This is a genomic window from Pseudomonas sp. BF-B-30 (assembly GCF_019956305.1).
Taxonomy (GTDB): domain Bacteria; phylum Pseudomonadota; class Gammaproteobacteria; order Pseudomonadales; family Pseudomonadaceae; genus Aquipseudomonas; species Aquipseudomonas jessenii.
The window spans coordinates 1-114051 of the sequence record NZ_JAHBDG010000082.1 but is presented as its reverse complement, the minus strand read 5'-3'; the positions used below and the strand labels follow the sequence as shown (position 1 = coordinate 114051).

General features: G+C 59.5%; 102 protein-coding genes and 2 pseudogenes (1 of these 104 only partly in view). 59 read left to right on the top strand and 45 right to left on the bottom strand.

What is annotated here, in order from left to right:
- Positions 1 to 18, top strand: the end of a protein-coding gene (locus tag KGB29_RS27435; protein WP_150812658.1) for a GFA family protein. The gene continues 384 nt to the left of window position 1, outside the view; the window shows 18 of its 402 coding nt (coding positions 385-402); the start codon falls outside the window, past its left edge; its stop codon occupies positions 16 to 18.
- On the opposite strand, the gene KGB29_RS27430 is transcribed toward KGB29_RS27435, so the two are convergent.
- Positions 19 to 345 (bottom strand): DOPA 4,5-dioxygenase family protein, encoded by a 327-nt coding sequence (locus KGB29_RS27430; RefSeq protein WP_154860835.1) that lies wholly within the window; start codon positions 343 to 345, stop codon positions 19 to 21.
- An 86-nt stretch (positions 346 to 431) separates the two neighbouring features.
- Here KGB29_RS27430 and KGB29_RS27425 point away from each other — a divergent pair, with 86 nt between their 5' ends.
- The gene (locus KGB29_RS27425) at positions 432 to 1094 is read left to right on the top strand and encodes an NAD(P)-dependent oxidoreductase (protein WP_154860836.1); all 663 of its coding nucleotides are present in this window, start codon (positions 432 to 434) and stop codon (positions 1092 to 1094) included.
- Here the strand turns inward: KGB29_RS27425 and KGB29_RS27420 are convergent.
- Complete coding sequence (locus KGB29_RS27420) at positions 1091 to 2041, bottom strand: choline sulfate utilization transcriptional regulator (protein WP_150812660.1); 951 nt, start codon at positions 2039 to 2041, stop codon at positions 1091 to 1093. The genes KGB29_RS27425 and KGB29_RS27420 overlap by 4 nt on opposite strands.
- Before the next feature lie 114 nt (positions 2042 to 2155).
- On the opposite strand from KGB29_RS27420, the gene betC reads away from it, so the two are divergent.
- From betC to KGB29_RS27405, 3 genes are all read left to right on the top strand, one after another.
- Entirely contained in the window at positions 2156 to 3670 is a 1515-nt protein-coding gene (gene betC, locus KGB29_RS27415) for a choline-sulfatase (protein ID WP_057712635.1), read from the top strand.
- A gap of 16 nt (positions 3671 to 3686) precedes the next feature.
- Positions 3687 to 4607, top strand: coding sequence for a choline ABC transporter substrate-binding protein (choX, locus tag KGB29_RS27410; protein ID WP_154860837.1), 921 nt, complete (start codon positions 3687 to 3689; stop codon positions 4605 to 4607).
- Between the two features lie 220 nt (positions 4608 to 4827).
- Positions 4828 to 6396, top strand: coding sequence for a SulP family inorganic anion transporter (locus KGB29_RS27405; RefSeq protein WP_057712637.1), 1569 nt, complete (start codon positions 4828 to 4830; stop codon positions 6394 to 6396).
- Between the two features lie 107 nt (positions 6397 to 6503).
- Here KGB29_RS27405 and aroE read toward each other — a convergent pair whose 3' ends face one another.
- Both aroE and hemF read right to left on the bottom strand, forming a co-directional pair.
- A complete protein-coding gene (gene aroE / locus KGB29_RS27400; RefSeq protein WP_090452288.1) occupies positions 6504 to 7325 on the bottom strand; it encodes a shikimate dehydrogenase in 822 nt (273 codons plus the stop codon).
- 13 nt (positions 7326 to 7338) lie between these two features.
- Complete coding sequence (hemF, locus tag KGB29_RS27395; protein WP_057716534.1) at positions 7339 to 8253, bottom strand: oxygen-dependent coproporphyrinogen oxidase; 915 nt, start codon at positions 8251 to 8253, stop codon at positions 7339 to 7341.
- A 163-nt stretch (positions 8254 to 8416) separates the two neighbouring features.
- Between hemF and KGB29_RS27390 the strand changes: the two genes are divergently transcribed.
- A complete protein-coding gene (locus tag KGB29_RS27390) occupies positions 8417 to 9394 on the top strand; it encodes an NADPH:quinone reductase (protein ID WP_154946667.1) in 978 nt (325 codons plus the stop codon).
- Positions 9395 to 9492: 98 nt separating this feature from the next.
- On the opposite strand, the gene KGB29_RS27385 is transcribed toward KGB29_RS27390, so the two are convergent.
- From KGB29_RS27385 to KGB29_RS27375, 3 genes and pseudogenes are all read right to left on the bottom strand, one after another.
- Complete coding sequence (locus KGB29_RS27385; protein WP_150812662.1) at positions 9493 to 10050, bottom strand: L-threonylcarbamoyladenylate synthase; 558 nt, start codon at positions 10048 to 10050, stop codon at positions 9493 to 9495.
- A gap of 54 nt (positions 10051 to 10104) precedes the next feature.
- Positions 10105 to 11211, bottom strand: a complete 1107-nt coding sequence (gene dprA / locus KGB29_RS27380; protein ID WP_154909731.1) for a DNA-processing protein DprA — start codon at positions 11209 to 11211, stop codon at positions 10105 to 10107.
- An 81-nt stretch (positions 11212 to 11292) separates the two neighbouring features.
- Positions 11293 to 12045, bottom strand: a pseudogene (locus tag KGB29_RS27375) (peptidoglycan-binding protein); the annotation flags it as partial.
- 242 nt (positions 12046 to 12287) lie between these two features.
- Between KGB29_RS27375 and def the strand changes: the two are divergent.
- The 5 genes from def (at position 12288) to KGB29_RS27350 (ending at position 17001) form a co-directional block, all read left to right on the top strand.
- Complete coding sequence (def, locus tag KGB29_RS27370) at positions 12288 to 12794, top strand: peptide deformylase (protein WP_150812665.1); 507 nt, start codon at positions 12288 to 12290, stop codon at positions 12792 to 12794.
- Positions 12795 to 12863: 69 nt separating this feature from the next.
- Complete coding sequence (fmt, locus tag KGB29_RS27365; RefSeq protein WP_154909735.1) at positions 12864 to 13823, top strand: methionyl-tRNA formyltransferase; 960 nt, start codon at positions 12864 to 12866, stop codon at positions 13821 to 13823.
- Complete coding sequence (gene rsmB, locus KGB29_RS27360; protein ID WP_090452281.1) at positions 13820 to 15130, top strand: 16S rRNA (cytosine(967)-C(5))-methyltransferase RsmB; 1311 nt, start codon at positions 13820 to 13822, stop codon at positions 15128 to 15130. The genes fmt and rsmB overlap by 4 nt, the downstream gene beginning before the upstream one ends.
- Before the next feature lie 22 nt (positions 15131 to 15152).
- Positions 15153 to 16529, top strand: a complete 1377-nt coding sequence (trkA, locus tag KGB29_RS27355) for a Trk system potassium transporter TrkA (RefSeq protein ID WP_057712646.1) — start codon at positions 15153 to 15155, stop codon at positions 16527 to 16529.
- Positions 16530 to 16686: 157 nt separating this feature from the next.
- Entirely contained in the window at positions 16687 to 17001 is a 315-nt protein-coding gene (locus KGB29_RS27350; protein ID WP_102669489.1) for a tetratricopeptide repeat protein, read from the top strand.
- A 1-nt stretch (position 17002) separates the two neighbouring features.
- Here KGB29_RS27350 and KGB29_RS27345 read toward each other — a convergent pair whose 3' ends face one another.
- From KGB29_RS27345 to tag, 3 genes are all read right to left on the bottom strand, one after another.
- The gene (locus KGB29_RS27345) at positions 17003 to 17242 is read right to left on the bottom strand and encodes a PilZ domain-containing protein (protein WP_154909737.1); all 240 of its coding nucleotides are present in this window, start codon (positions 17240 to 17242) and stop codon (positions 17003 to 17005) included.
- A 161-nt stretch (positions 17243 to 17403) separates the two neighbouring features.
- Positions 17404 to 18291 (bottom strand): lysophospholipid acyltransferase, encoded by an 888-nt coding sequence (locus KGB29_RS27340; protein ID WP_057712648.1) that lies wholly within the window; start codon positions 18289 to 18291, stop codon positions 17404 to 17406.
- 40 nt (positions 18292 to 18331) lie between these two features.
- The gene (tag, locus tag KGB29_RS27335; protein ID WP_057712649.1) at positions 18332 to 18889 is read right to left on the bottom strand and encodes a DNA-3-methyladenine glycosylase I; all 558 of its coding nucleotides are present in this window, start codon (positions 18887 to 18889) and stop codon (positions 18332 to 18334) included.
- 81 nt (positions 18890 to 18970) lie between these two features.
- Here tag and glyQ point away from each other — a divergent pair, with 81 nt between their 5' ends.
- The 5 genes and pseudogenes from glyQ to KGB29_RS27310 form a co-directional block, all read left to right on the top strand.
- Positions 18971 to 19924, top strand: a complete 954-nt coding sequence (gene glyQ / locus KGB29_RS27330) for a glycine--tRNA ligase subunit alpha (protein WP_003187265.1) — start codon at positions 18971 to 18973, stop codon at positions 19922 to 19924.
- Positions 19921 to 21975, top strand: coding sequence for a glycine--tRNA ligase subunit beta (glyS, locus tag KGB29_RS27325; RefSeq protein WP_057712650.1), 2055 nt, complete (start codon positions 19921 to 19923; stop codon positions 21973 to 21975). Before glyQ ends, glyS begins: the two co-directional genes overlap by 4 nt.
- A gap of 4 nt (positions 21976 to 21979) precedes the next feature.
- Positions 21980 to 22519, top strand: a complete 540-nt coding sequence (gene gmhB / locus KGB29_RS27320) for a D-glycero-beta-D-manno-heptose 1,7-bisphosphate 7-phosphatase (RefSeq protein ID WP_167362881.1) — start codon at positions 21980 to 21982, stop codon at positions 22517 to 22519.
- An 83-nt stretch (positions 22520 to 22602) separates the two neighbouring features.
- A complete protein-coding gene (locus tag KGB29_RS27315) occupies positions 22603 to 23382 on the top strand; it encodes a lysophospholipid acyltransferase family protein (protein ID WP_057712652.1) in 780 nt (259 codons plus the stop codon).
- Positions 23383 to 23663: 281 nt separating this feature from the next.
- Positions 23664 to 23846, top strand: a pseudogene (locus KGB29_RS27310) (helix-turn-helix domain-containing protein); the annotation flags it as partial.
- A gap of 60 nt (positions 23847 to 23906) precedes the next feature.
- Here KGB29_RS27310 and gyrB read toward each other — a convergent pair.
- Genes gyrB through dnaA form a run of 4 tightly spaced genes read right to left on the bottom strand, consistent with a single transcriptional unit; the run spans position 23907 to position 30117 of the window.
- Complete coding sequence (gyrB, locus tag KGB29_RS27305; RefSeq protein ID WP_102669486.1) at positions 23907 to 26324, bottom strand: DNA topoisomerase (ATP-hydrolyzing) subunit B; 2418 nt, start codon at positions 26322 to 26324, stop codon at positions 23907 to 23909.
- A gap of 5 nt (positions 26325 to 26329) precedes the next feature.
- Positions 26330 to 27433: a DNA replication/repair protein RecF gene (gene recF, locus KGB29_RS27300; RefSeq protein ID WP_007969883.1), complete on the bottom strand. Its 1104-nt coding sequence runs from the start codon at positions 27431 to 27433 to the stop codon at positions 26330 to 26332.
- A 20-nt stretch (positions 27434 to 27453) separates the two neighbouring features.
- Positions 27454 to 28557, bottom strand: coding sequence for a DNA polymerase III subunit beta (gene dnaN / locus KGB29_RS27295; protein ID WP_007969885.1), 1104 nt, complete (start codon positions 28555 to 28557; stop codon positions 27454 to 27456).
- Positions 28558 to 28596: 39 nt separating this feature from the next.
- Positions 28597 to 30117, bottom strand: coding sequence for a chromosomal replication initiator protein DnaA (gene dnaA / locus KGB29_RS27290; RefSeq protein WP_154909739.1), 1521 nt, complete (start codon positions 30115 to 30117; stop codon positions 28597 to 28599).
- A gap of 566 nt (positions 30118 to 30683) precedes the next feature.
- Between dnaA and rpmH the strand changes: the two genes are divergently transcribed.
- From rpmH to glmS, 21 genes are all read left to right on the top strand, one after another.
- Complete coding sequence (rpmH, locus tag KGB29_RS27285) at positions 30684 to 30818, top strand: 50S ribosomal protein L34 (RefSeq protein ID WP_003213577.1); 135 nt, start codon at positions 30684 to 30686, stop codon at positions 30816 to 30818.
- Positions 30819 to 30834: 16 nt separating this feature from the next.
- The gene (gene rnpA / locus KGB29_RS27280; RefSeq protein WP_056727027.1) at positions 30835 to 31236 is read left to right on the top strand and encodes a ribonuclease P protein component; all 402 of its coding nucleotides are present in this window, start codon (positions 30835 to 30837) and stop codon (positions 31234 to 31236) included.
- Positions 31229 to 31474 carry a membrane protein insertion efficiency factor YidD gene (yidD, locus tag KGB29_RS27275; protein ID WP_010207715.1) on the top strand — a complete coding sequence of 82 codons (246 nt, stop codon included), beginning with the start codon at positions 31229 to 31231 and terminating at the stop codon, positions 31472 to 31474. The genes rnpA and yidD overlap by 8 nt, the downstream gene beginning before the upstream one ends.
- Before the next feature lie 2 nt (positions 31475 to 31476).
- Positions 31477 to 33156 carry a membrane protein insertase YidC gene (gene yidC, locus KGB29_RS27270; RefSeq protein ID WP_057712656.1) on the top strand — a complete coding sequence of 560 codons (1680 nt, stop codon included), beginning with the start codon at positions 31477 to 31479 and terminating at the stop codon, positions 33154 to 33156.
- A 79-nt stretch (positions 33157 to 33235) separates the two neighbouring features.
- Entirely contained in the window at positions 33236 to 34606 is a 1371-nt protein-coding gene (mnmE, locus tag KGB29_RS27265; protein WP_057712657.1) for a tRNA uridine-5-carboxymethylaminomethyl(34) synthesis GTPase MnmE, read from the top strand.
- Between the two features lie 550 nt (positions 34607 to 35156).
- Positions 35157 to 37055, top strand: coding sequence for a tRNA uridine-5-carboxymethylaminomethyl(34) synthesis enzyme MnmG (gene mnmG / locus KGB29_RS27260; protein WP_150812671.1), 1899 nt, complete (start codon positions 35157 to 35159; stop codon positions 37053 to 37055).
- Positions 37052 to 37696, top strand: a complete 645-nt coding sequence (gene rsmG / locus KGB29_RS27255; protein WP_150812672.1) for a 16S rRNA (guanine(527)-N(7))-methyltransferase RsmG — start codon at positions 37052 to 37054, stop codon at positions 37694 to 37696. Before mnmG ends, rsmG begins: the two co-directional genes overlap by 4 nt.
- Before the next feature lie 18 nt (positions 37697 to 37714).
- Positions 37715 to 38512 carry a ParA family protein gene (locus tag KGB29_RS27250; protein ID WP_046038783.1) on the top strand — a complete coding sequence of 266 codons (798 nt, stop codon included), beginning with the start codon at positions 37715 to 37717 and terminating at the stop codon, positions 38510 to 38512.
- 9 nt (positions 38513 to 38521) lie between these two features.
- Positions 38522 to 39394 (top strand): ParB/RepB/Spo0J family partition protein, encoded by an 873-nt coding sequence (locus tag KGB29_RS27245; protein WP_057712660.1) that lies wholly within the window; start codon positions 38522 to 38524, stop codon positions 39392 to 39394.
- A 148-nt stretch (positions 39395 to 39542) separates the two neighbouring features.
- Complete coding sequence (locus KGB29_RS27240; protein WP_057712661.1) at positions 39543 to 39950, top strand: F0F1 ATP synthase subunit I; 408 nt, start codon at positions 39543 to 39545, stop codon at positions 39948 to 39950.
- Between the two features lie 16 nt (positions 39951 to 39966).
- Positions 39967 to 40836, top strand: a complete 870-nt coding sequence (gene atpB / locus KGB29_RS27235; protein WP_057712662.1) for a F0F1 ATP synthase subunit A — start codon at positions 39967 to 39969, stop codon at positions 40834 to 40836.
- Between the two features lie 133 nt (positions 40837 to 40969).
- Positions 40970 to 41227 carry a F0F1 ATP synthase subunit C gene (atpE, locus tag KGB29_RS27230; protein ID WP_003097235.1) on the top strand — a complete coding sequence of 86 codons (258 nt, stop codon included), beginning with the start codon at positions 40970 to 40972 and terminating at the stop codon, positions 41225 to 41227.
- A gap of 58 nt (positions 41228 to 41285) precedes the next feature.
- Complete coding sequence (locus KGB29_RS27225; RefSeq protein ID WP_008045681.1) at positions 41286 to 41756, top strand: F0F1 ATP synthase subunit B; 471 nt, start codon at positions 41286 to 41288, stop codon at positions 41754 to 41756.
- 12 nt (positions 41757 to 41768) lie between these two features.
- Complete coding sequence (locus KGB29_RS27220; RefSeq protein WP_008045680.1) at positions 41769 to 42305, top strand: F0F1 ATP synthase subunit delta; 537 nt, start codon at positions 41769 to 41771, stop codon at positions 42303 to 42305.
- A 21-nt stretch (positions 42306 to 42326) separates the two neighbouring features.
- Positions 42327 to 43871 (top strand): F0F1 ATP synthase subunit alpha, encoded by a 1545-nt coding sequence (gene atpA, locus KGB29_RS27215; protein WP_030132553.1) that lies wholly within the window; start codon positions 42327 to 42329, stop codon positions 43869 to 43871.
- Positions 43872 to 43921: 50 nt separating this feature from the next.
- Entirely contained in the window at positions 43922 to 44782 is an 861-nt protein-coding gene (gene atpG, locus KGB29_RS27210; protein WP_008045673.1) for a F0F1 ATP synthase subunit gamma, read from the top strand.
- Between the two features lie 27 nt (positions 44783 to 44809).
- Positions 44810 to 46189, top strand: coding sequence for a F0F1 ATP synthase subunit beta (gene atpD, locus KGB29_RS27205; RefSeq protein ID WP_008002330.1), 1380 nt, complete (start codon positions 44810 to 44812; stop codon positions 46187 to 46189).
- A gap of 45 nt (positions 46190 to 46234) precedes the next feature.
- The gene (locus tag KGB29_RS27200; protein ID WP_007969909.1) at positions 46235 to 46660 is read left to right on the top strand and encodes a F0F1 ATP synthase subunit epsilon; all 426 of its coding nucleotides are present in this window, start codon (positions 46235 to 46237) and stop codon (positions 46658 to 46660) included.
- A gap of 113 nt (positions 46661 to 46773) precedes the next feature.
- Positions 46774 to 48141, top strand: coding sequence for a bifunctional UDP-N-acetylglucosamine diphosphorylase/glucosamine-1-phosphate N-acetyltransferase GlmU (gene glmU / locus KGB29_RS27195; protein ID WP_154909741.1), 1368 nt, complete (start codon positions 46774 to 46776; stop codon positions 48139 to 48141).
- A gap of 215 nt (positions 48142 to 48356) precedes the next feature.
- Complete coding sequence (locus KGB29_RS27190) at positions 48357 to 49133, top strand: DeoR family transcriptional regulator (RefSeq protein ID WP_008018362.1); 777 nt, start codon at positions 48357 to 48359, stop codon at positions 49131 to 49133.
- 1 nt (position 49134) lies between these two features.
- Positions 49135 to 50967, top strand: a complete 1833-nt coding sequence (gene glmS, locus KGB29_RS27185; RefSeq protein WP_150812674.1) for a glutamine--fructose-6-phosphate transaminase (isomerizing) — start codon at positions 49135 to 49137, stop codon at positions 50965 to 50967.
- A gap of 46 nt (positions 50968 to 51013) precedes the next feature.
- On the opposite strand, the gene KGB29_RS27180 is transcribed toward glmS, so the two are convergent.
- Genes KGB29_RS27180 through KGB29_RS27165 form a run of 4 tightly spaced genes read right to left on the bottom strand, consistent with a single transcriptional unit; the run spans position 51014 to position 55796 of the window.
- Positions 51014 to 52039 (bottom strand): DUF2955 domain-containing protein, encoded by a 1026-nt coding sequence (locus KGB29_RS27180; RefSeq protein ID WP_150812675.1) that lies wholly within the window; start codon positions 52037 to 52039, stop codon positions 51014 to 51016.
- Positions 52029 to 53147, bottom strand: a complete 1119-nt coding sequence (locus tag KGB29_RS27175) for an HlyD family secretion protein (RefSeq protein WP_154909743.1) — start codon at positions 53145 to 53147, stop codon at positions 52029 to 52031. The genes KGB29_RS27180 and KGB29_RS27175 overlap by 11 nt, the downstream gene beginning before the upstream one ends.
- A complete protein-coding gene (locus KGB29_RS27170) occupies positions 53140 to 54651 on the bottom strand; it encodes an efflux transporter outer membrane subunit (protein ID WP_102669468.1) in 1512 nt (503 codons plus the stop codon). Before KGB29_RS27170 ends, KGB29_RS27175 begins: the two co-directional genes overlap by 8 nt.
- A gap of 14 nt (positions 54652 to 54665) precedes the next feature.
- A complete protein-coding gene (locus KGB29_RS27165; protein WP_154909745.1) occupies positions 54666 to 55796 on the bottom strand; it encodes an AI-2E family transporter in 1131 nt (376 codons plus the stop codon).
- Between the two features lie 581 nt (positions 55797 to 56377).
- On the opposite strand from KGB29_RS27165, the gene KGB29_RS27160 reads away from it, so the two are divergent.
- The 5 genes from KGB29_RS27160 to KGB29_RS27140 all read left to right on the top strand — a co-directional run bounded on the left by KGB29_RS27160 (position 56378) and on the right by KGB29_RS27140 (position 63631).
- Positions 56378 to 57280 carry a LysR family transcriptional regulator gene (locus KGB29_RS27160; protein WP_154860847.1) on the top strand — a complete coding sequence of 301 codons (903 nt, stop codon included), beginning with the start codon at positions 56378 to 56380 and terminating at the stop codon, positions 57278 to 57280.
- 127 nt (positions 57281 to 57407) lie between these two features.
- The gene (locus KGB29_RS27155) at positions 57408 to 58034 is read left to right on the top strand and encodes a glutathione S-transferase family protein (protein WP_057712671.1); all 627 of its coding nucleotides are present in this window, start codon (positions 57408 to 57410) and stop codon (positions 58032 to 58034) included.
- A 63-nt stretch (positions 58035 to 58097) separates the two neighbouring features.
- Positions 58098 to 60128 carry a pyridoxamine 5'-phosphate oxidase family protein gene (locus KGB29_RS27150; RefSeq protein ID WP_154860849.1) on the top strand — a complete coding sequence of 677 codons (2031 nt, stop codon included), beginning with the start codon at positions 58098 to 58100 and terminating at the stop codon, positions 60126 to 60128.
- A 202-nt stretch (positions 60129 to 60330) separates the two neighbouring features.
- Positions 60331 to 61527 carry a DUF3142 domain-containing protein gene (locus tag KGB29_RS27145; protein WP_154909747.1) on the top strand — a complete coding sequence of 399 codons (1197 nt, stop codon included), beginning with the start codon at positions 60331 to 60333 and terminating at the stop codon, positions 61525 to 61527.
- Positions 61514 to 63631 carry a hypothetical protein gene (locus KGB29_RS27140; RefSeq protein ID WP_154909748.1) on the top strand — a complete coding sequence of 706 codons (2118 nt, stop codon included), beginning with the start codon at positions 61514 to 61516 and terminating at the stop codon, positions 63629 to 63631. Before KGB29_RS27145 ends, KGB29_RS27140 begins: the two co-directional genes overlap by 14 nt.
- A gap of 3 nt (positions 63632 to 63634) precedes the next feature.
- On the opposite strand, the gene KGB29_RS27135 is transcribed toward KGB29_RS27140, so the two are convergent.
- Positions 63635 to 64264, bottom strand: a complete 630-nt coding sequence (locus KGB29_RS27135) for a LysE family translocator (protein ID WP_154860851.1) — start codon at positions 64262 to 64264, stop codon at positions 63635 to 63637.
- A 145-nt stretch (positions 64265 to 64409) separates the two neighbouring features.
- Between KGB29_RS27135 and KGB29_RS27130 the strand changes: the two genes are divergently transcribed.
- Positions 64410 to 64883 carry an Lrp/AsnC family transcriptional regulator gene (locus KGB29_RS27130; protein WP_007969928.1) on the top strand — a complete coding sequence of 158 codons (474 nt, stop codon included), beginning with the start codon at positions 64410 to 64412 and terminating at the stop codon, positions 64881 to 64883.
- A 112-nt stretch (positions 64884 to 64995) separates the two neighbouring features.
- Here KGB29_RS27130 and lpdA read toward each other — a convergent pair whose 3' ends face one another.
- On the bottom strand, positions 64996 to 66396 hold the full coding sequence (gene lpdA / locus KGB29_RS27125; protein WP_057712677.1) for a dihydrolipoyl dehydrogenase: 1401 nt from the start codon (positions 66394 to 66396) through the stop codon (positions 64996 to 64998).
- Between the two features lie 214 nt (positions 66397 to 66610).
- Here lpdA and hflK (KGB29_RS27120) point away from each other — a divergent pair, with 214 nt between their 5' ends.
- The 5 genes from hflK (KGB29_RS27120) to cfaB all read left to right on the top strand — a co-directional run bounded on the left by hflK (KGB29_RS27120) (position 66611) and on the right by cfaB (position 73970).
- Entirely contained in the window at positions 66611 to 68569 is a 1959-nt protein-coding gene (gene hflK, locus KGB29_RS27120) for a protease modulator HflK (protein ID WP_154909853.1), read from the top strand.
- A complete protein-coding gene (hflC, locus tag KGB29_RS27115) occupies positions 68566 to 69603 on the top strand; it encodes a protease modulator HflC (protein ID WP_154909750.1) in 1038 nt (345 codons plus the stop codon). Before hflK (KGB29_RS27120) ends, hflC begins: the two co-directional genes overlap by 4 nt.
- Entirely contained in the window at positions 69600 to 70658 is a 1059-nt protein-coding gene (gene hflK / locus KGB29_RS27110) for a protease modulator HflK (RefSeq protein ID WP_154909752.1), read from the top strand. Before hflC ends, hflK (KGB29_RS27110) begins: the two co-directional genes overlap by 4 nt.
- Positions 70655 to 72565: a cation-translocating P-type ATPase gene (locus tag KGB29_RS27105; RefSeq protein WP_154909754.1), complete on the top strand. Its 1911-nt coding sequence runs from the start codon at positions 70655 to 70657 to the stop codon at positions 72563 to 72565. The genes hflK (KGB29_RS27110) and KGB29_RS27105 overlap by 4 nt, the downstream gene beginning before the upstream one ends.
- A 220-nt stretch (positions 72566 to 72785) precedes the next feature.
- Entirely contained in the window at positions 72786 to 73970 is a 1185-nt protein-coding gene (gene cfaB, locus KGB29_RS27100; RefSeq protein ID WP_057712681.1) for a C17 cyclopropane fatty acid synthase CfaB, read from the top strand.
- Here cfaB and cls read toward each other — a convergent pair.
- Positions 73967 to 75406 carry a cardiolipin synthase gene (gene cls, locus KGB29_RS27095; protein WP_154860855.1) on the bottom strand — a complete coding sequence of 480 codons (1440 nt, stop codon included), beginning with the start codon at positions 75404 to 75406 and terminating at the stop codon, positions 73967 to 73969. The two genes, cfaB and cls, sit on opposite strands and share 4 nt — an antisense overlap.
- Before the next feature lie 132 nt (positions 75407 to 75538).
- Here cls and KGB29_RS27090 point away from each other — a divergent pair, with 132 nt between their 5' ends.
- A complete protein-coding gene (locus KGB29_RS27090) occupies positions 75539 to 76060 on the top strand; it encodes a DUF3617 domain-containing protein (RefSeq protein WP_057712683.1) in 522 nt (173 codons plus the stop codon).
- Between the two features lie 89 nt (positions 76061 to 76149).
- Here the strand turns inward: KGB29_RS27090 and KGB29_RS27085 are convergent, their stop codons facing one another.
- From KGB29_RS27085 to KGB29_RS27055, 7 genes are all read right to left on the bottom strand, one after another.
- Positions 76150 to 77037: a His/Gly/Thr/Pro-type tRNA ligase C-terminal domain-containing protein gene (locus KGB29_RS27085; RefSeq protein ID WP_057712684.1), complete on the bottom strand. Its 888-nt coding sequence runs from the start codon at positions 77035 to 77037 to the stop codon at positions 76150 to 76152.
- 194 nt (positions 77038 to 77231) lie between these two features.
- Positions 77232 to 77792, bottom strand: a complete 561-nt coding sequence (locus tag KGB29_RS27080; protein WP_057712685.1) for a carbonate dehydratase — start codon at positions 77790 to 77792, stop codon at positions 77232 to 77234.
- Entirely contained in the window at positions 77789 to 78664 is an 876-nt protein-coding gene (locus KGB29_RS27075; RefSeq protein WP_154909756.1) for a metal ABC transporter substrate-binding protein, read from the bottom strand. Before KGB29_RS27075 ends, KGB29_RS27080 begins: the two co-directional genes overlap by 4 nt.
- Positions 78665 to 78675: 11 nt before the next feature.
- Positions 78676 to 79542, bottom strand: coding sequence for a metal ABC transporter permease (locus KGB29_RS27070; RefSeq protein WP_150812687.1), 867 nt, complete (start codon positions 79540 to 79542; stop codon positions 78676 to 78678).
- On the bottom strand, positions 79542 to 80210 hold the full coding sequence (locus tag KGB29_RS27065; RefSeq protein ID WP_154909758.1) for a metal ABC transporter ATP-binding protein: 669 nt from the start codon (positions 80208 to 80210) through the stop codon (positions 79542 to 79544). The genes KGB29_RS27070 and KGB29_RS27065 overlap by 1 nt, the downstream gene beginning before the upstream one ends.
- Positions 80207 to 81103, bottom strand: coding sequence for a GTP cyclohydrolase FolE2 (gene folE2, locus KGB29_RS27060; RefSeq protein WP_154860858.1), 897 nt, complete (start codon positions 81101 to 81103; stop codon positions 80207 to 80209). The genes KGB29_RS27065 and folE2 overlap by 4 nt, the downstream gene beginning before the upstream one ends.
- Before the next feature lie 135 nt (positions 81104 to 81238).
- Positions 81239 to 81616, bottom strand: coding sequence for a glutamine synthetase (locus KGB29_RS27055; RefSeq protein ID WP_154909760.1), 378 nt, complete (start codon positions 81614 to 81616; stop codon positions 81239 to 81241).
- 142 nt (positions 81617 to 81758) lie between these two features.
- Between KGB29_RS27055 and zigA the strand changes: the two genes are divergently transcribed.
- The gene (zigA, locus tag KGB29_RS27050) at positions 81759 to 82964 is read left to right on the top strand and encodes a zinc metallochaperone GTPase ZigA (protein WP_154909761.1); all 1206 of its coding nucleotides are present in this window, start codon (positions 81759 to 81761) and stop codon (positions 82962 to 82964) included.
- 15 nt (positions 82965 to 82979) lie between these two features.
- Here zigA and KGB29_RS27045 read toward each other — a convergent pair whose 3' ends face one another.
- Positions 82980 to 83336 (bottom strand): NADH:ubiquinone oxidoreductase, encoded by a 357-nt coding sequence (locus KGB29_RS27045; protein ID WP_154909763.1) that lies wholly within the window; start codon positions 83334 to 83336, stop codon positions 82980 to 82982.
- Between the two features lie 27 nt (positions 83337 to 83363).
- Between KGB29_RS27045 and KGB29_RS27040 the strand changes: the two genes are divergently transcribed.
- Entirely contained in the window at positions 83364 to 84335 is a 972-nt protein-coding gene (locus tag KGB29_RS27040; protein ID WP_223616501.1) for a CobW family GTP-binding protein, read from the top strand.
- Between the two features lie 4 nt (positions 84336 to 84339).
- Here the strand turns inward: KGB29_RS27040 and KGB29_RS27035 are convergent, their stop codons facing one another.
- Complete coding sequence (locus KGB29_RS27035; protein ID WP_150812694.1) at positions 84340 to 84753, bottom strand: DUF3301 domain-containing protein; 414 nt, start codon at positions 84751 to 84753, stop codon at positions 84340 to 84342.
- 119 nt (positions 84754 to 84872) lie between these two features.
- On the opposite strand from KGB29_RS27035, the gene pdxY reads away from it, so the two are divergent.
- Positions 84873 to 85745: a pyridoxal kinase PdxY gene (gene pdxY, locus KGB29_RS27030; RefSeq protein WP_057712695.1), complete on the top strand. Its 873-nt coding sequence runs from the start codon at positions 84873 to 84875 to the stop codon at positions 85743 to 85745.
- A 126-nt stretch (positions 85746 to 85871) separates the two neighbouring features.
- On the opposite strand, the gene KGB29_RS27025 is transcribed toward pdxY, so the two are convergent.
- Positions 85872 to 86354: an acyl-CoA thioesterase gene (locus KGB29_RS27025; RefSeq protein ID WP_057712696.1), complete on the bottom strand. Its 483-nt coding sequence runs from the start codon at positions 86352 to 86354 to the stop codon at positions 85872 to 85874.
- Between the two features lie 289 nt (positions 86355 to 86643).
- On the opposite strand from KGB29_RS27025, the gene KGB29_RS27020 reads away from it, so the two are divergent.
- The gene (locus tag KGB29_RS27020) at positions 86644 to 88407 is read left to right on the top strand and encodes a cation:proton antiporter (RefSeq protein WP_057712697.1); all 1764 of its coding nucleotides are present in this window, start codon (positions 86644 to 86646) and stop codon (positions 88405 to 88407) included.
- Positions 88408 to 88429: 22 nt separating this feature from the next.
- On the opposite strand, the gene KGB29_RS27015 is transcribed toward KGB29_RS27020, so the two are convergent.
- The 4 genes from KGB29_RS27015 to uvrD all read right to left on the bottom strand — a co-directional run bounded on the left by KGB29_RS27015 (position 88430) and on the right by uvrD (position 92813).
- Entirely contained in the window at positions 88430 to 88837 is a 408-nt protein-coding gene (locus KGB29_RS27015) for an SMI1/KNR4 family protein (RefSeq protein ID WP_003187120.1), read from the bottom strand.
- Between the two features lie 138 nt (positions 88838 to 88975).
- Complete coding sequence (locus tag KGB29_RS27010; protein ID WP_057712698.1) at positions 88976 to 89854, bottom strand: Tim44 domain-containing protein; 879 nt, start codon at positions 89852 to 89854, stop codon at positions 88976 to 88978.
- Between the two features lie 179 nt (positions 89855 to 90033).
- Positions 90034 to 90474 carry an EamA family transporter gene (locus KGB29_RS27005; protein ID WP_007971691.1) on the bottom strand — a complete coding sequence of 147 codons (441 nt, stop codon included), beginning with the start codon at positions 90472 to 90474 and terminating at the stop codon, positions 90034 to 90036.
- 155 nt (positions 90475 to 90629) lie between these two features.
- The gene (uvrD, locus tag KGB29_RS27000; protein ID WP_057712700.1) at positions 90630 to 92813 is read right to left on the bottom strand and encodes a DNA helicase II; all 2184 of its coding nucleotides are present in this window, start codon (positions 92811 to 92813) and stop codon (positions 90630 to 90632) included.
- A 256-nt stretch (positions 92814 to 93069) separates the two neighbouring features.
- Here uvrD and KGB29_RS26995 point away from each other — a divergent pair, with 256 nt between their 5' ends.
- Positions 93070 to 95940, top strand: coding sequence for an EAL domain-containing protein (locus KGB29_RS26995; protein ID WP_154909767.1), 2871 nt, complete (start codon positions 93070 to 93072; stop codon positions 95938 to 95940).
- Positions 95941 to 96020: 80 nt separating this feature from the next.
- Here the strand turns inward: KGB29_RS26995 and KGB29_RS26990 are convergent, their stop codons facing one another.
- Positions 96021 to 96332, bottom strand: coding sequence for a hypothetical protein (locus KGB29_RS26990; protein ID WP_150812697.1), 312 nt, complete (start codon positions 96330 to 96332; stop codon positions 96021 to 96023).
- A 348-nt stretch (positions 96333 to 96680) separates the two neighbouring features.
- Here KGB29_RS26990 and hexR point away from each other — a divergent pair, with 348 nt between their 5' ends.
- Both hexR and KGB29_RS26980 read left to right on the top strand, forming a co-directional pair.
- Positions 96681 to 97547 (top strand): transcriptional regulator HexR, encoded by an 867-nt coding sequence (gene hexR, locus KGB29_RS26985; RefSeq protein WP_007954250.1) that lies wholly within the window; start codon positions 96681 to 96683, stop codon positions 97545 to 97547.
- Positions 97548 to 97766: 219 nt separating this feature from the next.
- Positions 97767 to 97976: a PA3496 family putative envelope integrity protein gene (locus KGB29_RS26980; protein ID WP_085723603.1), complete on the top strand. Its 210-nt coding sequence runs from the start codon at positions 97767 to 97769 to the stop codon at positions 97974 to 97976.
- On the opposite strand, the gene KGB29_RS26975 is transcribed toward KGB29_RS26980, so the two are convergent.
- Complete coding sequence (locus KGB29_RS26975) at positions 97918 to 98880, bottom strand: LysR family transcriptional regulator (RefSeq protein ID WP_154909768.1); 963 nt, start codon at positions 98878 to 98880, stop codon at positions 97918 to 97920. The genes KGB29_RS26980 and KGB29_RS26975 overlap by 59 nt on opposite strands.
- Positions 98881 to 99071: 191 nt before the next feature.
- Between KGB29_RS26975 and KGB29_RS26970 the strand changes: the two genes are divergently transcribed.
- Together KGB29_RS26970 and oadA are read left to right on the top strand one after the other, a co-directional pair.
- On the top strand, positions 99072 to 100487 hold the full coding sequence (locus KGB29_RS26970) for an acetyl-CoA carboxylase biotin carboxylase subunit (RefSeq protein ID WP_150812699.1): 1416 nt from the start codon (positions 99072 to 99074) through the stop codon (positions 100485 to 100487).
- A gap of 11 nt (positions 100488 to 100498) precedes the next feature.
- On the top strand, positions 100499 to 102307 hold the full coding sequence (oadA, locus tag KGB29_RS26965; RefSeq protein WP_150812700.1) for a sodium-extruding oxaloacetate decarboxylase subunit alpha: 1809 nt from the start codon (positions 100499 to 100501) through the stop codon (positions 102305 to 102307).
- Between the two features lie 209 nt (positions 102308 to 102516).
- Here oadA and KGB29_RS26960 read toward each other — a convergent pair whose 3' ends face one another.
- From KGB29_RS26960 to KGB29_RS26950, 3 genes are read right to left on the bottom strand one after another with little or no spacing between them, the layout of a single operon-like run.
- Positions 102517 to 103188, bottom strand: a complete 672-nt coding sequence (locus KGB29_RS26960; protein ID WP_154860865.1) for a GNAT family N-acetyltransferase — start codon at positions 103186 to 103188, stop codon at positions 102517 to 102519.
- A 16-nt stretch (positions 103189 to 103204) separates the two neighbouring features.
- Positions 103205 to 103651, bottom strand: coding sequence for a GNAT family N-acetyltransferase (locus KGB29_RS26955; RefSeq protein WP_154860866.1), 447 nt, complete (start codon positions 103649 to 103651; stop codon positions 103205 to 103207).
- Positions 103652 to 103661: 10 nt separating this feature from the next.
- Positions 103662 to 104285 (bottom strand): FMN-binding negative transcriptional regulator, encoded by a 624-nt coding sequence (locus KGB29_RS26950; RefSeq protein ID WP_154909770.1) that lies wholly within the window; start codon positions 104283 to 104285, stop codon positions 103662 to 103664.
- A gap of 92 nt (positions 104286 to 104377) precedes the next feature.
- Here KGB29_RS26950 and KGB29_RS26945 point away from each other — a divergent pair, with 92 nt between their 5' ends.
- Positions 104378 to 105931, top strand: coding sequence for a PLP-dependent aminotransferase family protein (locus KGB29_RS26945; protein WP_154860868.1), 1554 nt, complete (start codon positions 104378 to 104380; stop codon positions 105929 to 105931).
- A 35-nt stretch (positions 105932 to 105966) separates the two neighbouring features.
- Here the strand turns inward: KGB29_RS26945 and KGB29_RS26940 are convergent, their stop codons facing one another.
- From KGB29_RS26940 to KGB29_RS26920, 5 genes are all read right to left on the bottom strand, one after another.
- Positions 105967 to 106650, bottom strand: a complete 684-nt coding sequence (locus KGB29_RS26940) for a hypothetical protein (protein ID WP_150812703.1) — start codon at positions 106648 to 106650, stop codon at positions 105967 to 105969.
- Between the two features lie 27 nt (positions 106651 to 106677).
- On the bottom strand, positions 106678 to 111261 hold the full coding sequence (locus KGB29_RS26935) for a dermonecrotic toxin domain-containing protein (RefSeq protein ID WP_154947935.1): 4584 nt from the start codon (positions 111259 to 111261) through the stop codon (positions 106678 to 106680).
- A 157-nt stretch (positions 111262 to 111418) separates the two neighbouring features.
- Entirely contained in the window at positions 111419 to 112519 is a 1101-nt protein-coding gene (locus KGB29_RS26930) for a polyamine ABC transporter substrate-binding protein (RefSeq protein WP_154860871.1), read from the bottom strand.
- Between the two features lie 11 nt (positions 112520 to 112530).
- Positions 112531 to 113562 (bottom strand): histone deacetylase family protein, encoded by a 1032-nt coding sequence (locus KGB29_RS26925; RefSeq protein ID WP_150812706.1) that lies wholly within the window; start codon positions 113560 to 113562, stop codon positions 112531 to 112533.
- A 202-nt stretch (positions 113563 to 113764) separates the two neighbouring features.
- Positions 113765 to 114051: integrase core domain-containing protein (locus KGB29_RS26920; RefSeq protein WP_223508139.1), on the bottom strand; the 287-nt coding region annotated here is incomplete at its 5' end.

Here is a 114051-nt window from a genome sequence, read left to right as displayed (position 1 = left end):
GCTGAAGAAACACTCTGATCAAAAAACAGACAGGTTCAGCGGCCGAATCGCGCCCATCCAGATCGCGTGCTCGGTGTGGTCAAGCAAATCGTCGCCGGTGTCCGGGTGCAGGAACACCACCAGCCCCTTGCGGTTCAGCGCCAGCCACGGCAGAACGTCGCCCAGCACCTGCGGTTCGAACGCCAACTGGCAGCTCCAGTCCGGGTGTGGACCGACCGGGCGCTCGTGCACGCGGCCCATTTTCAATGGAAACAATTGCGCCGCCCGTTCACATAAGGCTCGCGCCTGCGAGATCGTGTTGGCATCGAAATAAACGTGGGCGTGGTAGCCCGTTATCTGCTGCATCTGAATCCCTCTGAAAGTTGTTCGAACCCTCGCCGTTTCCTGCGGGTCAAACGTTATACAGACGCTGGAAAACAGGAAGCCCAGCCATGAAAAATGCCGAAACCCCCGTCGTGAAAGTGGTGCTTTATGGTGCCATGAGTAGCCTGGGCAGTGCGCTGATGGCTGAAATGCTGCGACGCCAGCATGAAGTGATCGCGATTCTCGATGACCTGACGGCGCTGGCACCCCGCCCGGGGCTGCGCACCAAGACTGGCGACCTGTTCGACGCGCAACGGGTCAAGCAGAGTGTGGCCGGCAGTTCAGTGGTTATCTGCTTACTGGACGCACCAGGGTTACCGTTCAATAGCGAACACGTGGAAAAAACCATCGTGCCCGGCCCGGTCGAGCAGGTGCTGGCAGTGGATGCGCTCATCGATGGCATGCAGGCAGCAAACATCGCCCGATTGTTTCTGGTGGGTGATTTCGACGTGCTGGACGACCCGGAAACCGAGGATAGCTTGCAACGTCACGCCGCCGAGGAAATCCGCGAGGCACTGCAAAGCAGTCCTTTGAAGTGGACGCTGGTTAACGAACCGCGCGGGGTACCAGGGCTGACCATAGAACACTTTGCCAACATCGGTGGCAACCCCGAACCGGGGTTGGTTGAACCGCTCAAACGGCTGGCCCGCACTGCCGTGGGCATTGCCGATGAATTGCACCTGAACCTGCACATCGGCGAGCACGTCAACTTCATCGCAACCGACAGTTAAACCGCAATGGACGGCAGCGTCAGGCCGTTGAGCGATTGCGCACTGCTGGCCTGTTCCGCCATCAACCAATCCACAAACTGCTGGATCAATGCTCCGCGTCTTTTGCGCTGGGGCAGAACCACGTAGTAACCCAGCCTCGACATCACCGTTTCGCCGATCGGTCGACACAACAACCCTTGCGCCAGCAAGTTATCCACAAGGTGGCGCCAGCCGATGGCCACGCCCTGGCCGCCAATCGCCGCCTGAATCAGCAAGGTGTAATTATCGAAGCGCAACTGCCCGGGCGCCGGGGGCGAGGTGATGCCCAGCTCGCGGAACACACCACTCCAGTCGAACCAGTTACTGCTGTGTTCCCCACGCAGGTGCAACAAAGGGAACTCCAGCAATGCCTGGGCTGGCAAGGGCAGTGGACGCTCGCTCAACAGCTGCGGGCTGCACACCGGAAACACTTCCTCGCTGAACAGCCAATGGCTTTCACCCTGCTTGAAGCGGCCATCGCCGAACAGCACCGCCACATCGATATCGGTACGTAGCATGTTATGGCTGCGTTCACTGGTGACCAGGCTGACATCCACCTGCGGATTGGCCGCGTGAAAGCGGTGCAGACGCGGCATCAACCAATAGGCGGCGAAGGCAAAATCCGTGGCCACCTGCAGCACTTCATGCTGTTGCTGCGCGCTGATTGCGCTCAATCCTGCGTCGATATTCTGCAAACCGAGCTGAACCTGCTCAAATAGAATCTGCCCAGCCTCTGTCAGTTCGATTCCGCGATAAATGCGGTCGAACAGGCGTGTTGCCAGTTGTTGTTCCAGGCGCTTGATCTGCTGGCTGATGGCCGGTTGCGTGGTGCCCAGTTCAACCGCCGCCGCTGTGAAGCTGCGCTGACGGGCCGCCGCTTCGAAGGCGCGAAGCAGATCCAGTGACAGGTCACCAAGGGCGTCATACATAAGCTGTGCTTATCCTAGTCATTGCCGCGTATGGGCTTTACCGCAAGGTGCGAGGGTTTCATTCTCAACGCCAGCACTCTCGCATAAACATCCACTATGGAATGCCGCGATCACATGAAGCGCAAGAACATTCTTTTCATCATGGCCGATCAAATGGCCGCGCCAATGTTGCCGTTCTACGGCCCATCGCCCATCAAACTGCCCAATCTCAGTCGCCTCGCCGCACAAGGCGTGGTGTTTGACTCAGCCTATTGCAACAGCCCATTGTGCGCGCCATCGCGTTTCACACTGGTTAGCGGCCAGTTGCCGAGCAAGATCGGCGCCTACGACAACGCCGCCGATTTCCCCGCTGACGTACCGACCTACGCCCATTACCTGCGCCGTCTCGGATACCGCACCGCCCTGTCGGGCAAGATGCATTTCTGCGGGCCAGACCAGTTGCACGGCTACGAAGAACGCCTGACCAGTGACATTTACCCGGCCGACTATGGCTGGGCGGTAAACTGGGATGAACCGGACGTGCGCCCGACCTGGTATCACAACATGTCATCGGTGCTGCAAGCCGGCCCGTGCGTACGCACCAATCAACTGGATTTCGACGAAGAGGTGGTGTTCAAGGCCCAGCAGTACCTGTTCGACCATATCCGCGAGGATGGCGACCAGCCGTTCTGCCTGACCGTTTCGATGACTCACCCGCACGATCCGTACACCATTCCCAAAGCTTTCTGGGATTTGTACGACGATGCCGATATCCCGCTGCCTACAACCCCTGACCCGCATGACCTCGATCCGCATTCGCAACGTCTGCTCAAGGTCTACGACCTGTGGGACAAGCCGCTGCCTGTGGATAAGATCCGCGATGCCCGTCGCGCCTATTTCGGCGCGTGCAGCTATATCGACAGCAACGTCGGCAAACTCCTGCAAACCCTCGAAGATACCGGGCTGATCGATGACACCATCATCGTGTTTTCCGGTGACCACGGCGACATGCTCGGCGAGCGCGGCCTCTGGTACAAAATGCACTGGTATGAAATGGCCGCACGGGTGCCGCTGTTGGTCAGCGCACCGGGGCAGTTCGGCGCCGGCCGGGTCAGCGCCAGTGTTTCCACGGCGGACCTGTTGCCGACATTCGTCGAACTGGCCGGCGGCTCGCTGGAACCGGGCTTGCCGCTGGACGGCCGCTCGCTGGTTCCGCACCTGCAAGGGCAGGGCGGCCACGATGAAGTGTTCGGTGAATACATGGCCGAAGGCACCGTCAGCCCGTTGATGATGATCCGTCGCGGTGCCTACAAATTCATCTATAGCGAAGACGACCCTTGCCTACTCTTCGACGTACAGAATGACCCTCGCGAACTGGAAGAACTCAGTCATTCGCCGCAACATCGCCAGTTGTTCGACGATTTTCTCGCCGAAGCGCGGGCCAAATGGAACATTCCGGCGATTCACCAGCAGGTGCTCGCCAGCCAGCGGCGCCGACGCTTCGTGGCCGAGGCGCTGACCCTCGGCAAGCTCAAGAGCTGGGATCACCAGCCGCTGGTGGACGCCAGTCAGCAGTACATGCGTAACCACATCGACCTCGACGATCTGGAACGTAAAGCACGTTATCCACAACCCTGCCAAAACCAATAATGTTAAGGGGAAGTCCATGCAAAGGTTATCCACAGTACTGACGGTCGGGCTCCTGGCTCTGGGCAGTGCCTCGGCGTTTGCCGATCAGAGTTGCGAGACGGTGAAGATGGCCGACCCGGGCTGGAGCGACATCGCCGCGACCAACGCCATCACCGGGTTTCTGCTGGACGGCATGGGCTACAAGGCCAAGGTCGACACCCTCGCGGTGCCGATCACCTTTGGCGGGTTGAAGGACGGCCAGGTCGATGTGTTCCTGGGTAACTGGATGCCGGCGCAGCAGGGCTTCTACGACAAATTCGTCGCAAGCGGCGATGTCACGCAACTGGCGAAGAACCTCGACGGCACCGAATTCACCCTCGCTGTCCCGGACTACGTGTGGGACGCGGGTGTGCATAACTTTGCCGACCTGAACAAGTACGCCGACAAGTTCGACCACAAGATCTATGGCATCGGCTCCGGTGCACCGGCGAATATCTCACTGCAAGAGATCATCAAGAAAAACGATTTCGACATGGGCCAGTGGAAACTGGTCGAGTCCAGCGAGCAGGCGATGCTGGCGGAAGTGTCCCGCGCGGTGAAAAAACAGAAATTCGTGACCTTCCTCGGCTGGACCCCGCACCCGATGAACGTGCAGCTGAAAATGCACTATCTGAAGGGTGGCGAGAAATACTTCGGTGACACCGGCAGCGTGCATACCCTGACCCGAAAAGGTTATGCACAGGCCTGCCCGAACGTCGGCAAACTGCTGACCAACCTGAGTTTCACTCAGGAGATGGAAAACAGCATCATGGCCGAGGTGGTGAACAAGAAGGTCAGCAATGCCGACGCGGCCAAGGCGTGGATCAAGGCCAACCCGGCCGTGCTGGATAAATGGCTCGATGGGGTGAAGACAGTGGATGGCAAGGATGCTTTGCCAGCGGTCAAAGCCAAACTCTAAACCAGAGGCGATATGGTCTTTGTGGCGAGGGGGCTTGTCGGACCGCCGCACCGCCCCGTTCGATTGCGAAGCGATCGTAAAACCATTGAATGCGGTCTACCTGATAAACCACATTCAATGGTTTTGGGACGGCTGCGCCGTCCAACGGGGGCGAGCCCCCTCGCCACAATGATCGCCTTGTCCTGCTACCCTTGCGCAAAATCCCCACCCGAGAGGACCCATGGCCCTTCCCAGCCGCCATTCACTCTTCCCTTTCCTCACCTGGCTACCCCGGCAAACCCGCGCCAGTGTCGGGCGCGACCTGATCGTCGGCCTCAGCGGCGCGATCCTCGCGTTGCCGCAATCCATTGCCTACGCACTGATCGCCGGCCTGCCACCGGAATACGGCCTGTACGCCGCAATCATCCCCGTTCTGATCGCCTGCCTCTGGGGTTCGTCGTGGCATTTGATCTGCGGTCCTACGGCCGCCATCTCCATTGTCCTGTATGCCAGTGTCAGTCCTCTGGCCGTTCCAGCGTCGCAGGACTACGTCATGCTGATCCTGTTGCTGACGTTTCTTGCCGGCATCTTTCAGTGGCTGCTGGGTTTGCTGCGGTTCGGCGCGCTGGTGAATTTCGTCTCGCACTCGGTGGTACTCGGCTTCACCCTGGGTGCTGCCGTTGTGATTGCCATCGGTCAATTGCCTAACCTGCTGGGGCTGGACTTGCCCAGCCAGGCCACCGCGCTGGATAGTTTCATCACGTTGTTGCGCCATCTCGGCGAAATGGACAAACCTTCGCTGGCGCTGGGTCTGGCGACCGTGGTGGTCGGCGTGATCCTCAAACTGCTGCTGCCACGCTGGCCGACGCTCTTGATCACCCTGATTCTCGGCGGCTTGCTGGTTTGGCTCTGGCCATCAATGTTCGGCCATGTGCAACTGGTAAGCGCCTTCACCGGCAAACTGCCGCCCTTCAGTCCGTTGCCCCTGGACCTTGATCTGATCCTGCGCCTGCTGCCCAGCGCGGTGGCGGTCGGTATGCTCGGGCTAGTAACCAGCCTGTCGATCGCCCGCTCGATCTCGGCACGTTCGCAGCAATTACTCGACGCGAATCAGGAAGTCCGCGCCCAGGGCTTGTCGAACATCGTCGGTGCGTTTTTTTCCGGATCGCTGTCGGCCGGCTCCTTCACTCGCTCAGGCCTGAGCTACGAAGCGGGGGCCTGTTCGCCGCTGGCCGGGATTTTTTCGGCATTGTGGGTGGCGCTGTTTGCGATATTCGGCGCTAGCCTGATCGCGCACATCCCGATTCCAGCCATGGCCGGCAGCATTCTGTTGATCGCCTGGGGACTGGTGGACCATCGCGGCATTCGCGCGTTGTTGCGGGTCAGCCGCGCCGAATTTGTGGTCATGGCGCTGACCTGCGTCGCCACGCTGCTGCTGGAGTTGCAGACGGCGATCTACGCCGGCGTGTTGGCCTCGCTTTTTTTCTACCTCAAACGCACATCGCAACCACGGGTGCAGCATGTGCGAGATGGCGAGGAAGACATTCTGCGGGTGGGGGGCTCGATTTTTTTCGGCGCCAGCCATTACCTGCAAGTACGCCTGCAACGCATGCACGGCGCGCGCGTGGTGATCGAGGCGCAGCAGATCAACTTCATCGATTACTCTGGGGTGGAAATGCTGCACCAGGAAGCGCGGCGGCTACTGCGTCAAGATCGCAGCCTCACCTTGCGCCGGGCCCGACCGCAGGTGGTGGAAGAGTTGAGGAAGCTGGAAGGGGCGGAGAAATGCCCGATCCGGTTTGAGGACTGAAATACCACTCACTGTAGGAGCGAGCTAGCTCGCGAAGGTCGTGAACGATTACGCGCAAAAACAGATGCCCTCAGGTTTTTCGCGAGCAAGCTCGCTCCTACAGTAGGTTACAAGGCCAACTGTCGACGCAACTCAGCCAGCACCGGCGCCGTATCCGGGCGCACGCCGCGCCACAGGAAGAATGCTTCCGCCGCTTGCTCGGCTAGCATGCCCAAACCATCCATCGACACCGCCGCCCCGTGTTCGCTGGCCCAGCGGCAGAACGAGGTCGGTTCCTTGCCGTACATCATGTCGTAGCACACCGTTTTGCCAGGCTCAATCAAACTGGGGGCAATAGGCGGCACATCACCGGTCAGGCTCGCCGAGGTCGCGTTGATGATCAAGTCCACCGACTCCTGCAACCAGTCGTAGCCGCTGGCCGAGATCGGCCCCAGATCGCAGAACAGTTCCGCCAGCAGCTCGGCCTTGTCCACCGTGCGGTTGGCGATGATCACCGATGCCGGTTGCTCGGCCAGCAATGGCTCCAAAGCACCGCGCACCGCACCGCCAGCACCGAGCAGCAGGATGCGTTTGCCCTTGAGGCTGAACCCGGCGTTGACCGTCAGGTCCCGCACCAGCCCGGCACCGTCGGTGTTGTCGCCCAGCAGACTGCCATCGGCCAGTTTGCTCAGGGTGTTCACCGCTCCGGCCCGTTGTGCCCGCGCCGTCAGGCTGTTCGCCAGCCGATAGGCTTCTTCCTTGAACGGCACCGTCACGTTGGCGCCGCGTCCTTCGAGGAAAAACCGCCGGGCACAGGTGGAAAAGTCGTCGAGTGGCGCCAGCAGCGTGTTGTAATCCAGTTTCTGCGCGGTCTGCTCGGCGAACAGCCGATGGATCAGCGGCGACTTGCTGTGGCCAATCGGGTTACCGAATACGACATAACGGTCCATCAGGATTCCTCGTTCAGGCTTCGGCCAACCAATCGCGGTCTTGCAGGAAGTACTCGGTCAGACGCGCTTCTTCACTGCCAGGCTCGGCTTTCCAGTCGTAGCCCCAGCGCACTTGCGGCGGCAGCGACATCAAGATCGACTCGGTACGCCCACCCGATTGCAGGCCGAACAACGTGCCACGGTCGTAGACCAGGTTGAATTCAACGTAGCGGCCACGGCGGAACTCCTGGAACTCACGCTGCTTGGCGGTGAACGCATCGTTCTTGCGGCGCTGCACGATGGGCAGGTAAGCGTCGATGTACGCGTCACCGATAGCACGCATGAAGGCGAAGCTGGTGTCGAAGTCCCACTCGTTCAGGTCGTCGAAAAACAGGCCGCCGATGCCACGCGGCTCGTGACGATGCTTGATGTGGAAGTAGCTGTCGCACCAGGCCTTGTAACGCGGGTAGACGTCCGGGCCGAACGGCGCGCAGGCCTGCTCGGCCACGCGGTGCCAGTGGATGCAGTCTTCTTCGTTGCCGTAATACGGGGTCAGGTCGAAGCCGCCACCGAACCACCAGACCGGCTCTTCACCTTCTTTTTCGGCGATGAAAAAACGCACGTTGGCGTGGGAAGTCGGCACATGCGGGTTGTGCGGGTGGATGACCAGCGACACGCCGAGGGCTTCGAAGCCGCGGCCGGCCAGTTCCGGTCGATGGGCGCTGGCAGACGGTGGAAGACCACTGCCGAAGACATGGGAAAAGTTGACGCCACCCTTTTCAATCACCGCGCCGTTTTCTATCACACGGGTGCGACCGCCACCGCCCGCCGGCCTGGTCCAGGCGTCTTCGACGAATTGCGTGCCACCGTCTTCGGCTTCCAGGGCGGCGCAAATACGGTCTTGCAGGTCGAGCAGGTAGGCTTTTACGGCCTCGGTGCGGGTCGTCATGTCATCACCTTGAATCGGGCAAAACAACGCGGCGCTCCATTGGAGCTCAGCCTGCGCAAATGGGCGCGTAGCATACCATCGCAAGTCACCCCGCCGCAGTTGACGAAGATCAAGCTTAGGAGTCCGATAGGGAGCTTGGTAAAACGACCTATGGAGAGTTCTGATGGCAAAGCGTATCCAGTTCCGCGCCCATGGCGGCCCCGAAGTGCTCGAATATGTGGATTACCAACCCGCCGAGCCAGGTCCGAAGGAAGTACGCGTGACCAACAAGGCCATCGGCCTGAACTTCATCGACACCTACTACCGCAGCGGTTTGTATCCACCGCCGTCCCTGCCGTCGGGCGTCGGTTCAGAGGGTGCGGGCGTGGTCGAGGCAGTGGGCAGCGACGTGATCCGCTTCAAGATCGGCGATCGCGTGGCCTATGGCAGCGGGCCGCTGGGCGCCTACAGCGATATTCACGTCTTACCCGAAGCCAATCTGGTGAAACTGCCGGACGCCATCAGCTTCGAACAGGCCGCTGGCGTCATGCTCAAGGGCCTGACCGTGCAATACCTGCTGCGTCAGACTTATGAACTCAAGGGTGGCGAAACCATCCTGTTCCATGCCGCGGCCGGTGGGGTCGGTTCCCTGGCCTGCCAATGGGCCAAGGCCTTGGGCGTGAAGCTGATCGGCACTGTCAGCTCGGCGGAGAAAGCCGCGCTGGCCAAGGCCAACGGTGCCTGGGCGACCATCGATTACAGCCATGAAAATGTCGCGCAACGTGTGCTGGAATTGACCGACGGCAAAAAAGTCCCGGTGGTGTACGACGGCGTTGGCAAGGACACCTGGCTGACTTCACTCGACAGCGTCGCGCCGCGTGGGCTGGTGGTGAGTTTCGGCAATGCGTCCGGCGCGGTCGACGGCGTGAACCTGGGGATCCTGGCGGGGAAAGGCTCGCTGTACGTGACCCGGCCAACCCTGGGCACTTATGCGAACAACGCCGAAAACCTGCAACGCATGGCCGATGAATTGTTCGAGATGATCATCGGCGGCAAGCTGACCGTGGACATCAGCCAGCGTTATCCACTGGCTGACGCGGCGAAGGCGCAGACCGAGTTGTCGGCGCGGCGCACGACGGGCTCGGTTGTTTTGTTGCCCTGACTGACGCCATCGCGAGCAAGCTCGCTCCCACAGGGTTTCTGTGTCGAATACAAATCCCCTGTGGGAGCGGGCTTGCTCGCGAAGGGGTCAACTCGGTCTCAATCGGGGCGCACAACCTTTCCGGTCGCCAGATCGCGAATCACGCTGGGGTTCTTGCGTCCGCCCAGGTTTCCGCCCAGCACCAGATCCACCTGGCCACGGAAATACTGTTCGACGCGAATCCGCGTACGTGCCGCCGGGCGCCCCTGCGGATTGGCCGACGTCGACACCAGCGGCCCGACCAGCGCGCACAAATCCCGCACCAGCGGGTGATCGCTGACCCGCAGCGCCACGGTTTCATGCACGCCGGTAATCCACTCCGGCAGCAGGTTCTGGTGCGGCACCAACCAGGTGTTCGGACCCGGCCAGGTACTGGCCATGCGGTCCATCCACAACTCGGGGAAGTCTTCGAAGAGGAAATCGAACTGACGGATGTTGTCGGCGACCAGAATCAGCCCCTTTTCCACAGAGCGGCCCTTGATCAGCAGCAGACGTTCCACCGCATCGATGTCCCACGGGTCGCAACCCAGGCCCCAGACTGCTTCGGTTGGGTAGGCAATCACCGCCCCGGCGCGAATTGCTTGCGCGGCTTGTTGCACACGCCAACTGTTGACCATGAAAAACACTCCAGACTAAGGCTCTGCGCAGTTTACCGATCTTGTTTATAAAACCTAGCTCACCCGTGCAAACCAGCGCCCGTTTTCGCACACGGCGCGGCCATCCATTTCCAGTTCCGTCAACGCCGCCAGCACTTTCGGCAAGGCCCAGCCGCTTGCGTCGGCCAGCGCTTCACTGGTGTGAGGCGCGGCATGCAGCAGTTTCAGCAGTGGGTGAGTCGTCGCAGGGGGGCAGGTTTCTGTGGATAACGACAGTCGTTGCCAACCGCGCAAGGCTTCGAGGATATGTTCGATGGTTTCCACCAGCACCGCACCGTCCCGAATCAACTGATGACAGCCGCGGGCGCCAGGGTGATGGATCGACCCGGGCATCGCAAACACCTCGCGCCCCTGTTCCGCCGCCAGCCTCGCGGTGATCAGTGAACCGCTGGCGACACTGGCTTCGACCACCAGCACTCCGAGGGACAAACCACTGATAATGCGATTGCGCCGTGGGAAGTTGCTGGCGCTGGGACCTGCATCCAGCGGAAACTCCGAAAGCACTGCGCTGCCCGAAGCGATCATGGCGTCCGCCAGGCGTCTATTTCGCTGTGGATAAAACTTCTCGAGCCCCGTGCCGAGCACACCGACCGTTTGCCCGCCGACGTCGAGCGCGGCCTGGTGCGCGGCGGCGTCAATACCCAGGGCCAGGCCGCTGGTAATGACAAAACCGGCACCCGCCAGGCTGCGGGAAAACGCGGCAGCGGTGTCCATTCCTGGCCGGGAAGCGCGACGGCTGCCGACCATCGCCAGTTGTGGTTTTTCCAGAATGCCCGGATCGCCCGCGACAAATAACAGCGGTGGCGCATCGCTGATTTGTGCCAGCAGTGCCGGGTAGTCCGGTTGGTCCCACATCAGTAAATGCTGGGCCGGGCGCTCCAGCCAGGCCAATGCATGACTGGCGCCGTCACGGATCTCAGTGCTACGCCTGGTCTCGGAACAGGCCAGTGGCAAACCCAGCGCGCGCCAGGCACTGGCTGGCGCGCTGATGGCTTTGGATGCCGAACCGAAGGCTTCGAGCAGTTTCTTGAAACGCGCAGGACCGAGTTCCGGCAAACGGTGCAGACGTAATCGAGCTTCCAGTTCCGCGGGGGAAACCGGTGTAACAGTAGGCATCGACATGGATCATCCTTGATCGTTATGAGCACCCGTACAAACGGGAATAAGCTGTGGATAACTCTGTTGGTAACTTGTGAAGCACTCTTACGGATTTCGTACCTTGTCCATCACCGACAGTGAGCGCGAGGCGCTGAGCACCAGCCCATAACTGAGTTTGTCGTAGGTACGGAAAACCATCAGCAAACCGGCGCGCTCATCAGGAATTTTCAATGGCTGGCCAGTGATCCGGTCCCTTACGGTTTCACCGGTTTTCATTACCGCCAGCAGATTGCCTTCGGCCAGACCGTCGCGCTGACCCTTGTTCAGCGTTACCACATCCAACTCGCCAATCTGCGTGACCCCACGCGGTACATCGATGATCAAACCGTTGATTTCGTGGCTCGGTGCGCTGGGCGTGAAGGTCGAGTTGATCGCGCGCTCTTCACCGCTGAACAAGCGATCGCCGAGGCGGACCTCCTGAGTCGTGCGCAGCAACTCCAGGGTGGCAACGTCACCTTCGATGGCCACGACATCGCCGCCGCCGATATCGTCGGCGTTGATCCCCAGAATTTCCTTGCTCTGCGGATCGGTGTAGACCTTGCCTTGGCGGAAGATACCGTACGCCGGTTGCGCCGGATCGAAATGGCCGCGGGCAAAGATGCGGTCACCCGCGCCGCTGAGCACCCGTTCGGAATCACCAGCGACGATGTAAGGCGCCTTGTCGAATTCCTCGGCCTTGTCGACGATGCGGTTGCTCAGCAGAAAGCTGTTGATCGACTTCAGAGCAATGCTGGGGATAGCCTCGGTCACCGGGCTGCTGCGAACCTGAGGCGACAGCTTTATGGTGGGAATCTCTTCCCGAAGCTGCCCTTGCCCGTACGCCCAACCTACCGAAGCCAGGAGCAGCAGGGCGAGTAGTGATTTCCTCATGCGGTGAATCCCTTTATTATGTGCATTCGCGTGAAACGCCAGAGCCGTCAGTGGCTCGCTCCCGGCTTGCTTGTCAACAAAAGGGAGCTACGTTTTACAACGGTAGCCTGCCTCTTCGGACCGCCAGGCCATCGACCCGACCTTACTTCACACGTGCACTTATCAAGCTTATGGCCATTTTAAACATCCTCGAATTCCCTGATCCGCGTCTGCGCACTATCGCCAAGCCAGTGGCCGTAGTGGACGACGAAGTGCGTCAGTTGGTCGACGACATGTTTGAAACAATGTATGAAGCGCCTGGCATCGGCCTCGCCGCTACCCAGGTCAACGTGCACAAACGTATCGTCGTGATGGACCTCTCCGAAGACCGCACCGAACCGCGAGTGTTCATCAACCCCGAGTTCGAACCCCTGACCGACGAGATGGAGCAATACCAGGAAGGCTGCCTTTCGGTACCCGGCTTCTATGAAAACGTCGATCGCCCGCAAAGGGTCAAGGTCAAGGCGCTGGACCGCGATGGCCAACCCTACGAACTGATCGCCGAAGGCCTGCTCGCGGTGTGCATCCAGCATGAATGCGACCACCTCAACGGCAAATTGTTCGTCGATTACCTGTCGACGCTCAAACGCGACCGCATCAAGAAGAAGCTGGAAAAACAGCATCGCCAAAACGCTTGATGCCCTCCTTCAAAGGCTTGCCGCGGCAAGCCTTTTTCTTTTCAAGATGCTTTGCAATAGAGAACACCCATGACTGAGCCACTGCGCATCGTCTTTGCCGGCACCCCCGAATTCGCCGCCGAACATCTCAAGGCCCTGCTCGACAGCCCTTACGAGATCGTTGCGGTCTACACCCAACCGGATCGTCCGGCCGGTCGCGGGCAAAAACTGATGCCGAGCCCGGTCAAGCAGCTTGCTCTGGAGAACAATATCCCGGTGCTGCAACCGCCCACTCTGCGCAACGAAGATGCTCAGGCTGAACTGGCTGCACTGAAGCCGGACTTGATGGTGGTGGTCGCCTACGGCCTGATCCTGCCGCAAGTGGTGCTGGATATTCCGCGCCTGGGTTGCATCAACAGCCACGCCTCACTGCTGCCACGCTGGCGTGGTGCGGCACCGATCCAGCGCGCCGTGGAGGCGGGCGACGCCGAAAGTGGCGTGACCGTGATGCGCATGGAAGCCGGCCTCGACACCGGGCCGATGTTGCTGAAAGTCGCCACGCCGATCAGCGCCGAAGATACCGGCGGCAGCCTGCACGATCGCCTGGCCGAAATGGGCCCGCCGGCTGTAGTCCAGGCGATTGCCGGCCTCGCCGACGGAACCCTGGAGGGCGAAGTGCAGGACGACAGCCTCGCTACCTATGCGCACAAATTGAACAAGGACGAAGCACGCATCGACTGGAGTCGCCCGGCGGTTGAGCTGGAGCGTCTGGTCCGTGCCTTCAACCCGTGGCCCATTACCCACAGCACCTTGAACGGCGAAGCCCTGAAAGTACTGGCCGCAAACCTCGCCGAAGGCAAAGGCGCCCCGGGTGAAATCCTCGGCGCCAGCAAGGACGGTCTTATCGTCGCGTGCGGCGAGCAGGCCTTGTGCCTGACCCGTCTGCAATTGCCCGGTGGCAAGGCGCTGAACTTCAGCGATCTGTTCAACAGCCGTCGCGAGAAATTCGCCACCGGCACTGTCCTCGGCCAAGTGGCGGACGCTCAATGAATCCGCGTCTGGCCGCCGCCAAGGCACTCGCTGCCGTCCTGAACGGAAAAGCCTCGCTCAACAGTTCGCTGCCTACGCAGTTGGACAAGGTCGAGGACCGTGATCGCGGCTTTACCCAGGACCTGGCGTTCGGCACCGCGCGCTGGCAGCCACGTTTGTCGGCGTTGGCGGCCAAGCTGCTGCAGAAGCCGTTCAAGGCTGCCGACGCCGATGTCGAGGCGCTGTTGCTGGTAGGTCTCTATCAGTTGCTCTACACCCGTGTCCCGGCCCATGCCGCCATTGGTGAAACCGTCGGTTGCGCCGACAAGCTGAAAAAACCCTGGGCCAAGGCGCTGCTCAACGCTGTGCTGCGTAATGCTCAGCGCGAAAGCGAAACGATTTTCGCCGAGTTGGAACGTGATCCGGTGGTGCGCACCGCTCACCCACGCTGGCTGCAGAAATCTTTGAAAGCGTTCTGGCCAGATCAATGGGAAGCCATTTGCGCGGCGAACAATGCGCATCCGCCTATGATCCTGCGGGTCAACCGTCGCCATCACACCCGTGATGCCTACCTCGGTTTGCTGACTGACGCGGGAATTGCCGCCACGCCGTGTGTCTACAGCCGCGACGGCATCGTGCTCGACGCCGCCGCCGATGTGCGCAGCCTGCCGGGTTTCGCCGAGGGCTGGATCAGCGTGCAGGACGAAGCCGCGCAACTGGCTGCCGATCTGCTCGACCTCGCGCCGGGCCAACGGGTGCTCGACGCTTGCTGTGCACCAGGTGGCAAGACCTGCCACATCCTCGAAGCCGAGCCAAAACTGGCCGGCGTCGTGGCGGTAGACCTGGAAGCCAAGCGGCTGGTGCGGGTGCGGGAAAACCTCGAACGCCTGAAACTGAGCGCCGAACTGATTGCCGCCGACGGCCGCGACACTCAGGCGTGGTGGGACGGCAAGCCGTTCCAACGCATCCTGCTGGACGCGCCATGTTCGGCCACCGGTGTGATTCGTCGTCACCCGGATATCAAACTGACCCGCCAACCCGACGACATCGTCGCGCTGGCGCTGCTGCAGGGCGAGTTGCTCGATGCCATGTGGAAAACCCTGGAGGTCGGCGGCATCCTGCTGTACGCCACCTGTTCCACGCTGCCGACCGAGAACACCGAGGTCATCGAAGCCTTCCTCGCCCGCACGCCGGGTGCCCGGGAACTGGACCTCGCCACGGCGGCTGGCATCAAGCAGCCCCATGGTCGCCAGTTGCTGGCCCAGGAAGGTGGCCACGATGGCTTCTACTACGCCAAGCTGATCAAGATCGCCGCCGCGCGCGGTTAAATGGATTCAATGGAGTGACTGGATGAAAATCATCATCCTCGGTGCAGGGCAAGTCGGCGGTTCGCTGGCGGAACACCTGGCCAGCGAAGCCAACGATATTACTGTGGTCGACACCGATGGCGAACGCCTGCGCGACCTTGGTGACCGCCTGGACATCCGCACGGTACAAGGTCGTGGCTCATTCCCGACCGTGTTGCGCCAGGCTGGAGCCGATGACGCCGACATGCTGGTCGCGGTGACCAACAGCGACGAAACCAACATGGTCGCCTGTCAGGTCGCCCATACCCTGTTCCACACCCCGACCAAGATCGCCCGGGTTCGCGAAGCCGCGTACCTGACCCGCGAAGAGCAGTTGTTCCAGAACGAAGCGATTCCGGTGGACGTGCTGATCAGCCCGGAACAAGTGGTCACCAACTACATCAAGCGCCTGATCCAGCACCCCGGTGCCTTGCAGGTGATCGACTTCGCCGAAGGCAAGGCGCAATTGGTGGCGGTGCGGGCGTACTACGGCGGGCCGCTGGTGGGCCAGCAACTGCGGCAGTTGCGTGAACACATGCCGAACGTGGAAACCCGCGTTGCGGCGATTTTCCGTCGTGACCGGCCGATCCTGCCCCAGGGCGACACGGTGATCGAAGCCGACGACGAAGTATTTTTTATCGCCGCCAAGGCGAACATTCGTGCGGTGATGAGCGAAATGCGCCGTCTCGACGAAACCTATAAACGCATCGTCATCGCCGGTGGCGGGCAGATTGGCGAGCGTCTGGCCGAGGCCATCGAAAGCCGTTATCAGGTGAAAATCATCGAGATGAACCCTGTACGCTGCCGTCATCTCTCCGACACACTGGACAGCACGGTGGTGTTGCAGGGCAGCGCTTCGGACCGCGACCTGCTGATGGAAGAGAACATCGCCGACGCTGACCTTTTCCTGGCCCTGACCAACGACGACGAAGCCAATATCATGTCGTCGCTGCTGGCCAAGCGCCTGGGCGCGAAGAAGGTGATGTCCATCATCAACAACCCGGCTTATGTCGATCTGATCCAGGGCGGCGACATCGACATCGCCATCAGCCCGCAACTGGCGACCATCGGCACATTGCTGGCCCACGTGCGCCGGGGCGACATCGTCAGCGTGCATTCACTGCGCCGGGGTGCGGCGGAGGCCATCGAGGCGATTGCCCATGGCGATGCGAAATCGAGCAAGGTGATCGGCAAGGCCATCGAGAACATTGGCCTGCCGCCGGGCACCACCATCGGTGCGATTATCCGCGACGAAGAGGTGATCATCGCCCACGACGACACCGTGATCGAAGCGGGGGACCATGTGATTCTGTTCCTTGTGGATAAAAAACATATTCGCGATGTAGAGAAGTTGTTCCATGTGGGGCTGAGCTTCTTCTGATCCGGGGCCTGCCTTTGCAGGAGCGAGCCCTGCTCGCGATGGTCGTCAACGATAATGCTGGAAACCAGACACCCCGCGTCGCTTTCAGGTTCATCGCGAGCAAGCTCGCCCCTACAGTAAATCAACCCCTGACATGCCTCAGGCAAGGAATCCACCGATGATCGAATCCCTGGAAAAAATGCTCGCCAAGGGTGTGGATAACTCATTGCTACGCTTCGGTCTGGGCAAGGGCTATCTGGATCTGGGGGAAAACGCCAAGGCGGCGGAGCATTTCCAGCGCTGCGTCGAATTCGATCCGAAGTATTCGGCGGCGTGGAAACTACTGGGCAAGGCCCATCTGGCACTGGCGGACGTTACGGCCGCGCGCCAAGCCTGGGAGCAAGGCCTGGAAGCCGCTCGCGCCCATGGCGACAAGCAGGCCGAGAAGGAAATGACGGTGTTCCTGAAGAAGCTCGAGCGTCAGGCGCACTGACTCAGAGATAACGCAAACCGATGCCCTCGGCGTCCACCTGCACCACTTCCATGCGCACCCGCGGCGCGCCTGTGGGTAAGCCCTGCACCTGACCGTAAACCACCGCGCCTTTGGGCAGAGTCGACAGTTTCGGATGCTTGACGTAGACGCCGGTGGTCGACAGGTTGCGCGTCTGGCCCAGGCAATCGCCGATGCTTTCGTGGCTGATCTTGATGCGAAATGATTTGCGGTGTTCGGACATCTTTTTGCGCCCTTGATGAACGGTTGTGGATACGTGCAGGAGCGAGCTTGCTCGCGATGGATGCCAGGGTGCCGCGTTCAACCTGGCAGCCCACATCATCGTTAACGTCCATCGCGAGCAAGCTCGCTCCTACAGGTTATCCACAGAGCGTGCCAAGTCAGTCAGTACCAACGCTCTTCACCCGGTGGGCGCTTCTTGAAGCGCTTCATGCTCCACATGTACTGGCTCGGGTACGCCCGCACATAGCGCTCGACCACTTGGCTCATGGCCGCACAGGATTCTGCCGTATCGGTGCTGTACATGGCCTCTGGCGCGGCTTCAAGGATCACTTTATAGCCCGAACCGTCCGGCAGGCGCAGGGCGTGCAGGAATACGCCAACTGCTTTGCCGCCAGCCAGCATGTTCGGTACGAACTTGCTGGTCAGTGCCTGAGTGGCGAAGAACGGCACGAAGATCCCAGCGGATTCGGACGGTTCCGGGTCAGCGGGAATGCCCACTGCACCACCTTTGCGCACTTCCTTGATGACACTGAGGATGCCTTCCTTGGTGGAAGCGGCGACCTTGTTACCCAATTGCACCCGCTGCTTTTGCAGCAACTCATCCACTGCCTTCAATTTCGGCGGGCGGTAGAAAATGATCGGTTTGCACTGGCTGCAATAGAAGTGATTGAGCACCTCCCAGTTGCCCAGGTGGCTGGTGATGCCGACCACGCCTTTGCCGGAGGCAAGGGCGTCCTTCAATACGTCGAGGCCTTCGACTTCGCGCACCAGGTCGATGGAGCGCTGGGCCGGCCAGATCCAGGCGCAGGCACTCTCGGTCAGGGACTTGCCGATGTCTTTCAGGCTCTGGCCCACCAGGCGTTCACGCTCGGCGGGGTCCATGTCCGGAAAGCACTTGGACAGATTGATCCGTACCACGTCGCGGGAACGGTTCGGGGTTTTCCACATAACCCAGCCAATCGCCGAGCCCACGGCCTGCACGGCCCACCACGGAAGCAGGGCAAACAGCCGCAGAGCGCCTACCAGCAAGGCGCCTTTAAACTTATCCACAGGTCACTCCTGATCTTGTGCTGTGCGCGAGGCGGCCATTCTAACCGCCGTTCGCCAGCTGCGCGTAGCGGTCGCAATCGCGGGTGTGATCCATGACCATGCCCGAGGCCTGCATCAGCGCGTAGCAGATGGTCGGCCCGACGAACGTGAAACCGGCCTTTTTCAAGCCTTTGCTCATTTCCACGGCAGTCGGCGTCACGGCCGGGACTTCGCTGCGATCCTTGAAATGATTGATCACAGGCGTGCCGCCGACGAATGACCATAGAAACGCCACCGGATCCTCCAGCGCCAGCCAGGCCTGGGCATTGCGCCGGGCCGCGTTGAGCTTGAGTCGGTTGCGGATGATGCCGGGATCGAGCATCAGCTCGTCGATTTCGGCATCGCTCATCTGCGCCACGCGCTGCACGTCGAAGCCGAACAAAACTTCGCGATAACGCTCGCGCTTGCGCAGCACGGTGATCCAGGAAAGCCCGGCCTGGAACCCTTCGAGCAAAAGCAACTCGAACAATCCCTGCGCATCCCGTAGCGGCGTGCCCCACTCCTGATCGTGATAAGCCATGTACAGCGGATCTTCGGAACACCAAAAGCAGCGTGGCATAAGGCTCCAGGGGGCGTGCGCAGCAATGAATCGGGTATACTCCCGCTCTTTAAATCGCAGCCCAAGAAACAGGTGAATTTCGTGAGCCAGCCTACGCCAGCCGTGCGTACCTTCCAAGACTTGATCCTCGCCCTCCAGCAATACTGGGCCGAGCAAGGTTGTGTGGTACTTCAGCCCTACGATATGGAAGTAGGCGCCGGCACTTTCCACACCGCAACATTCCTGCGCGCCATCGGCCCGGAAACCTGGAACGCCGCCTACGTGCAGCCAAGCCGCCGTCCGACTGACGGCCGTTACGGTGAAAACCCGAACCGTCTGCAGCACTACTACCAGTTCCAGGTGGTCCTGAAGCCGAACCCGGACAACTTCCAGGAACTGTACCTGGGCTCTCTCAAGCACGTTGGCCTGGACCCGCTGGTCCACGACATTCGCTTCGTCGAAGACAACTGGGAATCGCCGACCCTCGGCGCCTGGGGTCTGGGCTGGGAAGTCTGGCTCAACGGCATGGAAGTGACCCAGTTCACCTACTTCCAGCAAGCGGGCGGCATCGAGTGCTACCCGGTGACCGGCGAGATCACCTACGGTCTCGAACGTCTGGCCATGTACCTGCAAGGCGTGGACTCGGTCTACGACCTGGTGTGGGCTGACGGTCCGTTCGGCAAAGTGACCTACGGCGACGTGTTCCACCAGAACGAAGTGGAGCAGTCCACTTACAACTTCGAACACGCCAATGTCGACAAGCTGTTCGAACTGTTCGATTTCTACGAAAGCGAAGCCAAGCGCCTGATCGAACTCGACCAGCCGCTGCCGTTGCCGAGCTACGAAATGGTGTTGAAGGCTTCCCACACCTTCAACCTGCTGGATGCGCGCCGGGCGATCTCGGTGACCGCGCGTCAGCAATACATCCTGCGTGTACGCACCCTGGCGCGTTCCGTTGCGCAAGCCTACCTGCTGGCTCGCGCCAAGCTGGGCTTCCCGATGGCGACCCCGGACCTGCGTGATGAAGTACTGGCCAAGCTGGAGGCTGCACAATGAGTGCTCTGGATTTTCTGGTTGAACTGGGCACTGAAGAACTGCCACCCAAAGCCCTGAACACCCTGGCCGAGGCGTTCCTCGCCGGTATCGACAAGGGCCTGCAAGCTGCCGGCCTGAACTACGAGAGCAAAACCGTTTATGCCGCTCCGCGCCGCCTGGCCGTGCTGATCACCGCACTGGCCACCCAGCAGCCGGATCGCAGCATCAACCTCGACGGCCCGCCGCGTCAGGCCGCGTTCGATGCTGAAGGCAACCCGACCCAGGCAGCATTGGGCTTCGCCAAGAAGTGCGGCGTCGAGCTGAGCGAAATCGATCAGAGCGGCCCGAAACTGCGCTACAGCCAGAGCATCGCCGGCAAGGCGACTGCGAGCCTGCTGCCGACCATCGTCGAAGATTCGCTGAACGACCTGCCGATCCCGAAACGCATGCGTTGGGGCGCGCGCAAGGAAGAATTCGTTCGTCCGACCCAGTGGCTGGTGATGCTGCTCGGTGACCAGGTCATCGACTGCACCATCCTCGCCCAGAAGGCCGGCCGCGATTCCCGTGGCCACCGCTTCCATCACCCGGAAAACGTGCGCATCGGTTCGCCGTCCAGCTACCTGGCCGACCTGCGTGCCGCCTACGTTTTGGCCGACGCCAACGAGCGTCGCGAGATCATCAGCAAGCGCACCGAAGAGCTGGCCACCCGTCAGGAAGGCACGGCAATCGTTCCTCCAGCGCTGCTCGATGAAGTGACCGCGCTGGTCGAATGGCCGGTGCCGCTGGTGTGCTCGTTCGAGGAGCGCTTCCTCGACGTGCCGCAGGAAGCCCTGATCACCACCATGCAGGACAACCAGAAGTACTTCTGCCTGCTGGACGCCGACGGCAAGTTGCTGCCACGTTTCATTACCGTGGCCAACATCGAGAGCAAGGACCCACAGCAGATCATCGCCGGTAACGAGAAAGTGGTTCGCCCACGCCTGACCGACGCAGAGTTCTTCTTCAAGCAAGACAAGAAGCAAAAGCTCGAAGACTTCAACCTGCGCCTGCAAAACGTGGTGTTCCAGGAAAAACTCGGCAGCGTCTACGACAAGGCCGAACGCGTATCCAGGCTGGCCGCGTTCATCGCTCCACACATTGGTGGTAACGCTCAATGGGCGGCGCGTGCCGGCCTGCTGTCCAAGTGTGATCTGGCGACCGAGATGGTCGGTGAGTTCCCGGAGATGCAAGGTGTCGCCGGTTACTACTACGCCCTCAACGATGGCGAGCCGGAAGATGTCGCGCTGGCGCTGAATGAGCAATACATGCCGCGCGGTGCCGGCGCTGAACTGCCGACCACCCTGACCGGTGCGGCCGTGGCGATCGCCGACAAGCTCGACACCCTGGTCGGGATCTTCGGTGTCGGCATGCTGCCCACCGGTAGCAAAGACCCGTATGCTCTGCGCCGTGCCGCGCTCGGCGTGCTGCGGATCCTGATCGACAAGAAGCTCGACCTCGACCTGACCGACGCCGTGGCCTTCGCCGTCAACTCGTTCGGCAGCAAGGTCAAGGCTGCCGGCCTGGCTGATTCGGTGCTGGAGTTCATCTTCGACCGTCTGCGTGCCCGTTACGAAGACGAAGGCGTGGATGTTGCCACCTACCTGTCGGTACGTGCCCTGAAACCGGGTTCGGCCCTGGATTTCGATCAGCGCGTACAAGCGGTGGAAGCGTTCCGCAAATTGCCGGAAGCCGCTGCACTGGCCGCGGTGAACAAGCGCGTATCGAACCTGCTGAGCAAACTCGAAGGCAGCATGCCGACCACCGTCGAAGCCAAGTACTTCGACAACGCCGCCGAGTTCTCCCTGTACTCGGCGATCCAGCAAGCGGATCAAGCGGTGCAGCCAATGGCTGCGACCCGTCAGTACAGCGAATCGCTGGCGCGTCTGGCCGCCTTGCGCGAGCCGGTGGATGCGTTCTTCGAAGCCGTGATGGTCAATGCGGAGGACGCAAAGGTCCGCGCCAACCGTTATGCGTTGCTGGCACGTCTGCGTGGGTTGTTCCTCGGCGTCGCCGACATTTCGCTGCTGGGTTGAGGGACTGCTGTTGAAACTGCTGATTCTCGATCGGGACGGAGTGATCAATTACGACTCCGACGCTTACATCAAGTCGGTGGAGGAGTGGATTCCACTCCCCGGATCGATCGAAGCCATCGCGCAGTTGAGCAAGGCTGGCTGGACGGTAGCCGTCGCTACCAACCAGTCGGGCATCGCTCGCGGCTATTACGACCTTGCCACCCTCAATGCCATGCACGAGCGCTTGCGCGCGTTGGTGGCGGAGCAGGGTGGTGAAGTCGGCCTGATCGTCTACTGCCCGCATGGGCCGGACGAAGGCTGCGATTGCCGCAAGCCGAAACCCGGGATGTTGAAAACCATCGCCGCTCATTACAACGTGTCGCTGACCGATCTCTGGTTCGTCGGCGACAGCCTTGGTGACCTGGAAGCCGCCAAAGCCGTCGATTCACAGCCAGTTTTGGTAAAGACCGGGAAAGGCGAAAAGACTTTGGGCAAGACCCTTCCGGTTGGCACATTGATTTTTGACGATCTGGCGGCGATTGCCGCAGAACTTATCCACAATTAGAGTGCTTCTGAAATTCCTGATAAAGGACCCATCAGGAGTGCGCTTTATACAGGCGGGCAATTCCCGCAACGGTAAACGTCACCATGTCGATATTGCAGGCCATCAGAACCTTCCTCTTTTACCTGCTGCTGGGCACCAGCTCATTGCTGTGGTGCAGCCTGAGTTTTTTTATCGCGCCGTTTCTGCCCTTCAAGGCACGTTATCGCTTCATCAACGTGTATTGGTGCCGTTGTGCCCTGTGGCTGAGCAAAGTGTTCCTTGGTATTCGCTACGAAGTGAAGGGTGCCGAGAACGTACCTGAACGGCCGTGCGTGATTCAATCGAACCATCAGAGTACCTGGGAGACGTTTTTTCTCTCCGCCTACTTCTCACCGCTGAGCCAGGTGCTCAAACGTGAGTTGCTCTATGTGCCGTTCTTCGGTTGGGCCATGGCCATGCTGCGACCGATCGCCATCGATCGCGACAACCCGAAAGCAGCACTCAAGCATGTGGCTCAAAAAGGTGATGAGTTGCTCAAGGACAATGTCTGGGTGCTGATCTTCCCCGAAGGCACGCGCGTTCCTTTCGGCACCGTCGGAAAGTTCTCGCGCGGTGGCAGTGCCTTGGCGGTCAACGCCGAATTGCCGGTGCTGCCGATTGCGCACAACGCAGGCAAGTTCTGGCCGAAAACCGGTTGGGCGAAGAAGCAGGGCGTCATCACTGTGATCATTGGCGAGCCTATGTATGCCGCAGGCACCGGACCACGAGCCATTGCTGAATTGAACGACCGGGTCCAGGCGTGGAACGAGCAGATGCAACGGGAAATGGGCTCACTGCCACCGGCTCCACAAGCGCCGGTTTCAAACGATCAGGTGGTTGTCTGAGATTCTGTGGATAACCTGTGTACCGTTTCATTGAAAAGCGTCGTTTCTTGTACGTAACATTATGATTTTTTTACATATTTCTTAGAATGATAAAAACCATAAAAACGTGCATAAGTTTTTTTTGGACGTAAAAAAACCGGCGGATATAGCCGGTTTTTTTATACCCATCCACAACGGCTTTGACCATCGATAATCCCAACCCCACGCCATCGATACCTTGGGCGGAAGAAAAGCGTCGGTATTGGCTGAACAGTTCGATCTTCAGTTGCGCGATGGGCAGCGCCTGGTCGCGGGATTACCTGTACGAACGATTCTGGCCCCATGAAGAAGTGTCCTCGTCCCGGCCGCTCGATACTCACGTCTATCGCCTGCGCAACAAGCTTGGGCTGACGGCGGATCGCGGTTGGCAGTTGCTGACGATTTATGGGTATCGGTTGGAGAGTGTGGCACCGGCGAGCGAGTAAAACGCAGGCAAAAAAAGGCCAATGCAAATGCATTGGCCTTTTCGTTGATGTCGACCGGGATCAGAAGTCCAGGTTGGACACCGCCAGGGCATTGCTTTCGATGAAGTCACGACGTGGTTCGACCGCATCACCCATCAGGGTGTTGAAGATCTGGTCCGCGCCAATGGCGTCTTCGATAGTCACTTTCAGCATGCGACGCACGCTTGGGTCCATGGTGGTTTCCCACAGCTGGTCCGGGTTCATCTCGCCCAGACCTTTGTATCGCTGAATGGTGTGGCGTTTGGTGCTTTCGGCCATCAGCCAGTCCAGGGCTTCCTTGAACTCGGTGACCGACTTACGGCGTTCGCCACGCTGGATGTACGCGCCATCGTCGAGCAGGGTGCTCAGTTGAGCGCCCAGGGAAACGACGGTCTTGTAGTCGTTGCTGCCGAAGAAGTCGCGGTTGAAGGTGACGTAGTTCGACAGGCCGTGGGAGATCAGTTCAACCTCTGGCAGCCACACGCCACGCTCACGGTCTTCACGCAGGCTCGCCTTGTAGACCAGACCCGACTTCTCGACAGTACGCAGACGCACTTCGTACTGGGCCAGCCAGTCCTGCATCGCTGCATGATCGGACAACTGATCCATGCTGACAGCCGGCAGGTAGATGAAGTGCTCAGTCAGTTCCTGTGGGTACAGGCGCGACAGACGCTTGAGGGTCTTCATCACCAGACGGAAGTCATTCACCAGACGCTCGAGGGCTTCACCGGAGATACCCGGTGCCTCCTCGTTCAGGTGCAGGCTCGCATCTTCCAGGGCCGACTGCGTCATGTACTCTTCCATGGCGTCGTCGTCTTTGATGTATTGCTCTTGCTTGCCTTTCTTCACTTTGTACAGCGGCGGCTGAGCGATGTAGATGTAGCCACGCTCGATCAGCTCCGGCAGCTGACGGAAGAAGAAGGTCAGCAGCAGGGTACGGATGTGCGAACCGTCGACGTCAGCATCGGTCATGATGATGATGTTGTGATAGCGCAACTTGTCGATGTTGTACTCTTCGCGACCGATGCCGCAGCCCAGCGCAGTGATCAAGGTGCCCACTTCCTGGGAAGAGATCATCTTGTCGAAGCGTGCCTTCTCGACGTTCAGGATTTTACCCTTGAGGGGTAGAATCGCCTGGGTCTTGCGGTTACGCCCCTGCTTGGCAGAGCCGCCCGCGGAGTCACCTTCCACGAGGTACAGTTCGGACAGGGCAGGGTCCTTTTCCTGGCAGTCGGCCAGTTTGCCCGGCAGGCCTGCGATGTCCAGCGCACCTTTGCGGCGGGTCATCTCACGGGCTTTACGTGCCGCTTCACGGGCACGGGCCGCGTCGATCATCTTGCCGACGACCAGCTTGGCTTCGTTCGGGTTTTCCAGCAGGAAGTCGGAGAAGTACTTGCCCATTTCCTGTTCGACCGCGGTCTTCACTTCGGAAGACACCAACTTGTCTTTGGTCTGGGAGCTGAACTTCGGATCCGGCACTTTTACCGAAATGATCGCGGTCAGGCCTTCACGGGCATCGTCACCGGTAGTGGCGACTTTGTGCTTCTTCGCCAGGCCTTCTGCTTCGATGTAGGTGTTCAGGTTACGCGTCAGTGCGGAACGGAAACCCACCAAGTGAGTACCGCCGTCGCGCTGTGGAATGTTGTTGGTGAAGCACAACAGGTTCTCGTTGAAGCTGTCGTTCCACTGCAGGGCAATTTCCACGCCGATGCCGTCTTCACGCTGGACGTTGAAGTGGAACACCTGGTTGACCGGGGTCTTGTTGGTGTTCAGATATTCAACGAACGCACGCAGGCCGCCTTCGTATTTGAACAGTTCTTCCTTGCCGCTGCGCTCGTCCTTGAGGACGATACCGACACCGGAGTTGAGGAAGGACAGTTCACGAATCCGCTTGGCCAGGATGTCCCAGCTGAAGTGGATGTTCTTGAAGGTTTCGCTGGAAGCCTTGAAGTGGATCTGTGTACCGGTGGTTTCGCTGTCGCCAACGATTTTCATCGGCTCTTGCGGAACACCGTGGACGTAAGTCTGTTCCCAGATCTTGCCGCTACGGCGAACGGTCAGGACGAGCTCTTCCGACAGGGCGTTAACTACCGACACACCCACACCGTGCAGACCGCCGGAAACCTTGTAGGAGTTGTCGTCGAATTTACCGCCGGCGTGCAGCACGGTCATGATGACCTCGGCTGCCGAAACGCCTTCTTCTTTGTGTACGTCTACCGGGATGCCACGGCCGTTGTCGCGAACGGTGATGGACTCATCCGGGTGGATGATGATGCTGATGTCGTCGCAGTAGCCGGCGAGCGCTTCGTCGATCGAGTTGTCGACCACCTCGAACACCATGTGGTGCAGACCGCTGCCATCGTCGGTGTCGCCAATATACATACCGGGACGTTTGCGTACGGCATCCAGGCCTTTCAGCACTTTAATGCTCGTTGAGTCGTACGTATTTTCTTCGCTCAATGCCTTCACTCCCGATGGTCGTGGGTCTGGGTGATACGGCCCTGTTCCACGTGGAACAGAGCGACTGGCGTTTCCGTCTGCCAGCCTTCCCTCAATAATTCGTGATCTACACAGGTGATAAATACCTGGCAGCGTAAGTCTTCCAACAAGCGGCAAAGGGCGCGACGGTGGTGCTCGTCCAGTTCGGACGGCAAGTCATCCACCAGATAAATACACTGACCGCGTCGAGCCTGGCTGACCAAGTGCCCTTGGGCAATCCGTAATGCGCAAACCACCAACTTCTGCTGGCCTCGGGACAAGATGTCCGCGGCGTTGTGCGCGCCCAGTCTGAGCCGCAAATCAGCGCGTTGTGGTCCGGCCTGGGTATGTCCCATTTGCTGGTCCCGTTGAAGAGACCCGGCGAGCACAGCACTCAGTTCACGGTCCTTGTCCCAGCCGCGGTAATAGCTGAGCGTCAAGCCTTCAAGCTCAACCAGTTCGCTCAAGGTTTGTTCAAAGACTGGTTTCAAGGCTTTGATATAAGCGCGGCGGTATTCATCGATTTCAGCGCTGGCCTGGCACAGTTCCCTGTCCCAAACCGCTTGCGAAACGGCGTCAAGTGTACCATGCCGCAGCCAAGAGTTTCTCTGGCGCAGGGCCTTCTGCAAGCGCTGCCAGGTTGACATGAAGCGCGGTTCCACGTGGAACACACCCCAGTCGAGAAACTGTCGGCGAATCTTCGGCGCGCCTTCCAACAATCGAAAGCTATCCGGATTGATCAGTTGCAGTGGCAAGATCTCGGCCAGTTGCGCGGCGCTGCGAGCATTCTGCCCATCGATACGGATCTGGAATTCCCCTTGGCGATCCCGTGAGATGCCCAAGGCGCTATGCCCACCCTCCGCCAGCTCAACCTGGCCAAAAACCGTACAGGCAAGCTGTTCGTATTGAATGACCGGCAACAGACGGGTGCTGCGAAACGAACGGGCAAGCCCCAGCAGATGGATGGCTTCCAGAACACTGGTTTTGCCGCTGCCGTTGGCGCCGTAAAGAATATTGATGCGGGGGGAGGGAGAGAAGGTCACCGGGTGCAGATTGCGCACCGCGGTGACCGAGACGCGACTTAAGGACATCTAGCTTCTGCTGAACATGATTACAGACGCATCGGCATGACAACGTAGGCCGAGTCGTCGTTATCCGATTCCTGCACCAGCGCGCTGCTGTTGGAGTCGGACAGGATCAGACGAACCTGCTCCGTGGTCATCACGCCCAGTACGTCGAGCAGGTAGCTCACGTTGAAGCCGATTTCCAGAGAGCCGCCGTTGTATTCAACGCCCACTTCTTCTTCCGCTTCTTCCTGCTCCGGGTTGTTCGCCTGGATCTTCAGCTGACCGCTGGCCAGTTGCAGACGGATACCACGGTACTTCTCGTTGGACAGAATGGCGGTACGGCTGAACGCTTCGCGCAGAGCCTGACGATCACCAAGAACCAGCTTGTCGCCGCCTTTAGGCAGAACTCGCTCGTAGTCCGGGAATTTTCCATCAACCAGCTTCGAGGTGAAGGTGAACTCACCGGTGGTGGCGCGGATGTGATGCTGACCCAGCACGATGCTGACATTGCCGTCCGGCTCGGTGAGCAGGCGAGCCAGTTCGAGGATACCTTTGCGCGGCACGATGACCTGGTGACGATCCGGCTGGCCGATGTCGGCCTGCATCGAGCACATGGCCAGACGGTGACCGTCGGTGGCTACGGCGCGGATGACGCCAGCAGAGACTTCCAGCAGCATGCCGTTGAGGTAGTAACGCACGTCCTGCTGGGCCATGGCGAAGCTGGTGCGTTCGATCAGACGACGCAGCTTGCTTTGCTCCAGGCTGCAGGTCAGCGAACCCGGGCCTTCTTCCACGGTAGGGAAGTCGTTGGCCGGCAGTGTCGACAGGGTGAAGCGGCTACGGCCAGCCTTGACCACAAGCTTCTGCTCGTCGACCTTGATGTCGATCAGCGCATCGTTCGGCAGGCTTTTGCAGATGTCCATCAGCTTGCGCGCCGGCACGGTGATGGAACCCGGATCCGCCGGCTCTTCGAGTTGAACACGACCGACCAGCTCGACTTCCAGGTCGGTACCGGTCAGCGACAATTGCTGGCCTTCGACAACCAGCAGCACGTTGGAAAGTACCGGCAAGGTCTGTCGGCGTTCGACGACGCCTGCGACCAGTTGCAGGGGTTTCAACAGGGCTTCGCGTTGAATGGTGAAATGCATGGTCTAGTCCCTTGCCTTAATTAGCTGCGCTGGTGTTCATCAAGTGGTCAGTGTACGCAGCAGGTTCTTGTAGTCCTCGCGGATGTCCGCGTCGGATTCCTTAAGTTCGTTGATCTTGCGGCACGCGTGCAAGACCGTCGTATGGTCGCGGCCGCCAAACACATCGCCGATTTCCGGCAGGCTGTGGTTGGTCAGTTCCTTGGACAACGCCATGGCGACCTGACGCGGACGAGCGACCGAACGCGAACGGCGTTTGGACAGCAAGTCGGAGATCTTGATCTTGTAGTACTCGGCGACAGTGCGCTGAATGTTATCCACAGAGACCAGTTTATCCTGCAACGCCAACAAGTCCTTAAGGGATTCGCGAATCAGCTCGATGGTGATATCGCGGCCCATGAAGTGCGAGTGGGCGATCACGCGCTTGAGCGCGCCTTCCAGCTCACGGACGTTGGAGCGAATACGTTGGGCAATGAAGAACGCGGCGTCGTGAGGCAACTCGACTTTGGCCTGATCGGCCTTCTTCATCAGGATCGCCACGCGGGTTTCCAGCTCCGGCGGCTCGACCGCTACGGTCAGGCCCCAGCCAAAACGGGATTTGAGGCGTTCTTCAAGGCCTTCGATTTCCTTCGGGTAGCGGTCACTGGTGAGAATGACCTGCTGCCCACCTTCGAGCAAGGCGTTGAAGGTGTGGAAAAACTCTTCCTGGGAACGCTCCTTGCGGGCGAAGAACTGAATGTCATCGATCAGCAACGCATCCACCGAACGGTAGAAGCGTTTGAACTCGTTGATCGCGTTCAGTTGCAGGGCCTTGACCATGTCCGCCACGAAACGCTCGGAATGCAGGTACACCACCTTGGCATTCGGGTTCTTCTTTAATAGATGGTTACCCACAGCGTGCATCAAGTGGGTTTTACCCAGGCCGACGCCACCATAAAGGAAGAGTGGGTTGTAACCGTGCTTGGGGTTGTCTGCCACCTGCCAGGCAGCGGCGCGCGCCAGCTGGTTGGATTTACCTTCAACGAAATTCTCGAAGGTAAAGGTGCGGTTCAGGTAACTGGTGTGCTTGAGCGCACCTTCGACCTGCACGGTACGTTGCTCGGCGCGCACAGGTGCCTGTTGCGAACTGGCTCCGGCCATCGGGTCGAAGCTGTCACGGGAAGGTTCTTCCTCGGAGACTTCAGCCACTTTTTGCGTCGCACGCTTGGTCGACACGGCGGCAGGTGTCGGCGGCGGACTGACGGGTGCTTGAGCAGCCTGGGCCTGGGAAGCCGCAGCAGCCAGGGGAGCGTTTGGCGCGGCACGGGGTGCCGAACTGCGTTTGCTGCCTATTAATAAGGAAAGCGCAGGCGCCATGCCATTGCCGTGCTCATCGAGCAATTCGAGAACACGCCCCAGGTACTTTTCGTTGACCCAGTCCAGAACAAAACGATTGGGTGCATACACACGCAACTCGTCGCCTTCGGCTTCGACCTGTAGTGGACGGATCCAAGTGTTGAATTGTTGGGCAGGCAGCTCATCGCGCAGAAGCTCCACGCACTGCTGCCAAAGTTCCACTGACACGGATATCCCCTAAGTTGAAAGCCGGTGAGGCAAAAACAAGCGGCCATTGTAGCGACCAGACGCCGACTTATCCACACGAAGGTGGTTCATCGACCAAGAAGAATCACCGTTTCATAAGCAAAAAAGGCGACCAGTGGTCTGTGCATAAGCTCTGTGGATAACCAGGGTTAAGGTCATTGCACAAGTGGGGGCGAAACTCGGTGGACAACCGGCCTGTGGATAAAGCGGTCTTTCACACACAGGTTATCCGACAGCGCAGCACAGGCTGAACACTGTTTTCCACCGTAGTTGTCATTCTCTGTACAGCAGGTAAAACAAGGGCTGAATCGAGTTATCCACAGAAGGTGACGAGCCTAGCTTTTATAAGCTTTACAGAAAAGCTTTAAATACTTTCCTTTCTTATTTTTATATCTACGCAAGGTGCAAGTGCTGAAAAACCTCTGGAGATCTATTTATAAGGAAACGTTGGTTGGAAATTGACCTGAAGGCTTGCTTTCTCTAGAATCCCCGGTCTCTTAAAACGGGGGCCATTCCGGCCCGTTGTGGACGAACCAGGTAACACGACAATGAAACGTACTTTCCAACCAAGCACTATCAAACGCGCTCGTACCCACGGTTTCCGTGCTCGCATGGCTACCAAGAACGGTCGTGCCGTCCTGTCGCGTCGTCGCGCCAAAGGTCGTGCGCGTCTGGCAGTTTGATAATCCGGCACTGGAGGTGAGTCAGGACTTCAGTCGGGAAAAGCGTCTGCTTACCCCCCGGCAATTCAAGGCAGTCTTTGACTCCCCTACCGGCAAGGTTCCGGGGAAAAATCTCCTGCTCCTTGCGCGCAACAACGATCTTGATCACCCCCGTCTCGGGTTGGTAATCGGGAAAAAGAGCGTAAAGCTCTCCGTCGAGCGCAATCGCCTCAAACGTCTGATGCGCGAATCGTTTCGCCTGAACCAGGATTCTCTGGTCGGCTGGGACATTGTTATCGTCGCGCGCAAAGGTTTGGGCGACGTAGAAAACCCCGAATTGATTCAGCATTTCGGCAAACTCTGGAAACGACTGGCTCGCAGTTCGCCAGTACCAGCAGTCAAAACCGAAACTGTAGGGGTAGACAGTCCAGATGCGTAAACTGGCACTCGTTCCGATCCAGTTTTATCGCTATGCCATTAGTCCCCTGATGGCCAGTCACTGTCGTTTCTACCCCAGTTGTTCCTGCTACGCGTTAGAAGCCATCGAAAATCATGGCCTTCTTCGCGGTGGCTGGCTGACCTTTCGTCGTTTAGGTCGCTGTCATCCGTGGAATCCCGGTGGTTATGACCCGGTTCCACCTATCCCTACCTCCCGTTCTTCTTCGATGGCCGAGTAATCATGGATATCAAACGCACGATCCTGATCGTCGCCCTGGCAATCGTGTCCTACGTTATGGTTCTTAAATGGAACCAGGACTATGGCCAGGCTGCCCTGCCGACTCAGAATGTTGCCACCAATACGACTGCATCGGGCCTGCCGGATACGGCATCTGGCTCCAACGCTTCTGCCAGTGACGACATTCCACGTGCTGCAAGCGACACCAGTGCACCTGCCGAAACGCCGGTGGCTGTGAGCAAGGACCTCATCCAGATCAAAACGGATGTACTGGACCTGGCTGTCGACCCACAAGGTGGCGATGTTGCCCAGTTGACCCTGCCGCTGTATCCGCGTCGTCAGGATCACCCGGAAATTCCGTTCCAGCTGTTCGATAACGGCGGCGAACGTACTTATCTGGCGCAAAGCGGTCTGATCGGCACCAACGGTCCGGATGCAAATCCGGCCGGTCGTCCGGTTTATTCCTCGGAGAAGAAGATTTATCAGCTGGCTGACGGTCAGGACCAATTGGTCGTGGACCTGAAGTTCAGCAAAGACGGCGTCAACTACATCAAGCGTTTCACCCTGAAACGCGGCCTGTATGACGTAACCGTTTCCTACCTGGTCGACAACCAGAGCGCCCAGCCCTGGAATGGTGCGATGTTCGCCCAGTTGAAGCGCGACGCCAGCGCCGATCCTTCATCGACTACGGCTACCGGCACCGCGACTTACCTGGGCGCTGCCCTGTGGACAAGTTCCGAGCCGTACAAGAAAGTGTCCATGAAGGACATGGACAAGGCGCCGCTGAAAGAAACCGTCACTGGCGGTTGGGTTGCCTGGTTGCAGCACTACTTCGTGACCGCATGGATTCCGGCCAAGGGCGAAAACAACGTCGTCCAGACCCGTAAAGACAGCAAAGGCAACTACATCATCGGCTACACCGGCCCATCGATGAGTGTTGCGCCGGGTGCCAAGGCCGAGACCAGCGCTGTTCTGTACGCCGGTCCGAAAAGCCAGGCTGTGCTGAAAGAGTTGTCCCCAGGTCTGGAACTGACGGTCGACTACGGCATTCTGTGGTTCATCGCCCAACCGATCTTCTGGTTGCTGCAACACATCCACGCCATTGTGGGTAACTGGGGCTGGTCGATCATCTTCCTGACCATGCTGATCAAAGGGATCTTCTTCCCGCTGTCGGCTGCCAGCTACAAATCCATGGCGCGCATGCGTGCAGTAGCACCGAAACTGGCCGCGCTGAAAGAGCAACATGGCGATGACCGGCAGAAAATGTCGCAAGCCATGATGGAACTGTACAAGAAAGAGAAGATCAATCCGCTGGGTGGTTGCTTGCCAATCCTCGTGCAGATGCCGGTTTTCCTCTCGCTGTACTGGGTTCTGCTGGAAAGCGTTGAAATGCGCCAAGCGCCGTTCATGCTGTGGATTACTGACCTGTCGATCAAGGATCCGTTCTTCATTCTGCCGATCATCATGGGCGCAACCATGTTCATCCAGCAGCAGTTGAACCCGACTCCTCCGGATCCGATGCAGGCCAAGGTGATGAAGCTGATGCCAATCATCTTCACCTTCTTCTTCCTGTGGTTCCCGGCCGGTCTGGTGCTGTACTGGGTTGTAAACAACGTGCTGTCCATCGCACAACAGTGGTACATCACGCGTAAAATCGAAGCGGCCGCTAAAGCAGCTGCCTGATTTACACTGTGGATAACCACTCAAAACGCCCCCTAGTGGGGCGTTTTGCTATCTGTCACTTTTGTCTGGATACCGGTTTATGAGCGTTCCTCGCGAAACCATCGCAGCCGTCGCCACCGCTCAAGGTCGCGGCGGTGTAGGCATCGTGCGTATTTCCGGGCCGTTGGCCAGCGTTGCGGCCAAGGCCTTCAGCGGTCGCGAGCTCAAGCCGCGATTTGCCCACTACGGTCCGTTTTTCAGTGAAAACGACGAGGTGCTGGACCAGGGCATTGCCTTGTATTTCCCCGGCCCGAACTCGTTCACAGGCGAAGATGTGCTGGAGCTGCAAGGCCATGGCGGTCCGATTGTTCTGGATATGTTGCTCAAGCGCTGCCTGGAACTGGGTTGCCGCCTAGCCCGGCCGGGGGAATTCAGTGAGCGCGCCTTCCTCAACGACAAACTGGACCTCGCCCAGGCCGAAGCCATTGCCGACCTGATTGAAGCCAGTTCTGCCCAGGCTGCGCGAAACGCGTTGCGCTCCCTGCAGGGTGCTTTTTCGTCACGTGTGCATAACCTCACCGAGCAACTGATCGGCCTGCGAATCTATGTAGAAGCGGCCATCGATTTCCCGGAAGAGGAAATCGACTTCCTCGCCGATGGCCACGTCCTGAGCATGCTCGACAAAGTGCGCGACGAGTTATCCACCGTCATGCGCGAAGCCGGGCAGGGTGCCTTGCTGCGTGACGGTATGACCGTGGTCATTGCCGGTCGTCCGAATGCTGGTAAATCCAGCCTGCTCAATGCCCTGGCCGGGCGTGAAGCAGCAATCGTGACCGAGATTGCCGGCACCACCCGTGACGTGCTTCGCGAACATATCCACATCGATGGCATGCCGCTGCACGTCGTGGATACCGCCGGTCTGCGCGATACCGATGATCATGTGGAAAAAATCGGCGTCGAGCGTGCCTTGAAAGCTATCGGCGAAGCCGATCGGGTACTGTTGGTGGTTGATGCCACTGCTCCGGAAGCCCTCGATCCTTTCGCACTCTGGCCGGAGTTTCTCGAAATCCGTCCCGATCCCGCGAAAGTCACCCTGATCCGCAACAAAGCCGATCTTACGGGCGAAGCCATTGCGCTGGAGGTCAGCCAGGACGGCCATGTCACCATCAGCCTGAGCGCCAGGTCGGGTGGTGTCGGGCTGGAGCTGCTGCGTGATCACCTCAAGGCCTGCATGGGCTATGAACAAACGTCCGAAAGCAGCTTCAGCGCTCGCCGGCGACACCTTGAGGCGCTACGTCATGCCAGTGCGGCCCTCGAGCATGGCCGTGCCCAATTGACCCTGGCCGGTGCTGGTGAGTTGTTGGCCGAGGATTTGCGCCAGGCTCAGCAGTCGCTGGGTGAAATCACCGGTGCTTTCAGTTCCGATGACCTGCTGGGGCGGATTTTTTCCAGCTTCTGTATCGGTAAGTAGCCCTCCTGTTATTCACAGACAGGCCATTCGTGCCTGTCTGTTCTCTCCTTTTCTGAAAAAAACTTCCAGTGCCGAGCGGACTTCGTCTGCTTGAGCGGAATTCCTGCACCCGAATTTCGAGCGAACGGCACTTTTCTGTGGATTAAGCCCTGTGAATAACCGCGGCTAAGGTCAGTTGATAACAGGGCTCGAAAACTGGACATAACCGCCTCTGTGGATAACCATCCCTTTCATCCACAGGCTTAAACCGGTTATCCAAGGGCCTCATTGGCACATGAACACAGGGTTTTGAATCTCTGTACACATTGAAAATAAAGGGCTATAGCAATCTATCCACAGAAAGGTAGGTGCATAGAAATAAACATAAAAACAAAGATTTAATAAATTTCTTTCTTTTTAATTTCTATAACTCCGACTTTTCCACAGCTGGTTAAATTTTGTGCAAAGGGTTCTTTAGGAAGGGCGAAGTCCCTATACTTGTCGACCAGGTCCAAAAACCTGAGCTCAAACTATTCCTGAATTACCTACTTAAGCAGGCACGAGGTGCGTGGTGGATTTCCCTTCCCGTTTTGAAGTGATCGTCATCGGCGGCGGTCATGCCGGTACCGAGGCAGCACTGGCCTCAGCACGTATGGGGGTTAAAACCCTATTGCTGACGCATAACGTGGAAACCCTCGGTGCCATGAGTTGCAATCCGGCCATTGGCGGGATCGGCAAAAGCCACCTGGTCAAGGAAATCGACGCCCTTGGCGGCGCGATGGCCATGGCTACCGATAAAGGCGGTATCCAGTTTCGCGTGTTGAACAGCCGCAAAGGCCCGGCCGTGCGAGCAACCCGCGCGCAGGCAGACCGGGTTCTGTACAAGGCAGCTGTCCGCGAAATCCTGGAGAACCAGCCGAACCTGTGGATATTTCAACAGGCCGCTGACGATCTGATCGTCGAGCAGGAACAAGTCCGTGGTGTTGTCACCCAAATGGGCCTGCGTTTCTTCGCTGATTCCGTGGTGTTGACCACCGGTACGTTCCTCGGTGGACTTATCCACATCGGTTTGCAGAATTTTTCCGGCGGTCGCGCCGGTGATCCGCCATCGATCGCGCTGGCTCACCGTCTGCGTGAACTGCCATTGCGCGTGGGTCGTTTGAAAACCGGTACTCCGCCACGTATCGACGGTCGGTCTGTGGATTTCTCGGTGATGTCCGAGCAACCGGGTGATACGCCGATCCCGGTGATGTCGTTCATGGGGTCAAAAGAGCAGCATCCGAAGCAAGTCAGCTGCTGGATTACCCACACGAATGCGCGCACCCACGAAATCATTGCCGCGAACCTCGACCGTTCGCCGATGTATTCCGCTGCCGGTGAGATCGAAGGGATCGGCCCGCGTTATTGCCCGTCGATCGAAGACAAGATCCATCGCTTCGCCGACAAGGAAAGCCATCAGGTGTTTATCGAACCGGAAGGTTTGACCACCCATGAGCTGTATCCGAACGGTATATCCACAAGCTTGCCGTTCGACGTGCAATTGCAGATCGTGCAATCGATCCGCGGCATGGAAAACGCGCACATCGTGCGTCCGGGCTACGCGATCGAGTACGACTACTTCGATCCACGTGATTTGAAATACAGCCTGGAAACCAAAGTCATCGGCGGCTTGTTCTTCGCCGGGCAAATCAACGGCACAACCGGTTACGAAGAAGCCGGTGCCCAGGGTTTGCTCGCCGGGACCAACGCTGCACTGCGTGCGCAAGGCAAAGAGGCCTGGTGCCCGCGTCGCGACGAGGCCTATATCGGCGTGTTGGTCGACGACCTGATAACCCTCGGTACCCAAGAGCCGTACCGGATGTTCACCTCACGTGCCGAATATCGCTTGATCCTGCGCGAAGACAACGCCGACCTGCGCTTGACCGAAAAAGGTCGCGAACTGGGTCTGGTGGATGACGTGCGCTGGGCGGCTTTCTGCAAAAAACGCGAAAGCATCGAACTGGAAGAGCAGCGCCTGAAAAGTACCTGGGTACGCCCTGGTACCGAACAGGGCGATGCCATTGCCGAAAAATTCGGCACGCCACTGACTCACGAATACAACCTGCTCAACCTCTTGAGCCGTCCGGAAATCGACTACGCTGGTCTCATCGCCGTGACCGGTGGGGGCGCGGAAGATCCACAGGTTGCCGAGCAGGTCGAGATCAAGACCAAATACGCCGGCTACATTGATCGTCAACAGGATGAAATCGCCCGCCTGCGAGCCAGCGAAGACACCAAATTGCCTGTGGATATCGATTACACGAATATTTCCGGTCTCTCCAAGGAGATCCAGAGCAAGCTCGGCACGACCCGTCCAGAAACCTTGGGCCAGGCCTCGCGCATACCGGGCGTTACGCCGGCAGCCATTTCGCTGTTGATGATTCATTTGAAAAAACGCGGCGCGGGCCGTCAGTTGGAGCAAAGCGCTTGAGTTCGTTGGTCACCTCGCAACACGCAGAAGAGTTATCCACAGGTGCTCGCCAGCTCGGTGTCACGCTGACAGAAACCCAGCACGCGCAGCTGCTGGGTTATCTGGCCCTGTTGATAAAATGGAACAAGGCTTACAACCTGACCGCGGTACGCGATCCGGACGAGATGGTCTCCCGCCACTTGCTCGATAGTTTGAGCGTGATGTCGTTCGTCGAAAACGGCCGGTGGCTGGACGTCGGCAGCGGCGGTGGTATGCCTGGCATTCCGCTGGCGATCCTGTTTCCCGAGTCCCAGGTGACCTGCCTGGACAGCAACGGCAAGAAAACCCGCTTCCTGACCCAGGTCAAACTCGAACTAAAACTGGATAACCTGCAAGTTATCCACAGTCGCGTCGAAGCCTTCCAGCCTGTACAGCCCTTCAACGGAATCATTTCCCGGGCGTTCAGCAGCATGGAGAACTTCAGCAACTGGACGCGCCACCTCGGCGATAGCGAAACACGCTGGCTGGCAATGAAGGGCGTTCATCCGGCCGATGAGCTGGTAGCATTGCCGGCAGACTTCCACCTCGATAGCGAACACGCCCTGGCCGTACCTGGTTGCCAAGGCCAACGCCATCTGCTGATACTGCGCCGCACGGCATGATTGGGAACACAAGCAAGAATGGCTAAGGTATTCGCGATTGCGAACCAAAAGGGTGGCGTGGGCAAAACCACCACCTGCATCAACCTCGCAGCATCCCTGGTCGCGACCAAGCGCCGGGTGCTGTTGATCGATCTTGATCCACAGGGCAACGCCACCATGGGTAGCGGTGTGGATAAACATGGCCTGGAAAACTCGGTCTACGACCTGCTGATCGGAGAATGTGATCTGGCCCAGGCCATGCACTTCTCCGAACACGGTGGCTACCAGCTGTTGCCGGCCAACCGCGATCTCACCGCGGCCGAAGTGGTGCTGCTGGAAATGCAGATGAAGGAAAGCCGTCTGCGCAGCGCGCTGGCGCCGATCCGGGAAAACTACGATTACATCCTGATCGACTGCCCGCCGTCGCTGTCGATGCTGACCTTGAACGCACTGGTTGCCGCTGACGGGGTCATTATCCCCATGCAGTGCGAGTACTTCGCACTCGAAGGCTTGAGCGACCTTGTGGATAACATCAAGCGTATCTCTGAACTGCTGAACCCGAACCTCAAGGTCGAAGGCCTGCTGCGTACGATGTACGACCCACGCCTGAGCCTGATGAACGATGTCTCGGCGCAGCTCAAGGAACACTTCGGCGAGCAGCTCTACGACACCGTCATACCGCGCAATATCCGTCTGGCCGAAGCGCCAAGCTACGGCATGCCGGCGCTGGCGTACGACAAAGCTTCGCGAGGCGCCGTTGCCTACCTGGCATTGGCGGGCGAAATGGTTCGTCGTCAACGCAAAAACTCACGCATCGCCGCTGCTCAGGCAACTTAAGGAATCCCCATGGCCGTCAAGAAACGAGGTCTCGGACGTGGACTGGATGCTCTGTTGAGTGGTCCGACTGTCAGCTCGCTGGAAGAACAAGCGGCGCAAGCCGATCAGCGTGAGCTGCAACATCTCCCCCTGGATCTGCTCCAGCGCGGCAAGTACCAGCCGCGTCGTGACATGGATCCGCAGGCGCTCGAAGAGCTGGCGCAATCGATCAAGGCCCAGGGCGTCATGCAGCCCATCGTGGTTCGCCCGATCGGCAGCGGCCGCTTTGAAATCATTGCCGGCGAACGCCGCTGGCGCGCCAGCCAGCAAGCCGGGCAGGAAACCATCCCGGCAATGGTTCGCGATGTACCCGATGAAACCGCGATCGCCATCGCGCTGATCGAGAACATTCAGCGCGAAGACCTGAACCCGATTGAAGAAGCGGTGGCCCTGCAGCGGTTGCAGCAGGAGTTCCAGCTGACCCAGCAACAGGTGGCCGAGGCTGTGGGCAAGTCCCGGGTGACAGTGGCCAACCTGTTGCGCCTGATTTCCTTGCCGGAAGTCATCAAGACCATGTTGTCCCACGGCGACCTGGAAATGGGTCATGCCCGTGCTTTGCTCGGTTTGCCGGAAATTCAACAGGTTGAAGGGGCGCGACATGTTGTCGCACGCGGGCTGACCGTGCGCCAAACCGAGGCACTGGTTCGCCAGTGGTTGAGTGGTAAACCGGAGCCTGTGGAAGCGGCAAAACCGGACCCGGATATTGCCCGTCTCGAACAGCGTCTGGCCGAGCGCCTAGGCTCTGCGGTGCAGATCCGCCACGGTAAGAAGGGTAAAGGACAGTTGGTGATTGGCTACAACTCACTGGATGAGCTTCAAGGCGTACTTGCACATATCCGCTGAAACATTTCCTCATGTAGCGCGCAGTCGGAAATCACTACCTGACAGTTGAATAGGGGCAGAACCGCCCCTATACTCTGCGCGCATTTTGTCGGCACAAATTATGCCAAGTTATTGAATTTCGGCAGCCGACCATTGGGGAGTAAAAGTGATGGAAACCCGCACGCCAAACCGCCTGCCCTTCCATCGCCTGGCAGTTTTTCCGGTGTTAATGGCTCAATTTGTCGTGTTGCTGATCGCCGCTTTGGCGCTCTGGTACCGATATGGAGTCGTTGCCGGGTACTCGGGACTCTGCGGAGGCCTGATAGCCTTGCTACCCAATATTTATTTCGCTCACAGGGCATTTCGGTTTTCCGGCGCCCGAGCAGCCCAGTCCATCGTCCGGTCTTTTTATGCCGGCGAGGCAGGCAAACTGATTTTGACGGCAGTGCTGTTTGCACTGGTGTTTGCAGGTGTGAAGCCACTGGCGCCGATTGCAGTATTCGGTGCCTTCGTGCTGACTCAGTCGGTCAGCTGGTTCGCTCCCCTGCTGATGAGAACAAGACTTTCGAGACCTTAGGGCGTTTGAGGCAACCATGGCAGAAACAACCGCTTCGGGCTATATCCAGCACCACTTGCAGAACCTGACCTTCGGTCAGCACCCTACCGGCGGCTGGGGCTTTGCCCACACCGCAGCAGAAGCCAAAGAAATGGGCTTCTGGGCTTTCCACGTCGATACTCTCGGCTGGTCGGTCGCATTGGGTCTGATCTTCGTTCTTCTTTTCCGCATGGCGGCCAAGAAAGCGACTTCCGGTCAGCCTGGTGCTTTGCAGAACTTCGTTGAAGTATTGGTCGAATTCGTCGATGGCAGCGTGAAAGACAGCTTCCATGGCCGTAGCCCGGTGATTGCACCGCTGGCACTGACCATCTTCGTCTGGGTGTTCCTGATGAACGCCGTCGACCTGGTACCGGTCGACTGGATTCCTCAGCTGGCCATCCTGATCTCCGGCGATGCCCACATCCCGTTCCGCGCCGTGTCGACCACCGACCCGAACGCGACTCTGGCCATGGCCTTCACGGTGTTCGCGCTGATCATTTTCTACAGCATCAAGATCAAGGGCCTCGGCGGCTTCATCGGCGAGCTGACCCTGCACCCGTTCGGCAGCAAGAACATCTTCGTTCAGGCCCTGCTGATTCCGGTGAACTTCCTGCTGGAATTCGTGACCCTGATCGCCAAGCCGATCTCCCTGGCTCTGCGTCTGTTCGGCAACATGTACGCCGGCGAGCTGGTCTTCATTCTGATTGCTGTGATGTTCGGCAGCGGTCTGCTCTGGCTTAGTGGCCTGGGCGTTGTTCTGCAGTGGGCGTGGGCTGTGTTCCACATCCTGATCATCACCCTGCAGGCGTTCATCTTCATGATGTTGACCATCGTCTACCTGTCGATGGCGCACGAAGAAAACCATTAAGGCCAGTCTCGACTAGTCTGATGTCCTTCCCGGTAAAACGGGAAGGTGCTCCTTACGGGGCATCTGAAACGATTTGTTTTACCGCTTTAATCTAAAAAACCTAAACCATACGACGTAAAAGTCGGGAGGAAAGATGGAAACTGTAGTTGGTCTAACCGCTATCGCTGTTGCACTGTTGATCGGCCTGGGCGCACTGGGTACCGCAATTGGTTTCGGCCTGCTGGGCGGCAAGTTCCTGGAAGGCGCAGCGCGTCAGCCAGAAATGGTTCCAATGCTGCAAGTTAAAATGTTCATCGTTGCCGGTCTGCTCGACGCCGTAACCATGATCGGTGTTGGTATCGCTCTGTTCTTCACCTTTGCGAACCCGTTCGTTGGTCAAATCGCTGGCTAATTACTCGGATCTTCCGGGTAATTTGGTGTGATGGACAACGTAACTGCGAGGTGTTGGCGTGAACATTAATGCGACCCTGATTGGCCAGTCCGTTGCGTTCCTGATTTTTGTACTGTTCTGCATGAAGTTCGTATGGCCTCCGGTCATTGCGGCACTGCACGAACGTCAAAAGAAGATCGCTGATGGTCTGGACGCTGCCAGCCGTGCAGCTCGCGACCTGGAGTTGGCCCAAGAAAAAGCGGGTCACCAACTGCGCGAAGCGAAAGCTCAGGCAGCTGAAATCATCGAGCAAGCCAAGAAACGCGGTAACCAGATTGTCGAAGAGGCTGTTGAAAAGGCCCGTGTCGACGCTGACCGTGTGAAGGTTCAGGCTCAGGCCGAGATCGAACAGGAACTGAACAGTGTCAAAGACGCGCTGCGTGCCCAAGTGGGCTTGCTGGCAGTCGGCGGCGCCGAGAAGATCCTGGGTGCCACAATCGATCAAAACGCGCACGCAGAGCTGGTTAACCAACTGGCTGCTGAAATCTAAGCGAGGGCGATCATGGCAGAACTGACCACGTTGGCCCGACCTTACGCTAAGGCGGCCTTCGAGCACGCTCAGGCCCACCAGCAACTGGCCAATTGGTCAGCCATGCTCGGCCTGGCTGCAGCGGTGTCGGAAGACGACACCATGCAGCGCGTGCTCAAGGCCCCGCGACTGACGAGCGCAGAAAAGGCCGCCACGTTTATTGACGTGTGCGGCGACAAGTTTGATGCCAAGGCACAGAACTTCATCCACGTCGTTGCCGAAAACGACCGTCTCCCGCTGTTGCCGGAGATCGCCGCTCTGTTCGACCTGTACAAGGCCGAACAAGAGAAGTCGGTAGACGTTGAAGTCACCAGTGCTTTCGCATTGAACCAAGAACAGCAAGACAAACTCGCCAAGGTTCTCAGTGCACGACTCAACCGGGAAGTGCGCCTGCAAGTTGCGGAGGACGCTGCCCTTATTGGTGGTGTCGTCATCCGCGCCGGCGACCTGGTTATCGATGGCTCGATTCGCGGCAAAATCGCGAAACTTGCCGAAGCATTGAAATCTTGAGTTTGAAGGGGCAGCAGAGCAATGCAGCAACTCAATCCTTCCGAAATAAGTGAAATTATCAAGGGCCGCATCGACAAGCTCGATGTGACCTCCCAAGCCCGTAACGAAGGCACTGTCGTCAGCGTATCTGACGGTATCGTGCGGATTCACGGTCTGGCCGACGTAATGTACGGCGAGATGATCGAGTTTCCGGGCGGCGTCTTCGGTATGGCCCTCAACCTGGAGCAAGACTCCGTAGGTGCCGTTGTATTGGGCGCATACCAGTCTCTGGCTGAAGGCATGAGCGCCAAGTGCACTGGCCGCATCCTGGAAGTTCCGGTTGGTAAGGAACTGCTGGGTCGCGTAGTCGACGCACTGGGTAACCCTGTTGACGGCAAAGGTCCACTGGGCAACACCGAGACCGACGCGGTCGAGAAAGTTGCTCCAGGCGTGATCTGGCGTAAGTCGGTAGACCAGCCTGTACAGACTGGCTACAAGGCTGTCGATGCCATGATCCCTGTCGGCCGTGGCCAGCGTGAGCTGATCATCGGTGACCGTCAGATCGGTAAAACCGCTCTGGCGATCGACGCGATCATCAACCAGAAGAACAGCGGCATTTTCTGCGTCTACGTAGCAATCGGTCAGAAACAATCGACCATCGCCAACGTGGTTCGCAAGCTGGAAGAAAACGGCGCCCTGGCCAACACGATCATCGTGGCTGCCAGTGCTTCGGAATCTCCTGCGCTGCAATTCCTGGCACCGTACTCCGGTTGCACCATGGGTGAATTCTTCCGCGACCGCGGTGAAGACGCGCTGATCGTTTATGACGATCTGTCCAAGCAAGCAGTGGCTTACCGCCAGATTTCCCTGCTGCTGCGCCGTCCACCAGGCCGTGAAGCTTACCCAGGCGACGTGTTCTATCTCCACTCCCGTCTGCTGGAGCGCGCATCCCGCGTTTCGGAAGAATACGTAGAGAAGTTCACCAACGGCGCAGTGACCGGCAAAACCGGTTCCCTGACCGCACTGCCGATCATCGAAACCCAGGCTGGCGACGTTTCCGCGTTCGTTCCGACCAACGTGATTTCCATCACCGACGGTCAGATCTTCCTGGAATCGGCCATGTTCAACTCGGGCATCCGTCCTGCAGTGAACGCCGGTGTTTCGGTATCCCGTGTGGGTGGTGCCGCTCAGACCAAGATCATCAAGAAGCTGTCCGGTGGTATCCGTACCGCTCTGGCTCAGTACCGTGAACTGGCGGCATTCGCCCAGTTCGCTTCTGACCTGGACGAAGCGACCCGTAAGCAACTTGAGCATGGTCAGCGCGTTACCGAGCTGATGAAGCAGAAGCAATACGCACCAATGTCGATCGCTGACATGGCGCTGTCGCTGTATGCCGCTGAGCGTGGGTTCCTGACTGACGTTGAAATCGCCAAGATCGGCAGCTTCGAGCAAGCGCTGATTGCTTTCTTCAACCGCGATCACGCCGATTTGATGGCGAAGATCAACGTGAAAGGTGACTTCAATGACGAAATCGACGCTGGCATGAAAGCCGGTATCGAGAAGTTCAAGGCCACCCAAACCTGGTAAGCCGCAGCGGGAGCCGCAAGGCTCCCGCTTGCTAACCTGATAGGTGTTACATGGCAGGCGCAAAAGAGATTCGCAGTAAGATTGCGAGCATCAAAAGCACGCAAAAGATTACCAGCGCCATGGAAAAAGTGGCGGTCAGCAAAATGCGCAAGGCACAAATGCGCATGGCTGCTAGCCGTCCTTATGCGGAGCGTATCCGCCAGGTAATTGGGCATCTGGCCAACGCCAACCCGGAATACCGCCACCCGTTCATGATCGACCGCGAAATCAAGCGTGTTGGTTATGTCGTAGTGAGCAGTGACCGTGGTCTGTGCGGCGGCTTGAACACCAACCTGTTCAAGGCCCTGGTCAAGGACATGGCGGTAAACCGCGAAAACGGCGTCGAGATCGATCTGTGTGTCGTTGGTAGCAAGGGTGCGGCCTTTTTCCGCAACTTCGGCGGTAACGTCGTTGCAGCTATCAGCCACCTGGGTGAAGAGCCGTCGATCAATGATCTGATCGGCAGCGTCAAGGTGATGCTGGATGCCTACCTGGACGGCCGTATTGACCGCCTGTCCGTGGTGTCCAACAAGTTCATCAACACCATGACGCAACAGCCTACCGTGGAGCAGTTGATTCCATTGGTGGCAACCCCGGATCAAGACCTCAAGCACCACTGGGACTATCTCTACGAACCGGATGCCAAGGAGCTGCTCGACGGCTTGATGGTCCGTTACGTGGAGTCGCAGGTCTACCAGGCGGTGGTCGAGAACAACGCGGCTGAACAAGCTGCGCGGATGATCGCGATGAAGAACGCTACCGACAACGCCGGTGATTTGATCAGCGATTTGCAGCTGGTCTACAACAAGGCGCGTCAGGCTGCGATCACCCAAGAGATCTCGGAAATCGTCGGCGGCGCTGCCGCGGTTTAACGGTTCAAATATTCAGAGGATCCAGCTATGAGTAGCGGACGTATCGTTCAAATCATCGGCGCCGTTATCGACGTGGAATTTCCACGCGACAGCGTACCGAGCATCTACAACGCGCTGACAGTACAAAGCGCGGCCGGGACCACTCTGGAAGTTCAGCAGCAGCTGGGCGACGGCGTGGTTCGTACCATTGCGATGGGTTCCACCGAAGGCCTGAAGCGCGGTCTGGAAGTTACCGACTCTGGCGCAGCCATCTCCGTACCGGTCGGTAAAGCGACTCTGGGCCGGATCATGGACGTTCTGGGCAACCCGATCGACGAAGCTGGCCCTATCGCCACTGAAGAGCGTTGGGGCATTCACCGTCCAGCGCCTTCGTTCGCTGAACAAGCAGGCGGCAACGACCTGCTGGAAACCGGCATCAAGGTTATCGACCTGGTTTGCCCGTTCGCCAAAGGCGGTAAAGTCGGTCTGTTCGGTGGTGCCGGTGTAGGCAAAACCGTAAACATGATGGAACTGATCCGTAACATCGCCATCGAGCACAGCGGTTATTCCGTGTTCGCCGGTGTGGGTGAGCGTACTCGTGAGGGTAACGACTTCTACCACGAGATGAAGGACTCCAACGTTCTGGACAAAGTGGCACTGGTTTACGGTCAGATGAACGAGCCGCCGGGTAACCGTCTGCGCGTAGCACTGACCGGCCTGACCATGGCCGAGAAGTTCCGTGACGAAGGTAACGACGTTCTGCTGTTCGTCGACAACATCTACCGTTACACCCTGGCCGGTACTGAAGTATCCGCACTGCTGGGCCGTATGCCTTCGGCAGTAGGTTACCAGCCGACCCTGGCTGAAGAGATGGGCGTTCTGCAAGAACGTATCACTTCGACCAAGGAAGGTTCGATCACTTCGATCCAAGCGGTATACGTACCTGCGGATGACTTGACCGACCCGTCGCCAGCGACCACCTTCGCCCACTTGGACGCTACCGTCGTTCTGTCCCGTGACATCGCTTCCCTGGGTATCTACCCAGCGGTCGATCCACTCGACTCGACTTCGCGCCAGCTGGACCCGAACGTAATCGGCCAGGACCACTACGACACCGCTCGCGGCGTTCAGTACGTTCTGCAGCGTTACAAAGAACTGAAGGACATCATTGCGATCCTGGGTATGGACGAGCTGTCGGAAGCCGACAAGCAGTTGGTAAACCGTGCTCGTAAGATCCAGCGCTTCTTGTCGCAGCCGTTCTTCGTGGCTGAAGTCTTCACCGGTGCATCGGGTAAATACGTTTCCCTGAAAGACACCATTGCTGGCTTCAAAGGCATCCTCAACGGTGACTACGACCACCTGCCAGAACAAGCGTTCTACATGGTTGGCGGCATCGAAGAAGCGATCGAGAAAGCCAAGAAACTGTAATCCCGGCGCCCGGCAACGGGCGCTAATTTAGGTTGAGGCAATCAGATGGCTATGACAGTCCATTGCGATATCGTCAGCGCGGAAGGAGAAATCTTTTCCGGTCTGGTCGAGATGGTGATTGCGCACGGTGCACTGGGTGATCTTGGTATCGCTCTGGGTCACGCGCCGCTGATCACTAATCTGAAGCCAGGTCCGATCCGCCTGGTCAAGCAGGGCGGGGAAGAGGAGGTGTATTACATCTCCGGTGGTTTCCTCGAGGTTCAGCCGAACATGGTCAAGGTTCTTGCCGACACCGTGCAACGTGCTGCCGACCTGGATGAAGCCTCTGCTCAGGAAGCCGTTAAGGCAGCCGAGAAGGCCTTGCATGAACGTGGCGCAGAATTCGATTACGGTTCTGCTGCCGCACGTCTGGCCGAGGCTGCAGCTCAGCTGCGCACCGTCCAGCAGATCCGCAAGAAGTTCGGCCACTAAGGCTGCACTTGTTGTGTGATTGATTAAAAAGGGTAGCCTCGGCTACCCTTTTTTCTTTTCCGATTTTTACAACCCGGTCGCAGCCGCTGACCACCCAGGATTGGTAGCCAGTCATGTCTCTTGAAATCGTTATTCTCGCTGCTGGCCAAGGCACGCGTATGCGTTCTGCTTTGCCGAAAGTTTTGCACCCGATTGCTGGCAACTCCATGCTCGGCCATGTTATCCACAGTGCCCGGCAACTTGATCCACAGCGCATTCACGTCGTGATCGGTCATGGTGCCGATGCGGTGCGCGAACGCCTGGCGGCGGATGACCTGAACTTCGTCCTGCAGGATAAACAGTTGGGTACCGGCCACGCCGTTGCTCAAGCCGTGCCGTTCATTCAGGCCGACACCGTGCTGGTGCTCTACGGCGATGTGCCGTTGATCGAGGTCGACACCCTGCAGCGCCTGCTCAAGAAGGTGGGGCCGCAGCAGTTGGGCTTGCTGACCGTCGAACTGGATGACCCGACCGGTTACGGCCGCATCGTTCGTGATGACGCAGGTAAAGTGACGGCCATCGTCGAACAGAAAGATGCCAACGAAGCCGAACGCAAGATCACCGAAGGCAATACCGGCATTCTGGCGCTGCCTTTTGCCCGTCTCGGCGACTGGATGAGCCGACTTTCCAATAACAACGCCCAGGGCGAGTACTACCTGACCGATATCATTGCCATGGCCGTGAGCGATGGTCTGGTGGTGGCCACCGAGCATCCGCACGACGCCATGGAAGTGCAGGGCGCCAATGACCGCAAGCAGCTTTCCGAACTTGAACGGCATTATCAATTGCGCGCCGGTCGTCGCTTGATGGCTCAAGGCGTGACGCTGCGCGACCCGGCACGATTCGATGTGCGCGGAGACGTAACCGTAGGCCGCGATGTGCTGATCGACATCAACGTGATCCTCGAAGGCAAGGTGGTCATTGAAGACGACGTGGTGATCGGCCCGAACTGTGTGATCAAGGACAGCACCCTGCGCAAAGGCGTGGTCATCAAGGCCAACAGCCATATCGAAGGTGCCATTCTGGGTGAAAGCAGCGATGCCGGCCCGTTTGCGCGTCTGCGTCCAGGTACCGTGCTGGAAGCCCGGGCGCATGTGGGTAACTTCGTCGAGTTGAAAAACGCTCACCTGGGCGAAGGTGCCAAGGCCGGTCACCTGACTTACCTGGGCGATGCCGAAGTCGGGGCGCGCACCAACATTGGGGCCGGCACCATCACCTGCAACTACGACGGCGCCAACAAGTGGAAAACCGTGTTGGGCGAAGATGTGTTCATTGGTTCCAACAACTCGTTGGTAGCGCCTGTGGATATCCTGGCCGGTGCGACCACGGCGGCCGGTTCGACCATTACTTCGACTGTGGATAAATCCCAGTTGGCGATTGGGCGTGCTCGTCAGAAGAACATCGACGGCTGGAAGCGGCCGGAGAAGATCAAGAAGGGCTGAGTTATCCACAACTCCCTTGTAGGAGCGAGCTTGCTCGCGATGAATTCGAGAGCGGCGCATTTTTCCAGAAAGAATGCATCATCGTTCACGTCCATCGCGAGCAAGCTCGCTCCTACAGGTTATCCACAGCTCTTTTTATCGCATGGTGCTTGACGAAGTTTCGCTGATAGGTTTTGATTGCTTCCGTTATCTTTCGAAACGAAACTTACCAGCTTATGTCGAAGCGCAACACACCTCAGCGCCGTCACAACATCCTCGCCTTGCTCAATGAGCAGGGCGAAGTCAGTGTGGATGAGTTGGCCAAGCGTTTCGAAACGTCGGAAGTTACGATTCGCAAGGATCTGGCGGCGCTTGAAAGCAATGGCCTGTTGCTGCGTCGTTACGGTGGGGCGATCACCATGCCTCAGGAACTGGTCGCCGATCTTGGTCAGCCGGTTTCCAAGTACAAGCAAGCCATCGCCCGTGCCGCCGTCGCGCGGATTCGCGAGCATGCTCGGATCATTATCGACAGTGGCAGTACCACCGCCTCCATGATCCCGGAACTCGGACAGCAACCCGGCCTGGTGGTGATGACCAACTCGCTGCATGTCGCCAATGCCCTGAGCGAACTTGAGCACGAACCGGTGCTGTTGATGACCGGTGGTACCTGGGATCCGCATTCCGAGTCCTTTCAGGGGCAGGTTGCCGAGCAGGTACTACGCTCCTACGATTTCGACCAGCTGTTTATCGGCGCCGATGGCATCGATCTGGTTCGCGGTACAACCACCTTCAACGAACTGCTCGGGCTGAGCCGGGTCATGGCCGAAGTCGCCCGCGAAGTGGTCGTGATGGTGGAGGCCGACAAGATCGGTCGCAAGATTCCAAACCTGGAGCTGCCCTGGAGCAGCGTCCATACCCTTATTACCGATGAACGCCTGCCACTTGAGGCTCGCGATCAGATTCAGGCCCGCGGCATCACATTGATTTGCGCGGCTGTCAGTCAGGAGAAATAGCATGTGTGGAATTGTCGGCGCAGTCGCAGAACGTAACATCACCGCCATCCTCGTCGAAGGCTTGAAGCGTCTGGAATACCGCGGGTATGACAGTGCCGGCGTTGCGGTCTACACCAACGACGAAAAACTCGAGCGCCTGCGTCGTCCGGGCAAGGTCAGTGAGCTGGAGCAGGCGTTGGCCGCCGAGCCGCTGCTCGGGCGTCTGGGCATTGCCCACACCCGCTGGGCTACTCACGGTGCGCCGTGCGAGCGCAATGCCCACCCGCATTTTTCCGGCGACCTGGCGGTGGTGCATAACGGCATCATCGAAAACCACGAAGCCCTGCGTGAACAACTCAAGGCCCTGGGTTATGTGTTCACCTCGGACACCGACACCGAAGTCATCGCTCACCTGCTGAACCACAAGCTCAAGGATCTGAGCGACCTGACCGTGGCCCTCAAGGCAACTGTCAAAGAGTTGCACGGTGCTTACGGCCTGGCAGTGATCAGCGCTCAGCAACCGGATCGCCTGGTTGCAGCCCGCAGCGGCAGCCCGCTGGTGATCGGCCTGGGCCTGGGGGAAAACTTCCTGGCGTCCGACCAGTTGGCTCTGCGTCAGGTCACCGACCGTTTCATGTACCTGGAAGAAGGCGATATCGCCGAAATCCGCCGCGACAGCGTGCAGATCTGGGACGTTGACGGCAAGGCTGTCGAGCGCGAAGCCGTGCAGTATCGCGACGGCGCCGAAGCCGCTGAAAAGGGCGAGTTCCGCCACTTCATGCTCAAGGAAATCCACGAGCAACCGTCCGTGGTGCAGCGCACCCTGGAAGGTCGCCTGAGCCAGAACCAAGTCCTGGTACAGGCATTCGGCCCACAGGCGGCCGAACTGTTCGCCAAAGTGCGTAACGTACAGATCGTCGCGTGTGGCACCAGCTACCACGCAGGCATGGTCGCGCGTTACTGGCTCGAAGAGCTGGCCGGCATTCCGTGCCAGGTCGAAGTCGCCAGCGAATTCCGCTACCGCAAGGTGGTGGTGCAGCCGGACACCTTGTTCGTGACCATTTCCCAGTCCGGTGAGACAGCCGATACCTTGGCCGCGCTGCGCAACGCCAAGGAACTGGGTTACCTCGCCAGCCTGGCGATCTGCAACGTCGGCATCAGCTCGCTGGTGCGCGAATCCGATCTGACCCTGTTGACCCAGGCCGGTCGCGAAATCGGTGTGGCTTCGACCAAAGCCTTCACCACGCAATTGGTTGGCCTGCTGTTGCTGACACTTTCCCTGGGCCAGGTTCGTGGCACCTTGGCCAAGGGTGTCGAAGCGACGTTGGTCGAAGAGTTGCGTCGTTTGCCGACCCGTCTGGGCGAGGCGCTGGCCATGGACGGCACCGTGGAAAAAATCTCCGAGCTGTTCGCCGAGAAACACCACACGCTGTTCCTCGGCCGTGGCGCGCAGTTCCCGGTGGCGATGGAAGGGGCACTCAAGCTCAAGGAAATCTCCTACATCCACGCTGAAGCCTATCCGGCCGGCGAGCTGAAACACGGCCCGTTGGCGCTTGTGGATAACGACATGCCAGTAGTGACCGTGGCGCCGAACAACGAACTGCTGGAGAAGCTGAAGTCCAACCTGCAGGAAGTCCGCGCCCGCGGTGGCCAGTTGATCGTCTTCGCTGACGAGAAGGCCGGCATGACCAACGGTGAAGGCACTCACGTTGTGCACATGCCGCACATCCACGACATCCTGTCGCCGATTCTCTACACCATCCCGCTGCAACTGCTGTCGTACTACGTTGCCGTACTCAAGGGCACCGACGTTGACCAGCCGCGCAACCTGGCGAAGTCGGTCACTGTGGAATAAGTTATCCACAGGTGAAAAACCCCCTTCTCAGGGGGTTTTTCTTTTTCTAGGAGGTCGTAATTCGACGCTGGCGCCGCGTGTCCAGCAGATGGACCATGACACAGGCGTACAAGGTCACCAGTATGAACAGGCCCATGCGGATGGCGAAGGCGGTGTAGACGTCCTTGCCCGCCGCACTGTCCTGTACCGATTGGCCGAGCAGAATGATCAGGGTCGCCAGGCTGTTGAGCCAGAAACTCGGTGGCTGTCGGGTCAGGGCCAGGCCGTAGAGTTTTCTGGCCGCCAGCAAACCGAACAGCAGCATCCACAGAAAGAACATCCACAGGTTGACGAACAGGCTCAGCGCGCACCAGAAAAGAATTGCCATCAGGCCACCAAGCAGGGTCGAGCCGAGCAACTCCTGGCCGGCGGTGCGGGCGCTGGTCGCGCAGCTTTGTTGGCCGAGGCTGACGGCTTTCATGATGATCGGCAGGTAGCTGGCCGGGTCGATCATGGCCAGCAGGAAAGTCGGCAGTACCACCAGCGTGGCACGTAGCGCCAGCCAACTGCTTTCGGTTGGAGTAAGGCTCGGGCCGGGTTTGGCCGCGGGGGCACTGGCGGGGTCGGGAAACAGCCAATGGCTGATGGTCAGCGTGGTGACGGCCAGGAACAGCCCCTTGACCAGGGCCACGATCACCTCAAGCGCCAGGGCGAATTCAGCGGTTCCGGCCGAACTGATCAAGGTCAGGCCCACCACCAGGAAAGTCGCCACCAGCGGGTTGCCGCCGCGCAGGCCATAACCGAAGGCCAGGAACAGGCACAGTCCGACCAACAGCACACCGCTGAACGGGTAGTAACGCAGCAGGGGAATGAGCAACAGGCCGGTCCCGGTGGTCAGCATAAGGATCAGGATCAGGCCCAGGCTGGCCTTGAACGGCAATGGTCGGTTCATCGCTGCCAGCATCATCAGCGCCAGCATCGGAGAGAGGAACGGGATGGGCAGGGCCAGACCAAAGCTCGCCGCCAGGCACAGCGCCGTGCCGAAGCTCAAGCGCAGGGCGCGCTGAACCCGGGGCGGGCGCTCAATACGCATAGGACATCCAGCTCATCAGGCGCAGGAACAGGCGACCCAGGATATTCAGCGGGTTACTTTCACTCGGAAATGCCATGACTTCGGCCTGCCCGCCGGACCGGATGCCTTGCGGGCTGGTCAACTCACCGGGCTCGAACTCGATGATCACCGGAAAGCGCTGGGCAGGGCGTAGCCAGTCGCGGCTGTTCTCCACTTTCGGCAGGCTACCCGGCTGAGTGCTCTGACCAACTTCGACGCCATAGCCGACGCTGCGCACATGGCCTTTGAAAATTCTCCCCGGCAGGGCGTCGAGGACGATGGACACTGGCGTCCCGGGCTGGACACTTCCCAGATTGTTTTCGGTCATGTCGGCGCTGATCCACACATCGTGGATGGCGATCAGGGTCATCACCGGCGCACCTGCGGAAGCAAACTGGCCGACATCGGTGCGCAGATCGGTGATCAGGCCGGCCGAGCGCGCGTGGACCTTCGTATTGCTCAAGTCCAGCTCGGCTTTTTCAAGGTTGCTGGCGGCGCTGAGCAACTGGGCGTTTTCGTCTTCGTTACCGCCCTGTTGTTCGCGTGCACGTTGCACTTCGGCCTTGGCCGCGGCGACCTGGCTGATGGATTCTTCCAGGGTTGCGCGGGATATCTCCAGACGTCGCAGCGAGATGGTGCCCGGGTCTTCTCTGTACAGGCGTTCAAGCCGCTGGATGTCCTGGCGTGCCTTGAGCTCGTTGGCCTGGGATGCACGCAGCGACGCTTGTTTGGAGTCGACGCCGGCGGTGTTGGCGCCCACCTGGCGACGGGTTGACTCAAGGTCGGCGCGAGCGCGATCGACGGCAATCTGGTACTGCTCCGGGTTGACTTCAAACAGCAATTCGCCAGCCTTTACGTCCTGGTTGTTGCGTACATGCACCTTGGTCACCCGGCCGGATACCTCGGCGGCCACCGGTACAATGAAGGCCTGCACCCGTGCCTGTTGCGTGTAGGGGGTGTAACGGTCGGCCATCAGGTACCAGACCAGGCTCAGGATGATCAGCACCACCACCCAGTTGATCGCTTTTTTCGCAGGGTCGGCGGCAGGTGTCGGGGCTTTCTCGGCGGCCGGTTGTTGGCTGTCAGTCATTGGCACTTTCCTTCGGTTCGTCGAGCAGATCGCCCCAATCGGTCCGTTCTTGCATTTGTTTGCGGGTGGCCGGGTCGATCATCGGCTGGTCGCTGTACCAGCCTCCGCCCAGAGCCTTGTATAGGGCGATCAGGCTGTTGACCGCGGTGCCACGGTTGACCAGGTAGATATCCTGTTGGGCAAACAGGGCCCGCTGGGCATCCAGCACGCGCTGGAAATCGGAATAGCCTTCGCGGTATTGGGCATTGGCCAGGGTCACCGAACGTTCGGCGGCCACCGATGCATCGCTGAGGATCCGGTCGCGCTCCAGTGCCTTGATCAAGCCGGTCGCGGCATCGTCGGCCTCGCGTGCCGCCTGGCGCACGCTGTCCTGGTAGATAACGATCAGTTGCTGCAAGCGCGCATCCTGCACGCGGACGTTGTTGGTGATCCGGCCGTGGTCGAAGATGTCCCAGCGCAAACTAGGGCCGGCCACCATGTCCAAGGTGTTGGATGCACCGCTGAGTGAGCTGGCAGACCAGACGATGCTGCCCAGCAGGCTGATGGAGGGGTACAGGTCAGTCTCGGCCACACCGATCAACGCCGACTGCGCCGCCACTTGCAGTTCGGCAGCACGAACATCGGGGCGCCGCACCAGCAGGTTGGCCGGCACATCCTGCAAGACCGCAGTATCGAGCAGCGGCACTAAGCCGGTGTTGCGATTGAGGTCAGGGATCGAGCCGGGTGGCTGGCCGATCAGGGTGGACAACGCATTGCGCAAGCTCGCCACCTGGCTCTCGAAATCCGGGATGGTACTGAGGGTGCCCAGGTACTGGGTCTTGGCTTGTTGCAGATCAAGTTCGGCTTCGGCCCCGCTGTTGAACAGGCGCTCGGTGATCTCGTAGCTGCGTTTTTGCAATTTGGCGTTACTGCGGGCGATGGCCAGGCGCGCCTCGGCGGTGCGCAAGGCGTAGTAGTTTTGCGCCAGTTGCGCGTGCAACAGCACCAAGGCATTTTCATAGTTGGCCTGGGCGGCAAACCAGGATGCGTCCGCCGACTCGATGGCACGGCTGAAACGCCCCCAGAAATCCAGCTCCCAGCCGATATCGAAACCGGCGCTGTATTGCCAGAAATGCGTGTCCTGAGGGTTGGCGCCGCCCGATTGTCGACGGTTCAGGTACAGGCTGTCGGCGCTGGCCTGCTGCAATTGCGGGTAGCGTCCACTCAGGGCGATACCCAATTGCGCCCGGGACTCCATGACCCGCAGGCCAGCGAGGTGCAGGTCGGCGTTGTGGGCATCGGCTTCGGCCATCAAATGGTCCAGCACCGGGTCGTTGAACACGCGCCACCATTGGCGGCTGTCAGGTTGCGCGCGTTGTTGGCCGGCGACCTCCAGGGCCGGGCTGTTCCAGTGGTCGACCCAGGGCTGGGCCGGCGACTGGAAATCCGGGCCCAGTTGTACGCAGCCCCCCAGGACGACGGTGCCACAGAGCAGAAGCCGGCTGATGCGAGCAGGGCGTGGCATCAAGCGCAAACTCCTCAGACAGGACGCTGATCGTTCAACGCCTCGATCTCGGGTGTCTCGTTCATTAGCTCGACAGACGGTTGGTCCTGGACCCATTGCCAGAACAATTGGTAGCCCACCGCCAGCGCCACCGGCCCGATGAACAAACCGATGAAGCCGCCGCTTACCATGCCGCCCAGGGCACCAATCAGAATCACCGGCATCGGAACATCGACGCCACGACCCAGCATCAACGGTTTGAGAACGTTGTCGGCCATCCCGGCAATCAGGCTGTAGATGCCAAACACGACGGTGGCCAGGCTGGTCCCTTCGGTGGCGAAGACAAAAGCGATCACCGGAAGGGTCACCAGCAGTACCGGCAATTGCATGATCCCCATCAACAGCGCCACCATGGCCAGTAGCCCGGCACCGGGGACACCCATGAGCACGAAGCCCACACCGACCAGCAACATCTGAATGAACGCGATGCCCACTACGCCCTGGGCGACCGCGCGGATGGTTGCAGTGCAGAGCACGGTAATGCGTGGCCCACGCTCTGGTCCGGAAAGGCGCGAGGTGATGGCCAGGGCGCTTCTTTCGCCGTTTTCGCCATAGGCCATGAACACGCCGGCAATGATCAGGGCGCCGATGAACAACAGAAAGCCCACGCCAACATCGGCCATTTTGCCCAACAAGGTCAGGCCAACGGACTTGATGTAAGGCATCAGCTTCATGAGCACGCTGCTCATGTCGGTGGCGGCCTGCATCCAGTAGCCATAGAGCGGCTCGCCTATGAGCGGCAGGGAAGCGATTTTTTCGCTGGGGAGCGGAATCTGCAACGTATCGGACTTGAGAACCGCCAGGGTGCCCTGGACCGATTCACTGATCGAGGTGCCCAGCAGGTAGATCGGTACCATCAGCAAAGCCAGGGCGACCACCACGATCAGGGTGGCGGCACGACCGTCCTTGTTGACCAGCTTGCGCTTGATGAGCGCATGCAGGGGATACAGGGTAATGGCCAGAATCATTGCCCAGAGCATCAGGTTGAGGAAGGGGTGGAAGATCTGGAAGCAGAACAGTACCAGCACCGTAATCAACCCGGCGCGAATCAGTACATCGAGCAAACCACCGGACAGTGCTCTAGCGGAAATATTAGTGCGCAACATTGTCGAACTCCTTGCTGTGTCACACAGGTTAGCCAGGCCGTTGAAGTTCAACTCTTCCCTACTAAGTGAATCCATAAAGCAGGATCGACGGGCAGCCGTCAAAGCGTTAAAAACCGATAACGCCTTACTTTAAGTAGAGAAAACTTCAATGAGGTACCTACCAAAAACCCAATAGGTAACAGGTGGTTTGTAGTATAGGAGCAGTCGTATATTCCGCCTGTTTATACAGGCTGGAATCCTGCTGCAGTTGATGGGGTCCGCTGCGAGCCCTTGACTGAAGCGGTTTGGAAGCTGAACCAATGGTTCTTTTTCTCTACCGGGCATTTGCCATTGCAGCGGGCTGATCAGAATAATTGCCAACAGTCGCACTCGTCGCAAGAAAATAATCGTCATTAATTATCAATAATCCCCGGTCCGCTTTTTGAGGTTTGTGACACGCTTGGTTTTTGCGGTGCAGGCGCTACAGTGCAGTAGCCCATTGATTTACCTGATGGTCTGGCGCCCAACTATGTTGTTGAACATTTGCGCTTAACATTCCGGCCTTCGGTTGCGGTTTATCTATCTGAAATGAGGACAGTCCCATGGACCGCTTCCAGGAAATGCAGGTCTTCGCTGCTGTCGCCAAGGAGCAGGGTTTTTCGGCGGCGGCGCGGGGTTTGGGTCTGTCGGCGGCCAGCGTCACCCGAGCGGTCGCGGCGCTGGAGAAGCGAATAGGCACACAACTGCTCACGCGTACGACGCGCAGCGTTTATTTGAGCGAGGCCGGTCAGCGATATCTGGAGGATTGTCGGAGAATTCTCGCCGAGGTGCAGGAAGCCGAGGACTCGGCAGCGGGCAGCCATATTCATCCCCGTGGGCAACTGACCATCACCGCACCGGTCTTGTTTGGCGAGCTGTTTGTCACGCCGTTGATGGTGAATTATCTGACGCAATTCCCCGAGGTCTGCATCAACGCGCTGTTGGTGGACCGGGTGGTGAGCGTGGTCGAGGAGGGCGTTGATGTGGCCATCCGCATCGGCGAGCTCCCCGACAGCAACCAGCATGCGATCCGCGTGGGCGAGGTGCGGCGGGTGATCTGCGCATCGCCACAGTTTCTGGCCAGCCATGGTCGGCCCAGGCATCCACAGGAACTGGCCCAGGCGCCGATCATTGCGACATCGGCCATAGGCCAGTTGCGGAGTTGGCCATTCATTGAAGACGGTGAAACCTTGAGTGTGCGGGCTGAACCGCGGCTGGTGGTGACGGCGAATCAGGCGGCCATCACGGCAGCCAGTCTGGGGTTGGGATTCACGCGGGTACTGTCTTATCAAGTGGCGAGCAAGGTGGCTGCCGGTGAGCTGGAAATCATTCTGGCGGACTTCGAACTGCCGCCGTTGCCCATCCATGTGGTCTATCAGGGCGGACGTAAAGCGCCGGCCCGGGTGCGCAGTTTTGTTGATTTCGCGGTGAAGACGCTGCGCGAGCATCCGGCGCTCAAGTGTTGAGTTATTTCACCCAATGAAATAATTGATTGCGTTTTTTGGTGATTCTGCTGTTTTGGTTGAAGGTAGAGTATGCACCTCATCGGCGCTGGTCTCTCCTGAACAGCACCACTCACCCGAGGTGTCGACCATGCAAGCGATCAAACTCTACAACTTCCCACGTTCCGGGCACGCTCATCGTGTCGAATTGATGCTGTCCCTGCTGAAACTGCCGACCGAATTGATCTTCGTTGACCTCGCCAAAGGCGAACACAAGCAACCGGCGTTCCTCGCGCTCAATGCTTTCGGTCAGGTACCGGTGATTGATGATCAGGGCGTGGTGTTGGCCGATTCCAACGCGATTCTGGTTTACCTGGCGCAAAAGTACGGCAACGGTCGCTGGCTGCCGGCTGATCCGGTAGGGGCCGCCAAGGTCCAACGCTGGTTGTCGGTGGCGGCAGGTCCGATTGCCTTCGGCCCTGCCCGGGCAAGATTGATTACTGTGTTCGGCGCGCCTTACAACGCTGCAGAAGTGGTTGCCTATGCCCATACCGTGCTCAAGGTAATCGATCACGAATTGGCCGATACGCCGTATCTGGCTGGCACTGATCCGACGATTGCCGACGTCGCCGCCTACAGCTACATCGCCCATGCGCCTGAGGGCAATGTGTCGCTGGACGAGTACACCAACATTCGTGCCTGGCTGGCCCGCATCGAAGCCTTGCCGGGTTTTGTCGGCATGCCGCGCACCGTCGCCGGCCTGCAAAAAACCGCCTGATGCTGGTGGCCCGGTGTTGCCGGGCCGCCCCGTTCTGCGCCACAGGCGCAAGGGAGCAGCCGTATGGACCGTTCACCCTGGCATGCCGGCGAGAAACAATTGCAGGCGCATGTGGGCGTTGCCGAACGAATGGAGGCGTTCGGTCGTAAGGTGATTCGCAGCGAGATGCCGGACCAACACCGCACCTTCTATCAACAATTGCCGTTCATGCTGTACGCAGCGGTGGATGCCGACGGTCATCCCTGGGCCAGTGTCCTTGAAGGCCAGCCCGGTTTCGCACATTCGCCAGAACCTGGCTTGCTGCAATTTCGCAGTCTGCCGGCTTTTGATGATCCCGCGCAGTTGAGCGAAGGCTCGGCCATCGGACTGCTGGGCATCGAGTTGCACACCCGCCGCCGCAACCGCATCAATGGGCATGTCAGTGCCATGACCATGGATGGTTTCGCGGTGACGGTGGACCAGTCCTTCGGCAATTGCCCGCAGTACATTCAGTTGCGCCAGTTTCGCTCGGTGCCGCTGACCGATCCTGCGACCCGTGCCGCCCAGCATTTCGGCGAACTGGATGACGCGACCAAAGCCATGATCGCCGAGGCGGACACCTTTTTCGTTGCCAGTTATGTGGACGTCGACGGTGAGCGCTCGGTGGATGTTTCTCACCGCGGCGGTCAGGCCGGTTTCGTACAGGTGGAAGGCAATCGCCTGACCATTCCGGATTTCGCCGGCAACCTGCATTTCAATACCTTGGGCAACCTGCTGCTCAATCCCCGGGCCGGGTTGTTGTTCATCGATTTCAATACCGGTGATTTGCTGCAACTCAGTGGGCGCACCGAAATCATCCTGGACGGTCCTCAGGTCGAGGCGTTCCAGGGGGCCGAGCGCCTGTGGACGATCGATGTCGAGCAAGTGGTACGTCGTCCGGCTGCCCTGTCGTTGCGCTGGCGCTTCGACGGCGTTTCACCCACCAGTTTGCTCACCGGTACCTGGGAGCAGGCCAAGGCGCGTTTGCAGGCCAAGGCCCTGGGCGATCAGTGGCGGCCGTTGCGGGTGACGCGGATTGAAGCGCAAAGCCACAGCATTCGCTCGCTTTACCTGGAGCCCGCCGACGGAGCGGGGTTGCCACTGTTCCAGGCCGGGCAGCATTTGCCTTTGCGCTTCAACATTGATGGCGATGTGCATATCCGCACGTACAGTTTATCGAGCGCACCGTCCGATGATTTTTTCCGCATCAGCGTGAAGCGTGACGGACGGGTGTCTACGCATTTGCATGAGCAGATTCGTGTCGGCGACCTGCTGGAGGCGCGGGCGCCGCAAGGGCATTTCACCGTGGCGCCCCATGAGCGTCGACCCTTGGTGTTGTTGGCGGCCGGGGTCGGCATCACGCCGCTGTTATCGATGCTGCGGGAAGTGGTTTACCAAGGGTTACGCACCCGCCGTATCCGGCCCACATGGTTCATCCAGAGTTCGCGCACGCTGGCCGACCAGCCATTTCGCCGCGAACTGGATCGCTTGCTCGAGGATGCCGGTGACGCGGTGCGGGTAGTGCGTTTGCTCAGTCAACCGGAAGCCGAGGCGATACAAGGAGAGGACTTCGACCTCAGTGGACGGATCGACGTCGCGCTGCTCAAGGATCTGCTGACAGTCGAGGACTACGATCAGCCGGATTTTGTGGTCTGCGGTCCCGGGAGTTTTACCCAGGCGTTGTACGACGGCTTGCGCGAGTTGGACATTCGCGATTCGCGGATTCACGCCGAAACCTTCGGCCCGTCCACCTTGCGCCGGCGACCGGACCCCGATGCGGTGGTCATCGAACAACCACCAGCCGCCACCACGTCCGTACCCGTGGTGTTCCAGCGTTCGGCCAAGGAGGCGCGCTGGCAGCCAGACGGCGGCAGTTTGCTGGAGTTGGCGGAAAGCCGTGGCCTGCGCCCGGAATTCAGTTGTCGCGGCGGCTCCTGCGGCACCTGCAAAACGCGCTTGATCAGCGGTCAGGTGCATTACCCACTGCCGCCAGCGGAGGTGCCGGATGATGGACAGGTGCTGATTTGCTGTGCGATTCCGGCGCAGGGCGCGCAGCCATTGGTGCTCGATATCTGAAGGACGATTGCAGGCGAACATTGCCCGTCGGTCGATGGCTGAGTAGGGTGGGCAGAGCCCCGGACGTTGTGGGAGCGGGCTTGCTCGCGAATGCAGTGTGTCAGCAACGGTGATGTTGGCTGACACTACGCCTTCGCGAGCAAGCCCGCTCCCACAAGGTTTGTGGTAAAGCCTTTACTGCAGTTCAGGAACAAGCGTTTCCATGGGTTTTTTCATTCGCTCCATTGTCTTGCTGATAGCGCTGGCGCTGACCACCGGTTGCGAAAGACCGGACGCACCGCCGTTGGATCAGCAACTCTACGTCTGGCAACGGCAGTGGACGCCGGCCCACGACGCTGCCCTCAGGGATAGCCGCGCCGACTTTTCGACGTTGCGGGTGCTGGCCTTGCAGGCCTTTCCCAACGCGGGCTGGAGTCGGGCCCGGATTGACCCGGCACTGCTCAAGCGCGATGGCCGGCCGGTGATTGCGGTGATTCGCCTGGATGGGCAGCTCAAGGCGCTGGATCAGGATGAGATCACAGCGCAAATCCGGCAGGTGATCGGCGACTGGCAGGGACAGGGGCTGAACCTCGCCGGGGTGGAAATCGACCACGATGCCGGTAACGCTCGGCTACCGGAGTACCGCCAATTTCTCGCGCATTTGCGCGGAGCCTTGCCGACTTCGCTGGTACTGAGCATCACCGCGTTGCCATCCTGGCTCGACAGTCGCGAACTGCCGGCGCTGTTATCCACAGTCGACAGCAGTGTGTTGCAGGTGCACGCGGTGAGCGATCCGCGTCGTGGCTTGTTCGATGCTGATCAGGCCCGGCAATGGACGAAGGCCTGGAGCCGTATCACGACGAAACCGTTCTATCTGGCGCTGCCGGCCTATGGCGTGGCGTTGCTGCCGTCGGCGGGTGGCGCGCCCGTTGTGGAAAGCGAAGTGACGGTGGAGCGTGAAGGACTGCGTCGGGAATTACTTGCCGACCCTCAGTCATTGCGCACCCTCGGCACCGAGTTGCGTGCCGATCCACCGAAACATCTGGCGGGCCTGATCTGGTTTCGCCTGCCATTGGCCAACGACCGTCGGGCCTGGAGCTTGACCACTTTGCTCGCCGTGGCGCGTGGTGATGTCCTCAACAGTCAATTGAAACTGAAACTCTCGGCCGACAATGGCCTCTATGACATCGGCATCAGCAACCAGGGCAATCTCGACAGCGCCTGGCCCGAACGCCTGACACTGGCGGTCAGCGGTTGTGAGGGGGCCGATGCCTTGGCCGGTTACGCGTTGCAACAGCGTCCGGATCTGCTTACCTTCACCCGCCTGCGTGATGGCCGAATACCGGCTGGCGGACAGCGTGCCGTTGGTTGGGCTCGCTGCGCACACATTGATCAAGGAGGTTCGAATGTTCACCCGTAACTGGCCGCGTCATTTGCTTTGCCTGAGCCTCAGCCTGCCGCTGGGTTCGGCACTGGCCTGCGGCCCGGACTTCCCCATGCGCCTGCTGGATAACCGTGGTCAGTCGCTGGCGGAGCTGCCGGAAGGCAACTTCAGCTTCGAAATCAGTCGCCTCGGCCACGCCATCAACGGGTTGAAGAACGTCACCGCTGGCGTTGACTACTCGGATGTACCTGACGCTGTAGCGCTGCGCGATCAAGCCGAGCAGGCGGGACTTTCCGCCGAACAACAGGTGCTGGTGAAACACTTGCGCAGCCTGACCGATGCCCGCCAGGTCGAAAGCGAGGGCGCGCAACTGCCGCCTGAGCTCAGGTTGTACCTGGCCGGCGCTGTGGCATTTGCCGCGGGTGATCCTGCCTTGGCTGCCGGGTATTTCAAGAAAGTGCTGGCCCTGCCCGCAGAGCAACGGGCCTCACGCAGTACCTGGGCGGCTTACTCGTTGGGTCGAGCGTTGTTCGCCATGAGCGCCGAAGCCAATGCGGCTCCGGATTTGCTCGAACAATCCCGCGACGCCTTCGAGCAAACCCGGCAACTGAGCATCGACGGCTTCAGTGATCCACTGGAACTGGGTGTCGCCAGCCTCGGTGAAGAAGCCCGGGTGGTGCGCACCGCTGGCGACTGGAACCGCGCCATCGAGTTGTACGCCACGCAGAATCTGCACGGCTCCGCGGTGGGCTACACCTCGTTGAAGCTGTTGATGGCGGACCTGATGACGCTGCCGGATGATCAAGTGGCCGAATTGCTCAAGGGCCAGCCAGTGCAGCAATTGGTGACAGCATCGCTGATCAGTCGGTTGGGGTGGTCGTTCGGTGATCAACCGCCCAACGAACAGAAAATGATCAAGCTGCTGCAAAACAGTACCCGTGGCAGTCTCGAAAACGCCGACCGCCTGGCGGCGATGAATTATCAACAGGGTGATTACGCCAGCGCCAAGGCTTTCCTCGAACAGGCTGGCGATGGTGGGTTGGCCTGGTGGCTGCGGGCAAAACTGGCGGTGCGTGAGGGCGATAAGAGCGCGGCCGCCGCAGCCTATGCCAAAGCGGCGCAGGCCTTCCCGCAGAATGAATCCTGGGGCGAGCGCCGCACACCGGACTTCGATTACGAAACACTCCAGCCCAAATGCCGGGTCGAGGGTGAAAGTGCGATCCTGGCCCTGCAACGCGGGGATTACCTGCAAGCCTTCGATCAGCTGTATCGCAGCCAGAGCATTTACTGGTTCGACGCCGCCACCGTTGCCGAGCGCGTGTTGACCCTCGAAGAACTCAAGCACTACGTAGACACTCAAGTGCCGGCCCCGCCGCCGCTCAGCCAGCAGGACCGCGACAACTATGTGCCCTTGCCGGTGGCGGCGAGTCTGCGCAATCTGCTGGGCCGGCGGCTGTTGCGCGAGGGGCATTACGAGCAGGCGTCGGCGTACTTCGACAATGACGGCTTGCGGCACAAGGCAAAACTGTATGGCGAGCAACGTCTGGCGGCTGATTCAGCCTGGTGGCCGACCCGTCGTGCCGCTGCTCTGTTCAATGCGGCCTGGACGGCACGCGAGTGGGGCATGGACATTCTGGGCTATGAAATGGCGCCGGATTACGCCACGTTCGGCGGTAACTACATTCTCGAAAACACCGAACTCAAGGTCGGTCCTTTGGTGGCCGAGGACGAAGTGAAGCGCCAGCAGGCCAGCGCTGCCCAGCCTGATCAGCGTTATCACTATCGCTTCGTGGCCACCGCGCTGGCGAGCAAGGCGGCGGATAACTTGCCTCACACCAGTCAGGCGTTTGCGGCGGTGCTGTGCGAGGCGTCGGGGTGGAACAGCAGCCTCGAAGAGCAAAGTGCGATATATCAGCGTTATGTCAAAGAAGGGCCTTACGTGGAATGGGCCGCCGATTTCGGCCACCAGTGCCCGTACCCCGACTTCGAAAACGCCGACAAACGCTACGTGACCCAAGTGACCGACGCTGCGCGTTCGGCCTTGCGCCCGTACAAGATGCCGTTACAGGTTGGTAGCGTAGTGGCGTTCGCGGTAGCCGCGCTGTTGATGTTCAAACGTTGCCGCCGCAAGGCGCAGTGAGGTTCAAGCCTGTTGCACAAAGGTCAGCCGCACGGCGAAACCGATCAACAGGCTGCCGAACAACCATTGTTGCAGGCGCTGGGCTGAGGGGCTGCGTTGCAGCCAACGGCCGAGTGCGGCGCCTACCAGGGCGTATGCGCTGTCGAACAGCAACCCGACACTAACCAGCACCACGCCCAAGGTCGCAAATTGCCCGAGCACCGGCCCAGACTGTGGGTCGATGAATTGCGGTAGCAGCACCGAGCAAAACAGCAGTGCCTTGGGATTGAGCAGGTTGGTCAGCAGTCCGCGTCGGATGGCTGCGCCCCAGCGCGGTTTTTCGCCGGTTGGGTCGGCGCTGGTGAGGCTCGGCAGCATCGTGGTTCGCAGGCACTGAATGCCGATCCACAGCAGGTACGCGGCACCGGCCAGGCGTACCACGTCGAACGTCCAGGGCGCAGCCTTGAACAGTGCCGCCAGCCCCAGCGCCGCCAATGCCACATGGCAACCCCGGGCAATGCCCAGGCCCACGGCCGTGGCCAGAGCAGCGCCTTTGCCTTGGCGGGCACCGGTCTGCAACAGCAGGATCATGTCGGGCCCCGGCAACAGGTAGACCACCGCCAGTGCCATGAAAAACAGCCAGAGACCTTGCATGTTGCACCCCATTCGTTGTCGATTTGGTCGTGCCAGTCTAGGGCTGAAGGGCGGGGCAGGTGCTTGCGTTGTCAGCTTCTATCGGGTCATGTATTGGCATAATCTGCCACTTCATCAAGCTTGAACCATCAGGATCTGCCAAACCATGAAACTCGACGCCTACGACCGCAAGATTCTCGCCGCACTGCAACGGGATGGCCGCCTGAGCAATGTGCAACTGGCAGACGAGATCGGCCTGTCGGCATCGCCTTGCTTGCGCCGGGTGCGGATGCTTGAAGAGGCGGGGGTGATTCGCGGCTACCAGGCCAATCTGGATCGCGACGAAGTGGGGTTGGGGCTGACGGTGTTTGTCGGGGTCAAGGTCGAGCGTCATAACGATGAGCAAGCCGAAGCCTTTCGACTGGCGGTGACGGCATTGCCGGAGGTGATTTCGGCGTTTCTGGTATCAGGTGAGTCGGATTTTCTGCTGCAGGTAGTGGTGCCGGACTTGCGTGCCTATGACCGGTTTCTCACCGGGCGTTTGCTGAAGTTGCCGGGGGTGAGCGACATCCGCAGCAACTTTGCGATTCACACGGTGAAGGCGCCGGGGGCGTTGCCGTTGGAGCATTTGCCTCTTTAAACCGAGTCGCCTGCCTTCGCGAGCAAGCCCGCTCCCACAGGTACAGCGCAATCCTTGTGGGAGCGGGCTTGCTCGCGAAGGCGATAAATCAGTCACTGCAACTCTTCAAGTCTTACATCTGCGTCGCCATCCCCTCCACATTCATCGCCGCCTGGCGCAAGGCCTCTGAACGGGTCGGATGTGGGTGGCAGGTCAGGGCGATGTCTTCGGCCGAGGCGCTGAACTCCATGGCCACGCAATACTCGCCAATCATTTCACTGACGCTCGGGCCAACCAGATGCACGCCGAGGACTTCGTCCGTGCGTTCATCGGCCAGCACTTTGGCGAAGCCTTCGGTCTCGTGGTTGATCTTCGCCCGGCTGTTGGCGGTAAAGGGAAACTTGCCGACCTTGTACGCCCGGCCTTCAGCCTTGAGCTGCTCTTCGGTCTTGCCGACGCTGGCCAGCTCCGGTTTGGTGTAGACCACACTGGGGATCAGGTTGTAATTGACCTCGCCAGCCTTGCCGACCATCTGCTCGACGCAGGCCATGGCTTCGTCCTCGGCCTTGTGGGCGAGCATGGGGCCGGACGTCACGTCACCAATCACCCAGACCCCGACGGCTTCGGTGCGATGTCCTTTGTTGGCGAGCATGCCGCGCTTGTCCGTGGCGAGGCCGACGTTCTCCAGGCCCAGACCCTGTGTATAAGGTCGGCGCCCGATGGCCACCAATACGTAATCCGCTTCCAGTAGCTCGGCGGCACCGCCTGCGGCAGGCTCGATGCTGAGCTGCACGCCGGTGGCGGAGGTGGTGGCGCTGGTCACTTTTGAACTCAATTTGAAACTCAAGCCTTGCTTGCTCAGGGAGCGCTGCAGGGTTTTGCCGGCTTCGATGTCCACACCGGGGCAGATCCGGTCGAGAAACTCGACCACCGTTACCTGCGCACCAAGGCGCCGCCATACCGAACCAAGCTCCAGGCCGATCACGCCGGCACCAATCACCACCAGATGCTTGGGCACCTCGGTCAGCGCCAGGGCACCGGTGGAGTCGAGGATGCGTTTGTTATCGATATCCACGCCGGGTAGGGGCGTAGGCTCGGAACCGGTGGCGATGATGATGTCCCTGGCGCTCAGTTCGGTCTTGCCGCCGGCGCTATCGGTCACCGTGACTTTGCCCGGCCCGTCGATGTGGCCCCATCCTCTGATCCAGTCGACCTTGTTCTTACGGAAAAGAAACTCGATGCCCTTGGTCAGCCCGGTAACGCTTTCATCCTTTTGCTTCATCATCTGGTTGAGGTTGAGCACGGGTTTGACTTCGATCCCCAGATTGGCGAATTCCGCGCCCTTGGCCGCGTCGTACAGTTCGGAGGCATGCAGCAACGCCTTGGATGGCATGCAACCGACGTTCAGGCAGGTGCCGCCGAGTGTGGCGCGTCCTTCCACGCAGGCAGCTTTCAGACCCAGTTGTCCGGCGCGGATCGCCGCGTTGTAACCGCCGGGGCCACCGCCGAGTATCACGACGTCATAAGTGCTCATGGATGTACTCCTGGATCGAATGGGGAAGGGATGGGTAAAAGTAGTTCCTGAGTAAAATTACGAACGTAATATGTGCGTTCTGCCGCATTTCGGTCAAGGCTTCAGCCAAGCGACAGGTTGGGCATCTTTAGATAGCGCGCTCGAGTACGAAAATTTCACCATTTTCGTTATATCGTAACGAATTGCCATGCAAGCGAAGACACTCTGGGGTGGTATGCAAGTCGATCTCGATGTTGATGAAACGCCGTTAGCCGGGTTGCCGCGCTTTCAGCAGGCGTTCATTCAAGGGCGGCGTTTGCGCCAGTTCGCCATCGGTGCGGGCGTGCTCGCGACAGTAGGTGTGCTGCTGGCGTTTTTTGCCGTGTTGTTTTCCTCGCAAACACTGTGGCCAACATTGCTGCTGAACCTGAGCATGGCGTTTGTCGTATTGATGGCGGGTTTGCAATCGGCCTGGTGGGTGGCCCAGTGGCGTGCCCGCGCCATGAACCCCGTGGGGAAGGTGATTGCTGTCGACGAATCTGTCGCGCCTTCGGGGTGGTATGAGCGTTTGCTGGACCGGATCAGCCTGCAATCGCAGCACCTGCTAGGGCAAATCGGCGCGCCAACGCTGTGGCTTGGTGGCTGGGGATTGTTGGCGGTATTGGGCGTCGAACAGGCCTGGAACCTCACACTGCCCCCGGCAGCACTGGGGCTGGCAGCCAATGTCGGGGCAGCGTGCTTCTTGCTGTTGGCGTTTGGCCTGTTGGTGATGGAGCGTCATCTGGCGCAGGAAAACAGCGCGAAATGGCCTGAAGCCGCTACGTTGGCGCAATTGATCCGTGTGGCGATCATCAGCCTGGCGCTCGGTGCTTTTTGTCTGTTGTTTGCCGATGAAACCTCGGTATGGCCCGTACACCTGGCGGTGTTGATTGGACTGCTGCCGGGGCTGGTGGCGGCAGAACTGTTGCTGCGCGCGGTGTTGTCATTGTTCAGCCCGCGCCGTGAACGTCTTGAACCAGAGCTACTGGCGCGCAGTTTTATCGCTGACATGTTGCGCTGGCCACCACAGCCATTGCTGGCGTTGCAGCACGAATTGCATAACCGCTTCGGCATCGACCTGCGGCAGATCTGGGCCTTCACTTACATGCGTCGGGCCTTCCTGCCGGTGTTGGCGGTGGTTGCACTTGTTGGCTGGTCGCTGACCGGCATTCACGAAATTGCCCTGCAAGAGCGTGGCATCTACGAACGATTCGGTAAGCCAGTGGAGGTGTTTGGCCCAGGTTTGCATATGGGGTTGCCTTGGCCATTGGGCCGGGTGTTGAGCGTCGAGAATGGCGTGGTACACGAGTTGGCCACCAGTGTTGGCGAAACCACGCCCCCTACTCAGGCAGACCCCGCTGAAGGCCCGGCCCCGGCAGTTGCCAATCGTCTGTGGGACGCCAGCCATGTGAACGACAAGTCCCAGGTGATCGCCAGCAGCCGAGCCGACAAGCAGAGCTTTCAGATCGTCAACATGGACGTACGCTTCGTCTATCGCATTGGTCTGAGCGATGAGGCGGCGTTGGCTGCGACCTATAACAGTGCCGATGTACCGATGTTGATTCGCAGCACCGCCAGCCGAATCCTGGTTCACGACTTCGCCTCGCGCACTCTCGACGGATTGCTTGGCGAGGACAGGGTAGGGCTGGCTGAAGAGATCGGCCGCGCGGTTCAGGCGGACCTGCAAAAACTCGACAGCGGCGTGGAAATTCTCGCCACGGTGGTCGAGGCGATTCACCCCCCGGCCGGAGCAGCCAACGCCTATCACGGCGTGCAAGCGGCGCAGATTGGCGCGCAAGCCTTGATCGCCCGTGAACGTGGTGCCGCTGCTGAAGCTACCAATCAGGCGCAGTTGCAGGCCAGCATCGCCCGCGATCAGGCGACGGCCAGCGCCCGCGAAATCAATGCTGGCGCTCAGGCAGCGGACCTGAAATTCAACGCCGAACAGAAAGCCTATGCCAGCGCCGGTCAGGCCTTTGTGCTGGAACAGTATTTCAGCCAGCTATCCCAGGGTTTGGCCAATGCTAGATTGCTGGTTCTCGATCATCGTCTGGGCGGCAGCAGCAATGCGCCGACTATCGACCTCCGTACGTTCACGCTGCCGGTTGACCCTGCGCCGTCGCGTAAAACCGCTCAGCCAGGAGCTGCCAATTGAGCCAGTCCCATACTCACGATCACGATGACCACGCCGGCCACGATCACGGCCATGGCGGGCACCATCACCACGGCCATCATCATCACGGCGATCCGCAGGAGGCCGGTCCATTCCCATGGCGTCGGATGGGGTGGGCGGCATTGCTGGTGGCGTTTGCGGTCGCTGCCGCGAGCCTGGTGCAGGTGCGCTCGGGTGAGGCCACGGTGATCACGCGCTTCGGCAACCCCTCACGGGTCTTGCTGGAGCCGGGACTGGGCTGGCGCTGGCCGGCACCGTTCGAAGCAGCGATCCCTGTGGATCTGCGGCTGCGTACCACGTCGAGCGGTTTGCAGGATGTCGGCACGCGGGACGGTCTGCGCATCATCGTTCAAGCCTATGTCGCGTGGCAGGTGCAGGGCGATCCGGACAATGTGCAACGTTTCATGCGGGCGGTGCAGAACCAGCCCGATGAAGCCGCGCGGCAGATTCGCACCTTTGTCGGCTCCGCGCTGGAAACCACCGCCAGCAGTTTTGATCTGGCGAACCTGGTCAATACAGATGCCAGCCAGGTACGCATCGCCGATTTCGAAACACAACTGCGCAAGCAAATAGATCAGCAGTTGCTCACCACTTATGGTGTGCGCGTGTTGCAGGTCGGTATCGAGCGATTGACGCTGCCTTCGGTGACGCTCACCGCGACGGTCGACCGGATGCGTGCCGAGCGCGAAACCATCGCTACTGAGCGCACGGCCGTCGGCAAGCGTGAAGCCGCGCAAATTCGTTCCGCCGCCGAGCGTGATGCGCGAATTGTGCAGGCCGATGCCACGGTGAAAGCAGCAGATATCGAAGCGCAATCGCGCGTCGAAGCGGCGCAGATTTATGGCCGCGCCTACGCGCAATCGCCGCAGCTCTACAACCTGCTGCGCTCGCTCGACACCTTGGGCACGGTGGTGACGCCAGGAACCAAGCTGATTCTGCGTACCGACGCCGCACCGTTCCGGGTGTTGGTTGACGGTCCGCCGAGCTTCGACAACAAGTCCGGATCGCAGCCATGAGTTTGGTTCCACGTGGAACAAATGAGTTGAGCAGCCCCTGGATTCAGGCCGGGCGCTTGGCGTTTCTCGCCCTCTACGCGGTGACGGTGTTGGCGGCATTGGCGTGGGCGTTTTCCAATGTGCGGCAGATTGATCCGCAGAATCGCGCAGTGGTTTTGCATTTCGGCGCGCTGGATCGCATTCAGAATGCCGGGCTGTTATTGGCCTGGCCACAACCGTTCGAGCAGGTGATTTTGTTGCCGGCGGCGGATCGGGTGATCGAGCGCCGAGTGGAAGGCTTGTTGCGCAGTGGTGCCGCGATGCAGGCAGATCGCGTGGCCAGTTTTGCCACACCCATCAGCGATGCCCTCGCAGGTTCCGGCTATCTGTTAACGGGGGATGCCGGAGTGGTGCAACTCGATGTGCGGGTTTTCTACAAAGTCACCGAGCCCTATGCATTCGTGCTTCAAGGCGAACACGTGTTGCCGGCACTGGATCGTCTGGTGACCCGCAGTGCGGTCGCGCTCACGGCCGCACGGGATCTGGACACTATCCTGGTCGCTCGTCCGGAATTGATCGGCGCTGATAGCCAGGCGGCGGAACGGCGCGAGCGCTTGCGTGGCGATCTGGTGCAGGGCATCAATCAACGGCTGGCCGAACTCACCGCAACGGGGCAGGGCTTGGGGATCGAAGTGGCGCGGGTCGATGTGCAATCGAGTCTGCCCAGCCCTGCGGTGAACGCTTTCAACGCGGTACTGACGGCCAGCCAGCAAGCCGATAAGGCCGTCGCCAATGCACGCACCGAAGCCGAGAAGTTGACGCAGACCGCCAACGAGCAAGCCGACCGTACGCTACAAGTGGCCCATGCCCAGGCGAGCGAACGACTGGCCAAAGCCTCGGCAGATACCGCCACAGTATTGAGCCTGGCCAAGGCTCAGCAGCAGGGGACTGACCCGCAAATGCTGCTGCGCATTTATCGCGAGCGGATGCCGAAAATTCTCGGCCAGGCTGGCTCGGTCACGACTGTCGATCCCAAAGACGATTCCCGCCTGATCATTCAGGGACCTGCACAATGACTGCTCAAACAACCGCTGCACCGAGCCTGTTGTCATCGGCCGAACAGCGCCGCGCCGCGCGCCAGTTGACCCTGGCCATGCTCGCGTTGGGCCTGCTCGCGCTGGGCTTGATCTGGCGTTGGCTGGCGCCGGAGCAGACTGGTGTCAGTCAACTGCTGCTGGGTTTTGCCTCGTTGCTGGTCGCCGTTCCGGTCATGCGTTCAGCCTGGTACAGCCTGCGCTATCCAAGCCTGCACGGCATCACCGATCAATTGATTGCCCTGGCCATGCTGGGTGCCTGGGCCACCGGGGATCTGCTGACGGCGGCCCTGTTGCCGATCATCATGATCTTCGGGCACGTGCTGGAGGAGCGCAGCGTGATCGGTTCCCAAGAGGCGATTCACGCCCTCGGCAAACTGACCCGCAGCCACGCGCGCAAGGTTCAGGCGGACGGCTCCATCATCGAAGTCGACAACGGTACGCTCAAGGCGGGCGACCTGGTCGAGGTCCGTGCCGGGGACAGGGTGCCCGCGGATGGCCGGGTGTTGTCCGGCCAGGCCAGCCTGGACACCGCCTCCATTACCGGCGAATCGGTACCGATGGAGGCGGGCGTCGGCATGTCGGTGTTCGGCGGCGCGATCAACCTCGACGGTCTGCTACGGATCGAAGTGACCCGCATCGGCCAGGAATCGACCCTCGGCAAAGTCATCGCTCTGATGCAAAACGCCGAGCGCTCGAAACCGCCGATCACTCGTCTGCTGGAGCGTTACGCGGGCAGCTATATGGTGCTGGTGTTGCTGCTGGCGGCGGTGACCTGGTTCATCACCAACAACGCTCAAGCGATGCTCGCGGTGTTGGTGGCGGCCTGTCCTTGTGCGCTGGTGTTGTCGGCGCCGGCCACGGCGATTGCCGGGGTGGCGGTAGCGGCACGCCACGGGATTCTGATTCGCAGTTCTGCGTTCCTTGAAGAGTTGGCGGACCTGACTTCGCTGGTGGTCGACAAGACCGGGACGCTGACCTTCGGCACCTTGCGGCTGCAATCCATCGACAGTCCGCTGGAGGATCGCAGTCATCTCCTGACGCTCGCCGCCAGCCTTGGCTCGGCCAGCAGTCATCCGGTCAGTCGTGCTCTCGCGGGGTTGGTGACCCAGGAGCATTTCCTGCTGCTTACTGACATCCATGAGCGCCAGGGCCTGGGCGTGGTGGCGATGACCGGGCAGGGCGAAGCGGCGCTCGGCCGGCCGGAGCTGTTCGCGCAACTGGGCATCAGTACAACGGAGGTTCCCGATCACGACGGTCCGATTGCCGGGCTGGCGCTCAACGGTGAATTTCTCGCCTGGTTGTTGTTGGCCGACAGCGTCAAACCCGAGGCGCAATTTGCCTTGGGTGAGTTGCGCGACCTCGGGTTGGGTCGCCAGGTGTTGCTCACCGGTGACCGGCACAGCGTCGCACAAACGCTCGCCCGGGATGTCGGGATCAGTGATGTCGAAGCGCAGGCACTGCCCGAAGACAAACTGAAGCGTGTGCTCAAGGAAATCGACAGCGGTTTCCGGCCGATGGTGGTCGGTGATGGGATCAACGATTCCCTGGCCCTCAAGGCTGGCGTGGTGGGTGTCGCCATGGGCGCGGGCGGTGCGGACATCGCCTTGGCATCGGCGGATATCGTGCTGATCGGCAGTGACCTGCGCCGCCTCGGTACTTGCGTGCGCCTGAGTCGTCAGTGCCGCCAAACGTTACAGGTGAATGTGATCATCGGGCTAGGCTGGACCCTGGCGATCGTGGCCTTCGCCGCGTTCGGCTGGCTTGGCGCTGCCGGGGCGATGATTGCGGCGTTGCTGCACAACCTCAGCACCTTGCTGGTGTTGGGCAATGCCGGTCGTTTGCTGCGGTTCCAGGAGCCACTGCTCAAGCTCAAGGATGAAGCCTGAAGGCGAATGCTCTAAACCGGGCAATCACGGGGGGCTTCAACTTTTTAGAACTGTGCGCCCGGTTCGTAGTCTTTGAAGATGAGGGCACATCATTTTGTGCGTTCGCGGCGGCCGGTTCTGGCGTCGCGAATCATTGAAAACGGCTATTAATTCGATAGCCAGCTATTTTTCAAAGATGGTCTACCCTCTGTTTAGACGTCTGAAACAAGGGGGCTTCTCCATGCTCGCGCATCTTCCACCGGCCTTACAGAATCTGCAATTGCCGCTTCGCCTGAGACTCTGGGATGGCCATGAATTCAATCTGGGGCCGACGCCCAGTGTCACGATTGTGGTCAAGGACCCACAAATGGTCACCCAGTTTACCCATCCAAGTCTGGACGCCCTTGGTGCTGCATTTGTCGAAGGCAAACTTGAGCTTGAAGGCTCCATCAGCGATGTGATCCGCGTCTGCGATGAATGGAGCCAGGCGTTGCTGGATGAAGGCGACGACAATCAGCCGGTTCGTAACGCCCACGACAAAGAGATGGACGCCAAGGCGATTTCCTACCACTACGACCTTTCCAACGCGTTCTATCAGCTGTGGCTCGACAGCGACATGGCATATTCCTGCGCCTATTTCGAGACCGGCAGCGAATCCCTGGAACAAGCCCAGCAAGCCAAGTTCCGTCATTTGTGCCGCAAGCTGCGCCTGCAGCCCGGCGAGTATCTGCTGGATGTGGGTTGTGGTTGGGGCGGATTGGCGCGTTTTGCTGCGCGAGAATTTGGCGCGAAAGTGTTCGGCATCACCCTCAGCAAGGAGCAGTTGGCCCTGGCCCGGGAACGCGTAAAAGCGGAAGGCCTGGAGGACCTGGTCGAACTGCAACTGCTCGACTATCGCGATCTGCCGCAGGATGGCCGTTTCGACAAGGTTGTCAGCGTCGGCATGTTCGAACACGTCGGTCACGCCAATCTTGCCGAGTACTGCAAGACCCTGTTCGGCGCGGTGAAAGACGGTGGCCTGGTGATGAACCATGGGATCACCGCCAAATACACCGACGGCCGTCCGGTGGGACGCGGTGCCGGTGAATTCATTGGAAAATATGTGTTCCCCAACGGCGAGTTGCCGCACTTGTCGATGATCTCTGCCGAGATCAGTGAAGCCGGGCTGGAAATCGTCGACGTCGAGAGCTTGCGTCTGCACTACGCACGTACGCTCGATCACTGGAGCGAACGCCTGGAGGACAACCTCGAAGCGGCCTCCAGACTCGTACCGGAACAAGCCCTGCGTATCTGGCGACTGTACCTGGCCGGTTGCGCTTACGCCTTTGCCCGGGGCTGGATCAACCTGCACCAGATTCTCGCGGTGAAGGCCCACGCCGATGGCAGTCATGAACTGCCATGGACCCGTGACGATATCTACCTCTAGAGAACCGGCGAAATAAGCCGGGCGACCCGCATGCCGACCTGCTGCAGGCGGTGAGTCTCCCGGCCTTCTCCTTTGGCGATTTCGTGGGCGTTGGCGAAATCATCGTTGAGCATCTGTTCCACCTCTGCGGCAAAGGCGCTGTCGACGGTCAGCAACATCACTTCGAAATTCAGCCGGAACGAACGGTTGTCCAGGTTGGCGCTGCCGATGGCGCTGATTTCGTGGTCGATCAACACCACTTTCTGGTGCAGGAAACCGGGCTCGTAACGGAACACCCGAACACCGGCGCGCACGGCTTCGAAGGCGTAGAGGCTGGAGGCGGCGTAGACGATTCGATGGTCGGGTCGAGACGGCAACAGCAGCCGCACATCCACACCCCGCAGGACCGCCAGACGCAACGCTGCGAATACGGCTTCATCGGGGATGAAGTACGGGCTGGTGATCCAGATCCGTTCCGTCGCTGCATGGATCGCTTCGACAAAGAACAGAGAACAGGTTTCGTAGGCGTCTGCCGGCCCGCTGGCGAGCAACTGGCACAGCACGCCGTCTTCCGGATAAACCTCGGGCAGGATCAGTGGCGGCAGGGCATGAGCCACCCAGAACCAGTCTTCAGCGAAAGACTCCTGCATGCACGCCACCACTGGCCCGCGCACTTGCACGTGGGTATCGCGCCAAGGGGCCAGGGGCGGTTTCTCGCCCATGTATTCATCACCGACGTTGTGCCCGCCAACGAAGCCGAGAATGCCGTCCACCACCACAATTTTGCGATGGTTACGGAAGTTCACCTGAAAGCGATTGAACCAGCCATTACGGGGGCCAAAAGCCTTGACCTCGACCCCGCCATCACGCAAGGCCTGCACGTAGCCGTTGGGTAGGGAATGGCTGCCGATTCGGTCATACAACAGATAGATCGCTACGCCTTCGGCGGCTTTCTTCAACAGCAAAGTCTGCAGGCGTTGACCGAGACGGTCGTCGTGGACGATGAAAAACTGGATCAGCACGGCCTCTTTCGCTTGGCCGATGGCATCGAAAATGGCCTCGAACGTCGACTGGCCGTTGATCAACAACCGCATCTGGTTATTGGCCAGGCAGGGCATGTGTCCGAGCTTGGGCATCGCTCTGAGCGAGGCGTAGGCAGAAGAAGCGCGGGCGGTGAGGGCTTCTTCTACCCAGGGCCGCCAGTTGAGTTCGGAAACAGCCTTGCGCATCTCGTCGTTGGCCTGCCGCCGGGCCTTGATGTAGCCATCAAAGGTGCTGCGGCCGAACATCAGGTAAGGGATCAGCGTCAGGTAAGGGATGAAAAACAGCGACAGGGCCCAGGCGATCGAGCCTTGGGCGGTACGGACGGTCAACACGGCGTGTATGGCCGCAATCATGCCCAGCGAGTGCAACAGGGCGATGGTATAACCGAAAATATGTGGTCCGAAGTAATCCATGGGGGCTGCCTTGCTCCTGAAGATTCAGTGCTTAACAGACCATGTTCCGTGCAGAATGTCGCTAATTAATTCGACCATGAACCGAAGCCCGCGGCTGACGTCTAACGGCCACTACTGATCAGGAGTTACTCGATGAACGTTCGTCTGCTGGGTTTGGCCATGGCACTGGGTTTGGCACTTCCTGTGGCGGCTCACGCGCAAATGCTGCAACCAGGATTGTGGGAGCTGACCACGAGCAACATGAAGGTCGACGAGCAGAATATGCCGGACCTGCAATTGATCCTCGGCCAGATCCAGAACCAGATGACTCCCGAGCAGCGTGCGCAGCTGGAAAAGCAGGGCATCACCATGGGCGGTAAAGGGATCCGGGCGTGCCTGACCCCTGAACAGGTCAAGACCGACAACATTCCGCTGACCGATCCGCAGTCGGGCTGCAAACAGGAAATCACCGACCGCTCCGGCAATCAGTGGAAATTCCGTTTCAGCTGCCCGAAAGCCCAGGGAGCCGGCGTGGCGACGTTCCTCAGTGATCGTGAATTCACCACCAAGGTCAACGGGACGTTCAACGCCACCGGCATTCAGCAGAAGGGCAGCCTCGAGTCCCGCGCCGTCTGGTTGGGGCAGGATTGCGGCACGGTGAAGCCAAGAGCTTAAAAAGCTTCGCGAGCAGGCTCGCTCCCACATTGGTTATGTGTCGCACACAAATCCCCTGTGGGAGCGAGCCTGCTCGCGAAAGCGTCCATTCAACCGCCCTGAATCCCCGGCCGACTTAACCACTCACACGCCGCCTCGACAGCCATCCGGCCAAAATCCTCCCCCGTGCGACTGCGCACACTGACGAACCCCCCAGCCTGTTCCATTTCGCCAACCACGACCAGGAACGGCACGGTCTGGCTGTGCTGGCGAATCTTGTAGCGGACCTTTTCGTTTCGCAGGTCGGCCTTTGCATGCACGCCTTTTTGGCGCAAGGACTCGGTCACCGCTTGTGCATAAGTCGCCTGACGTTCATCCATGCTCACGACGACCACATGGGGTGGAACGCGCCAGTGTTGCAGCTCCTGATGGCTGGACCAGCAGGTGCCGTAGATCCGTTGTTGCAACGTGCCGCTGATGTGATCGAGGGCAAACGCCTGCAAGACTTTGGTGGTTGGGACGTGCGGTCCATGGCTCTGGTACTCGGCGTCCCCCAGACGGTACAGCGACACGGCTTCGCGCGCCGGCCGACGACGGATCGAGTGATTGGTTGCTGCCAATGACTGCATACGCGCTTCGATTAGAGGCAGGTCTGCGGGGGTCAGCGGTTGCTCGACTGCAAACTCGTAATAGAAACCGTCACCCAGTTCCTTTCCCGCACGCAATTGCGCATGAGGGTGGAGTTGCTTGACTGCCATGGCCAGCATCAATGCACAGGAGCGACGCAGGATCTCCAGGCCGTCCGGCTCCCGGGGGGTGACAATGCTGACCCGGGCATCCGCCTCGATCAGGTATTCGCAGTCCACCAGTACACCATTGACCCTTCCCGCGACGGCCGCGATGGCCAGTTCGGGGCCGATGCTGGCGGCCACCTCGTGCACGGACAGCGGCTGGTCGTACTCACGCAATGAACCATCGGGCAGGGTGATCTGGATCATGGTCGGCGTACTCTGGTGCTTCTAACGAGCGTTATCGCATAAACCGTAGGGGTGCTTCATTAAGACGTTTGTCATGCCAGGCAATTTGTCCTGACACGATGGCTGGTTTTGGCCGCCAGTGTGGTGATTGGCAAAATCTGGTCCGCGACCGGTTCCAGCAACGCGGGCATTGCGAATCAGCGCGCTACTCATGCTCAGAACTCGTTTTGCAGGGCCTTGTAGCCGCGTACCAGGTCGACGTTGGTGCGCGCCACATCTTCGGAAAATTCCGAAGCACTGACGCTCACCGGCGGGTATTGCGAGAGGTCGGTGTTGGGGCCGATCCGCGTGGTGGAAGGTACGTAGAAAGCTTCAGGCAGGTCACGACCATCGACCACCGAGTTGTGCCGCACCACGCAACCGTCACCGACCACGCAGTTGAACAGCACGCTGTTGAAGCCGATGAACACTCGATTGCCAACGGTGCAGGGCCCATGAACGATCGAGCGGTGGGCGATGGAACTGAATTCGCCGATGGTCACCGCCGCACCGGATTTGGAGTGGATCACCACGCCGTCCTGGATGTTCGAGTTGGCGCCGATGGTGATCGGCTGCATGTCGCCCGAGTCATCGACTTCGTCAGCACGTATCACCGCGTAGGGGCCGACGAACACGTTCTCCCCGATCACCACTTTGCCGCAGATGATTGCCGTCTTGTCGACGTAGGCCGATTCGGCAATCAGCGGTAAATCTCCAGAGGGGTTCTTGCGGATCATGGCTTGCTCAACGCGTTGTAAAGGGTGTTGAGGTTGTACTCGAACAACCCTGTGAAGGTGCTGGCCGGACCACTCGCCGCCAGGGCATCGGAGTACAGCGTGCCGCCGATCTGAGCGCCGCTTTCATCCGCGATCTGCTTGAGCAGGCGGGCGTCCTTGATGTTTTCCATGAACACCGCCTTGACCTTGGCCTGACGAATCTGGGTAATCAGTGCGGCCACTTCGGCGGCTGAAGGCTCGCGCTCGGTTGAGAGTCCTTGAGGTGCCATGAACTCGATGCCGTAGGCTTGGCCGAGATAACCGAAGGCATCATGGGACGTCACGACCTTGCGGTTGCCCGGTGGCAGTGAGCCGAGTTTGGCCTTGGCTTCGGCGAGCAGGGTGTAGACCTGTTTCAGGTACAGCTGGCTGTTGCGCTCATAGTCGGCGGTGTTCGCCGGGTCAGCGGCGATCAGCGCTTTGGTGATGTTGGTGATGTACAGCTCGGTGTTCGCCAGGTTATGCCAGGCGTGCGGGTCGGGAACGGTTTCGCCGTCTTCATCCAGGCTACGGGGTATGACACCGTGGCTTGCGCTGATGACCGGCGCCCGAGTCTCCGTGCTCGTCACCAGGCGATCCAGCCAGGGCTCGAAACCCAGGCCGTTCTTGATGATGAGCCTGGCCTTGAGCAGCGCTTTGGCGTCGTCCGGTGTCGGCTCGTACGTGTGCGCATCCGCGTCCGGGCCGACCATGTTGGTGATCTGGATGTGATCCTTGCCAACCTGCCGGGTCATGTCGGCAAGGATGCTGAAGCTGGTGACCACCTGAAGTTTTTCGGCGGCAGACAGTGACATCGACACCATCAAGCTGAACAGCACAAGTAAAGCGCGCATCGGTTAACACCTCATTGGGATGTGAGCAAAGGCGGGTGGCGCAGCAAGCCGTGCACCGGCCCAAACACCACGGACAACAGATATCCACCGCCGGCCACCAACACGATTGCCGGGCCACTGGGCAGCGAGTAATAGAACGAGATCAATAAACCGAGCCATACCGAGAGGCTGCCGAGCACGGTGGCGACGACGATCAGTATTGGCAGGCGGCGACTCCAGAAACGTGCCGCGGCGGCAGGCAACATCATCAGGCCGACTACCATCAACGCGCCGATCGCCTGGAAGCCGATGACCAGATTCAACACCACCAGCGTCAGGAATACGCCGTGGGCCAGTGGGCCGAGTCGGCTGACGGTTTGCAGAAAAAGTGGGTCGAGGGTGTCGAGCAGCAGTGGTTTGTAGATCAGTGCCATGGCCATCAGGCTCAGGCCCGAGACCCAAAGCATGCCGGTCAAGGTCGGGCCGTCGACTGCCAGCGCGGAACCAAACAGCAGGTGCAACAGGTCCAGGCGTTTGCCGGCGATGCCGAGAATCAGCACGCCACCGGCCAGGGAAATCGGGTAGATCGCCGCAAGGCTGGCGTCCTCTCGCAGGCCGGTGCGTCGCGTAATCCAGGCCGCGAGGCCTGCCATGCTCAGGCCCGCGCCGAGGCCACCGATGGTCAACGCCGGGAGGCTCAACCCGGCAAACCAGAAACCTAACGCCGCACCGGGGAGGATGCCGTGGGCGACGGCATCACCGATCAGGCTCATGCGTCTGAGGATCAGAAATACCCCCAGGGGCGCCGTGCTGCATGCCAGGACCAATCCACCGAGAAGCGCTCGGCGCATGAACACGAATTCGTGGAACGGTTGCCAGAGATGCGCGGCAGCGATCATCAGGCCACCTGCGATTGAGGTTGTTGGCGGATCAGTTCGGCGCTCGGGCCGAATACACAACCGTTGCTTTTGATCAGCAATGTATGTGGGATGTGCTCGCGAACAGCGGCGAGGTCATGGCACACGACCACCAGTGTCCGGCCGTCGAGGTGCCAATCGTGTATGTGTTTCCAGAGCAATGCCTGACCGAGTTCATCGAGGGCCGCGTGGGGTTCATCGAGCAACAGCACGGGTGCGTCTGTCAGGCTCAATCGGGCGAGCAGGGCGCGTTGCAATTCGCCGCCGGAAAGGGCCATCAAGGGTCGATCTTCCAGGCCATTCAGGCACCAGTTTTCGAGGACGGTTGCCAGTCGTTGGCTACGGATTACCGGTGATTGTTTGTTGCCCCAGAAACCGGCGGCGACCAATGCCTGAAGGCTGATCGGAAATTGCCTGTCCAAGTGTTGTTGCTGGGGCAGGAACGACACACCGCCCTTGAGTGGAACCTCCAGTCGAACCTTTCCGGCCAACGGTTTTTGCAGGCCGGCGATGACCTTCAGCAGGCTGCTTTTCCCGGAGCCGTTCGCACCGATGATGGCAGTCAGGCTGCCATTCGACAGTTCGAAGTCCAGCGCTGGCGTCAGTGGCTGCCCCAGTGCGCCCCAGCGCAAGGCGTGGCAACCGATCATGCGACCTCCCAGTTGAAACGGCTTTCGGCTACGGCGTCGTGGGCGTGCAGGCTTTCGGCGTGGATCACACGAATGTGGAAGGCGTTAATGCCCGTGGAGCGCTTCAGGGCCAGATTCAAGCGGCGTGCGGCGTCCTCACAGAACATCAGGTTCTGACCATTGGCGAGGGCGAAGGCCTGTTCGTCGGCGCGTTTTACCGCTGTTTGAACGGCTGTGCCGAGTGCGGCTTCAGCGTCATTGATGACGGCAATCAGAGGCAACTCGTCCAAAAAATCAGCCAGCCGTACGCGCAACTTTGCGCTGCTGCGTTGGCTGTGAGGTGTGGCGACGATGCCATTCGTGGAGCCGAGCCACGCTAAAACGTCGGCGTGTTGCAGTGGCTTGTTGGTGAAATCATCGACGAACTGCTGCTGAATCAACTGTCGAGAAAGAGCAGCAGAACACGGGCAGGTTGAGGAATAAGGCACCTCGATTTTTAGTTCCACGTGGAACATTGCGTTTTTCAAACGTGCTTCGATGCTGATCGGATAGCTTTTCCAGCCCGCCAATGGACTGATTAGCGCGGGCCTTTTCAGCAACAAATCGGCGTGAAGGGTCAAGTGGGCGCTGCTGGACAGCCCTTCATGGCTCTCAAGAAAACGCTGCAAAACCCGCCGCAATAAAGCCGCTGAAAGGCTTTCCTGTTCCAACAATTCAAGTGCCAGATAGAGCCGTGACATGTGAATGCCACGCGCGTTGCCATCGTCGAGGCTCACGCCGGCATCGGCCTTTGCATTCAGTCGTTGGCCCTCAAACAAAACGGGAAGAGCAATGCCGCACATGCCCACCCACTCCAGTGGCAGGGCTTGGCGTGAGGCCTGCGCGGCGATATCCGGCAGAGTCAGCGCATTCATGAGCAGGTCCATCGTGGGAGTTGATTGGTAATGTTATAGTATTACGATCAAGTCGACGATGCCTTTTTCATGAACAGGTCTTCATCATGCACAGACGTCATTTGCCTGGCAGCAAGAGCAGAAAAACAAGCCGGCCTAACAGCCAGCGATCCGGCTGCAGGTGAACCTGGCGCTGCTTCCGCCGGAGCTGGAAAACCGGTTGATCGTGGTCCAGCCGACGCGCCGGTTGTAGCCAACCCAGGTCTCGCCGTCGGAAGCGATACCGGTGAAAAACGTAAGCTGGCCGTAGCGGCTGCTGGTTTGTGCCCAATAGCGTTTTCCGGCTACTTCGAAACCCCGCAAATAGATCGTGCTTCCGGCGGTATTGACGCTGTAGGCGTTGCCATCCGCATCCACGCAGGCCAGCAGGTTGGCGCTGCGAGTGCACTTGGCCAGGCTCGGGACCTGTGCCATCGCGTCGGCAGCCACCAGCAGGGGGAGCATGATCAATACGGGTTTAAGGGCGTTGCGCATGGGCTTTCTCACGAGGGTAGCGGCGTTCAGCATCCTGTCGTTTGCCCTGCTGAGCAAGAGGGGATGGCTTATTGATGTTGTTACAGTATAACATTGTGTAAGCCCGACACAGCGACCGGGCATCCCTGTGAGGAATATACAGATGTCCAATCGACTCCCCGTGACCGTTCTCTCCGGCTTTCTTGGTGCCGGAAAAAGTACACTTATTAATTACATACTACGTAATCGCGATGGTTTGCGGGTTGCAGTCATCGTCAACGATATGAGCGAAATCAACGTCGATGGCACCGAAGTCCAGCGCGATGTCAGCCTTAATCGGGCTGAAGAACGGTTGGTGGAAATGAGTAACGGGTGTATTTGCTGTACGTTACGTGAAGATTTGCTGGAGGAAGTGAGCCAACTCGCCAGGGAGGGTCGCTTCGACTATCTGCTGATCGAGTCCACTGGTATTTCCGAACCGCTGCCGGTGGCGGAAACCTTTACCTTCCGCGATGAAAACGGCCAGAGCCTCAACGACATCGCACGTCTGGACACCATGGTCACGGTGGTCGATGGCATGAACTTCCTGCTCGATTACCAGGCTGCCGATAGCCTGGCTTCCCGAGGAGAAACACTAGGGGAGGAAGACGAACGTTCGATTACCGATCTGTTGATTGAGCAGGTCGAGTTCGCCGATGTGATTTTGCTCAGCAAGATCGACTTGATCAGCAGCCACCAGCGTGAGGAGTTGATCGCCATACTTGAACGGCTCAACGCCAGGGCGGAAATCATTGCGATGTCGATGGGTGAAATCCCCTTGAACAAGATTCTCAACACCGGTCGTTTTGACTTCGAAAAGGCTGCCCAGGCACCGGGATGGTTGCAGGAGCTGCGCGGCGAGCATGTGCCGGAAACCGAAGAATACGGCATTGCTTCCAGTGCTTACCGGGCTCGCCGACCGTTCCATCCACAGCGTTTCTTCAACTTCATCGACGGTCCTTGGGACAACGGCAAACTGCTGCGCTCCAAGGGCTTTTTCTGGCTGGCGAGCAAGCACATGGATGCCGGCAGCTGGTCTCAGGCCGGTGGTTTGATGCGCTACGGCTTCGCCGGACGCTGGTGGCGTTTCGTACCGAAAAACCAATGGCCGCAAGACGAAGAAAGTACCGCCGGGATCATGAAAAACTGGACCGCTGACAGCGGGGACTGTCGTCAGGAACTGGTTTTCATCGGCCAGAACATCGACTTCACGCAGCTTGCGGCCGAGCTGGACGCATGTCTGCTGACCGATGAGGAAATGGCGCTGGGCGTAGAGGGCTGGCATTTGCTGCCTGATCCATTCGGCCCTTGGTACGAAGAAGCTGCCTGATCCTCTGCTGGCGCTTCAGGGCCTGATCCAGGTGCCCTGGTTCTGGGCCTCGCAGTACGGCTGCAAATACGCCGCGTCGGTGGCAACGTCGTAATAGTGAATATCCTGTCGGTAGGGCATATTGGCGACTTGGGCGTTGCTGCAGATACCAAATGCGCCGCCGGGACATTGATCGACATACTGCACATCGACTTTCTGCCCAGCCAGGTTCGGTTGGCAGAAACCATCGGCGAAGAGTTTTGGCGGGATGTTGCGGTTCTGCTGGCAAACCTGGACATCAAGCCGCTCGCCCTGGCTATGAACCACACAAGCCTGGGCCAGCGCTTCGCCTGAAACGAGTGCCAGGAGCAACGCCAAGCCAATCAACCGCATCCATCACCTCCTCAGAAATCATCAACCATGCTGCAGAATATCCCCACTCATGTCATTGCCGGCCCCTTGGGTGCCGGCAAGACCAGCCTGATCAAGCACCTGCTGGCCCAGCGCCCGGCTGGCGAGCGGTGGGCGGTGTTGATCAACGAGTTTGGCCAGATCGGTCTCGACGCTGCGCTACTGACCCAGGACGCCGATGGTATCGCACTGGGGGAAGTGGCCGGGGGCTGCTTGTGTTGCGTCAACGGTGCGCCGTTTCAGATTGGTCTTGGGCGCTTGTTGCGCAAGGCACAACCGGATCGGCTGTTCATCGAACCCTCGGGGCTGGGGCATCCGGCGCAGCTGCTCAGGCAATTGAGCGAAGCGCCGTGGCAAGGCGTATTGGCTGTCCAGCCTTGTGTGCTGGTGTTGGATGCCCAGTCGCTCGCCGCGGGCAAACCGCTGCCGGATGTTCAACAGCAAGCGCTGGGCCATGCGGGATTGTTACTGTTGAACAAGTCTGAAGAACTCGAAGAAGAAAGCCGCCAGCGAATCACCGGGCAATTGCCGCCGCTCCCCCTGCACTGGACGCAACAGGCGGCTTTACCCTTGAGCGAGTTGCCGGGGCTGCATGCCAAAGCGCTGGCAGGTGTGGATAACTTCGTCTTGCCCAAGGGATTGGCGCGGCTGCCGGCGGTCTGGAGTGATCCCGCGTTGCCCATTTGCTTGAGTCAGGAACAGGACGGAGGCTGGAGCATCGGATGGCGTTGGCACCCAAGCCAGGTGTTTGATGCCGCTCTGGTTGGCCGGTGGCTTGACTGCCTTGGCTGGAAGCGGGCGAAGCTGGTTATCCACAGCGCCCACGGGTGGGTCTCGGCGAACGCTGTGGATAACTCGGTGCTGGACTGGCAGCCCAGTGAATGGCGGCAGGATTCGCGTATCGAGCTGATTTTCAGTGAAACGCAGAACGCAGAACGACTGCAGCGTGAGCTGGCAGCATGTCGATCCGGATCGGGTTAATGGCTCAAGGTCGCCACTTGGTGTGTTCCTGACGCCACTGGCTCAGCTCGATCACTTGCGCGCGAGGTTTCGCCACTTCGACCACCGGTTCGGTTTCGTCGAACGGGACCGGGTAGGGCGCGAGCTCAATCTGTGCGCTGTGAGCGCCGAATTGGGTGATGGTACCGTTGTGGCGGGTTTCGCCCGTCACGGTGAACTCGAAGTTATACACACGGGCCAGGCGTCGCCGACCACTGGCATCCCTGATGAACGCGATTCTTTTCAAGGCCACGTTGCCGTCGAGCAATTCGATCCCGAGTTTGCCGCAATGCTGCTTGACCCGCTCCAGCGCGCGCTCGCGCAAGCCGTGGTTGTGCCATAGCCATGCGCCGGCAGTGGCGAACAGCATCAGCACGAATATATTTCCAAGGGTCAGCATCAACAGGGTGCTCCAACAAGATAGTGTCAGCTTAACTGTGTCGCTGGTCTGTCGTACAGGCTGCGTTTAGTCGCATACTGCGCGGCTAGAATTTCAATCGTTTTACGGAAATCCACCGCATGAAACGTACACCGCATTTGCTCGCTATCCAGTCCCACGTGGTATTCGGTCACGCCGGCAACAGTGCCGCGGTATTCCCGATGCAACGGGTCGGGGTGAATGTCTGGCCGCTCAACACTGTGCAGTTCTCCAATCACACCCAGTACGGTCAGTGGGCCGGTGAAGTGTTGGCGCCGCACCAGATACCTGACCTGGTCGAAGGCATCGCGGCGATTGGCGAGCTGGGCAACTGCGATGCGGTGCTCTCCGGTTACCTCGGCAGTGCGGCCCAGGGCCGGGCGATCCTGACGGGGGTGGAGCGGATCAAGTCGATGAACCCCAAGGCGCTGTACCTGTGTGACCCGGTCATGGGGCATCCGGAGAAGGGCTGCAGTGTTCCGGCGGAGGTCAGTGATTTTCTGCTGGAGGAGGCCGCCGCCGTGGCGGACTTCATGTGCCCGAACCAGCTGGAGCTGGACAGCTTCTCCGGACGCAAGCCGCAGTCGCTGTTCGATTGCCTGGCAATGGCGCGTGCATTGTTGGTGCGCGGTCCGAAAGCGGTGCTGGTCAAGCATCTGGACTACCCAGGCAAGTCTGCTGAGGTCTTCGAGATGCTGCTGGTGACGGCCGAAGGCAGCTGGCATTTGCAGCGCCCGTTGCTGGCGTTCCCGCGTCAGCCGGTGGGCGTGGGCGATCTGACGTCCGGCCTGTTCCTGGCGCGTGTGCTGCTGGGCGACAGCCTGGTGGCCGCGTTCGAGTTCACGGCATCGGCGGTGCATGAAGTACTGCTGGAAACCCAGGCTTGTGCCAGCTACGAGTTGGAACTGGTTCGGGCTCAGGACCGGATTGCCCATCCGCGGGTGCGGTTCGAGGCGACCTCGATCAGCCTTTGATTCTGCGTTGCCCCCATTCGCGAGCAGGCTCCCACATTTGATCTTCGGTATTGCATAGATCCAGTGTGGGAGCGGGCTTGCTCGCGAATGGCTATCTAACGAACACCATCAGCCTGACAGACCAGCTCAGGCGTCGCCCTTGATTTCCTGATAGCGCTTTTCCAGCTCCTGACGAATCTGCCGACGCTGCTGGGCCTGCATATAGCGGCGCTTGTCTTCGCTGTTCTGCGGTTGCAGCGGTGGTACCGATGCAGGTTTACGCTGCTCATCCACCGCGACCATGGTGAAGAAGCAACTGTTGGTATGGCGCACCGAGCGTTCGCGGATGTTCTCGGTCACCACTTTGATGCCCACCTCCATGGAGGTGTTGCCGGTGTAGTTGACCGAGGCCAGGAAGGTCACCAGTTCGCCGACATGGATCGGCTCACGGAAAATGACCTGATCCACCGACAAGGTCACCACATAGCGGCCGGCATAACGGCTGGCGCAGGCGTAGGCCACTTCGTCGAGGTATTTGAGCAGGGTGCCGCCGTGAACATTGCCAGAGAAATTGGCCATGTCGGGGGTCATCAATACCGTCATCGACAGCTGGGCGTTTCCGGGTTCCATAGCATTCTCACGGGTCAAGGCCAGGTTTGAGGGATGCACCTCTGCGGGTGCCTCGGCGGTTTTTTTTCAAACCAACAGTTATCGGGACGCCGGGTGCCGGGTCGCCGTCACGCCGGATCGATCTGTTTCCATATATTGCACCGCCTTTCTGCCAGAAGTCGCGGTGTTACCCTGCAAAAAAGCCCCGCCTCAAGGGCATTTCCTACGTGCAATTCCGATTTTTGTTCTGCTCGATCAGACTTTTCCTGCGTCCGGGGATCGAGCAATACCACCCAGGGAGTCTCACGCCATGCATGCCATCAGTTTCATTCAGGATCTGGCAGTGATCATGTTGATCGCAGGCGTGGTCACCGTGGTCTTCCATCGCCTGAAACAACCGGTGGTACTGGGATACATCGTCGCCGGTTTCATCATTGGCCCGCACACCCCGCCATTCGGCCTGATCCACGACGAAGAAACCATCAAGACCCTGGCCGAGCTCGGTGTGATATTCCTGATGTTCTGCCTGGGCCTGGAGTTCAGCCTGCGCAAGTTGTTCAAGGTCGGTGCCACGGCATTCATCGCGGCATTCCTGGAAATCGTGCTGATGATCTGGATCGGCTACGAGATCGGTCGCTGGTTCGACTGGAACACCATGGATTCACTGTTCCTCGGCGCGATCCTGGCGATTTCCTCGACCACCATCATCGTCAAGGCGCTCAATGATCTGAAGCTGAAAAACGAGCGGTTTGCCCAGTTGATATTCGGAGTGCTGATCGTCGAAGACATTCTGGGCATCGGCATCATCGCGCTGCTGTCCAGCATCGCAGTCAGCGGTACGGTCAGCTCCGGCGAAGTGTTTTCCACGGTCGGCAAACTGTCGCTGTTCATGATCGTCGCCTTGGTCATTGGCATCCTGATGGTGCCGCGACTGTTGGCCTACGTCGCCAGATTCGAAAGCAACGAAATGCTGCTGATCACGGTGCTGGGCCTGTGTTTTGGCTTCTGCCTGCTAGTGGTCAAGCTTGAATACAGCATGGTCCTCGGTGCATTCCTGATCGGCGCGATCATGGCGGAATCCCGGCAACTGCTGAAAATCGAGCGTTTGATTGAACCGGTTCGCGATCTTTTCAGTGCGATTTTCTTTGTGGCCATCGGGCTGATGCTCGATCCGGCAATCCTGCTTCAGTACGCCTGGCCAATCGCGGTAATCACCGTAGCCGTGGTGCTCGGCAAGATGTTGTCCTGCGGCCTTGGTGCATTTATCGCCGGCAATGACGGACGTACCTCACTGCGAGTCGGGATGGGTCTTTCACAGATTGGCGAATTCTCTTTCATCATCGCGGCACTGGGCATGACGTTGCAGGTCACCAGTAACTTTTTATACCCCGTGGCTGTGGCGGTTTCGGTGATCACGACCCTGCTGACGCCTTATCTGATCCGTGCGGCTGATCCATTGTCGATCAAGCTTGCCAGCGCGATGCCAGAACGCTTGGGGCGGGTGCTGGGGATGTATGGCGAATGGCTGCGCAGCATCCAGCCGCAGGGTGAGGGCGCGTTACTGGCATCCATGATTCGCAGGATCTTGCTGCAGGTGGGCGTCAATCTAGCGCTGGTGATCGCGATCTTCTTCTCGGGCGCGTACTTCGCCGAACGCATGTCGGCTTACCTGCAAGGCTGGATCAGCGATCCGAGCTGGCAAAAGGCGTTGATCTGGGGCGGGGCGCTGTTGTTATCGCTGCCTTTTTTGATTGCGGCGTACCGCAAGCTAAAGGCGCTGTCGATGTTGCTCGCGGAAATGGGCGTGAAGCCGGAGATGGCCGGGCGCCACACGCAGCGAGTGCGCCGGGTGATCGCCGAAGTGATCCCGATCCTGTCGCTGCTGGTGATCTTTTTTCTGCTGGCAGCCTTGTCGGCCAGTATTCTGCCGACCAACAAGTTGCTGGTACTGATCGCCGTGGTCGCGGCCGCCGTGGCGGCGCTGTTGTGGCGCTGGTTCATTCGTGTGCATACGCGGATGCAGGTGGCGTTGCTGGAAACCCTCGACAATCACAAGGAGTCGTCCGGGCATTGACCACCCCGCGGCGTTGACTGGATCAGCTTTCCAGCCAGACGTCCCGTGCCCAGTGCCAAACCGACTCCCAGGTCTCTTCGGCGATCAGTTCTTCTTCGGCCTGCCAAAGCACCACGGTGCCGTCTTCTTCGACACAATAGTAGTCATCACCGTCCTGGCAGATCGGGATCAGGCTGCGATCGACGCCGGCGTCCCAGGCGTTGGCGGCAACGTCGGGCAGGTAGGTGTGGGATTGCGGGTCGGTCACAGTGACCGGTTCCAGGCTGCCGTAGACCACATCGCTGACGGTCAGCAGAAATTCTCTGAAGACGAACGGAATGTCGATGAACAGTTGTTCTTCGATTTCGACCAGCAGGTCTTCGTCGGGCAACTCCAAGGGGACCGGTACCGGTTCGTTGGCTTCACGCAGTTGTTCGATGATTTCTTCCACGTCCGGGATCCTCTTGCTTGTATGGCGCGGTTTATATGGGGCGGTTTATACAGTAGCTTGCTATAGATGCAACCGCGAAATAGAAAACCCCGGCCTGGGCCGGGGTTTTGTTTACAACAAGTGAAACGCGGAGGGTGATCAGCCGTTCTGGCGGATACCGGCTACCAGCCAAGGCTGGTTTTCGCCCTGTGCACGTTCCATGTTCCAGCTTTCGCTGAAGACTTCGCCCTGGTCGAAACGCGAGGTTTTCGACAGGCCAGTGAAGGTCAGGGTGGCGATGGTCTTGTCGGCGCGATCGTCCACACCGTCCAGCTGTACATTGAGGTTATCGATGTAGGTGGACTGGAAGCCGTCGCCCAGGTCAGCACGTTCACGCTTGAGGAACTCCAGCATTTGCGGAGTCACGAACTCGGCGATCTTGTCCATTTCGTTGGCGTCCCAGTGCTGTTGCAGGGACTGGAAGTGATTGCGTGCCGCTTCGACGAAGTTTCCTTCGTTGAACCAGGCTGGGGCGTTGATCACCGGGCGAGCGGCAACAGGCGCTGCCGAACCACCGAAGATCGAACCGCCGGCAGGCTTTTGTTCGAACGCCTCACGTTGCATCGGCGCGTGGCCAGCCGGAGCGTACTGCTCCTGCTGCTTGCGACGACGGGCGGCGATAAAACGGAAGACCAGGAACGCAATGACGGCCATGATCAGGATGTCGAAGATCTGCATGCCCTGGAAGCCGTCACCCATGAACATGGATGCGAGCAGGCCACCGGCCGCGATACCGGCCAGTGGGCCGAGCCAGCGCGAAGCGCCACCGGCCTTGGCAGCAGCGCCAGCGGCACCGGCAGCACCAGCGGTCGCCGCAGCGCCACCCATGCCTGGAGAAGAAGGAGCCATCTGGCTGGTCTGGTGAGTCGGCGCAGCGCCTGCGCTTTTGCCACCACCGAAGCGCTTGGCGGCATTGACGTCGAGACTCATCGTCAGGCCGATGCACAACGCCATGGCGATGCTAAGAAAACGTTTCATAAAGGGAATTCCCATTTGTGGAAGGCACGCGCGCCATGTTGCACAGGTGAAGTGTTGCTGGCTAGCGGCAGAGTGTTTCGGGCTTTTGCCTGACAGGTCGTGTTCAGCTCCAGTCCGTGCAATAAGGCCTTTTGACTTTGATCTGTCAGATGAGTGGACAGGGCTTGTAGGACGCTTGCCTAGCGTCGCAGGGCAAGCATGACCACCCCGGCCGTGATCAGGCCTATTCCGCCCCATTGGCGCAAGTCGAGTTTTTCACCCAGCAGGACAACGCCAAGGACAGCCACCAGCACCACGCTGAGTTTGTCCACTGGAGCAACCAGTGACGCCGGACCGACCTTGAGTGCGCGGAAATAGCAGATCCACGATGCACCGGTGGCAAGGCCCGACAACAGCAGGAACAGGTAGCTCTTCGCAGAGATCGATCCCAAGGACTGATATTGGCCCGTGGCGTACAAAATCAAGGCCAGGCTGACCAATACCACTATCGTACGCAGCAGGGTGGCGAAGTCGGAGTTGACGTTTTCGATGCCGACTTTCGCGAAAATGGCGGTCATTGCCGCGAATGCCGCGGATAACAGGGCCCAGAATGTCCAGGAGGAAAAAAAGCCTGAGCCCATGACGGTTCCTTGATTGCTTACATGAACCTGGAGACTACACAGAACCTTGTGGGAGCGGGCTTGCTCGCGAAAGCGGAGTGTCAGGCAACATCGATAGAGAGTGATCCACCGTATTCGCGAGCAAGCCCGCTCCCACATTGATCCTTCGACGATCTTTAGATTGCTTCCAGTTTGGCATAACCCAGCATCAACCACTTGCTGCCTTCGCTGAAGTTCACCTGCACCCGGGCCTGAGCCCCGGCGCCTTCGAAGTTGAGGATCACACCGTCACCGAAGATCGAGTGGCGCACAGTCTGGCCCAGGCTGAAGCCGGTCTGCGGAATCTCGCTGCCGCTGAACAGGTTGCTGCCACTCATCGACTGGTTGCCACCGAACGGACGGCTGACGCTGTTGGACAGCCGCACCTCCTGAATCAGGCCTTTCGGAACTTCGCGTACGAAGCGCGACACCTTGTTGTAGGTCTCGCTGCCATACAGGCGGCGGGTTTCGGCGAAGGTCATCACCAGGTTCTGCATGGCCCGGGTGATGCCTACGTAGGCCAGACGACGCTCTTCCTCCAGGCGGCCGGGTTCTTCCAGGCTCATCTTGTGCGGGAACAGGCCTTCTTCCATGCCCACCAGGAACACGTAAGGGAACTCCAGGCCTTTGGCGCTGTGCAGGGTCATCAGCTGGATGCTGTCTTCGTGCTCGTCGGCCTGGGTATCACCGGCTTCCAGCGACGCATGACCAAGGAATGCTGCCAATGGCGTCAGGTCTTCGTCTTCTTCGCTGTTTTCGAAGTTGCGCGCGGCGCTGACCAGTTCCTCAAGGTTTTCTACCCGGGCCTGGCCTTTCTCGCCTTTTTCCGCTTCGTGATAGGCGATCAGCCCCGACTGCTCGATGACGGTCTGGGTCATCAGGTGCAGTGGCATTTCCATGCACTTGGCGGCGAGGTTCTCGATCAGCTCGATAAACGCGCCGAGGGCACCGGCTGCGCGACCGGTCAGGCCTTTGTTGGCCACCAGTTGGCGCATCGCTTCCCACATCGACACATCGCTGTGGCGCGCATGGTCGCGGATCGCTTCGACGGTTTTCTCGCCGATGCCACGGGCCGGTACGTTGATGACCCGTTCCAGCGCAGCATCGTTACCGCGGCCTTCGAGCAAGCGCATGTAGGCCATGGCGTTCTTGATTTCGGCGCGTTCGAAGAAGCGCTGACCGCCATAGATGCGGTAGGGAATGCGCTCGCGCAGCAAGGCTTCTTCCAGAACCCGCGACTGGGCGTTGGAGCGGTACAGAATCGCGATATCGCTTCGAGACAAGCCGGTTTTCAGCGCGCTTTCGATGGTTTCGACAACGTAGCGTGCTTCGTCGTGCTCGTTGAAGGCGGCGTACAGGTTGATCGCTTCTCCGTCGCCACCGTCTGTCCAAAGCTCTTTGCCCAGGCGCCCGGTGTTGTTGGCGATCAAGGCGTTGGCAGCCTTCAGGATGCCGGCGGTGGAGCGATAGTTCTGCTCCAGGCGAATGGTTTCGGCGTCCGGGAAGTCTTCGGAATACTGGTAGATGTTCTCGATTTTCGCGCCGCGCCAGCCGTAGATCGACTGGTCGTCGTCGCCCACCACCATCAGGCTGTCGCCACCCTTGGCCAACAGGCGCAACCAGGCGTATTGCACGGCGTTGGTGTCCTGGAACTCGTCTACCAGAATGTGCCGGAAACGCTTTTGATAGTGAGCGAGCAGGCCTGGGTGATCGCGCCACAGATCGAGTGCGCGCAGCAGCAATTCGGAGAAGTCGATGACACCGGCACGCAGGCAGGCGGCCTCGTAGGCCTCATAGATACCGCGCATGGTTGCCAGGAACAGGTCGCCACTGGCTTGAATGTGTTGCGGGCGCAGGCCTTCGTCTTTCTGGCCGTTGATGAACCATTGGGCCTGACGGGCCGGCCAACGCTGTTCGTCCAGGCCGAGCTCGCGGATCACCCGCTTGACCAACCGCTGCTGGTCATCGCTGTCGAGAATCTGGAAGGTCTGGCTTAAGCCCGCTTCCTGCCAGTGTGCCCGCAGAAGGCGATGCGCCAGGCCGTGGAAGGTGCCAACCCACATGCCGGCCGGGTTGATACCCATCAACTGCTCGATGCGCTGGCGCATCTCGGCAGCGGCCTTGTTGGTGAAGGTCACCGACAGGATGGAGTGGGGCGAGGCGTTTTCGACCTGGATCAACCAGGCGATACGGTGCACCAGCACTCGGGTTTTACCGGAACCAGCACCGGCCAGGACCAACTGACGACCCACGGGGGCCGCTACGGCCTGGCGTTGGGCATCGTTGAGGGAGTTCAGCAGAAGGGAGAGATCATCGCGCATCGGGGCATTCTAGGGGGCCGCGACACACCGGGCAAACCCCGCTTCGCTTTAACCGATGAAAGTTATGCGAAGGACGACCGGTCAGTCATCGGCTGCAGGCATTGGCGGGGCGTGCCTTCAGCATTTTCAGTGGCATCGGCGTCCGAAAAAATTGGCGATTTATTGATCAGCAGCAGTTTGGTCCGGGCAATTGCTTGTGTATGCTCCGAGCAGTTTCGGGCACATGCTCATCATTATAAGAACAAGAACATCGCCTATGACCCTCAGCTTCGACCTGTCGGGCCCCACTGTGGAGCCCCGGGTGATCCGTAAACAGTACGCCATGGAAATGGCGGTCGAGCGCACGCGCCTGTTGTATCAAGGCTCGCTGCTGCCCACGTTGTTCATGCTGATCAATGGCCTGGTCTGTGCCGGTTTGCTCTGGAGCCCGCAGCGCTATTTCCTGGTCAGTGTCTGGCTGGTGTGGTTGTTGTCATTGGTGGCATTGCGGGTGATTCAGGTCGCAGCCTTTGATTCGGCCATTCCCAACCGTCAGGCCCATCCCATCTGGCGGCGGATGTTTCTGCTGGGCTCCGGCCTCACCGGTCTGACCCTGGCCGGTGCCGGCATCGCCCTGGTTCCCGCCGATAACTTCATTCAGCAAGCCTGGGTCTTCGGCCTCATCGGTGCCGCAGCGCTCTCGGCCAGCGTGGCTTATGCGGTCAGCTTGCCGGCCTTCCTGTCATTCACCTTGCCCTGCCTGTTGCCGGCCATCGCCTATATGTTCTGGGGGGCTGACGAACAGCAGCAAGGTTGGGGCTGGTTCGGGCTGATCCTGCTCGGTGCGTTGAGCGTGGTTGCCTGGCAAGTCAATCGATTGATCGATCGGGGCTTGATGCGACGCTTTCAGAACCAGGCACTGATCGAGCATCTGCAGCAGGCGCAAAGCTGCAGTGATCAGCTCAATCAGAAGCTGGCCAAGGAGATAGAACAGCGCCGACGTGCCGAGGACGAATTGCGAGAGATCCAGGTCGACCTGGAAAACCGAGTCGCTCAGCGCAGCCTGGAACTGGACGCCGCCAATCAGGCACTGAGCAAGAGTGAGGCGCGCCTGGCGCTGGCATTGAAGGCCAGCGAGTTGGGGTTGTGGGACTGGAATCTGCAAACCGACGAAGTCCATCACACACAAATTCAGGAATTGTTCGGCCTGGAGCCGGAACAGGTCACGGCGATATTGCGTCACCTCAAGCCGCGCCTTCACCCCGAGGATCTTCCTGCGCTGAAAAGGGCGCTGGTCGAGCATTTGAAGGGCCGCACCGAGGACTATCAAATCGAGTATCGCGTGCGGCATGGCGACGGCCACTGGGTCTGGATCGAGGACCGCGGGCGGGCAGTCGAGCGTGCCGACAACGGCCGGGTGATTCGCATGGTCGGCACTCGCCGCGATATCAGCGCCAGCAAAAGTCTGGAAGAGCAGCGGCAATTGGCGGCGACCGTGTTCGAGGCGGCCAGCGAAGGGATCGTGATTTTCGATCCTAACTACGTCCTGATCGCGATCAATCAAGCCTTCAGTCGGGTGACCGGTTATGACATCGACGACATGATCGGACGCAATGTCGTCGAGTTGCCATGCAGTCGCGATGCGCGTAGGCATTACTCCGCGATACATCAGGCGCTGGAACAGCAAGGCAGCTGGCAGGGCGAATTGGTGGAAACCCGCAAGAACGGCGAGATGTATCCGCAATGGCTGCAACTGAATGCCGTGCGCGATGTCCGGGGAAATGTGAGCCATATTGTGGGCTTCTTCGCTGATCTCTCGGCTCGTCGAGAGTCCGAACAGCGTATGCGCTATCTGACCCATTACGACGAACTTACCGGTCTGGCCAACCGCGCGATGTTTCGCGAACGACTCAACGAGGCTCATCAACGAGTGCGGCAGGGCGGTTATCGCAGCCTGGCGTTGCTGCACATCAATCTCGATCGGTTCAAGCAACTCAACGACAGCCTGGGGCATGAAGTCGCCGATCAGTTATTGCAGAAAATGGCCCGGCGACTGGTGAATGCATTGCCTGAAGCAGACACCATCGCGCGCCTTTCCGGTGATGAGTTTGCCGTGCTGTTCAATTCCTACGGCAACCTTTCGAGCCTGGCGAGAGTGGCGACTCGTCTGGCGAACAAGTTGCGTTTGCCGGTGAGCATTGACGGGCATGAGCTGGTGCTCAGCGCGTCGATGGGCATCAGCTTGTTGCCGGACAGCGCGCGGGAAGTATCGGCACTGGTCAGTCAGTCGAACATGGCAATGCAGCACGCCAAACACCTGGGTGGCGATAATTTCCAGTTTTACACCGACAGCTTGCAAGCCAGCACGTTGGAGCGTTTACAGCTGGAAAACCACTTGCGCAAAGCCATCGAAGACAAACAACTGAAGGTGTTTTACCAACCGAAACTGTGCCTGGCCACTGGCAGGTTGAATGCCGCAGAAGCCTTGGTGCGTTGGGATCATCCGACCATGGGCCGCGTGCCGCCGGGGGATTTCATTGGTCTGGCTGAAGAAACCGGATTGATCGGCCCGATCGGTGAGTTCGTGCTGCGTCAGGCCTGCTGGCAAGCCTGTGAGTGGCAACGGCAGGGACTCGAAGCAATTCGGGTGTCGGTCAATCTGTCGGTGCATCAATTGCGCCAAGGCAAGCTGGTCAGTCTGGTGCGGCAGGTGCTGGAAGAGACCGGGCTGGCGCCGCATCTGCTGGAGCTGGAACTCACTGAAAGCCAGTTGCTCGATAGCGTCGAACATATCATCGCGACCTTCCAGCAATTGCGTGATCTGGGGGTGAAGCTGGCCATCGATGATTTCGGCACGGGGTATTCGTCTCTGAGTTACCTCAAGCGGATTCCGGTGGATTACGTGAAGATCGATCAGGCGTTTATCCGGGGGCTGGGGGAAGGCACCGAGGATGCGGCGATCACCCGGGCGATCATTGCCATGGCTCATGGCTTGTCATTGAAGGTCGTCGCGGAAGGCGTGGAGCGGCAGGAGCAGCTTGAGTTTCTCAAGAGTGAGCGCTGCGACGAGGTTCAGGGTTACCTGATCAGTCGGCCGGTGGAGGCGCAAAGCTTGGCAGCCTTGCTAAGAGAGCCACGCGTCGAATGAATTGCTATCGTAATATCATGCCTCCCGACGGTAATAGTTAACCGGCGGGAGGCACGGTGTTACGTAAGGATGAAAACTAATTAGTCGGTGATTACAATCTCATCGATGTGATGCAGTAATCCGCCGTTGTAAAAGATACCAACGCTGGTTGGGGCGTGGTTTCCAAGCACTTTGTATTCTACTATTTTGTCTGTTAAAACCGGCAGTGAAATATCAGCAGTACGCTCAAGGACCAGCTCCAGAGGCAGAAAAGGAGTGTCCTGTACCTGGCTTAATACCAGCTTGGGTGTAATGCCGGAGTTGGCAACGGTTACAGTGCCGAATACTCGAAAAGAAGCGGCGCCAGGCATACGGTCAATTTGTACAGTCCAGTTTTTTGTTTGAATGCTCATTGTATTTAATTCCTTTTTAATAAGTTGTTTTGCTCCTGCGCAATTAATGTAGCAAGGTCAGCTTTGTTTTTGGTGATACTTGTTCTGGGACTATGTAAGTTTGTATGTTTGATTTTATTTGTTATTTAGTCGTTATCTGAACTTCCAGTGGCTCGATCGGAGGTTATCGTTTTCTTGTGGGCCTGATCGATCACTGGTTTACATCTGTCGACGAGGGCTACATGAGGTGTCCGCACCTGAAATCGAGGGATTCGGTAACGCATTGAGCAGGCAAAAAGCCGATTCATGTAGTATAACTACAAGCGTGCTACATCCCCGGCACCTGCCAATAACAAAGAGTCCAGCCCTTTGAATCTGCTGCAACACATCGCCCAGTCTCGCCACCTGTTACGCAAGTCGGAGCTCAAGGTCGCCGACCACGTGCTGCTTGATCCTGCGGCCGTGATGCACAGTTCCATGGCCGACCTGGCCCACAGCGTGGGCATCAGCGAACCGACCATCGTGCGTTTTTGCCGTGCCATCGGTTGTTCCGGCTTTCAGGACCTGAAGCTGAAGCTGGCCCAGAGCCTGGCGGCAGGTGCAAGTTTTGGCCAGTTTGCGATCCATGAGGATGATTCGGTCGCTGACTACAGCCTGAAAATTTTCGACACCACCCTGCATACGCTGATGGAGGTTCGCGAGAAACTCGATCCGCTGGAATTGCAGCGGGCGGTGACGCTGATGTCCCAGGCCCAGCGTGTCGAGTTCTATGGCTTTGGTGCCTCGGGTGCGGTCGCGGCGGACGCCCAGCACAAGTTCTTCCGCTTGCTGCTCACCGCTGCGGCGTATTCCGATCCGCACATGCAGGCGATGTCGGCCGTGACGCTCAAGCCAACCGACGTGGCGATCTGCATTTCCCAGTCCGGGCGCTCCAAGGACCTGCTGATCACTGCCAACCTGGTGCGTGAAAGCGGTGCCTCGTTGATCACCTTGTGCCCGAGCCAGACGCCGTTGGCCGAACTGTCTACGGTCAATCTGGCGATCGATGTGCATGAAGACACTGAAATCTATACGCCGCTGACTTCGCGTATCGCCCACCTGGTGGTGATCGACGTGCTGGCGATGGGCGTGGCCATGGCGCGTGGCCCGAGCCTGGTCAACCACCTCAAGAGCGTCAAGCGCAGCCTGCGCAGCTTGCGGTTGTCGCCCAAGTCGGTGAAAGCGCTGGACGATTGAGCCAGGCCTGAGATTGCATGAAGGTCGTTCCGACCTTATCGCGAGCAAGCTCGCTCCCACATTTGATCATGCGCGCCGCAGAACCAGTGGGAGTGAGCTCGCTCGCGATGGCGGCCTCGAATGCACCGCAATTTTCATCAGTTTGTAACGCCCGAGCCGCCAAATCGTCATCCCCGGTGCCTATCCTGAAACTCCCGTACTCGCCTTGGGAGACTCGAAATGGCCATGCCCTACGAAGAACGCAACAGCGCTGTCAAAACCCGTCGTCAGCAAGAAGATCAGCGCCGCATGGAATTCCGTCGCGCCATCGAAGATCGCTGCGAACGCCGTCAGCTTCTGGCCGAGATTGGCGATTTTCCAGAGCTGGAACTTAACTTTTGGCAGACATCTCCCGTAGCTTCCCGTCGAAACGCTCAACCAGCGCGCTGATCTGAATCCGTTCGCTACGGATAAACGCCAGGAAGGCGTGAGCCACCGGTGACAGGCGCTTTGCCTTGGCCTGCACCAGGCACCAGCTACGGAATAGCGGCAGTTCTTCGACCGGCAATTCGATCAGCCCACCGGTTGCCAGTTCAAGGCTCAGGGCGTGGCGCGTCAATAGCGCAACGCCCAGGCCCGCCAGTACACATTCACGCTGAGCTTCGGCAGACGAGACTTCCTGAGTCTGGTTGAAGTGCACGCGCTTCTCTTTGAAATATTCTTCGCACGCCAGCCGCGTCCCTGAGCCTGGCTCACGCAGCAGCAGTGTGTAGGGCTCGAGATCCTGCAAGCGCAGCGGCCCCATATGGCACAGCGGGTGATCCGGTGGCGCCACGGCGACGATCGGGTTGTTCAGGAACGGCAGGAATTCCAGGCCCATGTCCTGAGGCACCATGGACATGATCACCAGGTCATCGCGGTTGTCCGACAGGCGCCGAATGACCTGACCGCGATTGACCACCGTCAGTTGCAGGTTCACTTCCGGGTGCTGGCGTTTGAACGCGGCAAACAGATGCGGCACGAAGTATTTGGCGCTGGATTCAATCGCCAGCTTCAGTTGCCCCTGCAACGAGCCCTGCATGTCCGACAGTTGCATGTCGAGGTTTTCCAGGCGCCCGAAAATATCCCGACTGGCCCGCTGTAACGCTTCAGCCGCTTCGGTCATGTAGAGTTTTTTGCCGACGTAATCGAACAACGGCTGGCCAATCAGCTCTTCAAGTTGACGAATCTGTAGGCTGACGGCAGGTTGTGTGAGCGACATTTCCTCGGCCGCGCGGCTGTAGGAGCGCAAATCACAGACCTCGTTGAAGATCTGCAATTGCCGCAAAGTCATACGCATCAATGACTTACGCATTATCTGGTCGCTCTCGTCGCTGGCTGGTGAATCAACTATAAGTCTTTACTTATGCACGACCCAATTTTTATTCATTTTTGTTAATCCCTTGTGGACGCTAGTGTGGACCTGCGACCAAATTGAAACATTTGGTCACGCGTCGACCTGGGTTTAGCAGGTCGTGGGTACCACCGGCTCAAGGGAAACTCCAAGTGATAACAAAGATCCTGATCGCCAACCGTGGTGAGATTGCCGTACGAATCGTACGTGCCTGCGCCGAAATGGGCATTCGCTCGGTCGCGATCTACTCCGATGCCGACCGTCATGCCTTGCACGTCAAGCGAGCGGACGAGGCCCACAGCATTGGTGCCGAGCCACTGGCCGGTTACCTGAACCCGCGCAAGCTGGTGAACCTGGCTGTGGAAACCGGTTGCGATGCGCTGCACCCAGGCTACGGCTTCCTTTCGGAAAACGCCGAGCTGGCGGAGATCTGCGCCGAACGCGGGATCAAGTTCATTGGCCCGTCGGCTGAAGTGATTCGCCGCATGGGCGACAAGACCGAAGCCCGTCGCAGCATGATCAAGGCCGGTGTACCGGTGACCCCAGGCACCGAAGGCAACGTGTCGGGCATCGAAGAAGCTCTGACCGAAGGCGATCGCATCGGTTACCCGGTGATGCTCAAGGCCACTTCCGGTGGTGGCGGTCGCGGCATTCGTCGCTGCAACAGCCGTGAAGAACTCGAACAGGCTTTCCCACGTGTCATTTCCGAAGCCACCAAGGCTTTTGGTTCGGCGGAAGTGTTCCTGGAAAAATGTATCGTCAATCCGAAGCACATTGAAGCGCAAATTCTTGGCGACAGCTTCGGCAACGTGGTGCACTTGTTCGAACGTGACTGCTCGATCCAGCGCCGCAACCAGAAGCTGATCGAAATCGCCCCAAGCCCACAGTTGACCCCGGAACAGCGCGCCTATATCGGCGACCTGTCGGTGCGCGCAGCCAAGGCCGTGGGATACGAGAACGCCGGCACCGTGGAGTTCCTGCTCGCCGAGGGCGAGGTGTACTTCATGGAGATGAACACCCGGGTGCAGGTGGAACACACCATCACCGAAGAAATCACCGGCATCGACATTGTTCGCGAACAGATCCGCATTGCCTCCGGCCTGCCGCTTTCGGTGAAACAGGAAGACATCGTGCACCGCGGTTTCGCGCTGCAATTCCGGATCAACGCCGAAGACCCGAAAAACAACTTCCTGCCCAGCTTCGGCAAGATCACCCGTTACTACGCGCCCGGCGGTCCCGGCGTGCGCACCGATACGGCGATCTATACCGGCTACACCATTCCGCCGTTCTACGATTCGATGTGCCTGAAACTGGTGGTGTGGGCGCTGACCTGGGAAGAGGCGATGGACCGTGGCTTGCGCGCCCTGGATGACATGCGTCTGCAAGGGGTCAAGACCACCGCCGCGTACTACCAGGAAATCCTGCGTAACCCGGAATTCCGTAGCGGCCAGTTCAACACCAGCTTCGTTGAAAGCCACCCTGAACTGACCAACTACTCGATCAAGCGCAAACCCGAAGAGCTGGCCCTGGCCATCGCCGCCGCCATCGCCGCCCACGCAGGCCTGTGAGGAATAGAACAATGAGCAAACAAATCCACGTTACCGACACTATCCTGCGCGACGCCCACCAATCGCTGCTCGCCACCCGCATGCGCACCGAAGACATGCTGCCGATCTGCGACAAGCTCGACAAAGTCGGCTACTGGTCGCTGGAGTGCTGGGGCGGCGCGACGTTCGATGCCTGCGTACGTTTCCTGAAAGAAGATCCGTGGGAGCGTCTGCGCCAGTTGCGCGCCGCGCTGCCTAACACCCGCCTGCAAATGTTGTTGCGCGGCCAGAACCTGCTGGGCTACCGCCACTACAGCGACGACGTGGTCAAAGCCTTCGTGGCCAAGGCAGCGGTCAACGGCATCGACGTGTTCCGCATCTTCGACGCCATGAACGACGTGCGTAACCTGCGCGTGGCCATCGAAGCGGTGAAAGCCGCCGGCAAACACGCCCAGGGTACCATCGCCTACACCACCAGCCCGGTGCACACCATCGAGGCGTTCGTGAACCAGGCCAAGCAAATGGAGGCCATGGGTTGCGACTCGGTGGCGATCAAGGACATGGCCGGCCTGCTGACCCCGTACGCCACCGGCGAACTGGTCAAGGCTCTGAAAGCCGAGCAATCGCTGCCAGTGTTCATTCACTCCCACGACACTGCTGGCCTGGCCGCGATGTGCCAAATGAAGGCCATCGAAAACGGTGCCGATCACATCGACACCGCGATATCCAGCTTCGCATGGGGCACCAGCCACCCGGGTACCGAGTCGATGGTCGCCGCCCTTAAAGGCAGCGAGTTCGACACCGGCCTGAACCTGGAACTGCTGCAAGAGATCGGTCTGTACTTCTACGCGGTGCGCAAGAAGTACCACCAGTTCGAAAGCGAGTTCACCTCCGTCGACACTCGTGTTCAAGTCAACCAGGTACCGGGCGGGATGATTTCCAACCTGGCCAACCAGTTGAAAGAGCAGGGCGCGCTCAACCGCATGAGCGAAGTGCTGGCCGAAATCCCGCGCGTTCGTGAAGACCTCGGCTTCCCGCCGCTGGTGACCCCGACTTCGCAGATCGTCGGTACCCAGGCGTTCTTCAACGTGCTGGCCGGCGAGCGCTACAAGACCATCACCAACGAAGTGAAGCTGTACCTGCAAGGCGGCTACGGCAAGGCGCCGGGCACCGTGAACGAACAACTGCGTCGCCAGGCCATCGGCAGCGAAGAAGTGATCGACGTTCGCCCGGCCGACCTGCTCAAGCCGGAAATGGCCAAGCTGCGTGCCGACATCGGCGCTCTGGCCAAGTCTGAAGAAGACGTACTGACCTTCGCCATGTTCCCGGACATCGGTCGCAAGTTCCTCGAGGAACGCGCTGCTGGCACCCTCACGCCAGAGGTTCTGCTGCCGATTCCTGAAGCGGGTGGCGTGGCCTCTGCCGGTGGCGAAGGCGTGCCGACCGAGTTCGTCATCGACGTTCACGGTGAAACCTACCGCGTCGACATCACCGGCGTTGGCGTCAAGGCCGAAGGCAAGCGTCACTTCTACCTGTCCATCGACGGCATGCCGGAAGAAGTGGTGTTCGAGCCGCTCAACGAATTCGTCGGCGGCGGCAGCAGCAAGCGCAAGCAAGCCACTGCACCGGGTCACGTCAGCACCACCATGCCGGGCAACATCGTCGACGTGCTGGTCAAGGAGGGCGACACCGTCAAGGCAGGCCAGGCCGTGTTGATCACCGAAGCGATGAAGATGGAAACAGAAGTCCAGGCAGCCATCGCCGGTAAAGTCACCGCCATTCACGTGGCCAAGGGCGACCGGGTGAACCCGGGCGAGATCCTGATCGAGATCGAAGGCTGAGTTAACAGCCTCGATACAACGCTTTATACCTCGGGGGGGCATGTGCTCCCCTTTTTTTATGCCTGCAAATCCGTGCCTGAAAACCCTGTGGGAGCGCGCTTGCTCGCGATAGCGGAACATCAGTCTCAACAATTGCTGAATGTGATGCCGCCATCGCGAGCAAGCTCGCTCCCACAGGTACTGTGTCCCATCAGTGAAGTGGGTGTCGATTACCCGCGACACTCCACCAACGACTTCACCTGCCCCGAACCGGTCTGGTTCTCATCGCTCAGCCACTTTTCAAACCCCGCACCAATCGCCGGCCACTCCGAATCCAGGATCGAATACCACGCCGTATCCCGGTTCTGCCCCTTGACCACCATGTGCTGGCGGAACACACCCTCAAAACTGAAGCCCAAACGCTCGGCAGCATATTTGGAGCGAGCGTTGGCGTTGTTGCATTTCCATTCCAGGCGACGGTAACCCAGGGCAAAGGATTCCTTGGCCAGAAGGTAAACCGCCTCGGTGCTTTTCGGCGAACGCTGCATCGGGGCGCCGAAGGTGACGTGGCCGATTTCGATGCGGCCCTGGGCCGGGACGATGGACATCAGGCTGAGAATGCCCTGGACCTCGCCGCTGACGCGGTCGATCACGCTGAAGAAATACGGATCGCTGCTGGTCGCGTGGTTGTTCAGCCAGTCGTTGAAGACGCTGCGCTCCGGGAAGGGGCCGTAAGGCAGGTAGTCCCACAACTTCGGGTCAGCGCCCGGGCCTTGCAGGGCTTTGAACAGGTCGTCGCCGTGGCGCGCCGGGTCGAGTCTTTCCAGGCGGATGTAACGCCCTTCGAGCAGTTGAGTCGTGGGGGGCGGGACGCCTTTCCAGTCGGCGAGTGAAATCGACATGTTGTTCTCCTTGAACCTAGATGGCTTTGCGAAACTGGATGAAACCGGGGCGTTCGGCGATGCGCTCGTAGAGCTGGATCGCGGTGGCATTGGTTTCGTGGGTCAGCCAGTGGACCTTGTTGCAACCGTCGGCCTTGGCTGTGGTGTAGACGAACTCGATCAACTGGCGGCCGACGCCGGTACCACGGGTTTGCGGGACCACCAACAAGTCTTGCAGGTAGCAGGAGTTTTCGATTGCCCAGTTCGAACGATGGTAGATGAAGTGCACCATGCCCACCGCTTTGTCATCGGCCCAGGCGAGGGCGGCGTGGGTCGGTTCGCTCGGGTCGAGCATGCGCTGCCAGGTGCTTTGAGTGACGGTATCTGCAAGTTCGGTGTTGTAGAAGCGCAGGTAGGCTTGCCACAGCGGCAACCATGCCGCGTGATCACCGGCGGTGACTTGGCGAATGTCGATCTGACTCATGGTGATTTCCTTAGCGCATCAATTGGGCGAGGGTTTGGTCGTTGAGGTCGGGGCTGGCGGCCAGGCCTTTGCGCACGCCGGCGATGTCGGCGGGGCTGCGGTTCTGGCTGAGCTTGCGCTTGCCTTCCAGGCGGTCGATGGGAATGGCGAAACCGACGATGGCCTTGAGCATGCCGTCGATGTAATCGGCGGGGGCATCGGCCACTGACCACGGCTGGGCGCGGCCGGCCTCATGACGATCGGTGAGGGTGCTGACGATGTCGAGCAGCCGCCCGCCATCGCTGAATGTTTCGGCGCGACCATAGGCGTGGACGGCGACGTAATTCCAGGTTGGTACGACTTTGCCGTGTTCGGCCTTGCTCGGGTAGAAGCCAGGGCTGACGTAGGCGTCGGCACCGGCAAAAATCAGCAGGGCTTCGGCGCCGTCGCGCAGGTCTTTCCACTGTGGATTGGCTTTGGCCAGATGCCCGTACAACGTGCCGTTCGAGCCTTGCTCGCAATGCAGCAGCACTGGTACATGGCTGGCTTGCAGGCCGCTTTCACCGTGGGTCACCAATATGGCGAGACGGGTGGCGAGGATCAGTTCATGCAGTTGGGACAACTCGTCGATGGCAAAAGCACGTGGCGTGTACATGGAGATATTTCCCTTGGCGAATGTCTGCATCCTAGGCAGGCTATTGGTCTGTTGTAAGAGCCATTAATGACCAATTTCATAGGTCCATTGTGATGACTAGCGAACCACTGTCCCTGACCTTCAACCCGGCAGGTATCGAACTTGATCGCCGCCAGGGGCTGAGTCGTCAGCTCTACCAGGCATTGCGCACGCGTGTGTTGGACGGGCGACTGGCCAGCGGTACGCGTCTGCCTGCCAGTCGTGATCTGGCATCCGCGCTGGCGATTTCCCGCAACAGCGTAGTGCGCGCCTACGATCAGCTTTACGCTGAAGGGTTTATCGAAGGGCGGGTAGGCGATGGGACTTATGTCGCGCAACTGCCCCAGGCAACCGTGCCGGCAAAAAAACTATCCACAAAAGTATCCACAGGGTTTTCAACAGGGTTACCCACAACCTTATCCACAAATCGGCTCGATTTACCTGTGGATTCATCCAGCAAAGTTATCCACAGTGGTGCATTGACTCGCGTTGAAAAGAACCATTTACCCATGCCACCCAGTGGTCCGCCCAAGGCTTTTCGGGTTGGTGTTCCGGCGTTCGATCTGTTTCCGTTCGAGGTCTGGGCCAAGCTGAATGCGGCTTTCTGGCGTAAACCGGATTTCCAGCAGCTGTGCTACGGCGACCCTGCAGGTGATGCGCGCTTGCGGGGGATGATCGCGGCGTATCTACGCAGCTCGCGGGGCATGCAGTGCACGGCTGAACAAATTGTGATCACCAGTGGTGCGCAGCAGGGAATCAGCCTTTGTGCACAGCTACTGGTGGAGCCGGGCGATGGGGTGGCGATCGAAAATCCGGGCTACCGTGCGGCGGGTCATGCCTTCGCCGTGGCCGGGGCGCGCTTGCACGGGGTAGCGGTGGATAGCGAGGGAATCAACTGCGGTGAGCTGGCGGGGCTCAGTGATTGCCGCCTGACCTATGTCACGCCGTCACATCAATACCCGACTGGCGTGGTGATGAGCCTCGCTCGCCGTCTGGAGTTGCTGGCCTGGGCCGAGCGCACCCAAGGCTGGATCGTCGAGGATGATTACGATGGCGAGTACCGCTACAGCGGTGCGCCATTGGCGCCTTTGGCGGCACTCGATCGTCATGGGCGAGTGTTGTATGTCGGCACGTTCGGCAAGGTCGCGTTTCCGGCGTTGCGCCTGGGTTATCTGGTGTTGCCAATGGGGCTGGTGGACGCGTTTTCCCAGCGTCGTGCCGTGGATGTGCGCCACTCCGAGGTCAGCACGCAGGCAGTCATGGCCGAGTTCATGGCGGCCGGACACTTCCAGCGGCATATCCGCCGCATGCGCCGTGCGGCACTGAGTCGGCGCAATACGCTGCTCAGTGGTTGGCCGCTGGATATCCCCGGCGTTGGCCCGTTGCCCACAGTCGCTGCCGGGCTGCACATGACCGTGCCAGTCGAAAGCGTGGCGCGCGAACAGGAACTGATCGAATTGGCGCGCAGTGTCGATGTCGAGATCAACGGTTTGAGCAGCTATTGGCTGCCGGAATCCACCACGCCCTTCGATCAACGCGCCGGGTTGGTACTGGGCTTTGCGGCGGTGCCCGAAAAGTCGGTCGAGGCGGCGCTGGAGCGATTGCGAGAGGCGTGGCGCGCTCGATGAAGCGGGCGGACCAGCAGTCCGCCCGCAGTCGTTCATCAGGGTTGAGTTTCGAGTTTGAGGAACAGATTCGGGTCGCTGATACGTCGCAGCACGTAGTCGATTGGCGCCAGAGTCGTGAGTACCTGGCGGCGTTCGGTCGTGAACTGCTGCAGATGCGCTTCGGCGATTTTCAGGTGCGCCGCCGTGAACTGCTCCATCGGCGCATCAAGCGAATCGTAGTGAAAGTGCGCAAGCCGCAGAGGCTGATCCTTGTTGGTGGTGTCTAGCACCTGGTACTCCTGGAAATAATCCCTGCGCTTTTTGGTCTTGATTCGTCCCTGTTCGTTGCGGACGATACGGACCTGGTCGTTGTCCAGCAGCCACTGCAAGTACGCCTGTCGGGGCTGTCGATCCTTGATCAGGCTGGCGCGAATACCGATGCCTTGAGCGCGTAGCTGGACGGCGGCACCATTGAGCTCCGAGCTCGGACCAGCGCCTGGGTCAGCGACTCGAACTGTGTGGGCATGGCCACGAGCGTGCCGTCGCGGACCCGCCATTGAGGCGTGCCGATCATGGTTTGGTCGGGGGCCGATCTCGCGCTCGGGTTGCAGCACCTTCAGCGCTTGGCGCAGTAACAGCGCGGCGACGCTATCGACAGTGGGACCCCTGCAGGTCTGGTAATTCACTTGGCTCTTTTTTAGCAAGCCGGGGGTTTGGGTATTCTCTGGGTGGTCTGTCATCGTCATTTTCCTTTTTGACGTGGCGGCTTACGAAAAGAACAGTGAGCGCGCCAGTTGCGGGCTGATCGCGCTGCGATAGATGGCGATCACCTGGCTGCTGGAAGCGGAATTAAGGTCGCTCCCTCCGGCCATCATCCGTTGATCACGCAGTTTCAAATGGGCGGCGGTAAACGCCTCGACAGGCGTATCAGAAGCGGCGTAGTGAAAATGGGCGTACCACAACGGTTGCCCGGTGCCTCGCTCGCGAATTTCGTACTCCTGCAGGTAATCCTTGCGCGGGCCTTTGAGTCGGCGTCGTTCACCACTGCGCACGACGTCGATTTCATTTTTGCTTGATAGCCATTCGATGCGGGCGGCCGTGGGCGGCTGTTGCTTGATCATCTCGACCCGGATCCGGTAGCCCTCGGCATACAGTCGATCACGTGCCGCGTTCAAGTCAGCACCCAGTGTTGTCGTGGTGTCGGTCGTATTCGAAGCGGTCAGGGTCTGCTCGAGCGTCTTCGCGCTTTTGTCGAGCTGCTCGGCTTTGTGCTGGAACAACTCTTCGATTTCCACCGGGATACGGCCGGTTTTTTTCGCGCTCGCTTCGGTTTGCCGGATGAAGTTGTCCACACCGTCGAGCAGTGTCTGGCCTTGAGCGATTTGCGTGTCGAGGTCAGGCGCCTGGACGGTTGGGCGGCGACGTCGGGGTTGCACGCGCTCAATCCAGACGCCGGGTGTTTTTTCGTGAAAGGTGGCGATCACTTTGCCGGTCAAGGGGGATTTCACATCCAGCAGGATCGGTTCTCCCGATGCAGAGGGACGCACTTCGCCCACAACCGTACCCTTGAAGCGTGTCTTGACCACCCGTTTGCGCGATGCCGATGCGGGCTTTGATGGGCCGGGTCGGGGTTCTACCGGCCGTTGTTCGCGCAGCAGTTGCGCCAGATTGGCTTCGGTGTCCTGCTGGAATTCACTGATCCGTGTACGTACGTGTTTGAACGGTTGCTCCAGAACCGCGTCCTTGTGGGTGAGGCTGAAGTCTTCAAAGGCTTGGTCGATAGCGGCAAACTGTTCGAGCATGCCGTTGAGGCCTTCGATACGTTCGACTGCCGCCCAGGCACTGTTTTGCAGCATCAGTTCTTGCGAGGTCTGTATGACCAGGTTGGTGGTATCGAGCAAGCGCTCGAACGCGCCCCGGGCGTCGATCAGCGCGGCACTGTTACCTTCTTTCAGACAGACGTCGCGGGCCAGCGAAACCTGAAGCGCCTTGAGATCGTTAACGCTGAAAGCGGGCAGTTTTGCCCGGTAGGTACTGGCCACTTCCGCAGCATTTCTACCGAGTCGACTCAAGTCATGGAGCCGCGATTGGGCAAACTCTATTTTGCCGATCACACCCTCGGTCAGGTCGACCATTTTCCGGTAGGTTGCAGAATTACCGGTCCCGCCTGCCGTTTCCTCGGCATCGAGCAGCGCCAGGCTTTCCCTCAAGGTCTGCGCAAACGTTGCATTGTGCTGATCGAGCCACGTCTGGTTGAAGAACAATTGAGTGCCGAGCATCTCGACCATGGCGGTTCGGTAGTTGGGCACCGTTTCGAGCAGGTTCAGCGATTTCAACTGCTCGATAGGGGCGGCGTATTCCTGGGTACGGCGCTCGAGCTTCTCGAGGAACTGCGTTTGCGCGGCCGACAGTGCTTCGTCACCGACTGATTTTTTCATGGCGTTGTGGGCGTCCGTCAGCTCTGTACGTGCCCGCTCGCGTTCATTGTCAAACTCGGCCAGTTGCTTCTTGAGTTCGGCGATGCGTGCACGGTTTTGTTGCTTCAGTGCCTTGCGTCGGCTCGACAGACCGCCGCCGCGCAGGCGCAGGCGGGTGTCGACGAACCAGTCACCCCGTTGGTTGCTGATCAGCGCCGGACCGCTGCGAACGGGCTGCTGACGAGAGTCGATGATCGACACTTCGCCCGTGTCCTCGACGGCCACCTCGAACCAGCGCTCGCCCACCGGCGCATAAAAGGTGTTTTCCTTTCGATAGAGGTGGCGATAGACGCCGTTACCACTATCGGGCGGTGTGAGCTGTTCGGGTGGAGTGACCTTGAACTGATCCAGGGTTTTTGTCAGGTCCAAGGCCGCATCGGTTGCCACTGTCTGGCGATGTTGCACAGGAGGGGGCTCGCTGACGATGTCGGGTAATTGCACGACGGTCACAGGTTGTCGGGCCGGTTTTTCCGGTCGCTCGGTCGCTGTTGCAATGGGCTTTTCCTGGGCCCTGCGCGCAGGCGGATTACGCGTACTGGCGTGATGGGCAAGCACCATGGCCAGGGTCAGCAACAGGTCGGTCATGGCTGATTTCTGCTGCTGTTGGTCGCCACTGTCGGCAGCATCGAGGGTTTGCTGCAAGTCATCCAGTACTTGCCAGATCCAGGCGGCCGTCCCGACGGTTCGACCAAGAAAGGGCAGCGCCGCGTTAAGCAGCGTCCAGGCTGTCCGCTTGAAAATCGCCCAGCGATTTTGCGCGCTGGACAACGATTGCCGTTGCGCCAGTTCGACCAGTGCATTGACGTTGGCCTTGTACAGGACGGCCAGGTAATTGCCGCTGAGAACCCGCGAGCCGAGGGAAATCGGGCCGCTCATTTGCAGGGAGGTCAGCGGGTCGGCCAGCAGTTGAGAAATGCTCCAGACCGAAGGTCGGTCCCCGGTGAACGCATAGTTGGCGTAGTTGGCGCGGGCGTCGTCCGACAGCCAGGCGAGAACGGAATGGCGCAACGTCGGCGAGTGTTTGATGGCGTAGACCAAATTGGCCGGCGTTGGATACTGGCTCAGCGGTTGCTCAAGCATTGGCCGGTAAAGCAAGCACGGTCCCTTATCCGTCTGCCGGGGCCCGATCACGAACATGTTGGTCACTTCATCGGCGGCGCCACCGATGCGCCAGCCTGGCGCGAAGGCCAGTGGGCGAATCACGATTTCCTGGCCATCCACCCAGCGATTTGCGTCGAGCACTTGCACCACGGCGGCGACATAGCGATAACCGGTTTCGTCGATGCCATGCTGCTTGCGAATCTTCAGCTGCAAGGCCAGCAGCGGTAACTCGACGCGCAAATGGCTGGTGAACAGGTTTTGACGCCGCAGGTTTTCCACGGGGTCGGCGAGCAGTTTGCTTTTGATCAGCGCCGGGTAGTTCTGGCCGATGTCGACGCGTGTAATCAGTTCCTCCAGATAGCTCACCGTCATCCACTGCGGCAGCGCGGCGGCGCTGGAACTGCGTACGAACTTGTTGCCTTGCGGCAGGGCAATCAGGTTTTGCAGCGCTAGGTCGACCAGGCTCAGGGTGGTGCGCTCAGGGTCCACCGTTGGCACAAAGCTGCCCCAGACCACCAGGCTATCGACCACGATCTCGATGTCCGCCAGGTTCAGATGTGCGGCATCGGCATGTTGCTCGAGCATGACTTCGCGCAATCGATCCAGCGCAAATTCGCGGATCGGTTTGAGCCCGTCCAGAAAGGACTTCCCGGCGTTCTGATTGCGCACCGTCACCAGATCCATCAGATGACGGCTGTAAGCGGTGAGATCAGTGGATGACGCATCGGCCATCCAGTCTGGCAGCGATTGCTCGACCTGATTGAATCGCGAGGATGACTGTTTGTCCGTCGGGTCGAGTTCTTTGGTCGTACGGCTGACGTGGGGCGCCAGGTCCAGGTTTGCCGCCGCGGGTTCGTTGGCCAGCGCACCGATTGCATCGGCCTGCAGAGCTATCAGGTTGCACGCCAGGCGGTCGAAATAATTGCCCGGCGGTTCGATCAAGCGCCAATGCAGGACATTTCCCTGTACTTGCCCATCGGTGTCGGCCAGCAACGACGCGCCCAGTTCCTGCAAGGAGTCAAACGCCTGGAAGCCACGGGTGATGGTGTGAGTGAGAACCAGGGTACGGCTACCCAGCGTCCCGATCAGTACTGCCGTGTCGACGATGTTAATGTGCGTCGAAGCCGCGCCGCTTTGGCCGTCCAGGTCGATCAGGCAGGCGCGTGACTGATAAGGGTCATGCGCACGACGTGCGTTTTTGTCCGGGTAGGCGAAAAGCTTGCCGGCCATGGCGTGCTGGTCGCTGTCCCAGTCCGGGTTGGCTTCGATGTTCCACAGGTCGCGCAAGGATTTGGACAGTGCCTGCCAGCGTGGAGCCGATGCGCGGGTGAACTGGTTCCAGTAATCGACCTGCTGCTCTTGAAACGCGACAAACAGCAGCGGCGCCAACTCGTTGAGCAGACGCCCGATGGCATCGATGCTGACGGGCAGTTGCGCCGGTGTCTGCTCCTGGGGTTGCAGCGTGAGGTAGTGCTCGCCGTCGAGGTAGACCACGGGTGTTCGCGCTACGCCATGGCGCACCAGTGCGTCTGTCAGCGACTCGAAGTGCCTTGGCCCGGGCTCGACACTGCCATTGTGCAAGATCCAGGTCGGCGTCACCACCATGGCCAGGCGGGGATCGATTTGCAAATTCGGGTACAGCGCTTTCAGGGCTGGTTGCAGCGCATGTGTGGCGACTTCCCTGATCGAGGGGCCGGTTACCAATTGGGTGAGAAGGGCATCTTGATCAGAGGGGAGGCTGGTTTCAGACGAAGGGCTGGAGGTACTTGTCATGGTCACATCCTTTGTGAGGGTAGCAGGCACCGTGGAAGGTTCGGTGCGCGGTCCATTGCAAAGTAGCGACGGGTATAGCGGCGTTGGCGGTAAATAAATATCGCGGGCAAAAAAAAGACCTGCGCAAGCGCAGGTCAGGATAAACCCGCGTCGGTTATCAGGTGCCCGACTTGATCTTGGTCCAGGCCCGGGTCCGCGCGCGCTCGGCATCGCGCGGCAGCGGTTGCAGGGTGTAGAGCGTACCCATCGCCGCATCGGTCGGGTACAGGTTCGGGTTGTTGCGGATTGCGGGGTCGACCAGTTCCGTGGCGTCCTTGTTCGGGTTCGGGTAACCGACAAAGTCACTGACCGGTGCAATCACCTGCGGCTGTAGCAGGTAGTTGATGAAGGTGTAGGCGTCTTCGGGGTTTTTCGCCCCCTTCGGAATCGCCAGCATGTCGAACCAGATCGGCGCGCCTTCCTTCGGCAAACGCATGTCGACGACCACCCCATTCTTGGCTTCCTTGGCGCGATTGGCGGCTTGCGAGAAGCTGCCGGAATAGCCGACTGCGACACAGATGTCACCGTTGGCAATGTCGGCCATGTACTTGGACGAGTGGAAGTAGGTGATGTATGGACGGATCTTCATCAGCAGTGCTTCAGCCTTGTCATAGTCCGCAGGCTTCTTGCTGTTGGGGTCCAGGCCGAGGTGTTGCAGGGCCAGCGGCAGGATCTCCGAGGGCGAGTCGAGCAGGGCGACGCCGCACTGCTTGAGCTTGCTGATGTTTTCTTCCTTGAAGATCAGGTCCCAGCTGTCTACCGGCGCGTCGGCGCCCAGGGCTGCCTTGACCTTGTCCGGGTTGAAGCCGATCAGGATGGTCCCGTACATGTACGGCACGGCAAATTTGTTGTCCGGGTCGTTGGCTTCGATCAGCTTCATCAGCTTGGGATCGAGGTGGTTCCAGTTCGGCAGCTTGCTGCGGTCCAGGGGCTGGAATACGCCGGCTTCGATTTGCTTGGCAAGGAACACGTTGGACGGCACCACCACGTCGTAGCCGGAGTTGCCGGTCAGCAGCTTGGCTTCCAGTGCTTCGTTGGTGTCGAAGATGTCGTAGACCAGTTTGGTCTGGGCGTTCTGGGCCTTGAAGTCTTCCAGGGCCTTGGGGGTGATGTAGTCGAACCAGTTGTAGACGCGCAGCGTGCGTTCTTCAGCGTGCACGGCACCACCGAGCAGCGTGGCGCACAGCGCGGGAGCGATAAAGCGCTTGAGTCTGTTCATTGTTGTTTTCCTCACTGAGCGCTTTCAAAGCCTTCGAGTACGTTCACGGCGTTGATGCCGATTTCTTCCACCGCATAACCGCCTTCCATCACGAACAGCGTTGGCTTGCCGAGGCCGGCGATGCGCTTGCCCATGGCCAGGTAATCCGGGCTGTCGAGTTTGAATTGCGAGATCGGATCATCCTTGAAGGTATCGACGCCAAGGGACACCACGACGATGTCGGCGCCATAGCTTTCGATCTCTTTGCAGGCTTGTTCCAGCGCTGCGCTCCAGGTATCCCAGCCTGAACCGGCGGCCAACGGGTAGTTGAAGTTGAAGCCTTCACCGGCGCCTTCGCCCAGTTCGTCTTCATAGCCTAGGAAGAACGGGAACTCGGCTTCCGGGTGACCGTGGATCGAGGTGAACAGCACATCGCTTCGCTCGTAGAAAATCGACTGGGTGCCGTTGCCGTGGTGGTAATCGACGTCGAGGATCGCGACTTTTTTGTGGCCCTGATCGAGGAACGCCTGGGCAGCGATGGCGGCGTTGTTGAGGTAGCAATAACCACCCATCAAATCGCTGGCGGCGTGGTGTCCCGGTGGACGGCACAGGGCGAAAGCAGAACGGGCGCCGCGCTGGATTTCAGCTTGGGCGGTGAGCGCGACTTGTGCTGCACTGTACGCCGCTTGCCAGGTGCCGGCGGTGATCGGGGCGCCGCCGTCGAAGCTGTAATAGCCGAGTTGGCCGTGCAGGCTGGTCGGTTTGATCGCACGCAAGGTGCGTGCAGGCCAGGTGTAGGGCAGCAGGTCACCGTCGGTGTTGAACTCGGTCCAGCGTGCCCAGGCACCTTTGAAGAAGTCGAGGTAGTCGCGGCTGTGAATGCGCGCGATGGGCTCAAGACCGAAATCCTTTGGCGCTTCGACCGGGCCAAGGTTTTGGTTCTGCACGCGTTGCAGCACATGATCGGCGCGCGATGGCATCTCGAAGCACGGCTTGAGCTGGCCGTCGATGAGTTCGCAGCGGCCATGGTGCAGGTGGTGATCGTCAGAGTAGATCGTCAGCATTTGTTGTTCTCCGCAGGGCTGATTCGGTTGCCCCCAGTGTTGCGGCGCACGGCGAATCGGAGAACGGCAGGAAAGGCCAAAAGGGGATCAATACGGCCAAAACATTTGACCGAAATTCGCCCCTTGATAATGCGGAGCTCTCGCGGCCGCCATCGCGAGCAAGCTGAACCGGTCAAGTAATCCCGGACACCGGTTACGGTGCTTATGCCGCCTTTTGCTCCATGGCTATTGGCGACAGATAGTTGTTGTAGCTGTGGAGCCTCGTGCGGTTGTAGTACATGAAGAAGCGCACCATATCGGTTTTTGCTTCCTCGATCTTGCTGTAGCCACTACGAGGCACCCATTCTGATTTCAGCGTGCCAAAAAATCGCTCTGTTGGAGCGTTGTCCCAACACTGCCCGCGATGACTCATGCTTTGCAATATGTCTCGACGCTTCAGTTCTTCCTGAAACTTGCGGCTGGTGTACTGACAGCCCTGATCCGAATGGA

Excerpts from the sequence above, each read along its gene's own strand:
- atpE (WP_003097235.1), top strand. The coding sequence starts at position 40,970 with ATGGAAACTGTAGTTGGTCTAACCGCTATCGCTGTTGCACTGTTGATC.
- KGB29_RS27175 (WP_154909743.1), bottom strand. The coding sequence starts at position 53,147 with ATGACTGACAGCCAACAACCGGCCGCCGAGAAAGCCCCGACACCTGCC.
- trkA (WP_057712646.1), top strand. The coding sequence starts at position 15,153 with ATGAAAATCATCATCCTCGGTGCAGGGCAAGTCGGCGGTTCGCTGGCG.
- KGB29_RS27105 (WP_154909754.1), top strand. The coding sequence starts at position 70,655 with ATGACTGCTCAAACAACCGCTGCACCGAGCCTGTTGTCATCGGCCGAA.
- hemF (WP_057716534.1), bottom strand. The coding sequence starts at position 8,253 with ATGACGACCCGCACCGAGGCCGTAAAAGCCTACCTGCTCGACCTGCAA.
- KGB29_RS27180 (WP_150812675.1), bottom strand. The coding sequence starts at position 52,039 with ATGCGTATTGAGCGCCCGCCCCGGGTTCAGCGCGCCCTGCGCTTGAGC.
- lpdA (WP_057712677.1), bottom strand. The coding sequence starts at position 66,396 with ATGAGCACTTATGACGTCGTGATACTCGGCGGTGGCCCCGGCGGTTAC.
- KGB29_RS27145 (WP_154909747.1), top strand. The coding sequence starts at position 60,331 with ATGGGTTTTTTCATTCGCTCCATTGTCTTGCTGATAGCGCTGGCGCTG.
- KGB29_RS26925 (WP_150812706.1), bottom strand. The coding sequence starts at position 113,562 with ATGCTGACGATCTACTCTGACGATCACCACCTGCACCATGGCCGCTGC.
- cls (WP_154860855.1), bottom strand. The coding sequence starts at position 75,406 with ATGGATTACTTCGGACCACATATTTTCGGTTATACCATCGCCCTGTTG.
- KGB29_RS27220 (WP_008045680.1), top strand. The coding sequence starts at position 41,769 with ATGGCAGAACTGACCACGTTGGCCCGACCTTACGCTAAGGCGGCCTTC.
- KGB29_RS27005 (WP_007971691.1), bottom strand. The coding sequence starts at position 90,474 with ATGGGCTCAGGCTTTTTTTCCTCCTGGACATTCTGGGCCCTGTTATCC.
- KGB29_RS27135 (WP_154860851.1), bottom strand. The coding sequence starts at position 64,264 with ATGCAAGGTCTCTGGCTGTTTTTCATGGCACTGGCGGTGGTCTACCTG.
- KGB29_RS27155 (WP_057712671.1), top strand. The coding sequence starts at position 57,408 with ATGCAAGCGATCAAACTCTACAACTTCCCACGTTCCGGGCACGCTCAT.
- KGB29_RS27345 (WP_154909737.1), bottom strand. The coding sequence starts at position 17,242 with ATGTCCGAACACCGCAAATCATTTCGCATCAAGATCAGCCACGAAAGC.
- dnaN (WP_007969885.1), bottom strand. The coding sequence starts at position 28,557 with ATGCATTTCACCATTCAACGCGAAGCCCTGTTGAAACCCCTGCAACTG.
- KGB29_RS26975 (WP_154909768.1), bottom strand. The coding sequence starts at position 98,880 with ATGCGTAAGTCATTGATGCGTATGACTTTGCGGCAATTGCAGATCTTC.
- KGB29_RS27025 (WP_057712696.1), bottom strand. The coding sequence starts at position 86,354 with ATGGAACCCGGAAACGCCCAGCTGTCGATGACGGTATTGATGACCCCC.
- glmU (WP_154909741.1), top strand. The coding sequence starts at position 46,774 with ATGTCTCTTGAAATCGTTATTCTCGCTGCTGGCCAAGGCACGCGTATG.
- KGB29_RS26950 (WP_154909770.1), bottom strand. The coding sequence starts at position 104,285 with ATGTACACGCCACGTGCTTTTGCCATCGACGAGTTGTCCCAACTGCAT.
- uvrD (WP_057712700.1), bottom strand. The coding sequence starts at position 92,813 with ATGCGCGATGATCTCTCCCTTCTGCTGAACTCCCTCAACGATGCCCAA.
- KGB29_RS27020 (WP_057712697.1), top strand. The coding sequence starts at position 86,644 with ATGCATGCCATCAGTTTCATTCAGGATCTGGCAGTGATCATGTTGATC.
- KGB29_RS26980 (WP_085723603.1), top strand. The coding sequence starts at position 97,767 with ATGGCCATGCCCTACGAAGAACGCAACAGCGCTGTCAAAACCCGTCGT.
- KGB29_RS27420 (WP_150812660.1), bottom strand. The coding sequence starts at position 2,041 with ATGTATGACGCCCTTGGTGACCTGTCACTGGATCTGCTTCGCGCCTTC.
- KGB29_RS27090 (WP_057712683.1), top strand. The coding sequence starts at position 75,539 with ATGAACGTTCGTCTGCTGGGTTTGGCCATGGCACTGGGTTTGGCACTT.
- KGB29_RS27390 (WP_154946667.1), top strand. The coding sequence starts at position 8,417 with ATGGCAAAGCGTATCCAGTTCCGCGCCCATGGCGGCCCCGAAGTGCTC.
- KGB29_RS27065 (WP_154909758.1), bottom strand. The coding sequence starts at position 80,210 with ATGATCGGTTGCCACGCCTTGCGCTGGGGCGCACTGGGGCAGCCACTG.
- rsmB (WP_090452281.1), top strand. The coding sequence starts at position 13,820 with ATGAATCCGCGTCTGGCCGCCGCCAAGGCACTCGCTGCCGTCCTGAAC.
- KGB29_RS27315 (WP_057712652.1), top strand. The coding sequence starts at position 22,603 with ATGTCGATATTGCAGGCCATCAGAACCTTCCTCTTTTACCTGCTGCTG.
- dprA (WP_154909731.1), bottom strand. The coding sequence starts at position 11,211 with ATGTCGATGCCTACTGTTACACCGGTTTCCCCCGCGGAACTGGAAGCT.
- betC (WP_057712635.1), top strand. The coding sequence starts at position 2,156 with ATGAAGCGCAAGAACATTCTTTTCATCATGGCCGATCAAATGGCCGCG.
- KGB29_RS27250 (WP_046038783.1), top strand. The coding sequence starts at position 37,715 with ATGGCTAAGGTATTCGCGATTGCGAACCAAAAGGGTGGCGTGGGCAAA.
- KGB29_RS27130 (WP_007969928.1), top strand. The coding sequence starts at position 64,410 with ATGAAACTCGACGCCTACGACCGCAAGATTCTCGCCGCACTGCAACGG.
- KGB29_RS26935 (WP_154947935.1), bottom strand. The coding sequence starts at position 111,261 with ATGACAAGTACCTCCAGCCCTTCGTCTGAAACCAGCCTCCCCTCTGAT.
- KGB29_RS27245 (WP_057712660.1), top strand. The coding sequence starts at position 38,522 with ATGGCCGTCAAGAAACGAGGTCTCGGACGTGGACTGGATGCTCTGTTG.
- KGB29_RS27385 (WP_150812662.1), bottom strand. The coding sequence starts at position 10,050 with ATGGTCAACAGTTGGCGTGTGCAACAAGCCGCGCAAGCAATTCGCGCC.
- hflK (WP_154909853.1), top strand. The coding sequence starts at position 66,611 with ATGCAAGTCGATCTCGATGTTGATGAAACGCCGTTAGCCGGGTTGCCG.
- KGB29_RS27010 (WP_057712698.1), bottom strand. The coding sequence starts at position 89,854 with ATGAAACGTTTTCTTAGCATCGCCATGGCGTTGTGCATCGGCCTGACG.
- atpB (WP_057712662.1), top strand. The coding sequence starts at position 39,967 with ATGGCAGAAACAACCGCTTCGGGCTATATCCAGCACCACTTGCAGAAC.
- atpD (WP_008002330.1), top strand. The coding sequence starts at position 44,810 with ATGAGTAGCGGACGTATCGTTCAAATCATCGGCGCCGTTATCGACGTG.
- KGB29_RS27070 (WP_150812687.1), bottom strand. The coding sequence starts at position 79,542 with ATGATCGCTGCCGCGCATCTCTGGCAACCGTTCCACGAATTCGTGTTC.
- aroE (WP_090452288.1), bottom strand. The coding sequence starts at position 7,325 with ATGGACCGTTATGTCGTATTCGGTAACCCGATTGGCCACAGCAAGTCG.
- fmt (WP_154909735.1), top strand. The coding sequence starts at position 12,864 with ATGACTGAGCCACTGCGCATCGTCTTTGCCGGCACCCCCGAATTCGCC.
- yidD (WP_010207715.1), top strand. The coding sequence starts at position 31,229 with ATGCGTAAACTGGCACTCGTTCCGATCCAGTTTTATCGCTATGCCATT.
- cfaB (WP_057712681.1), top strand. The coding sequence starts at position 72,786 with ATGCTCGCGCATCTTCCACCGGCCTTACAGAATCTGCAATTGCCGCTT.
- KGB29_RS26990 (WP_150812697.1), bottom strand. The coding sequence starts at position 96,332 with ATGAGCATTCAAACAAAAAACTGGACTGTACAAATTGACCGTATGCCT.
- tag (WP_057712649.1), bottom strand. The coding sequence starts at position 18,889 with ATGCCACGCTGCTTTTGGTGTTCCGAAGATCCGCTGTACATGGCTTAT.
- hflK (WP_154909752.1), top strand. The coding sequence starts at position 69,600 with ATGAGTTTGGTTCCACGTGGAACAAATGAGTTGAGCAGCCCCTGGATT.
- KGB29_RS27055 (WP_154909760.1), bottom strand. The coding sequence starts at position 81,616 with ATGCGCAACGCCCTTAAACCCGTATTGATCATGCTCCCCCTGCTGGTG.
- KGB29_RS26995 (WP_154909767.1), top strand. The coding sequence starts at position 93,070 with ATGACCCTCAGCTTCGACCTGTCGGGCCCCACTGTGGAGCCCCGGGTG.
- KGB29_RS27425 (WP_154860836.1), top strand. The coding sequence starts at position 432 with ATGAAAAATGCCGAAACCCCCGTCGTGAAAGTGGTGCTTTATGGTGCC.
- KGB29_RS27160 (WP_154860847.1), top strand. The coding sequence starts at position 56,378 with ATGGACCGCTTCCAGGAAATGCAGGTCTTCGCTGCTGTCGCCAAGGAG.
- KGB29_RS27140 (WP_154909748.1), top strand. The coding sequence starts at position 61,514 with ATGTTCACCCGTAACTGGCCGCGTCATTTGCTTTGCCTGAGCCTCAGC.
- def (WP_150812665.1), top strand. The coding sequence starts at position 12,288 with ATGGCCATTTTAAACATCCTCGAATTCCCTGATCCGCGTCTGCGCACT.
- KGB29_RS27430 (WP_154860835.1), bottom strand. The coding sequence starts at position 345 with ATGCAGCAGATAACGGGCTACCACGCCCACGTTTATTTCGATGCCAAC.
- KGB29_RS26960 (WP_154860865.1), bottom strand. The coding sequence starts at position 103,188 with ATGTCGATTTCACTCGCCGACTGGAAAGGCGTCCCGCCCCCCACGACT.
- KGB29_RS26940 (WP_150812703.1), bottom strand. The coding sequence starts at position 106,650 with ATGACAGACCACCCAGAGAATACCCAAACCCCCGGCTTGCTAAAAAAG.
- KGB29_RS27170 (WP_102669468.1), bottom strand. The coding sequence starts at position 54,651 with ATGCCACGCCCTGCTCGCATCAGCCGGCTTCTGCTCTGTGGCACCGTC.
- KGB29_RS27165 (WP_154909745.1), bottom strand. The coding sequence starts at position 55,796 with ATGTTGCGCACTAATATTTCCGCTAGAGCACTGTCCGGTGGTTTGCTC.
- pdxY (WP_057712695.1), top strand. The coding sequence starts at position 84,873 with ATGAAACGTACACCGCATTTGCTCGCTATCCAGTCCCACGTGGTATTC.
- KGB29_RS27035 (WP_150812694.1), bottom strand. The coding sequence starts at position 84,753 with ATGCTGACCCTTGGAAATATATTCGTGCTGATGCTGTTCGCCACTGCC.
- KGB29_RS27080 (WP_057712685.1), bottom strand. The coding sequence starts at position 77,792 with ATGATCCGCAAGAACCCCTCTGGAGATTTACCGCTGATTGCCGAATCG.
- folE2 (WP_154860858.1), bottom strand. The coding sequence starts at position 81,103 with ATGAATGCGCTGACTCTGCCGGATATCGCCGCGCAGGCCTCACGCCAA.
- zigA (WP_154909761.1), top strand. The coding sequence starts at position 81,759 with ATGTCCAATCGACTCCCCGTGACCGTTCTCTCCGGCTTTCTTGGTGCC.
- choX (WP_154860837.1), top strand. The coding sequence starts at position 3,687 with ATGCAAAGGTTATCCACAGTACTGACGGTCGGGCTCCTGGCTCTGGGC.
- KGB29_RS27085 (WP_057712684.1), bottom strand. The coding sequence starts at position 77,037 with ATGATCCAGATCACCCTGCCCGATGGTTCATTGCGTGAGTACGACCAG.
- KGB29_RS27045 (WP_154909763.1), bottom strand. The coding sequence starts at position 83,336 with ATGCGGTTGATTGGCTTGGCGTTGCTCCTGGCACTCGTTTCAGGCGAA.
- KGB29_RS27240 (WP_057712661.1), top strand. The coding sequence starts at position 39,543 with ATGGAAACCCGCACGCCAAACCGCCTGCCCTTCCATCGCCTGGCAGTT.
- rpmH (WP_003213577.1), top strand. The coding sequence starts at position 30,684 with ATGAAACGTACTTTCCAACCAAGCACTATCAAACGCGCTCGTACCCAC.
- KGB29_RS27200 (WP_007969909.1), top strand. The coding sequence starts at position 46,235 with ATGGCTATGACAGTCCATTGCGATATCGTCAGCGCGGAAGGAGAAATC.
- KGB29_RS27075 (WP_154909756.1), bottom strand. The coding sequence starts at position 78,664 with ATGCGCGCTTTACTTGTGCTGTTCAGCTTGATGGTGTCGATGTCACTG.
- KGB29_RS27040 (WP_223616501.1), top strand. The coding sequence starts at position 83,364 with ATGCTGCAGAATATCCCCACTCATGTCATTGCCGGCCCCTTGGGTGCC.
- glyS (WP_057712650.1), top strand. The coding sequence starts at position 19,921 with ATGAGTGCTCTGGATTTTCTGGTTGAACTGGGCACTGAAGAACTGCCA.
- yidC (WP_057712656.1), top strand. The coding sequence starts at position 31,477 with ATGGATATCAAACGCACGATCCTGATCGTCGCCCTGGCAATCGTGTCC.
- KGB29_RS27350 (WP_102669489.1), top strand. The coding sequence starts at position 16,687 with ATGATCGAATCCCTGGAAAAAATGCTCGCCAAGGGTGTGGATAACTCA.
- atpG (WP_008045673.1), top strand. The coding sequence starts at position 43,922 with ATGGCAGGCGCAAAAGAGATTCGCAGTAAGATTGCGAGCATCAAAAGC.
- KGB29_RS26930 (WP_154860871.1), bottom strand. The coding sequence starts at position 112,519 with ATGAACAGACTCAAGCGCTTTATCGCTCCCGCGCTGTGCGCCACGCTG.
- glmS (WP_150812674.1), top strand. The coding sequence starts at position 49,135 with ATGTGTGGAATTGTCGGCGCAGTCGCAGAACGTAACATCACCGCCATC.
- KGB29_RS27150 (WP_154860849.1), top strand. The coding sequence starts at position 58,098 with ATGGACCGTTCACCCTGGCATGCCGGCGAGAAACAATTGCAGGCGCAT.
- KGB29_RS26945 (WP_154860868.1), top strand. The coding sequence starts at position 104,378 with ATGACTAGCGAACCACTGTCCCTGACCTTCAACCCGGCAGGTATCGAA.
- mnmE (WP_057712657.1), top strand. The coding sequence starts at position 33,236 with ATGAGCGTTCCTCGCGAAACCATCGCAGCCGTCGCCACCGCTCAAGGT.
- atpA (WP_030132553.1), top strand. The coding sequence starts at position 42,327 with ATGCAGCAACTCAATCCTTCCGAAATAAGTGAAATTATCAAGGGCCGC.
- recF (WP_007969883.1), bottom strand. The coding sequence starts at position 27,433 with ATGTCCTTAAGTCGCGTCTCGGTCACCGCGGTGCGCAATCTGCACCCG.
- KGB29_RS26955 (WP_154860866.1), bottom strand. The coding sequence starts at position 103,651 with ATGAGTCAGATCGACATTCGCCAAGTCACCGCCGGTGATCACGCGGCA.
- KGB29_RS27190 (WP_008018362.1), top strand. The coding sequence starts at position 48,357 with ATGTCGAAGCGCAACACACCTCAGCGCCGTCACAACATCCTCGCCTTG.
- oadA (WP_150812700.1), top strand. The coding sequence starts at position 100,499 with ATGAGCAAACAAATCCACGTTACCGACACTATCCTGCGCGACGCCCAC.
- KGB29_RS27405 (WP_057712637.1), top strand. The coding sequence starts at position 4,828 with ATGGCCCTTCCCAGCCGCCATTCACTCTTCCCTTTCCTCACCTGGCTA.